We start from the raw sequence: 110,439 nt of genomic DNA, 5'->3' as shown, positions 1-110,439 counted from the left end.
GCGCCTTCGGTTGATCCGAGTTGGAATTGAGGCCCGCCTGCTCACCTGAGCAGGCGGGCCTTTCCTATTGGGGATCGGAGGCGTAAACCCGTCCCCATGATCCACGTTCACCAGTTCCCCTGCCTTAGCGACAATTACGGCTATCTCGTCCACGATACCGAGAGCCACGAAACCGTCGCCATCGATACGCCCGACGCCAAGGCCTACCTGCTTGAGGCGGAGCTGAAGGGCTGGACGATCACCCAGATCTGGAACACCCACTGGCACCCCGATCATGCGGGCGGCAATGCCGCGATCCAGGAGGCGACCGGCTGCACAATCACCGGGCCGGCGGAGGTCGCGGGCAAGTTCCCGCTCGATACCACCGTCGCCCACGGCGATGTGGTGACGATCGGCGAGACCGAGGCCCATGTGATCGACGTCTCGGGCCACACCAACGGCCATATCGCCTTCCACCTGCCCGAGGCCGGCATCGCCTTCGTCGGCGATTCGGTCTTCGCGCTGGGCTGCGGGCGGATGTTTGAGGGTGCGCCGCAGCAATTCTGGGACAGCCTCAGCCGCATCAAGGCCCTGCCGCCCGAGACCCTGCTCTACTGCGCGCACGAATACACCGCATCGAACGCGCGGTTCGCGCTCCACGCCGATCCTGAAAACCTCGCGCTCCAGGACTACGCAGACGAGATCGCGGCCAAGCGCGCCAAGGGCGAATGGACCGTCCCCACCACCCTGCGCCGCGAGCTCGCCACGAACCCCTTCCTGCGCGCCGACGATCCTGCGCTGATGGCGAACTGGGGCGGCGGCACCCCGGCCGAGACCTTCGCGGCCCTGCGCGCCGCCAAGGACAGCTTCTGAGCCATGCAGGCCCTCAGGGTCGAGCATCTCTCGGACGACCTGTCGGGCGTGGCGCTCGCCGATGTGGCCGAGCCGGAACGCGGTGCGGGTGAGGTGAAGGTGCGGGTGGCCGCGGCCTCGCTCAACTTCCCCGACCTGCTGATGACGCAGGGAGGCTACCAGTTCAAGCCCGAGGTCCCCTTCACCAGCGGCCTCGAATTCGCGGGCGAAGTGCTGGAAGCGGACCCAGCCAGCGGATTCGCGCCCGGCCACAAGGTCATGGGCGGCAACAAGACCGGGGCCTTCGCCGAGATTGCCTGCGTGCCTGCCGGCAAGCTCTCCGCCATGCCAGCAGGAATGGACTTCGCTGCTGCCGCCGCGATGGGCGCTGCCTATTCGACCGCATTCACCGGGCTGGTCGAGCTGGGCGGCCTCGAGGAGGGCCAGTGGGTGCTGGTCCACGGCGCGAGCGGCGGGGTGGGGCTTGCCGCCTGCGACCTGGCGCGGGCGCTGGGGGCGCGGGTGATCGCCACCACCGGCTCGCCCGCCAAGGCCGAAAGGATCGCCGCCCTCGCCCGCCCCGAGGCCGTGATCACGTCCGAGGGGCGCTTCCGCGAGGAGGTCGCGCAGCTCACAGGCGGAGCACTCGCCGACATCGTGTTCGACCCCGTGGGCGGCGACGTGTTCGACGAATCGACGCGCTGCGTCGCTTTCGGCGGCAAGCTGGTGGTGGTCGGCTTCACCAGCGGGCGGATCGCGGAGGTCTCGACCAACATCCCGCTGATCAAGGGCTTCAGCATCATCGGCCTGCGCGCCGGAGAATATGCCCGCCGCTTCCCCGAGCGGGGCGCGGCGATCACCCGCGCCATCGCCCGCCTCGCCGAAGCGGGCGCGATCAGCCCCGCGATCGACCGCACCCTCCCCCTCTCGCGCTGGCGCGAGGGGCTAGAGGCGATGGCGCGGCGCGAACTGGTGGGCAAAGTGGTGTTCGTGCCGGGCGCGTAAGGCGCAAGCGAAAAGGGCGGCCCCGAAGGACCGCCCCTGCGATATTCGTCGGCTGGCACCGCTCAGAGCGAGGCAATCACCTCGTCGGCGAGCTTCTTGTCGGCCGCGCCGTCATGCGCCTTGGCGATCAGCGCCTTCGACGCGGCAGCAGCGGCGGTGACCGCGCGGGCCTTGACCTCGGCGATCGCGGCGCGCTCGGCAGCGGCGATCTTGTCTTCGGCCATCTTCTGGCGGCGGGCGACCATCACTTCGCTGTCGGCCTCGGCCTTGGCGAGGATCGCGTCGGCCTCCTGACGGGCGCCTGCGAGCATCGCCTCGGCGTCCTTCTCGGCGCCCGCGATCTTGGCGGCATACTCGGCGCGCAGGGCCTCGGCCTCGGCGCGCAGGGTCTTGGCTTCATCGAGCGCGGCGCGGATCGCGGCGATCTTGGCGTCGAGCCCGCCGGTGATCACGCCGGGGACCTTCTTCCACAGGAACACGCCGATCAGCACCGCCATCGCCAGCGCGACCCACTGGTAGGTGTCGAGCCCGAAGACGCTGGGTTCGGCGTGGTGCGCGCCCTCGGCACCGCCGGCGAGCAGGGTCAGGATGTCAGCCATGCGCCATCACCTTCTTGACCGCAGCCTTGGCGGTCGCGGGTTTGATATCGGCCCCGGCGACGCGGGCGACGATGTCGCGCGCGACGTCGGCGGCAACGCCCTCGACCTCGGCCATGGCGCTGCTGCGCGCGGCCTCGATCGCGGCTTCGGCCTCGGCGAGCTGGGTGTCGAGCTTGCCCTGCGCCTTGGCGAGCTTGGCGGCGGTGGCGGCGGCCGCCTTGGCCTTGGCCTCGCCGATCAGCGCCTGCGCCGCGGCGCGATTGGCGTTCTCGCGGGTGCGCCAGGCCTCTTCCTCGGCGGTCGCCGCATCGCGCGCAGCCTGAGCCGCGGCGAGGTCGCCGGCGATCTGGTTGTCACGCATCTCCACCGTGCCGAGGATCTTGGGCACCATCCCGAGGCCGACGACCACGAAGGTGAGGCCGAAGAACACCAGCAGCCAGAAGACCTGGCTGGTCAGGGTTTCGGAGAGTTGATCGATCTGAGGCATGATGGACCTTTGGCCGGAACGCAGATGTGATCGGCCCCGCCGGGCAAGAGGCACAGCCCCCACCCGGCGCGGGCGCGGTCTCGTCTTAGCTGAAGATCAGCAGGACGGCGATCACGAAGGCCAGCAGGCCGAGAAGTTCGGCAGCCGCGAAGCCGATGAACAGGCGGCCCTGCTGACCGTCGGCGGCACCCGGGTTGCGCAGCGCGCCTTCGAGGAACGAGGCAAACACGTTGCCCACGCCGAGCGCGGCGAGGCCAGCGCCGATCGCCGCGAGACCGGCACCGAGAAGAGCTGCAGCTTGTGCGTCCATGGTATTAAACTCCGTTGAAATTCTGTGTGTTGTCGTGGGTAGTGAAGAGCGCCTGCGAAGGCCCTCAGTGAAGGTTTTCCGCGTCGTTGATGTAGAGCGAGGTCAAGAGCGCGAAGACATAGGCCTGAATGCCGGCCACGAGGATCTCGAGCGCGCTGATCGCGACCATCAGCACGAAGCTCGGCAGGCCGACCAGCACGCCGAGGCCGAGGCCTGCGCCGCCGCCGGCGATGACGAAGCTCGCCAGCACCTTGAGGAGGACGTGGCCAGCCATCATCGCGACGAACAGTCGCAGCGCGAGGCTGAAGGGGCGGACCATGAAGCTGACGAGCTCGATCAGGCTGATAGGCGCGGCGAGGAACACCGGGGTGTTCGCGGGCCAGAACAGCGAGAAGAAGTGGAAGCCATGCTTCCAGAAGCCGACGATCAGCACGATCGAGAAGCTCATGATCGCCAGCACGCCGGTCGCGGTGAAGTGGCTGGTGAAGGTGAAGGCGTGGATGCCCGGGATCAGCCCCACCGGCACGAGGCCGAGCAGGTTGCCGAACAGGATGAACATGAACAGCGTGAAGATGTAGGGCACGTACTTGCGCCCCGCCTTGCCGACGTTCGCCTCGAGCAGGTCGTCGATGAAGCCGGTCATGGTCTCGACCGCCATCTGCCAGCGGCCCGGCACCAGCTGGCGCTTCATGCCGCCCGCGACGAACACCCAGACGAGGACGGCGGTGATCGCCATCCACAGCGCGGAGTTGGTGAACGCGATGTTGATACCGTCGCCCAGTTGCCAATCGGACCCCAGCAGGGGTTCGATGGTGAACTGCTTCATCGGATCGACCTTGCCTTCTTCGGCTGCCACGATCGAACAATCCCCAAATGGTTACATCAAACGCGCCCCTCGGGGGACCTCGGCCGGATCAGGCGGGGTCTATCCCTCGCGTGTCCCGCCTTCGGCCTCGTCTTCGGGGCGCGTATTCGCGCTCAGAATAATGCTTCTGAAAGCCGATGCCGTTCCGAGGAACAGCCCGCCTAACAGGCCCCAGGGCGCGGAGTTGGCCAATGCGTCAATCGCAAAGCCGATCACCAGGCCGCCGACGATCCCTCCCAGAAGGCTGGCCAGAGCGCGGTTGCCGCTGCGGTAATTCGCATCGACGCCCTGCACCTGCGGCCGGTTGCGCTGCTCTTCGCGCTCGCGTGCGGCCTTGAGCCGCGCTTCGAGCGCGTCGATCCGCGCATCCTCGTGAATGGGTTCTCGGGCGGGTTTCTCGTCGCTCATGCCATCGCCTCTAAACGCAAGGCCAAGCCACATGCAACAAGGTGCCCGCCGAGGGCGCCGCCCCCTTAGAAGGGGGCTCAATACGTGTCAACATCGGCGGGCCGGACTTTTGTGCAACTGCACAAAAGTCAGGGGCACTTGGGGTGCCGGATCGGAGGCTCGGCGGTGCGGGTCTGCCACGAGCCGTCGGGGGCCTGGTATTTTTCCCCCGGCTGGGTCTTGAGGATCTGCTGGCAGCCGATCGTCAGCGCATATTCCTCGATCGTCGCATTCTTGGCCTGCGCGCGCTCGGCATAGACGGCGCGGCGCTTGATGTTGATGTCGTCGACGATGCGGCGCAGTTCGGTGGTTTCCGCACCGACGATGCCGACATAGCCGTCGACCTTCTCGCCGATCTTGCCCGCCGCGCGCGCGGCATCGAAGGCAGGGTCGCGCTGCGCCAGCGCGGGCGCGGCGAGGACGGCGATGGCCGCCAGCGCGGCCAGACTTGCGGATTTGGCATTCAGCATCAGCGTTTCTCCAGACCGCCGAGCATCTGTCAGAAGATGTCCGGGTTCTCTTCAATCGTGTTGGCCGCGTCCTCCGCGAGCCGGTAGATCACTTCCTGCCGGATGTTGATGTTGAGCTCGATCACGATCGGCTTCTCGGGCGCGGCGATGTTGATGCATCCCCCCAGACCCGCCGAAAGGATCGCCGCCCCGGCCATCATCATCCGGTGTCGTCCTGTCATTGCTCGCCCCATCTGCGCCCCGTGTCCCCGGCCTTGGCCCTTGCCCTGACCTGCGGATGTGGCAGCGCGCTCCGGCGCGGTCAATTCGTGATGCATCATCGCTTGTCTTCGCTTTCGGCAGGTTGAACGGGCGCTTTAGGCCCCGGCAAGGTGGGACGGGCGGGATTGGCGGGCACGAAGCGGCCGTTCTCGGCCTTCAGCAGCCCGCGATCGACCGGTGTGCCGAGGACGTCGATGTCCCACAGCGAGCGCACCATGGTCGAGAGCTGGTAGAAATTCTCCGAGCGCACGTTGACCCTGAACTGGATCGGCAGCTTGGCGAGGCGGCGCGTGACGAAGTTGCTGCTGGTGCCCGCGCCTTGGCGCACGCCGTCGAATTCGAAGCTGGTGACGATCTCGCCGTCGAGCTGCCCGCCCAGCCCCACGCGCATCTTGCGATAATCGAGCGAACGCAGCGCCGAGAAGGCGTAGTTGCCCATCGTGCCGAGGTTCTCGTAGCTGAGCTCGCCGATATAGGCGACATTGCCCCCGCCCTCGCGCGCGATCAGCACGCCGTTGTCGATCCGCCCGCGTCCGTCCTTGTCGAACACGATCGGGACGGTGCCATCGAAGATGCCGGTGGCCGAGAGGTTGCTGAGTTCCATCTGCGCGACGAACTTGGCGGCATCGAGCCCGGTGATCTCGAAGACGTAGCGGCGTTCCTCGGGCTGGCTGAAGTCCATCACCAGCGGGCGCATGGTGAGGGTGCCGCCCATGAAGGGGAAGCGCGCGTCCTCGAGAGAGAGGAGCGTGCCGTCCTTGACCTCGAACTGCACCGTGCCCGCCAGCACCTCGACCCCGGGGTTGATCGCGGCGATGCTCACGCGCTGGTCGGGCGCGGTGGTGAGGTTGAGGAGGTCGGTGAAGACCACCTCGCCCTTCAATCCGCGCACGGGGCCGAAGGCGGCGGCGAAATCGAGGCCGGTGGTGGCGAAGGTGCCCGAGCTCGTCAGGGTCTCGCCCCGCCAGTCGATCCGCCCTGTGCCGGTCACCGTGCCCTCGGCCAGCGCGACCACGCCCTTGGCGAGGCCCGAGAGGTCCTCGGGCTGGAAGCCCTTGTCGAACACCAGCGCGGGAACGGCGAGACGGGCGCTGCCGGCGGCGGTATCGAGATCGTGGGTGATCGCCACGGTGGCGACCGCGCGGCCCGATTCGCGGTGGGCGAGCCGCGCGTCGGCGGTGATGCGGTTGTCCGCGAGCCGCAGCGTCGCGCCATTGGCGACGAGCGGGGTGAAGCGGGGTTCGGGGTTCTCGGCAGTCGGGCGATCGGACAGGGTGAAGCTGGCGCCGGTGAGGCTGAGGACGCCCTCGGCGAAGGACCAACCCCCGGCGATGGCATCGAGATCGAAGGGCACCGCGGCGAGCCTTGCCGCGCCCCCCGCGAAGTCGCCGGTGATGGCCTCGCCGAAGCGGCCGGTGAGGGTCGCGGCCGAGAGGCGCACCTCGCTGTCCCCCTCGCCGATGCGCGCGGCAAGGCCCTCGAGAGCGAAGGGCTGGGGGTAGCGCAGGCTGACGCCTGTCGCGGCAAGGCTCGCCGGGGATTCGCCGAGCGTGCCCTCGAGCTTGAGCGCCCCGGTGCGCGCGGCAAGGCGCAGGTCGCGGCCATAGGTCAGCATGGGAGCGCGGCCCTCGGGGCACAGGGTCACCTGCTGCCCCGCCAGCGCCAGGCCCGAGAGCGCCAGCTTGCCGAAGCGCAGCGGGGTGCAGCGCGTGCCCACCGCCAGCCCCGCGCGTGGCGACCACGTGCCCTCGAGCGGCAGGTCGAGATCATTGACCCCGCCCCCGGGCAAATCGCCGCTCGCCTTGACGAGGCCCTCGAAGGCGAGCGCCCCGCCCGCGCCGCTGCGCAGCGTCAGGCGCGGGATCGCGAGGCGGTTTGCCCCGGCGGCGTAATCGGCCATGGCGAGCCGCGCGCTCCAGCCGCCAGCCTCCTGCGCAATCCGTCCGTTGATCGACGGCAGGCCCTCGCCGCCCGCGAGCAGATTGCCAGCGAGGCCGGTTACGCCCTGCGCGCCGAGCTTGGCATTGACCCGCGAGAGCGCCAGCACCCGCGTGCCGCTTGCGCTGGCGAGGCTGGCCTCGGGAATAATGAGCGAGACATCGCCCCCGCGATGACGGATGATGGCATCGCCGCGCAGGCTCGCCCCGGCAAGCGCCGCGCCCAGCGCCGTGCGGGTGCGGGCGACTAGCGGCGCGACCAGCGTGCCCGCCGCGCCGCGCTCGATCGCGGCAAGGCTCGCGGCGAGATCCTTGGCAGGCGCCAGCCCCGCGCCGCGCAAGCTCCCCTCCCACTGCCCGCTCGACCCGTCCACCGCACCGCGCCAGTCGCCGGTCGCCGCGAGCCGCGCGAGGCGGCCCTGCGGCGCGGCAAGGCCGGTGAGCGCCAGATCGTGCCCGAAGGCAAGGCGGCCCTCAGACCAGTCCAGCTCGGCGCTTCCGCCCAGCCCTGCCGCGCTCACATCGGCAAGGCGCGCGCCGCCACCGGTCACGCGGAAATCGGCGCTCGCCGCGTCGAAGGCGGGGGCGAGGCTCGCCCTGGTGCCGATATCGGCGCGCGCCAGTGTCGCCCCCCCGCAGGCAAGATCGGCAATCCGCAGCGGACCATCGAAGGTAGGCGCGCCGGCCTCGGTTGTGAGGCTGCCGTAAAGCGTCGCGCTCCCGGCGCGGCAATCGGCGGTGCCGATCCCCGGCGCGGTGGCGGCGAGCACCCCGGCAAAGCCGTCATCGAGCCGCCCCTTGCCCTCGAGCTTGAACCCGGCGCGCCCGAAATCGCTTGTCAGCAATCCGCGCGCGTCGGTCAGCACCACGTCGATCGCGGGCAGCGCGGGCGGCTCGGCGGAGCCGGTGAAGAGCAGCGGATCGAGCTTGCCGAGGCTCAGCTTGCCGCCCCGGTAGCTCGCGAAAACCCGCGCGCCCTCCACCGTCACGCGGCGCAGGGTCGGCCCGCTCCAGCCCACGCCGGTCTCGATCACCATACGTTTGACGGTGAGATCGGGCCGCGCGGGATCGCCGATCACGACGTTTTCGATCACCTGCTGCTGCGGCGTGAGGCTGACGATGTCGTAAGTCGCCGGCACCCCGCGCGCGCCCAGATAGTCGTCGATCACGTCGCGGGCGATTCGCTCGCGGCTCAGCCACGCGGCCCCGCCACCCACCAGCGCGAGCGCGGCGACACCCAGCAGCACGGGATTGCGCCAGCGGCGGCGCGGCCGCGCGCGCCCGCTCCCGCCGTCCTGCGGCTCCTCCACCGTCTCCGCCTCAGCCTGCCGCATCGTCTCCAACTCTTGCGCGTATCCCCTTCCAAAGGCAATGAGACACACTGTGACACACGCTTTTCCGGGGGGCCGCATTGCCGGAAGCTGAAGACAGTTTCGAATTCCTCGACGAGGCGGTGCCCGATTGGGACCCGAAGAAGGCCGCAGGCGAAGGCCACCGCGCCCGGCTGCGCGACCGGCTGCTGACCGGCGGGGCCGAGGCGCTGGCGGATTACGAGGTGCTTGAATACCTGCTCTTCGCCGCGATCCCGCGCGGCAATACCAAGCCGATGGCGAAGGCGCTGCTGGCGCAGTTCGGCAGCCTTGCAGGGGTGATGAACGCCGATCCCAAGGCCTTGCAGCGGGTGAAGGGCGTCGGCGAGAACTCGGCCGCCGCGCTGAAGGCCGTCGCCACCGCCGCGCGGCGCATGGCGCGCGGCGAGATCATGGGAAAGCCGGTGCTCGGCAGCTGGCAGGCGCTGATCGACTACCTCACCACCGACATGGCGCACCTCACTATCGAGCGGGTGCGGGTGCTCTATCTCGACACCAAGAACCGCCTGATCGAGGATCACCATGTGGGTGACGGCTCCATCGACGAGGCCGCGATCCACCCGCGCGAGGTGATCCGCCGGGCGATGGACGTGGGCGCCTCCGCCATGATCCTCGTCCACAACCACCCGAGCGGCTCGCCCGAACCCAGCCGCGCCGACATCCAGATCACCCAGCGCATCGCCGAGGCCGGGCGGCACATGGGCGTCACCGTCCACGATCACGTCATCATCGGGCGCGAGGGGCACACCAGTCTCAGGGCCAAGGGCCTGATCTGATGCAGCCAGCGCCCGCGCCGGGACCCGCTTCCGGCGGTCACCGGCCCGAGATCGACGGTCTGCGCGCGCTCGCGATCGCGCCGGTGGTGGTGCACCATGCCGCCCCGACGCTGCTGCCCGGCGGCTTTGCCGGGGTCGACGTGTTCTTCGTGATCAGCGGCTGTCTCATCACCGGCATCATTGCCGGCGAGCTGGCGAGCGGGCGCTTCACCTTGCGCGGTTTCTGGGAGCGGCGCGCGCGGCGGATCATCCCGGCGCTGGTCGCGATGCTGGCGGTGACGGCGGGCGCGGCCTGGGCAATCCTGACGCCCGAGGACTTCCTCCAGTTCGCCAAGGCGTTGCTCGCGGCATCGCTGTTCGCCTCGAACCTCCATTTCGCCCGCGACACCGGCTATTTCGATGCGGGCGAAGGCGCCCTGCCCCTGCTCCACACCTGGACGCTGGGGGTGGAGGAGCAGTTCTACCTGCTGTTCCCGCTGGTGATGCTGGGCGCATGGCGCTGGAACCGGAGCGCGCTGCTGCCGGTCGCCGCGCTGCTGGGGGCGGCGAGCCTTGCGGCCGCGCTGTGGCTCGCCCCGCGCTGGCCGCTTGCGACATTCTACCTCCTGCCGACCCGGATGTGGGAGCTGATGCTGGGCGCGGTCTGCGCGCTGCTGCCGCGCGCGCCGCGTGCCGACGGGCGGCTGGCGATGGCGGGGCTGGCGGCGATCATCGCAGGCTTTGCGCTGATCGACCCCGATGCCCCCGCACCCGGCGTGCTGTTCCTGCTGCCGACGCTGGGCACCGCGCTGGTGCTGCTGTTCTGCGGCCCCGCGACCGCCGCAGGCCGGTTGCTCTCCGCGCCCCCGCTGGTGGGGCTGGGGCTGATCTCATTCGGCCTTTACCTGTGGCACCAGCCGGTGCTGGCGCTGGCGCAATATGTGCATTTCGGCCCGCTGCCGGTCTGGGCGCTGGTGGCGGCGGTGGGCGTGTCGGTCGCGCTGGCGAGCGCATCGTGGCGCTGGATCGAACAGCCGGTGCGCCAGCGCCGCTGGCTGGCCGCCCCGGCGCTGCTGGCGGGGGCCTGTGCCGCTGCGCTGGCGCTCCCGCTCGGGGTCGGCGTGGCAGGATATGCCCGCGCGCTTCTTCCCCGCTCGGGAGCCGAGGCCGCGGCGCTTGACGGGCTGCGGCCGCGCGGCGCGCTCGATCCCGAGGTGATCCCGGCCACCGGCGCGCTCGGTTTCGTGCTCTATGGCGATAGCCACGCGGGCCAGTATTTCCCCGACGCCACGGGCCGCTTCGGCGCGGGGGCGCTGATATCGGAGAATGGCTGCCTTGCCGCCGAGGGGATCACCAACTGGAGCGCGCCCGGTGCCAAGCAGCGCGTCTGCGCCGGCCTGCCTGACCGCCTGGTCGAACTGGTGCGCACCCGCCGGATCGGCACGGTGATCTGGGCGCAGCGCTGGGACCGCGAGCTTTACGACGCGAAGTCGGGCAAGGCGCTTGGCCGCAGTTCGGGGCAGGCTGCGCCCGCGCTGGCGGCGGCCATCACCCGCACCATCGACCGCCTGCCGCCGGGCACGCGGGTGATCCTCGTCGGCAATTCGCCCACCGCATGGGCGGCAGGCCCGATCATGCAGCAGGGCTGGCTGCGCTGCCGCGCCTATCTCGGCGAGCCCTGCCCCGACAGCTACCCCGCCACCCTCGCCGAAGGGCGCGCGGTCAATCCGCTGCTGCGCGAACTGGCCATGCGCGATCCGCGCGTCACCTATGTCGATGCCGCCGCCCCGCTGTGCAGCGAGGAACGCTGCTGGCTGATCCAGAATGGCCGCCTCAATTACTGGGACGGCAGCCACATGACCCGCGCCGCCGCCGGGCGCGTGATGGGGCAGATCGCTCCGGCCGATCTTGCCTTGCCCGCCCCCCTTCCCTAGGCGCTCGCCGGAACAGCCGAACCGGAGTCGAACATGGTCCCCCGCTACGCCCGCCCCGCGATGACCGCCCTGTGGGAGCCGGAAGCGAAATATCGCATCTGGTTCGAGATCGAGGCGCACGCGACGCAGAAGCTCGCCGACCTCGGCGTTGTGCCCCAGTCGGCGGCCAAGGCTCTGTGGGACTGGTGGGCGACGAACCCGAAAATCGACGTCGAAGCCATCGACGCGATCGAGGCCGTGACGAAGCATGACGTGATCGCCTTCCTCGACTGGGTAGCGCGCGAAGTGGGCGAGGAAGCGCGCTTCATGCACCAGGGCATGACCAGCTCCGACGTGCTCGATACGACGCTGTCGGTGCAGCTGGCGCGGGCGAGCGACATCCTGCTCGCCGATCTCGATGCGCTGCTGGCCGCGATCAGGACGCGCGCGGAAGAGCACAAATACACCCCCACCATCGGCCGCAGCCACGGCATCCATGCCGAGCCGGTGACCTTCGGCCTGAAGCTCGCCGAAGCCTATGCCGAGTTCGCCCGCTGCCGGACCCGTCTGGTCGCCGCGCGCGCCGAGATCGCGACCTGCGCGATCTCGGGCGCGGTCGGGACTTTCGCGAATGTCGATCCGGCGGTCGAGGCCTATGTGGCGGAGAAGCTGGGCCTCGCGATCGAGCCGGTCTCCACGCAGGTGATCCCGCGCGATCGCCACGCGATGTATTTCGCCACCCTCGGCGTGATCGCCAGCAGCATCGAGCGCCTCGCGACCGAAATCCGCCACTTGCAGCGCACCGAAGTTCTGGAAGCCGAGGAATATTTCTCCCCCGGCCAGAAGGGCTCCTCAGCGATGCCGCACAAGCGCAATCCGGTGCTGACCGAGAACCTCACCGGCCTCGCCCGCGTTGTGCGCAGCGCCGTCACCCCGGCGCTCGAGAACGTCGCGCTGTGGCACGAGCGCGACATCTCGCACTCCTCGGTCGAGCGCTATATCGGCCCGGATGCGACCATCACGCTGGACTTCGCTCTCGCCCGCCTGACCGGCGTGGTCGAGAAGCTGCTGGTCTATCCGGCGCGCATGGAGAAGAACATGAACCGCATGGGCGGGCTGATCCATTCGCAGCGCGTGCTGCTGGCGCTGACGCAGGCGGGGCTGACCCGCGACGAGAGCTACCGCCTCGTCCAGAGGAACGCGATGAAGGTGTGGGAATCGGACGGCGCGCTGTCGCTGCTCGATCTGCTCAAGGCCGACCCCGAGGTAACCGCTGCGCTCACGCCGGAGCAGCTCGAGGAGAAGTTCGACCTCGGCTACCACTTCAAGCACGTCGACACGATCTTCGCGCGGGTGTTCGGTTGAGCCGCGCGGCGCTGGACTCGTAAGCCGAATGGCTTAGGTTCGGCGGCTTCGGGGGCCAAAGGGAGCAATAACCTTCGTGAAAGTCCTTCGCACTATCATCTGGGTTCTGGCCGCGCTCGGCTTTCTGGTGTTCGCCATCTACAACTGGCAGCCGGTCGAACTGCGGCTTTGGCAGAACCTCGTGCTTGAGACCAAGGTTCCGGTGCTGGCGCTGCTCGCCTTCACCGCCGGGTTCCTGCCGATGTGGGCGGTGCACCGCAGCGTGGTGTGGAGCCTGAACCGCCGCCTGCGCACGCTCGAGAATTCCTTGAAGAACACCGCCATGGCCCACCGCGCCGACACGGGCGCGGCACCGGTCACCCCGCCGCTGGCGGACAGCCCTGTGGACAAGCCCGGGAAAAGCGGGGGAGAAGGCGCCGAGCCCTTCGACATTTCAGACGCAGACGCCGGTTCGGCAGGCGATGGCGGGAGCGGCGGCGAATGAGCAATCCGATCTATCTGGCGCTGGACGTGCCGCAGCTCGAACCCGCCAAGGCGCTGGTCGAGAAGGTCAAGGCGCATATCGGCGGGGTCAAACTCGGCCTCGAATTCTTCTGCGCCCACGGCGCGCACGGCGTGCACGAGATCGCCCACTGCGGGCTGCCGATCTTCCTCGACCTCAAGTTCCACGACATCCCCAACACCGTCGCCGCCGCGATGCAGGCGATCCATGTCTACGAACCTGCGATCGTCACCGTCCATGCCAGCGGCGGACGCGCGATGATGGAGGACGCCAAGGCCGCTGCCGCCGCGGGCACCAAGGTGGTCGCGGTGACGATGCTCACCAGCCTCGATGCGAACGACCTCACCGCGACCGGCGTCTATGGCAGCGCCGAGACGCAGGTGATGCGCCTTGCCGAGCTCGCCCATGCGGCGGGGCTCGACGGGATCGTGTGCTCGGGGCAGGAAGTGGGCATGGTCAGGAAGGCATGGAAGGACGGCTTCTTCGTCGTGCCCGGCCTGCGCCCCGCCGGAAACGGCACCGGCGACCAGAAGCGCGTCGTCACCCCCCGCGCCGCGCGCGACAACGGCGCGAGCGTCCTCGTCATCGGTCGCCCGATCAGCCGCGCGGAAGACCCGGCAGCAGCGGCGCGGGCGATCGAGGCGACGCTTTAGGGGGTGGCCCGGGTGGCGGACGCGGCGACCCCAAACCTGCCCGCCCGCGATTTCGGCGCGACGGCGGCGTTCTACGCCAAGCTCGGCTTCGAGGAGGATTACCGCTCCGATGGGTGGATGATCCTCTCGCGCGGCGACCTGACGCTCGAATTCTTCCCCTACCCCGATCTCGATCCCTTCCAGTCGTCCTTCAGCTGCTGCTTAAGGCTCGACGATTTGGGCGCGATGATGGCGCTGGTCGAAGCCAGCGGCGTGCCCGATGCGCGCCGCGGCATCCCGCGCTATCACCCCGCCGCGCCCGATCCGAGCGGGCTCACCATCGCCTATCTGATCGACCCCGACGGAACGCTGCTGCGCCTGATCCAGAACGACTGACCATGACCGACACGCTCGCCATCGCCGCCGCCACCCCTGCCGACGCGCCCGCATTGAAGGACCTGCTCGAAGCCGCCTATCGCGGCGATTCGGCGCGTCAGGGATGGAACCACGAGGCCGACATCCTCGACGATGAACGCATCGGCATCGAAGAGCTCGACGCGCTGCTCGCCGATCCGGCGGTGACGATCCTCACCGCGCGCGATGCCGAAGCGCTGATCGGCTGCGTCGCGGTGACGCGCAAGGACGACGCGCTCGGCTATCTCGGGATGCTCTGCGTCTTGCCGACCCTCCAGTCGGGTGGCTTGGGCCGCAAGCTGCTCGATGCGGCGGAGGACCACGGCCGCGCTATCGGCATCGCCCGCATGGAGATGACCGTGATCGACAGCCGCGAGAGCCTGATCGGGTGGTATGTCCGGCGCGGCTATGCCTTCACCGGTGAGACCCGACCTTTTCACGAACTGCGCCCGGCCGATGCCGCAACCGGCCCGCAGATCACCTTCGTGGTGCTGGAAAAGGCGCTCTAGCCCGCGGTCTCCTCGGTCAGCTTCTTCATGTCCTCGGGGCTGAGGTCGAGCAGCGGCGAGGTGACGTTCCAGTTGAGCAGCTCCATGTCCTTGCCCGAGCCGGTAAAGACATAGGTCTCGGTCGCCTCGCCGCGTTCGAAGCGGGTCTGCATCACGATCGTGGTGGTGGTGGTGCCGTTGTTGAAGCCGGTGTTGAAGCCCGTTTGCTTGGTCGATTCGATCTTGCCGAGCCGCTTTGCGAACAGCGTCATCAGCCCCTCGACCTGTTCTTCGGTCACGACCTTGCGGAATTCCGCCCCGCTTGCCTCGCGGAAGCCCCTGGCATCGCCCGCGCCGTAGAGCGCGTGGAACTTGTCGATCTGGCCGCGCGCATCCTCGACCTGCGCGCCCGGATTGCAGGCGGCGAGCGCGAGGGCGAAGGCGGCGGCGAGGAACATGCGGAATTTCATGGGCGACCCCTTCCCTGTTGTGCCCGCGAGACTGCCGCGCTGTGCCCGCGCGATCAAGCACTTCGCGCTTCACGCCGCGCGCGCGGCGGCGTAAGGCCCGCCGCATGGCTGGCACGCTCGTCAAGATCTGCGGGTTGAAGACCCCGGAAACCCTCGCCGCGGCGGTCGGCGCGGGGGCGAGTCATGTCGGCTTTGTCCATTTTGCCAAGAGCCCGCGCCATCTCGGCCTTGCCGAAGCAGCGGCGCTGCGGCGGCAGGTGCCGGGGCACGTCAAGGCGGTGCTGCTGCTGGTGAACCCCGATGCCGCACTGCTGGCCGAGGCGGTGCGCACCATCGCGCCCGACGTCGTCCAGTTCCACGGCGCCGAGACCCCCGACACCCTCGCCCGCTTCCGCGCCGAGACGGGACGCGAGGCATGGCGCGCGCTGGCCGTGCGTGATGCCGAGAGCCTCGCCAAGGTCGCGGCCTTCCGCGGTGCGGCAGACCGCGTGCTGCTCGATGCCCCCGCAAGCGCGCTGCCCGGCGGCAATGGCACGGCCTTCGACTGGAGCCTGCTCTCCGGCTGGCACGCCCCGCTCGCCTGGGGCCTTGCGGGCGGGCTCACCCCCGCCAATGTCGCCGAGGCCATCCGCCTTACCGGCGCGCCCTTGGTCGACACCTCCTCCGGTGTCGAGCGCGGCCCGGGCATCAAGGACGTGGACAAGATCGCCGCCTTCTGCAAAGCCGCGCGGCTATGAACACGCCCCTCAACTCCTTCCGCAACCTGCCGGACGAACGCGGCCATTTCGGCCAGTTCGGCGGGCGCTATGTCGCCGAGACGCTGATGCCGCTGGTGCTCGATCTCGAGCGCGAATATCGCAAGGCGCAAGCCGACCCGGCGTTTCAGGCGGAGTTCGACGATCTGCTCGAGCACTACGTTGGCCGCCCGAGCCCGCTCTATTTCGCGCCGCGCCTCACGGAAGAACTCGGCGGCGCGCAGGTGTGGTTCAAGCGCGACGAGCTCAATCACACCGGCGCGCACAAGATCAACAACTGCATCGGCCAGATCCTGCTCGCGATCCGGATGGGCAAGACCCGCATCATCGCCGAGACCGGCGCGGGCCAGCACGGGGTGGCGACCGCGACGGTCTGCGCGCGCTTTGGCCTGCCATGTGTGATCTACATGGGCGCCGAGGACGTGAAGCGCCAGTCGCCCAATGTGTTCCGCATGAAGCTGCTGGGCGCCGAGGTGATCCCCGTCACCAGCGGCGGGGCGACCTTGAAGGACGCGATGAACGAGGGCCTGCGCGACTGGGTCGCCAATGTCCACGACACCTTCTACATCATCGGCACCGCGGCAGGCCCGCACCCCTACCCCGAGATGGTCCGCAACTTCCAGAGCGTGATCGGCAAGGAAGCCCGCGCCCAGATGCTCGCGCGGACGGGACGCCTGCCCGATCTGCTGGTCGCGGCGATCGGCGGCGGGTCGAACGCGCTGGGGCTGTTCCATCCCTTCCTCGATGACCCGAGCGTGAAGATGCTCGGCGTCGAAGCGGCAGGCCACGGCCTTGATGGCGACGAACACGCCGCGAGCCTCCTCGGCGGCTCCCCCGGCGTGCTCCACGGCAACCGCACCTATCTGTTGCAGGACGCGGACGGTCAGATCACCGAGGGCCACTCGATCAGCGCCGGTCTCGATTACCCCGGGATCGGGCCGGAGCACGCGTGGCTCAAGGAGAGCGGCCGCGTCGATTACACCGCCGTCACCGACGAGGAGGCGCTGGACGCCTTCCAGCTGCTCTGCGCGACCGAGGGGATCATCCCCGCGCTGGAGCCTTCGCACGCGATTGCGGCGGTGAAGAAGGTCGCGCCGACCATGCCCAAGGACAGCATCATCCTCGCCAACCTGTGCGGTCGCGGCGACAAGGACATCTTCACGGTCGCGGAGCGTCTGGGGGTGGAGCTTTGAAGCGACTTGGGGACATCGGCACAATCCTGTTTTTCCTGGGATGGGTGCCGGCCCTGATCCTGCGCTATGCACTGCCTCAGCCATCGGCGGCTTTCTTCGTTCCGGCAGCCATTGCCGGGACTGGTGCGCTCATGGTTGTGGTCAGCGGTGCAGCCCGCTTGATGACGGGGGCTGTCCAGATTCGTCCGTTGGAGGCGATGAAGCGCGCGCCTCTTCTGATCGCTTTCATGGTCGCCACGACCTTGCTGGCTCGCCTCGCCCTTCCATCGTCCTTCTCGGCGATGGAGAGCGTCGGACTTGCAGCCGTCACGGCGATTGTGCTCAGTTTCTATGTCACCGCCTATCGAAAGCGCATATGACCCGCCGTAACCGCTTCCAGTGGGCAGGCGTGCTCGCCACCCTTGCAGCATGGGGCTGCTTTCAAGGCATGGAGACCCTGCCGCTTTATTCCGCCCCGTCCGAAGCGCTGTTCTACGGCGGCTATGCCCTCGTCGCCCTCGCCCTCTTCCTGTTCTTCAAAGCCTATCGCGAGCCGAAATGACCCGCCTCACCACCACCTTCGCCCAGCCCCGCCCCGCGCTCGTCTGCTTCATCACCGCAGGCGACGGCGACACGGCGGCCAATCTCGACGCGCTGGTGGAAGCCGGGGCGGATGTGATCGAGCTGGGCATGCCCTTCACCGATCCGATGGCCGATGGCCCCGCGATCCAGAGCGCCAATCTGCGCTCGCTGGGCGCGGGCACCACGACGGCGGACGTGCTGCGCTACGCCACCGACTTCCGCGCGCGGCACCCGAACGTGCCGCTGGTGCTGATGGGCTATGCCAACCCGATGGTGCGCCGCGGCCCCGAGTGGTTCGCCGAGGCGGCCGCAGCGGCAGGCGTCGACGGCGTCATCTGCGTCGACATTCCGCCCGAGGAGGACGACGCGCTCGGCCCGGCCCTGCGCGCGAAAGGCATCGCCCCGATCCGCCTCGCCACCCCCACCACCGACGCCGCGCGCCTGCCGCAGGTGCTCGAGGGGAGCGAGGGCTTCCTCTATTACGTCTCGGTTGCCGGGATCACCGGCAAGCAGCAGGCGCAGATCGCCTCGATCGAAGAGAACGTCGCGCGCATCAAGCAATCGACCGCCATCCCGGTCGCGGTCGGCTTCGGGGTGCGCACGCCCGAGCAGGCGGCGGAAATCGCCAAGGTCGCCGACGGCGTGGTGGTCGGCTCCGCGCTGGTGGAGATCTGCGGCCAGTATGGGGCCGAGGCTCCGCAGCACCTCAAGACCCTGACCAAGGCGCTCGCAGAGGCGGTGCATTCGGCCCGCTGAGGGAACTGCAACGCCATCCTGTGGATTGCTCTACTGCCCGCACATCTCGCAATAACGGGGAAACCCGGCTAAGGACTTACCCATGAACTGGTTCAACCGCGTCCGCAATTCGCTGGGCTTCTCCCAGGAGAAGAAGACCACCGAGAAAGACCTGTGGGTCAAGTGCCCCTCGTGTCAGGAGATGCTGTTCGTCGCCGATTACGAGGCGAACCTCAGCGTCTGCCCCAAGTGCGAGCATCACGGCCGTATCGGCGCCGACGCGCGGCTTGCGCTGCTGCTTGACGAAGGCTTCGAGGTGCTTCCCCTCCCCAAGGTCACCGAAGACCCGCTCCAGTTCAAGGACACCAAGAAATACACTGACCGCTTGAAGGCCGCACGCGCCGCGAACCCGCATGAGGATGCCTTCGTGGTCGGATCGGGCTTCATCGACGCGCAGCCGGCGGTGGTCGGCGTGCAGGACTTCAGCTTCATGGGCGGCTCGATGGGGATGGCCGTGGGACAGGCCTTCTGCAACGGCGCGCAGAAGGCGCTTGATCGCAAGTGCGCCTATGTCGTGGTGACGGCGGCGGGCGGCGCGCGGATGCAGGAGGGGATTCTCTCCCTGATGCAGATGCCCCGCGCGACCGTGATGACACGGCGGCTGAAGCAGGCCGGGTTGCCCTATATCGTGATCCTCTCCGACCCCACCACCGGCGGCGTCACCGCGAGCTACGCCATGCTCGGCGACATCCACATCGCCGAGCCCGGCGCGCTGATCGGCTTTGCCGGCCAGCGCGTGATCCAGGACACGATCCGCGAGCAGCTCCCCGAAGGCTTCCAGCGCGCCGAATATCTCCACAAGCACGGCATGGTCGACATGGTTGTGCCCCGCCACGAGCTGAAGGCGACGCTGGCGAGCGTGCTGGATTACCTGGCGCCTGTGAAGGCGGCGTAAGCTCTCCCCTCCCGCCTGCGGGAGGGGCCGGGAGTGGGCATGAGAGACTTCGGCAAATCCGACGACCCGCGCGTCCAGGCCCAGCTTGACCGCCTCGCCGCGCTGAGCCTGCCGCAGGGGCGCCTCGGGCTGGAGACGATCCGCGCCCTGATGGAGCGCCTCGGCAACCCCCACCGCAAGCTGCCGCCAGTGTTCCATGTCGCGGGCACCAACGGCAAGGGCTCCACCTGCGCCTTCCTGCGCGCGATGCTGGAGGCGCAAGGCTACAAAGTTCACGTCACCACCTCCCCCCACCTTGTGCGCTACAACGAGCGCATCCGGCTGGCGGGCGAGCTGATCTCGGACGAGATGCTGGCGGACGTCCTCGAAGAAGTGCTCGACGCGGGCGAGGACCTCGGCCCCAGCTTCTTCGAAGTCACCATCGCCGCCGCCTTCCTCGCCTTCAGCCGCACGCCTGCGGACGTCTGCGTGGTCGAAGTCGGCATGGGCGGGCGCTTCGATGCGACCAATGTGCTTGAGCCCGAGGCGCTCGCCGCCTGCGGGATCGCCGCGCTCGGCCTCGACCACGAACGCTTCCTCCTCGCGCCCGAGGACGGCGTGCCGACCGAGCCGATGGCGCGGATCGCCTTCGAGAAGGCCGGAATCGCCAAGCGCAGCGTGCCGCTGGTGACGATGCACGAGACCTATCCACCCGAGGCGCAAGCGGCGATCCGCGCCGTTGCGGACCGCGCCGGGGCGAAACTGCTTGAGGGCTTCGCCAATAGCTATGTCACCGGCGACGAGGTCCACTACCTGCCGGATTGGGACAACACCCTGACTCTTCGCCCCGCGTTGCCGGGCGAGCATCAAGCGGCGAACCTCGCCCTCGCCCTGTCGATGCTGCTGGTGCAGGACCGGGTGGCGATCTCGCCCGAGGCCATTGCTGCGGGCGCCAGCGCCGCCCGCTGGCCCGCCCGGATGCAGCGTCTCGGCGAGGGCCCGCTGACCGCACTCGTCAGCCAGACGGTCTGGCTCGACGGCGGGCACAACCCCAGCGCGGGCGCTGCCATCGCCGCGCATTTCGATGGGCCGCTTCACCTCGTCATCGGCATGATCGAAGGCAAGGACCCGCGCGCGATCATCGATCCGCTGGCGGGCCGCATCCGCTCGCTGACCGTGGTGCCGGTGCCCGGGCACGACCATCACCCGGTCAGCGCCTTCGGCCCCGATGCGCGGGCCGCCGCCAATATCGAGGACGCGCTGCTGCACATCCCCGGCGACGATTATCCCATCCTCATCGCAGGCTCGCTCTACCTCGCGGGCGAGGTGCTGCGGCTCAATGACGAGTTGCCGGACTGATACCACTCAGAGCATTTTCCTACACCGCAAGGGCGCGGTAGAAGCGACGCTGCTCTTTCGCATCGTAGCCCCCCCCAGAAAGCGCGCCCGGAACGCGATCAACGCCGCGCGATGTGTGAACTTCGCATTTGTGGAGCAACCCACGGGAAATAGAGCCGAATTCCTGTAGGATTGCGCAATTTGCAATGTGAACTTCGTGAACTTCGTCTCGCGCTCAGCCCTCGCCGCTCTCCGTCCCCGCTGTCCCGATCGAGGCGTCGATCAACCCGGCGCGCATCATCAGCCAGAACAGGACGATCCCCGGCAGCGCCGCGGCCGTGGTGAAGAGGTAGAAGTTGACGTAGCCGAAGCTCTCCACCAGCGCGCCCGCGGTGGTGCCGGTCAGCACCCGGCCGACAATGCTCGCCGCCGCCGAGATCAGCGCATATTGCGAGGCGGTGAAGCGCAGGTCGGTCAGCGCGGCGAAATAGGCGACCACCGTCACCCCCCCGATGCCGCTCGCGACATTCTCGAACAGGAAGGTCGCGGCAAGGCCCGCATTGGTCTTGTCCGCCAGCGCCAGCAGCGCGAAGCTGAAGTTGGAGACGCCCATCAGGACGAGGCTCAGCAGCACCGATCGCTTCATCCCGAGCCTTGTGTAGAGCACCCCGCCGATGAAGATCCCGATCAGGAAGGCCCAGAAGCCCACGCCCACATCGTAGAGCGCGATCTCGTCATTGGTGTAGCCCTTGTCGTCGAGCAGCAGGCGCACGGTGAGGTTCGCGAGCGTGTCGCCGATCTTGTGGAGCAGGATGAACAGCAGGACGAGCAGCGCGCCCTTCCTCATGAAGAACTCGGTGAAGGGCCCGTAGACTGCGCGCAGGGCCTCGCCCAGCCCCTTGGCGCGGGTCACGACGCGGCGGCGGGCGGGCTCGCCGAGCACCAGCGCGGTGAGCATCGCGGGCAGCGCGAAGGCGGCGCAGGCCATGTAGGCCACCTCCCACCCCGCGCGCGCCGCCACCACGAGCGCCAAGGCGCCCGCACCCGCCGAGCCGATCCGCCAGCCATATTGCGTCATGCCCGACCCGACGCCGAGCTGCTCGGGCTTCAGGGTCTCGATCCGGTAGGCGTCGATCACGATGTCGAAGGTCGCCCCCGCGATGCCGACGAGGATCGCCGAGGTCGCCACCCAGCCGATATTCGCGGCAGGGTCCACGAGGGCGAGGTTGACCACCGCCGCGATCACCGCAAGCCCGGTCAGCAGCATCCACGAGACCCGCTGGCCGAGCGCGCCGATCACGGGCAGGCGCACCCCGTCGATGATCCACGCCCACAGGAACTTGAAGTTGTAGGCGAGGAACACCAGCGTGAAGGCGGTTACGGTCTTCTTGTCGATCCCGTCCTGCGCGAGGCGGCTGGTGAGCGTCGCGCCGATCAGCGCATAGGGAAAGCCCGAGGACACGCCAAGGAAGAAGGCGGCGAGCGATTCCTTCTCGAGGTAGGGCTTGATCGCGCCCACCCAGCCCTGCTGCGGGGCGGCTGCGGTCTCGTCCATGCGCACTTGTCCTTTTGCTTGATCCCGATGTCTGGCACACTCAGCACGGACGAGAGGATGAGAAAAGAGCGATGAACGCTGCCACAACAGATTTACCCCGATTGTCGCCCACACCCGGCCAGCTCGCTCTCGCCGAGGCGATTCGGGAGGGCCGCGCCAAGGTCGCGGGTGGGATCCAGATGGTGTCGGCAAAGAACTACACCTGCCCCGACCACTTCGCGCGCGAGAAGGCGGCACTGTTCGATCGCCTGCCGCAGGTGATCTGCCCCTCCGCGCTGCTGCCCGAGCCCGGCATGGCGGTGCCGCACGACGCGACGGGACGTCCGCTGCTGATCACCCGCGACGCCGAGGGCAAGGCCCACGTCTTTCTCAACGTCTGCCGCCATCGCGGCACGCGGCTGGTCGAGGGCAGCGAAGTCCAGTGCGCCAAGCGGCTGGTGTGCCCCTATCACGCCTGGACTTACCGGCTGGATGGCGGATTGCTCGCCCTGCCCCGGCCCGAGACCTTTCCGGGGCTCGACAAGGCGGATTACGGACTCGTCGAGCTGCCCAGTCTTGAGGCAGGCGGCCTGATTTGGTTTGCACCCGCGCAAGGTGCGGACTTCAGCGCTGCACAGGAATTGGGCAGCGACTTCGACGCCTTCGGCCTTGCGGGCGCGCACCTGTTCCGGCGCAAGCTCCACACGGTCAAGGGCAACTGGAAGCTCATCATGGATGCCTTCCTCGAGAGCTACCACGTCACCCGCCTCCACGCTGCGACCATCGGCCCCTTCTTCAAGGACGGGATCACCGCAGGCGACCAGATCGGTCCGCACCAGCGCTCCGCGGTCGGGCGGCTCGAGGAGATGGAGGGCGTCGACCTCACCGACATGGCGAGCCTCAGGCGAGTGGTGACCTTCGCCTACCAGCTGCTCCCCGCGACGGTGATCGTGCCCAGCCCCGATTACGTCAACGTGATGGTGCTCATGCCGCAAGCAGCGGATCTGACGCTGGTCGAGGACTTCATGCTGATCCCCGAGGCACCCGCCACCGAAAAGGCGCTGGCGCATTGGGAGAAGAGCTGGAATCTGCTCGACGGGGGCGTCTTCGCCTCCGAGGACTTCCGCGCGGCGGAGCTCGGCCAGCAGGGGCTTTCATCCGGCGCGGTGGAGCACATCACCCTCGGCACGCTCGAAGGCGGGATCGCGCGGTTCGACCAGATCGTGAGCGAAGCCTTGCGGGCGGCGGGCTGAGGCCCTAGGCGCGGCCCCCATGCCCACCCAGCCCCCCCGCTCCGAAAACCGCCCCGAGGGCGACCGTATCGCCAAGCTGCTCGCCCGCGCCGGTGTCGCCAGCCGCCGCGAGGTCGAGCGGATGATCGCCGAGGGGCGCGTGGCGCTCGACGGCAAGGTGCTGGAGACGCCCGCGACGATCCTGTCGAGCCTCAGGGGCGTGACGGTCGACGGCAAGCCGGTCGGCGCGGCCGAGGCGACCCGGCTGTTCGCTTTCCACAAGCCCACCGGCCTCATCACCGCCGAGCGCGATCCGGCGGGGCGCCCGACGATCTACACCGCGCTCAGGAACGCCTTGCCCAAGAATGCCGGACGGGTGATGCCGGTCGGGCGGCTCGACCTCAACACCGAGGGGCTGCTGCTGCTCACCAATGACGGCGCGGTCAAGCGGACGCTCGAACTGCCCGCCAGCCGCGTGCCGCGCACCTATCGCGCCCGCGCTTTCGGCGATGTGTCGCAGCAGCAACTGGAAGAGCTGATCGAGGGCGTCGAGATCGACGGGATGCGCTACGGCTCGATCGACGCCAATCTCGAACGCTCGAGCGGGCGCAATCTGTGGATCGAGATGACCATCACCGAGGGCAAGAACCGCGAGGTGCGCCGGGTGCTCGAACATCTGGGATTGCAGGTGAACCGGCTGATCCGGGTCGGCTACGGCCCGTTCAATCTCGGCGATCTGCCGCGGGGCCAGGCGGTGGAGCTGACGGGCAAGCCGGTCGACCGCTTCCTGGCGGAGCTGGCGAAAGGCCCGCTCAAGTGAGGATCATCGCCGGGGAATGGCGCGGGCGCAAACTCGCCGCGCCGAAGGGTGACGGCACGCGGCCCACGGCTGACCGCGCGCGCGAGACGCTGTTCGCGATGCTGACCAGCCGGCTTGGCGATTTCGAGGGATTGCAGGTCGCCGACCTCTTCGCAGGCTCTGGCGCATTGGGATTGGAGGCCCTGTCGCGCGGGGCGGAAAGCTGCCTGTTCGTCGAGCAGGACCGCGTGGCGGTCGATGTGATCCGCGCCAATGTCGCAGCGCTTGGCGCTGGCATGCGGGCGCGGGTCGAGGCGGGGTCGGTGATGGCGCTGCGTGCGGTCGCAAAGCCGCTCGACCTGATCCTCGCCGATCCGCCCTACCGTTCAGGCGCGGGCGAGGTTGCGCTCGACAGGCTGCTGCGCCTCGGCTGGATCGGCCCCGAGACTTGGATCGCGCTCGAGACCGCGTTCAACGAGGACGTCGCGATCAAGGGGCTGGTGACCGAGAGCGAACGCAAGGTCGGCAAGGGGAAGCTCCACCTCTTGCGGCTGGATGCTTCCCCCGACCTCGATCCCGATCAGGCCGCTTAACCGCGCGGCGGGGTGACCCGGGATTCGATCTGCGCCCACGTCGATTCGCGCTGCGCCTCGGGCATCTTGCTGAGCGTGACCTTGTCGCTGTCCGACAGGGCCCAGAAGATCTCCTGACGCTGCGGATTGAGCGACCAGAAATAGGTCTGGGTCTCGGCCGGCCAGGCCTTGTAACCGGCCTGACGGTCGGCGGGCCAAGACTGCATCATCGCATCCTGATCGGTCGTCGGCGTGGCGGTGGTGGTCGCCGGTGCGTCAGGCGTGTTGGTGGGCGTGTTCTTGTCCCACTCCTGCTCGGTTGACGGTGTGGTGTCCGGCATCGAGGGCGGCGTGGTCTCGGTGGGCGTGGTCTGGGTGGACTCGCCCGGAGCCGTATCCGGCATCTGCTCCTGCGCGCCGGCCAGCGTGCCGGTCATGGCGAGGGCCAGGGCCGAAGCGGCCGTGGCGAGGGTTTTGAAAGACTTGTGCATGGGTAACTCCATCATTGACTGACCCAAGCACGACGAACGCGAAACGTGTGTCCCGGCCGCATGACCCCTCACGAACCGGACCTCTTCAATATGGGGCCCACCCGCGGCGGAGCAATCGCACGCCGCCCTGTGCGTCCCGCCCGCGCCCCGCCCGGGCGGCAAATGTGACGAAAAAGCGGCAGGCCGAATTTCAGCCTGTCGCAAGCCTGTGAGCGCCTGCGTCTCGCGGCTTGCTCCCCGCGCAATTGTTCCCTACCTGTTCGCATGAGACAATGAGCAACCCCCTGCCCTCCCCCGCTGCTCCGCCCGAGTCGGTGCCTGCCTATGCCGCGCGGCTGAACCCGCCGCAGCGCGCTGCCGTCCTCGCCACGGAAGGCCCGGTGCTGATGCTCGCAGGCGCGGGCACCGGCAAGACCGCCGCGCTCACGGCGCGCCTTGCGCATCTGGTGGCGACGGGGCGCGCTTACCCTTCGCAGATCCTGTGCGTCACCTTCACCAACAAGGCCGCGCGCGAGATGAAGGAGCGTGTGACGCATCACCTTGGCCCGCAGGCCGAGGGGCTGCCGTGGCTCGGCACATTCCACTCGATCTGCGCCAAGATGCTGCGCCGCCATGCGGAGCTTGTCGGGCTCCAGCACAATTACACGATCATCGACACCGACGATCAGCTGCGCCTGCTCAAGCAGCTCATCACCGAGGCCGAACTTGACGAGAAGCGCTGGCCCGCGCGCCAGCTTGCCGGCCTGATCGACCGCTGGAAAAACCGCGGCCTCGGCCCCGCCGATCTCGATGCGGTGGAGAACGAGGCCTACGCCAATGGCAAGGGCACCGCGCTCTACACCCGCTATCAGGAGCGGCTGAAGCAATTGAACGCCTGCGATTTCGGCGATCTGATGCTGCACATGGTGACGATCCTCAAGACGCACCACGACATCCTCGCCGATTACCAGCGCCGCTTCCGCTACATCATGGTGGACGAATATCAGGACACCAATGCGGTCCAGTATCTGTGGCTGCGCTTGCTCGCGCAGGGGCACAAGAACATCTGCGTGGTGGGGGATGACGACCAGTCGATCTATTCCTGGCGCGGGGCGGAGGTCGCCAATATCCTCAGGTTCGAGAAGGATTTCCCGGGCGCGGAAGTGATCCGGCTGGAACAGAACTACCGCTCCACCCCCCATATCCTCGGCGCGGCTTCGGGCCTCATCCGCGAGAACAGCCAGCGCCACGACAAGACCCTGTGGACCGAGGTCAATGGCGGCGAGAAGGTCAAGGTCATCGGCGTATGGGACGCGCCCGAGGAAGCGCGCCGCGTCGGCGAGGCGATCGAGCGCTTGGAGCGCGAAGGCGCCGGACTCGATCAGGTCGCCATCCTCGTGCGTGCGCAGTACCAGACGCGCGAGTTCGAGGACCGCTTCATCCAGATCGGCATCGCCTACCGCATCATCGGGGGCTTCCGCTTCTACGAGCGTGCCGAGATCCGCGATGCGCTCGCCTATCTGCGCCTGATCGCGCAGCCGCAGGACGATCTGGCGTTTGAGCGGATTCACAACCAGCCCAAGCGCGGCCTAGGGGCCAAGGCGCTGGAGGCGATGCACTCCCACGCGCGCCGCACCGGCCTGCCGCTGGCAGCGGCCGCGCTGCAACTGGCCGACAGCGACGAGCTGCCCAAGCGCGCCGCGATCACCATCGGCGGGCTGATGCGCCAGTTCCTGCACTGGCGCGAGCAGGCCGAGACGCTCTCGCCCGCCGATCTCCTCCGGCTGGTGATGGAAGAGAGCGGCTACAACGCCATGCTCGCCGCCGACCGCTCGCCCGAAAGCGCGGGGCGCGCGGAGAACCTCTCGGAACTCGCGCGCGCGATGGAGGAATACCTCACCCTCGGCGATTTCCTCGAGCACGTCAGCCTCGTCATGGACAATGACCGCGCTAACGAGGGCGAGACGGTGACGATCATGACGATCCACGCCGCCAAGGGCCTCGAGTTCGACAATGTCTTCTGCGTCGGCTGGGAGGAAGGCGTCTTCCCCTCGCAGCGCGCGATCGACGAGGGGGGGCTGGCGTCACTCGAAGAGGAACGCCGCCTCGCCTACGTGGCGATCACCCGCGCGCGGCGGCATTGCACCATTCTCCACGCGGCCAACCGCCGGATCTACGGCCAGTGGACCAGCAGCATCCCCTCGCGCTTCATCGACGAACTGCCGGCGGAGCATATCGAGAGCGAGACCACGCTCACCGGCGGCGCATCGCTGTGGCGGGCGAACTGGAGCGAGCAGGAGGATCCCTTCGCCCACGTCGCGCAAAATCGCCCTGACCGCGCCCAGCAGCGCGGCCCCGGCTGGCAGCGCGCCATCGCCAGCGGTTACGACTCGCGACCCGCACGCATCCCCGAAAGCACGCGGTCAGCGGCCAGCTTCGCCGCCCCGGCACGCTCCGACATCGCCATCGGTGCGATGGTCACCCACACCAAGTTTGGCACGGGCTGCGTGATCGATCAGGAAGGCAACAAGCTCACCATCCTGTTCGAGGAGGCGGGCGAGAAGCGGGTGCTGGATTCGTTCGTGACGGTAGTGGGCTGACCTCAGCCCGCAGGCTGCTCGGTCGGCTGGGCTTCGGGCTTTTTCCAGTAGCGCGCCTCGAACGGCCGGGCGAGTTCGCCCCAGGCGTCGCGCGTGCCCTCGGCGATGCCGGTCTCGCAGTTCACGTAAGGAGCCGGGTCGACATAGGTGCCGAACACCTTGTCCCACAGCGTCAGCATGTTGCCGAAATTGCTGCCCATCAGTTCCTCGTCGCGGATGTGGTGCAGGCGGTGCGCGGCGGGCGAGATGAGCACCTTGCCGAAGATCCCCAGCGTCCAGGGCACGTCGGCATGGATGAAATAGCCCCACCAGCTGCGGATGAGCAGGCCGACGCCGATCGCCCAGTAGGGCAACCCGAGCAGGATCACCACTAGATTGTCGATCAGCAGCGCCAGCGCCTCGCCGAAGGGGTGCTTGCGGCGCACGCTCAGCCAGTTCATCGCCTCGTCGGCGTGGTGCGTGGCGTGGACCGGCCACAGCATCGGCACATGCTCGAGCCGGTGGCGCCAATAGGCGGCGAATTCCATGAAGGCGATGCCGGCGATGATCGGGACCACCCCGGGCAGCCCCTCCCAGAAACGCACAAGCACCTCGGCGCGCGGCAGCAGCGAGTGGCCGGTGAGGATCGGCACCGCGATCAGCGGCACCACCACCAGCGCATTGACAGCCAGAAGGATGATATTGGTGACGATCTCGGGCCGCGCGCGCTTGATGTGGTCAACCACCGCGTGGCGCTTGGTGACATAGGCGAGCACGCCGAACACCACCGCCAGCGAGGCGAGATTGGCGAACTCCGTGCGCAAGGTTTCGAGAATGGTGTCGATCACAGCGGCGGATTACGCCCGGATCGTCCAAGAAATGGTTAAGCACGCAGGCGCGGCAGACCGCTCAGGTCCATACCAGCGAGAGCGGATAGAGCGCGATCAGCCAGCAGATGCAGCCCAGCACGATCCCCCGCTCGCGCGCGAAGATCGCGACAAGCGTCGCCGGGATCAGCGACCAGGTGATGACGATCTGGCGCGCGCCGAAGAGGTTGCCGGTGCCGACGATGCTCGCCACCCACGCGATCAGCGCCATGTTGCACACCAGCACGCCTGCCAGCACGAAGCGGTAATTGGCCGCGAAATGGGCCTCGTGATCCTCCTCCGGACTGGCGGGGAAGATCAGCGATGCGGCGACGAAATAGATGCCGGTGACGATGAAGCCGGCGAACATCACCGGCCAGCTTGCGGTCACGAACTGGCGCATCTGCCAGCCATAGACCCAGAAGGTCACGACATCGCAGGCGACCAGAATGCCGAGCAGCGCGGTCGACCAGCCGATCCGCGTGTGCTTGCGCGATTTGAGCGCCCGGGCGAGCCCCGCAAGGGCCTCGGTCAGGGCAAGGCCGAGCAGCAGTCCGAACAGCGTGACGGCGTAATCGAACTCCTCCATCGCGGAAGGGTTCAGCCGAAGCCGATGTCGAGGAAGCCTGGACGCGGGCCGTTCCATTCGCCGGCGGGTACGGGCGCGTCATCCTCGTGATAACGCCGCGGCTTGCGCTCGGCGGCGACACGTTCGGTGCGCTCGGGCCGTTCGCGGCGGGGGCGCTCTTCGCGGACTTCCTCGCGCGGGGGGCGTTCCTTGCGGGGGCGCTCGTCCCGCTCGGAGCGGTCCTCGCGGGCGCGGCGGGGCCTGCGTTCCTCGCGGGCCTCGGGCTCTTCGACCTCGGCCACCTTGGCGGCTTCGGCTTTGGCGAGAATCTCGGAGAGGTCGACGCGCAGGTCTTCCTTGCCGAACACCTTGATCGCCGCGCCGGTCAGCTTCTCGACGTTGGAAATGGCTTCGGCGTCTTCTTCCGCAACGAAGGTGAAAGCCCGCCCCTTGGCGCCGGCGCGGCCCGTGCGGCCGATGCGGTGGACGTAATCGTCCGGGTGCCAGGGCGTGTCGAAGTTGAAGACGTGGGACACGCCCTTGATGTCGAGCCCGCGCGCGGCGACGTCGGAGGCGACGAGGATATTGACGTCGCCCGCCTTGAAGCGCTCGAGCTCCTTGATCCGGCTCGACTGATCCATGTCGCCGTGAATCTCGGCCGAGCGGAAACCGTGGCGCTGGAGGCTCTGGTTCAGCTCGCGCACCGTGGTCTTGCGGTTGGCGAAGATGATCGCGTTCTCGACCAGATCGTTCTCGAGGAACCAGCGCAGGGTCTCGCGCTTCTGCTTCGACTTCACCGGCACCTTGAAGGCGGTGATGTCCTTGTTGGTGGTCGCCGCGCGCGCGGTTTCGATGCGCTTGGGGTTGTTGAGGAATTTCTTGGCCAGCTTCTCGATTGGCGCGGGCATGGTGGCCGAGAACAGCATGGTCTGGCGGGTTTCGGGAAGCTTGGAGCAGATGAATTCGATATCGGGGATGAACCCCATGTCGAGCATCCGGTCGGCCTCGTCGATCACCAGCAGCTCGCAGCCGTTGAGCATGATCTTGCCGCGCTCGAACAGGTCCATGAGGCGGCCCGGGGTGGCGATCAGCACGTCGACCCCGTCGCTCAAGGCCTTCAGCTGATCGCCCATCTGCACGCCGCCGATCAGCAGCGCCATCTTGAGATCGTGGTTCTTGCCGTATTTCTCGAAGTTCTCGGCGACCTGCGCGGCAAGCTCGCGCGTCGGCTCGAGGATCAGCGAGCGCGGCATCAGCGCGCGGCGGCGGCCGGCGGCCATCACGTCGATCATGGGGAGCACGAAGCTCGCGGTCTTGCCCGTCCCCGTCTGGGCGATGCCGATGAGGTCCTTCATCATCAGCACGGTCGGGATCGCCTGCGCCTGGATCGCGGTCGGCGTGGTATAGCCCGCGTCTTCCACGGCTTTGAGCAATTCGGGCGAAAGGCCGAGATCGGCGAAGGTCATGCGGTGTGTGGTGTCCGAGAATGGCGGGCAGACGTGCTGCCGGGATTGGTGGCCCAGACGCAAACCCCCCGGCGGCGTCAGGCTGGGGCGCCTTTCCCGCAAATGCGGGCAAAAGTCAAGGAAACGCGCCCGTCATCCGGCGCGGATCAGCCGCGCACTTCGACGAGCTGCCGCATGGTCTCGATCTCGCAGCGCGCCCCGGTGCGCGATTGCAGCTTGTCGCGGCTGACGCAGAGCTGCCCGTCCTTGTTCCTCTCGACATAGAATCCGGCATAGAAGTCGCGGGCGCGGCACGCCTTTTCGAGACCGACCGAGATCATCTTGCGATCGCGCAGAAAGAGCACCAGCCGGTTGCCGCTCCCCGTCTGCACTCCGGCGATGGAGCCGAGGCCGAGGCATTTTTCCTTGCCCCGCTCCTCGTAGCGCGGGGGCGCGGCGCGGGGCGGGAGATCGGCATTGAGGCTCTGGCGGACGGCCCCTGTCGCAGGCGCGATGCGGATCGTCACCCGCTGCTCGATCCGGACCTGGTTGGCCGAGGACGACTGCCGCAGCGCGCGGAGCGGGTTGATCTCGCGCGGGCCCTCTTCAACCGCAGGCGCGTCCGATTGCGGCGCCGATGCCTCTCCGGCGGGCGCGGGCGGATCGGCCACGTCCACCGCTTCGGCCACCAGCGGCAGCATCAGCGCAAGCGGCGCTGCGAAGGCGAACAGGCTGTGCATGGGCGAGGAAAATTCTCTCCTTGCGGGTGCGGATCAGGCAGGCTGGCCGGGCGCGCCGCAGCGCGGGGCCGGGTGGCCTCATCTAGCAGCAGCGTTTGAACCATGGCTTAACTGGCGCGCGAGCATTCCGCGAAAGGATTGGCAATTTCCTCGGCCACTGTGGCATGGAGGCAACAATGAATCACCTCGCTTCTCCCCCCCGCCCCGCCCCTTCCGCCGAGACCTTCATCGCCGAGGCGCGCGCGCTGCTGGGCGAGCGCGGCTTCACCACCGACCCCGAGCGGATCGACACCTGGCTGACCGACTGGCGCGGGCGCTATACCGGCCGTGCGCTGGCGCTGGCCGCCCCCGCATCGACCGCCGAGGTCGCCGCGCTGGTCAGGCTATGCGCCGCCCACGGCGTGCCGATCGTCCCGCAGGGCGGCAATAGCGGGATGGCCGGCGGCGCGACGCCCGATGCCACCGGCACCGCGATCATCCTCTCGCTGCGGCGCATGAACGCGATCCGCAGCGTCTCGGCCGAAAGCGGTCAGGCGGTGTGCGAGGCGGGGGTGATCCTCCAGACCCTGCACGAGGCCGCCGAGGCCGCTGCCTTGCGCTTCCCGCTGACGCTGGGTGGCAAGGGCTCGGCGACGATCGGCGGGCTGATCTCGACCAACGCGGGCGGCACGCAGGTGCTGCGCCACGGGACGATGCGCGCACAGGTGCTCGGGCTCGAAGCGGTGCTGGCCACCGGCGAGGTGCTCGACCTGATGACCCCGCTCAAGAAGGACAACCGCGGCTTTGACCTCAAGCAATTGCTGATCGGCTCGGAAGGCACGCTCGGCATCGTCACCGCGGCGACGCTGCGGCTGCTGCCCGCCGCTACGGGCCGCGCCACGGCATGGGTCGGCCTTGGCGGGATCGTCGAGGCGCGGACGCTGCTGCGGCAGATGGAGCGCGCACTGGGCGATGCGCTTGAAGGCTTCGAGGTGGTGCCTGCCCATTGTCTCGATTCGGTGCTCGCCCATGAACCCGCCGCCCGCGCGCCCCTAGCCGAGCGCCATGCGTGGAACGCTCTGATCGAATGCGTCTCGCCTTCTCAGGACAGCGCCGTCTTGCGCGAGGCACTCGAAGCCGCCCTCGCCGCGGCTTTCGAGGAGGAGCTGATCGCCGACGCGGTGATCGCCGCCAACGACACCCAGGCCGAGGCCTTCTGGGGTTTGCGCGAAGGCATCTCGGCAGCCGAGCGCGCGCTCGGCCCGGCGATGCAGCACGACATCTCGGTGCCGGTCGAGGCCATGCCCGAATTCATCCTTGCCGCCGTTCCGCAAGTCGAAGCCGCCTTCCCCGGCACCCGCGCGGTCGCCTTCGGGCATCTGGGCGACGGCAATGTCCACTTCCATGTCCTCGCCCCAGCCGGCGCGGTGCGGGGCGTGTGGGAGGAGGCGGATGGCAAGGCGGTGAGCGCGCGGGTGCATGATCTGGTGACGCAGTGGGGCGGCTCGATCAGCGCCGAACACGGCATCGGCCAGATGAAGGTCGACGAGCTTGCCCGGCTGCACGATCCGGTCGCGCTCGCGGTGATGGCGCGGGTCAAGGCGGCGCTCGATCCCGCCGGGCTGCTCAATCCGGGGAAACTCGTTCGCCCGCCCCGCCCCGCCTGATCGCCGCCGCTTGCGCGGGGCAACGCAAGGCCCTAAGGGCGGCGCTTTCGGCGGGGGACGACTATTTTCCGCTGAGGGGATCATCCACTACCGTTTCTCGGAGAATTCGTCATGGCCAGCGCGCCGCAACCCCAACTTCCGCTGTTCTACAAGGACCTTCTGCCGCTCAACAACCGCGACCATGTCGAATGGAAGGCCGGAACCCTCGAGAGCGCCGAATACCTCGCCTCGACCCATGCGATCCCGCTGACCTCGGACGAATTCGTCGACGCCCAGCGCAACTTCCCGATCGTCTTCACCTCGGGTGACAGCCCGCTGCCGATCGCGCTGTTCGGCCTCAACGAGGGCGTGAACACCTTCGTGGGCGACGACAACAAGATCAACGAGCCGATCTACCTGCCCGCCTATGCGCGCCGCTATCCCTTCATCCTCGCCAAGCTCCAGCCCGGCAGCGACGACATGTCGCTGTGCTTCGACCCGAGCACCGGCCTGCTTGGCAAGTTCGAAGAGGGTCTCGCCCTGTTCAACGCCGACGGCACGCCGACCGAATATACCAACGGCGTGCTCGATTTCTGCCGCCGCTTCGAGGAAGCCGGCCAGCGCACCAAGCTGTTCATGGACGAGCTCGCCAAGCTCGACATCCTGATGGACGGCGAAATCGCGATCACCCGCGGCGACATGCCCGACAAGCCCTTCATCTATCGCGGCTTCCGCATGGTGGACGAAAACAAGCTGCGCGAGCTTCCCGCCGCCACGCTCGAGGAACTCGCCAAGAACGGCATGCTGATGCTGATCTACGCGCACCTCTTCTCGCTGAACCTGATGCGCACGATCTTCGAGCGGCAGCTCGCCCAGGGCAAGATCCCGATGACCGCCGACGGCTCGCCCGCTCCGGCGCTGAACTGATCTGGTTGCAATGAGTTAAAGCGGGCGGGTGGACTTCGGTTCGCCCGCCCGTTTTGCATTTGGGGGGGATTACTCGGCAGCCTGCCGCAGCCCCTCGGCGCCGCCCAGCAGCGCCGCTTCCGCGCCCAGCTCGCGCACCAGATCGGCGAGCATCGCCGCGATGGCGGGCAGCCCCGCGCCGGGCTCGGCCAGATGCCGGTCGAGATAGGCGGCACGGCACACTTCGATCTGCACCGCATGGACACGGCTGCGCGGCGCGCCGTGGCGGTCGAGCACATAGCCGCCCGAATAGGGCCGGTTGAGCGCCGCGGGGACGCCGCGCGCCTCCAGATGCGACAGCCCGCGCGCGACCAAGGCATTGTGGCACGAGGCGCCGAAGCGGTCGCCCAGCACCACCACCGGTGCACGCGCCTCGCCCTCGCCGGCCCGCAGCGGCGGCATGGAATGGAGGTCGACCAGCAGCGCCGCGCCCCACTCGGCGCAGATCCGCGTCAGCGCCTCCTCGAGTGCGGTGTGATAGGCGCGGTGGATGCCTTCGATCCGCGCGGCGAGCTCCGCAGGTGCGAGCCGCCCGCGCCAGATCTCGCCCGATCCCGGCAGCCGCCGCGGCACGAGGCCCAGCCCGCTCCTCGCCCGCGCATTGCTGCGCTGGCCGGGCTCGGGTGCGGGCATGTCGGCCGGGCGCCCGCCCTCGATCATGTCCCAGTCGATATCGTCCTCGGCGCGGTTGAGATCGAGCAGCGCGCGCGGCGCATGGGCGACCAGCAGCGCCGCCCCGGTCTCGCGCGCGATGGCGACGCCGAGCCGGTCGACATGGCGATCCTCGAGCCGGAGCTGCGCCAGCCCCGCATCGCGCATCCGCGCGGTGACCGCGGGCGGATAGGCGCGCCCCGCGTGCGGCACCGCGACCAGCACCGGCAGGCGCAGCCGCGGCGGCATGGTCAAAGTGAAGGCGGGCGCCGCCGCGAGCCCCGGCACCGTGCCGCCGCTGGAGGCGGTGCGCTGGGCCGCGGGGCCCGGCCGGGAGGGGCGCTCGGGGGTGGACATGGATGCCCCTTGCTGACGGGTTTGCGCGGGCCTGTCAAAGCCTGATCGGCCCGTCCCGGCTGCAACTCGCACGCCTGCGGAAGGCCCGGTGCAACACGGACAAAGATTTCTTAAGCGGCTTCTGCTAACACCCGCGCATGACAGCGACACGCACCCCCCGCATCCTCCTCGCCGAAGACGAGGCTGCGATGCGCGCCTATCTCGAACGGGCGCTGACCAATGCCGGCTACGAGGTGAGCGCAGTCGATCGCGGGACCGATGCCGTGCCGCTGCTGGAAACGGGCGATTTCGACCTGCTGCTTTCGGACATCGTCATGCCCGAGATGGACGGGATCGAGCTCGCCCAGCGCTGCGCCGAGATTTCCCCGCGCACCAAGGTGATGTTCATCACCGGCTTTGCCGCGGTCTCGCTGCGCGCCAGCCGCGAGCAGCCCGCCGCCAAGGTTCTCTCCAAGCCCTTCCACCTGCGCGATCTGGTGCTGGAGGTGGAGCGTGTGTTCGAGGAAGCGGACGCCGCGCGTATGTGACGATTTGCGCGGCTCGAATCGCTTGCACCTTCCAAAGGGCTGCGATAAAGGGCCGCTCCGCTTCTCCCCCGGGAGGGCGCACATCCGATGGTGTGGGCGTATAGCTCAGTGGTAGAGCACTATGTTGACATCGTAGGGGTCGCAAGTTCAATCCTTGCTACGCCCACCATCGGCTGAGACGAGAACGCCCGCCCTTTCCGGCGGGCTTTTTTGTGCCTGCTCCCCGCTGCAACGGCTGTTGCGTTTCATTCGCAGCCCCCGCGCTTGCAAGCCCCCGCGCCTCTGCTAAAGCCGCGGCGGGATCTATGGGCCTCGGACGGGCCCGCACTTTTCCTGTCGATCACACCTAGCCTCGCATCAGACGGGGCAAGAAGGATAGGGCAACACGCATGAACAAGATCAAAGTCGCCAACCCCGTCGTCGAACTCGATGGCGACGAGATGACGCGCATCATCTGGCAGTGGATCCGCGAAAGGCTGATCCTGCCCTACCTCGACATCGATCTGAAGTATTACGACCTCTCGATCGAGAACCGCGACGCGACCGACGATCAGGTCACCGTCGATTCCGCCAATGCGATCAAGCAGTATGGCGTCGGCGTGAAGTGCGCGACCATCACTCCGGACGAGCAGCGCGTCGAGGAATTCGGCCTCAAGAAGATGTGGAAGTCGCCGAACGGCACGATCCGCAACATCCTGGGCGGCGTGGTCTTCCGCGAGCCGATCGTGATCGACAACGTGCCGCGCCTCGTGCCGGGCTGGACCGATCCGATCGTGGTCGGCCGTCACGCTTTCGGCGACCAGTACAAGGCGACCGACACGCTGATCCCCGGCCCCGGCAAGCTGCGGCTGGTGTGGGACGGCGAGAACGGCGAGAAGATCGATCTCGACGTGTTCGACTTCCCCAGCAGCGGCGTCGCGATGGCGATGTACAACCTCGACGATTCGATCCGCGACTTCGCCCGCGCGAGCTTCAATTACGGTTTAAACCTCGGCTGGCCGGTGTACCTCTCGACCAAGAACACGATCATGAAGGCCTATGACGGGCGCTTCAAGGACCTGTTCCAGGAAGTGTTCGACACCGAGGGCTTCGCCGAGAAGTTCAAGGAAAAGGGCATGGTCTACGAACACCGCCTGATCGACGATATGGTCGCCTCGGCACTCAAGTGGTCGGGCAAGTTCGTGTGGGCGTGCAAGAACTACGACGGCGACGTGCAGTCGGACACCGTGGCGCAGGGCTTCGGCTCGCTGGGCCTGATGACCTCGGTGCTGCTCTCGCCCGACGGCAAGACCGTGGAGGCGGAAGCCGCCCACGGCACCGTCACCCGCCACTATCGCCAGCACCAGCAGGGCAAGGCGACCTCGACCAACCCGATCGCCTCGATCTTCGCCTGGACCCGCGGCCTCATGTACCGTGGCAAGTTCGACGGCACGCCCGAAGTGGTGAAGTTCGCCGAAACGCTCGAGCGCGTCTGCGTCCAGACGGTCGAGAAGGGCTACATGACCAAGGACCTCGCGCTGCTGATCGGCCCGGGCCAGGCATGGCAGACCACCGAGCAGTTCTTCGAGACGATCGTGCAGAACCTCGAGAAGGAAATGGCCTCCTGGGCCTGATCGCGAAACTGATGGGCGGGCGTGCCGGTCTGATGATCGGCGCGCCCGTCCTGCTGCTGGCCTCGCCCTTGATGGCGCCGCAGCTTCTGGCCTTCCCCCATTATGCGCAGGCCGGGGACAGTCAGATCTGGTCGGAGACCCCGATCGATCAGGCTGCGCTCGAAAAGGTCATGGCCCGCGCCGAAACACTGGTGTCCGCCAGCCCGATTGCGCGCGAGCATGAGCCGCGCCGCATCTTCCTCACCGATGACAGCTGGCGCTGGCTGTGGCTGGCGAATATCTATCGCGGCACCTTTGCCCTGACGCGCCTTGGCGGGCAGAACCTGATCGTCAACCGGGCTGACTTGGCCGCTGATCGCATCACCAACAACCGAACCGTCGGTGGCTCGCGCAAGCTTTCCTCTGTGATCGCGCATGAGATGACCCACGGCGTGCTGCTCAACCATTTCGGTGTGGTCGCGATGATAGGGCAGCCGCGCTGGCGGGTCGAAGGCTATTGCGACCATATCGCGCAGGAAAGCGCCCTGTCGGACGCGGACGTTGCCCGCATCGAGGCGCGCGGGGAAAAGCATCCCGCGCTGCTCTATTACCACGGTCGCAAACGCGTCGAGTCCGCACTCGCAGCCAATGGCGGATCGGTCGACGCGCTCTTTGCGCAGGACTGACCTCATCCTCCGACACAACGGGTGACAGCACCGCCCCTGCCCGTTAAGCCTTGGGCATGGCTGGCGAACTGACCCTTTCCCCCGTCCTTTCGGACGCGCTGGTGATTCTCGGCGCTGCGGGCGTCGTCATTCCGGTCTTCGCCCGCTTCCGCATCACCCCGATCATCGGCTTCATCCTGATCGGCGTTCTGGTCGGCCCTTCAGGCCTTGGTTCGCTCGTCGATGAGCATCCCTGGCTATATTACATAACCATCACCAACGTGGTGAGACTGGTTCCCTTCGCGGATTTCGGCATCATCCTGCTGCTGTTCGCGATCGGGCTGGAGCTCAGCTTCAACCGCCTGTGGGAGATGCGCAAGCTCGTGTTCGGGCTCGGCGCGCTCGAAGTGCTGCTCAGCGGCGGGGCGTTGGCGCTGTTCATGGCGCTGGCGGGCGACATGAACGTCGCCGCCGCGCTGGCGCTGGGCTTCGCGCTCGCCTTTTCCTCGACCGCGATCGTCCTGCCGATTTCAGGCACCCGCTCCCCCGTCGGGCGCGCGGCGCTTTCGATGCTGCTGTTCGAGGACATCATCATCGTCCCGATCATCTTCGTGCTCGGCGCCCTCGCTCCCAATGCTGCCGACGAAGGCTGGGCGGGCATGGGGCGCACCCTGTGGCAGGGCGGCCTCGTGATCGCGGTGCTGCTGGTCGCGGGCCGCTTTGTCCTCCCCCGCCTGTTCGCGCAGGCCGCGCGCACCAAGAGCCCCGAACTGTTCCTCTCCGCCTCGCTGCTGGTGGTGATCGGCGCGAGCCTCGCGACCGCGCTGGTCGGCCTCTCGCCCATCGTCGGCGCGCTGATCGCGGGGCTGCTGATCGCCGAGACCGAGTATCATACCGAGGTCGAGCAGATCATGGCGCCCTTCAAGGGCCTCGCGCTGGGCGTGTTCCTGATCACCGTCGGCATGAGCATCAACCTCGTCGAGATCGCCGGCCAGATCGGCACCATCGCGCTGGCGGTGACGGGGGTGGTGGTGTTCAAGGCGCTGGTGACCGGCGTGCTGCTGCGCCTCATGGGCGCGCGGCGCAGCACTGCGGCCGAGACCGGCCTGCTGATGGCCTCGCCGTCCGAGACCACGCTGATCGTGCTCGCCGCAGCGACGAGCGCGCTGGTGCTCGATGCCGAGACCGCGCGTTTCTGGCAGACCGTCACCGCGATCGGCCTCACCATAACGCCGCTCCTCGCCAAGCTCGGCGCGGTGGTCGCGCGGCGGGTCGACGGGACGGTGCACGAGCCCGAGGAGGACGATACCGACAGCGCGCGCACCATCATCGTCGGCGGGGGCCGCGTCGGCCGCCTCGTCGCCGACATGATGCGCGCCCATGCCAAGCCCTATGTGATGATCGATTCCAACCCCGATCTGATCGATACGGCAAAGCGCGACGGCTACCGCGCAACCTTCGGCGATGCGGCGCGGGGCGACACGCTCGCGCGGCTCGGCGTGGAAACCGCGCCTGCGGTGGTGCTGACGATGGACGAGCCGATCCTCGCCCAGCGCCTTGTCGCCAAGCTGCGCCAGACCTATCCCGATCTCCTGATCGTCGCCCGCGCCCGCGATCCCGATCACGCCGCGGCGATGTATCGCGCCGGCGCGAGCCACGCCGTGCCCGAGACTTTGGAAGCCTCGCTCCAGCTGTCGGAAGCCGTGCTGGTCGACATCGGCGTCGCGATGGGCCCGGTGATCGCCTCGATCCACGCCAAGCGCGACGAGTTCCGCGAGCAGCTCGAACGCGATGGGGGGCTGAGCGAGAAGCCCAAGCTGAAGACCGCCAGCCTGCGCGAGCGCGAGGCCTGATCATTGCGGCCACGGCAGCCGCTTCAAGTGCACACGCAGCCCGGAATCGCCCTCGACCGTCTCGCTCTCGCCTTCTGCCAATTGCACCGGCACGTTGATGAACGCGATCGCGCTGCGCAACTCGCCGCACTGGGGCAAGCGGTGCTCCCAATAGGTGCGCAGCCAGAAGCCGTACGCCTCCCCATAGTCGACGCTCGACAGCGTCAGCACGAGGGCGCTGTTGCGCGACACCTTGCGGCGTTCTTCGTAACTGCACGCGGGGTTGATGTCCCGCAGATCGGTCTCGATCCGCGCGCCCTCGTATTCCGACAGGTAGAGCTCGCCCGCCCAGATCAGCCGCTCCCCGCCCGTGACCTTCACCTCGAAGCGGAAGTTCTGGAGCGGTGTGTCGCGCCGGTTCTTCTCGGTGAACCAGTAGATATTCGGAAATTCGCGCGGCCTGTCTTCTTCGTTCGGGCGATAGCCTTGCGCCGATGCAGCCGCCGGCGCGAAGGCCAGCAAACCTGCCAGGACGACGCAGAAGAACCGCTCAAGGAAAGCGCGTAAGTTCGACACGCAGCCCCCTCTCGCCCTCGATCACCCGGGTCTGCTTCTCCGCGAGCTCGACTTCCACCCGCATACCGGTCGCACGCGTGCCCTCCTCCGCACAGGGCTCGGCGGGGTACGTCCAATTGGCCTCGACGCTGTAGAGATAGGGACGCTCCCGCTGTCCGGGGCGGATGGTCAGGTCGATCGTGTGGCGCCGCTCCTTGAAGCGGTCATTGTCGCGCGGACAAGCGGCATCCATGTCCTGCACATGGGTGCGCACATAGGCGTGGCCGAAATCCGTCATCGCCAGATAGCCCGCCCACATCTCGCGCGCGCCGACAAACACCCGGGCGTGGATCGTATAGGGCGGGACCGGCGGCGGCTCTTCGGTGGCGAGTTCCGCACCGGGGGGAACGGTCATCACCGCAGCAGGCGGCGAGCGCGTCTCCTGCGCGGCGAGCGGCGTGGTCAGGGCAAGGCAAGCAGCCGCGAGCCACGCGCTCAGCCAGCGCCGATCATGCGTCATTGTCACCGTCCATTGTCCTTGCAGGAGAGCGAATCTCTTGCTCGGAAAATGGCGCGATTTCGTTACGAATCGCTGAAGTTCAAAGGCTTGGGCCGCAGCGGCCTCAGGCCATCGCCGCCTTGACCGCCGCCAGTGCCTCGGCCGCCTTGCTGCCGTCGGGGCCCCCGCCCTGCGCCATGTCGGGCCGCCCGCCGCCGCCCTTGCCGCCGAGCGCTTCCACGCCAGCGCGCACCAGATCGACCGCGCTGAAGCGGGACGTGAGGTCGTCGGTCACCGCAGCCGCGATGCTCGCCTTGCCATCATTGACCGCGATCACCGCCGCCACGCCGCTGCCCATGCGCTGCTTGGCTGCATCGAGCAGCGGGCGCAGTTCCTTGGGGTCGAGCCCCTCGAGCACCTGCCCGCTGAAGGTGACGCCCGCGACGGTCTCGTCAGCGGTGGCCGCACCGCCGCTGCCGCCGCCACCCAGCGCGAGGGCCTTCTTGGCCTCGGCGAGTTCCTTTTCGAGCCGCTTGCGCTCGTCGAGCAGCGCGGCAAGCCTTGCGGGGACTTCCTCAGGGGTGGCGCGGATGACGCTGGCGGCGCTCTTGAGCGCTTCCTCGCGGCCGACAAGCCACTGGCGCGCGCCCTCGCCGGTCATCGCCTCGATCCGGCGCACGCCCGAGGAGACCGCGCTTTCCGAGACGATGCGGAAGATGCCGATGTCGCCCGTGGCGCGCACATGGGTGCCGCCGCACAGCTCGACCGAGTAGTTGCGCCCTTCCTTGCCCGACCGGCCCATGGCCAGCACGCGGACCTCATCGCCATACTTCTCGCCGAACAGCGCGAGCGCGCCCGCGGCGACCGCGTCGTCGGGGGTCATCAGGCGGGTGCTGACGGTCTCGTTGGCCCGGATCTCGGCGTTCACCTCGGCTTCGATCGCGGCGATGTCCTCGGCGTTAAGCGCGACCGGGTGCGAGAAGTCGAACCTGAGGCGATCCTCGGCGACCATGCTGCCCTTCTGCGTCACATGCCCGCCGAGGCGGTTGCGCAGCGCGGCGTGGACGAGGTGGGTCGCCGAGTGGTTGGCGCGAATGCGGTCGCGGCGCTCGGCATCGACCTTCAGCTCGACCGTATCGCCGACGCTGACCGCGCCCTCTTCGATCCGCACCTGATGCGCGTGGAGGCGCCCGAGCGGCTTCGAGGTGTCGGTGACCACCGCGCGCAGCCCGCCGAGGCTGGCGATGGTGCCCGCATCGCCCGTCTGGCCGCCGCTTTCGCCATAAAAAGGCGTCTGGTTGGTGAGGATCACGACCTCGTCGCCCGCCGCGGCGCTGGCGACTTCGGCTCCGCCCTTGACGATGGCGACCACCTTGCCCTCGCCGCTGGTCGAGGCGTAGCCGGTGAACTCGGTCGCGCCTTCGCGTTCGGCGATGTCGAACCAGACCTCGCCCGAGGCCGCTTCGCCCGAGCCCTTCCACGCGGCGCGCGCGGCAGCCTTCTGGCGGGCCATCGCGGCATCGAAGCCTTCGCGGTCGACCCCGATGCCGCGGGCGCGCAGGGCGTCCTCGGTAAGGTCATAGGGGAAGCCGTAGGTGTCGTAGAGGCGGAAGGCGACCTCGCCGTCGAGCTCGCCGCCGGTCGCAAGGTCGCCGGTCGCCTCGTCGAGGAGCTTCAGCCCCTTGTCGAGCGTGCGGCGGAACTGGGTTTCCTCGCGCTCGAGCACCTCGGCGATCAGCGCCTGCCCGCGCACTAGTTCAGGGTAGGCCTGCCCCATCTCGGTGACGAGCGCGGGGACGAGGCGGTGCATCAGCGGTTCGGCAGCGCCGAGGAGGTGCGCGTGGCGCATCGCGCGGCGCATGATCCGCCGGAGGACATAGCCGCGGCCCTCGTTCGAAGGGAGCACGCCGTCGGCCATCAGGAAGCTGGTCGAGCGCAGGTGGTCGGCGATCACGCGGTGCGAGGCCGCATGGTCACCCGCCGCTGCGACGCCGGTGAGGCTTTCGGAGGCCGCGATCAGCGCCTTGAAGGTGTCGGTGTCGTAATTGTCGTGCACGCCCTGGAGCACGGCGGCGACGCGCTCGATCCCCATGCCGGTGTCGATCGAGGGCTTGGGCAGGTCGCGGCGGGTGCCATCGGCCTGCTGCTCGTATTGCATGAACACGAGGTTCCAGATCTCGACGAAGCGGTCGCCATCTTCGTCCGGGCTGCCCGGAGGGCCGCCGAAGATGTGGTCGCCGTGGTCGTAGAAGATCTCCGAGCACGGCCCGCAGGGGCCGGTGTCGCCCATCGACCAGAAATTGTCCGAGGTCGGGATGCGGATGATGCGGTCCTCGGGCAGGCCCGCGATCTTCTTCCACAGGTCGAAGGCCTCGTCGTCGGTGTGGTAGACCGTGACGGTGAGCCTGTCCTTGGGGAGGCCCCATTCCTTGGTCAGCAGCGTCCAGGCGTGGGTGATCGCCTGTTCCTTGAAATAGTCGCCGAAGGAGAAATTCCCCAGCATCTCGAAGAAGGTGTGGTGGCGCGCGGTGTAGCCGACATTGTCGAGATCATTGTGCTTGCCCCCGGCGCGAACGCATTTCTGCGAGGAGGCCGCGCGGGGGCTGGCCGGGGTCTCGAGGCCGGTGAAGACGTTCTTGAACGGCACCATCCCGGCATTGACGAACATCAGCGTGGGATCGTTGTAGGGCACGAGCGGCGCGCTCGGCGTGGCGGCGTGGCCATTCCGGCTGAAATACTCGAGAAAGGAGCGGCGGATTTCGTTGGTCGACGTCATGGCCGTGCAGTTAGGCAAAGCGGCGCACTAACGCAATGGAGCGCGCGCAATCGGACTTTGGGGGCACAGAACGCGAAAGGCCGGTGCGTGCCTGGGGAGAGCACGCACCGGCGTTCCGCTTGTCCGGGCGCTGGTGGGGACAGCCGGGCCGGAGCGGGACACTCCGGGAGCCAGCCATGCGCCCGCTTGGGAATCACATGTCCGAGTCCGCGTCCGGCCCGGTCATCATCTCCCCGGCGACCTGATCGGTGCGGCTGCGGATCGCAGCTTCCAACCGGTCGCAAACTTCAGGATTTTCCTTGAGGTAGGTCTTGGCGTTCTCGCGGCCCTGACCGATGCGGATCGAATCGTAGGAGAACCAGCTCCCCGACTTCTCCACGAGGCCCGCCTTGACCCCGAGATCGAGGATCTCGCCGATCTTGGAGATGCCCTCGCCATACATGATGTCAAACTCGACCTGCTTGAAGGGCGGCGCGACCTTGTTCTTGACCACCTTCACCCGCGTGGTGTTGCCGGTGATCTCGTCACGCTCCTTGATCTGGCCGGTGCGGCGGATGTCGAGGCGGACCGAGGCATAGAACTTGAGCGCATTGCCGCCGGTGGTGGTTTCCGGGTTGCCGTACATCACCCCGATCTTCATGCGCAGCTGGTTGATGAAGATCACCATGCAGCGCGAGCGGCTGATCGAGCCGGTGAGCTTGCGCAAGCTCTGGCTCATCAGGCGCGCCTGAAGGCCGACGTGGCTGTCACCCATCTCGCCTTCGATTTCCGCACGCGGCACCAGCGCCGCGACCGAATCGACTACCAGAACGTCGATCGCGTTCGAGCGCACCAGCGTGTCGACGATCTCGAGCGCCTGTTCGCCGGTGTCGGGCTGCGAGACGATCAGCTCGTCAATGTCCACACCCAGCTTGCGGGCATAAACCGGATCGAGCGCGTGTTCGGCGTCGACGAAAGCTGCGGTGCCGCCCGCCTTCTGTGCTTCAGCGATGACGTGCAGCGCCAGCGTGGTCTTGCCCGAGCTTTCCGGGCCATAGACTTCGATCACGCGGCCGCGCGGCAGGCCGCCGATGCCGAGCGCGATATCGAGGCCCAGCGATCCGGTCGAAATCGCTTCGACCTGCATCGCTTCCTTCGAGCCCAGCTTCATCGCCGAACCCTTCCCGAAAGCACGATCGATCTGTGCAAGCGCTGCTTCCAGAGCCTTTTGACGGTCCACGGCCTTCTTGTCCTCTTCCACCAATTTCAATTGGGTAGCCATCGCACGCGCTCCTTCGCTTGCCTAGGGGCATTACGGAGTTTTCCGCCGCCCTTGGGAGCCCATGTATCGCATTTGTTCTCATGGAACAAGTAGGGAACGGAAAATTTTTTCGGGGGGCCGCAAGCCCCTTCCCTAATCGCTCACCTTGTCGCGCAGGCGCCAGTCGAAGGTCTTCTCGCTGTTGGCGGGCAGCGTGACCTCGACCGTCTGGTAGCCGTTCTTGAGCACCGGCTTCATGCGCGGGAAGCGGATGTCGTAGCCCCCGGCCCAGGCCAGTTGCAGGCGCACGGTCACGGGGTGCGGGTTGGCGTTGGTGAGGACGCTGCGCATCGCGGTCCACTTGCGGCCCTGCTCGCGCCCCGTGCGACTGACCGCAGCGCAGCGGGCGAAGACCTGCTGGCTCTGGGGCAGATCGAGCTCGATATCCTGCCCGCGGGCGTAATCGCGCAAGCTCGTGGTCGCCCCCAGCCGCTCGCCGCCGGAGGTGGGCTCGTAGAGCGTCATCGCCCCCTGCGGCAGCGCGACGCCGAGGCCCTTCTTGTCCTCGTTCTTCGTCACCAGCAGGACGCTGGCGGGCCAGGGATCGTCCTCGGCCCCGATCCACGCGTCGGGGTTGCAACCCACCTGATAGAGCAGCCGCGCCTTGACCGCGTCCTTGTTGAGGAAGGCGACCTGCTTCATCCCCTTGGCCGAGACGTCGGCGCGGCCGGGCACGCGGAACAACTTGAGGTCGCCGAGATTCTCTTCCTCGGCCGTCACCACCGAGACCGCGAGCGGCACGTCCTGCATGTCCGCGCGCAGCCTTGCGCCGGTCACCACGATCGCCTCCATCGCCATCGGCGGAGGGGGCGGTGCCGGCGGGGGCGGCGGCGGAGGCGGCGCGTACATCCCCGGCTCTACGCCGTCGGAGGTGCTGCCCAGCGGGTAGCAGGTCAGATAGAGCCCTTCGGCCACCGGCGGATCAGCGAGGCCCTGGTAATCGCTCTCCACATTGAGCCGCCCGGCGATGATCTGGAGCCGCGCATTGTCGAAGCTCTGGCCGTTGTCGTTGACGAGGGTGAGCCAGCTCAGGAGGCCCATCTCGAACTCCTCGCCCGAGGGCTTGCCGCTCATCCGGCCGACGTAATCGGCCTGCCAGTCGAAGCCCCAGGCAAGGTAGGTGAGGGTCACGTCAAAGGTGCCCCCCTCGGGAGAGCGGGTATCGACCGAGAACACCGGCTGGGCGGAAAGCCCGGCGGGGATGCGGCCATAGGTCAGGGTCTCTGGCAGGCCTGAGCACTGCACCGCCTCGAAGCCCTGCCCGGTCTGGAGCACCAAGCCCCCGTCGGCACGGGTGCGCACCACGGCGGTCTCGCTCACCTGCTGGCCGGTCGCGGGGTTCATCCGCGTGATCGTCACCCGGTTGCCGAGGGTGCCATCCACCAGCGCCGCGGGCGAGAGGAGCTGGGCATTGCGATTCTTCTCGATCGTCCCGCCGGGGAGCCCCGTGACGATCGCCGAGACGCCGACCATGCCCTCGGCGACGCCCTCGAAACGGATGGTCGATTCGCCCTTGGGCAGGGTCACCCGCCGCGTCTCCGAGATCATCGCGAGGCCGCCCGGATACTCGGCGTCGAGCTCCTCGCCCTCGCCGCGATCAGGGTCGCGGTAGATGGTGACGGCGATATCCGATGGCGCGGCGGCATCGACCACCTCGCGCGCCCACAGCGGGGCGGCGAGCGCCAGGCCCACGCCGGCGAGCAGGATCGCGGCAGAGCGCATGGCCCGCGCCTCAGTAGCGGGTTTCGTAGGTCACGCGGATCACCCGCTCGCCCTCGGCGGGGACGGGAATGGTGTAGCGCCGCCGGTCGGCGTTGAGCTGCACGCCGGGCAAGTCCTCGGCGGTGACGCGGAAATCGTCCGACCACCAGTTGTTGCCGAGCCCGCTCTGGGTGAGCTGCACCTCTACGCCCTCAGCCTTGGCGTTGGTAAGGGTGTAGCGCATGACGGTGCGGTAATAGGTCTTGGGCCGCTCGAGCGTGCCTTCCTCGACCACCCGGCCATCCTTGACCACCCGCCAGCGGGCGCTCTTTTCCCATTCGGCGGCGGTGATGGTCTCGCGGCTTTCGACCTCGGCCTTGACGGTGATGTCGAAGGCCTCGCCCGTCACCAGCGAGAGGTCGCTGCCCATCGGGGTGTGGCCGATGCCCTTCTCGCCGATGAACTGCGGGGTGCCCTCGCGGTCGCGCTGGTAGAAGCGCACCGTGCCGGCGGGGAGCGCGTCGCCCAGCCCCTGCGCCTTCGACGTCGAGAAAGCGATGCGGCTTTCGACGTTGATGGGCTGCTCGTCGTTCTGGCGGAAGTAGATTTCCCGCGAGTAGATCTTCTTCGCCGGGACCGCCTGCACGTCGAGGAAGCTGACCTGCTTGGTCTGGGCATTGGCGATCGTGGTGCGCCCGCTGATGGGATAGAGGTAGAAATCGCCGAGCCGTTCGCGCGAGGCAGCCTCGGTTCCGGCGCGGACCATGCCGCGATCGCGATAGCCGCCGCGCCCGCCGCCATTGGGATCGCCCGCGACCAGCACGGTGTCGGCATTGTGGAAGGTGGTGCCGGTGTTGTTGGTGAGCGTCACCCAGCCCTGCATGTCGATGGTACCGGCGCTCTCGTTATAGAGCGCGACATAGTCGGCGTTCCACCCGAGCCCGCCGGTCAGATAGCGCAGTTGGACGGGCCGCGTGCCGGCGCGGGTCGAATCGAGATTGACCGAAAGAGTGGGGCGCGCGCGCAGGCCCGGGGGAACGCGGTCGAAGATCACGCGCACCGGCAGGCCGTCGTCACGCAACACCTCGATCCGGTCGCCGATCTGGATCACGGTGCCGCCAGCGACCGAGAGCACCTTGGCGCGCTCGCGGGTCTCGGTGCCGGTGGCGGGGTTGGTGCGAAGGAGCGTGACGGTCTGGCCGATCGCCTTTTCCATCAGCTTGGAGGGGGTGAGCAGGTCGTAGTCGAAATTCTGCTCGATGATCGTGGTGTTCGCGGCGGCAAAGCTGAGGGTCTGGGGACGGATCTGGGCCGAGACATCGGGGAACTCGACCCGGCTCTTGCCTTGGGCGATGGGGAGCTGGCGCACGTCCTGCACGAGCGCGAGGTTGGAATTATAGATGGTGATCGCGACATCGCCCTGAGCGGTTTCAGCCGGGGCAGCGGCCTCGCCCGCCGGTGCGCTCTGCGCCGCGGCGCCCGCTGCCAGAACCGCAGCACCGATGGTGCACGCGCCGATAATCGCACGGTTGATCATTCCAGTCCCCTCCACTCGTTATGGGCGAGGATGAACGATTATGCGGCTTTATCCAAGGTGAACGGTGTGCGCAGCGGTGCAGAAATCGGCTGCGGCTCACGCCCCCGCCGTCGCCCGCGCCTCGCGCAGTACCGCGCCGACCTTGTCGCCGATCGCCGCGACGCTGAAGGGCTTGGCGATGAAGTGCATGTCGGGGATGTCGATGTCGCGCCGCAGCTGCTCCTCGGCATAGCCCGACATAAACAGCACCGGCAGATTGGGCAGCCGCGCCCGGATCGCGCGGACCATCGCGGGGCCGTCCATCCCGGGCATCACCACGTCGCTGACGACGATATCGAACTGCACCGACCCTTCGGTGATCGCCGCAAGCCCCTCCTCGCCGTTGGCGCAAGGGGTGACCTCGTAGCCCGCGCGGGTGAGCGCGCGCTCGGCGACGGTGCGGACCATGTCCTCGTCCTCGACCAGCAGCACCTTGCCGCCCGCCGACCAGTCGGACGAGACGATCTCCTGCACCGGACGCCGCCTGGTGACCTCGCCGCGATGGACGGGGAAATAGACCGTGAAGCGCGCACCGACCGGGTGCCCGCCCTTGTCGGTGATGTTGTCGGCGAAGATGAACCCGCCCGATTGCTTGACGATCCCGTAGGCGGTCGAGAGGCCGAGGCCGGTGCCCTTGCCCTGCTCCTTGGTGGTGAAGAAGGGCTCGAACAGCTTGGGCAACACATGCGGGGGGATGCCGCCGCCGGTATCCTGGACGATCAGGACGGTGTAGTCGGCGGCCGGCAGGACTTCGGAGCCGAGCTGGATCACCTGCTTGGCCTGCAAGCTGCGGGTGAAGAGCGAGATCCGCCCCACCCCCTGCCCGCGCGACTGGATCGCATCGCGGGCATTGACCGCGAGGTTCATGATCACCTGCTCGAGCTGCTGCGGATCGGCGCGGACGGGTCCGAGGTTGCGATCGTGCTGGACGTAGTAGGTGATCTTCTCGCCTAGCAGCCGCTTGATCAGCGGGCTGACCTCGCTGACCACGTCGGGCAGCTGGATGATCTCGGGCCGCAGCGTCTGCTGGCGCGAGAAGGCGAGCAGCTGGCGGGTCAGCGAGGCGGCGCGGTTGGAATTGGCGCGGATCTGCTGAATGTCGTCATAGTCGCTGTCGCCCGGGATATGGCGCAGCAGCATGAGGTCGCAGGTGCCGATGATCGCGGTCAGCACATTGTTGAAATCATGCGCGACCCCGCCCGCCAGTTGCCCGACCGCCTGCATCTTGGTCGCCTGCGCGACCTGCCGCCGGAGCTGGTTCTCCTGGGAGGTATCGGCAAGGCTCAGCAGCACCGCCGCCTCGCCCAGCCCGCGCACCCCGGCAAGGCCGAGGCTGACCGGCTCCTCGGGCGAGTTCGTCAGCCGCACCGCGACATCGCCGCTGGTTGCAGGCCCGCGCCCATGACGGCGCACCGCGTCCGACAGTGCGGCCTTGTCCTCGCGGGTGACGAGATCGGTCGGGAAAGCGGGCAGCCCCCGCCCCTCGCGGCCCACGCTGCGCAGGAAAGCCTCGTTGGCGAAGAGGAATCGCCCATCGCGGTCGGTCATGGCGAGGCCGAGCGGCAGCTGCGCGAGCAGCGCGTCCAATTGCGCGACGCCCGCCTGGCTGGCCCCGTCCCAGCCCGAGCCGATGCCCACACCCGAATCGATCAGCAGCATCAGCGAGGTCGCCTCGTCGGGCCCCGCCGCCGTCACGCGCTCCTCGGGATTGACCAGCGGCACGTCGACCAGCGTCTGCGGCGTCCCCCCGCGGCCCTCGCGCGCGAAGAAGATGCGGTCGCGCTCGTCGGAGCGCAGGAAGCTGACGAAGTCCTGCCCGACAAGGCTCGCGCGTTCATCGCCTGCGGCGCGTTCGGCGAACCCGGCGCTGACCGCGCGGATCACGCCGTCCGCGGTGGTGATCGCGCTCTCGATCCCCGCGCGGCTCAGCATCTTGCCGAAAGGTCCGGCAAGGTCGAGCGCCTGCAGGCTCTCCCCGCCGGAACGCGCGAGCGGCTTCAGCCGCCAGATCAGGTGATCCTCGCCGCGCCCGGCGCGGGTCGCGGTGATTTGCCAGCGGGTCTCGTCCGAAGCCTCGACCTCCTCGAGGCTCGACGTTCCGTCGCGCCAGGCATTGCGCGCGAGCAGCGTCACCGCCTCCAATGCCGCACGCTCCATCGGCAGCGCGGGCGGGGCCGCGCCCGCGCCGAAGCTGTCGAGGAAGAACAGGTTGGCGCAGACCATGCGGTTGGCGCGGTCGGTGATCGCGATCGCCTCGCCCGCGCGCTCGATCGCGGCGACGGTGACGCTCCAGTCGGGCGCGGCAAGGCTGCGCTCCTCGGCAGGGCCGCGCACCCGGTCGAGCAGCACCACGCCGCCCAGCAGCACGCCCGCAGCCAGCACGAAGGCGAGCGCGACGATGGCGCTGCCGGTCGCAAACCACAGCACCGCCGCGCTCGCGACCACCCCGCCGCCGAGCCCTGCAAGCAGGCTCGCAGGCGGCAGCCCGGCCGCGCCTTCAGCCTCGTCAGCGAGGATCGGACTGGTAGATTCTTTGCCGGTGCGGCGGGACACGAGAGGCAGGCTCCTGAGGCTGGCTGGAGGCGGAACGGAAGGCGGCGGAAACCGCTCTCCTACCGCGCCCCGAGCCGCTGGTCGAGCCGCGCTTCCATCGCCTTCAACCGTCTGGCGCGCTTGCGGGACACCACGGCGCGCCACACCCAGCCCGTCACCAGCCAGCCGACCAGCGGGGTGCAGAGCGAGAGCACGAGATAGCCGAGGATGGTCGCAGCGCCGACCTCGTAGGCCATCGTCAACCACGCCCAGGCGCCGCTATCGGCCTGCGATGCGGCGATGCTCGCACTGGCGGCATCGAAGCGCAGGAAGAACTCGCCGATGCGGTTGGCGATCACCAGCCAGAAGGGCAGCGTGAAGGGGTTGGTGACGAAGGTCACCAGCGCGGCGAGCGGCACATTGGCGCGCGTCGGCAGGGCGAGGAAGGCGGAGAGGAAGATCTGCCCGATGGGAATGATGAAGGCCGCGAACAGCCCGAGCGCCACTCCGCGCGGCACCGAGCGGCGGGTGAAGCGCCACAGTTCGGGCGAGAGGAAGCGGTGGGCGATGGGCGCAAGATACTTGTTCTGCGCCATCTCCTCGCGCGTGGGCGTGTTCTTGCGGATCACGTCCGTCGCCCAGGCCTTGGCACGCGGGGCCAGACGGGCCTTGGCAGGCGGCGGCACGCTCATGCGCGGGGGCTTTCGCAGGCGGGAAGGTTCGGCGCGGGGGACATGACATGCATATGGGTAGCAAACGGGAGGTGACCAGTGGGTGAATCTGCGGCCCTCGTTAAAACTCCTAACCGCGCTCGCGCATCAGGCGCGCCTTGTCGCGTTTCCAGTCGCGCTCCTTGATGCTGGCGCGCTTGTCGTGCGTCTGCTTGCCCTTGGCGAGCGCGAGCTCGACCTTCGCGCGGCCGGTGCGGTTGAAGTAGATCGACAGCGGCACCAGCGTCATGCCCTTGCGCTCGACCGCCCCGAACAACCGCTCGATCTCGCGTTCGTGGAGCAGCAGCTTACGCGGGCGGCGCGGTTCGTGGTTGAGGCGGTTGCCGTGCGAGTATTCGGGGATGTTGGCATTGACCAGCCACACCTGCCCGTCGCGCACTTCGGCATAGCTTTCGGCAATGCTCGCCTCGCCCGCCCGCAATGCCTTCACCTCGGTGCCCGACAGCGCGAGCCCGGCCTCGTAGGTGTCCTCGACATAGTAATCGAACCGCGCCCGGCGGTTCTCGGCGACGATCTTCACTTTGTCGAAGGTGACGGGTTTGGGGCGTGCCATAAGGGGGGGCGATGTAGGCGCGGATCGGGCAAAAAGCGAGGCCCTTTGCGCTTCGACGCGTCGCAGGGTAGCATCGGCTCGGGGCAACACGGGGAACAGCGCGCAATGACCACGCCGCAGCCTTTCATCATCGCAGGCGAGAGCATCGCGCCCGGCGCCCAAGCCGACGTCGCCTTCCCGATCACCACCATGGCCACCGGCACCACCTCCAGCCTCGCGGTGCGGGTGATCCACGGCGCCAAGGCAGGCCCGGCGGTGTTCGTGAGCGCGGCGATCCACGGCGACGAGATCATCGGCACCGCCGTCATCCAGCGCCTCGCGCAAGCGCTCAAGCCCGAGGCGCTGGCGGGGACGGTGCTGCTGGTGCCGGTCGCCAACATCTTCGGCTTTCTCAGCGGTTCGCGCTACCTGCCCGACCGGCGCGACCTCAACCGCAGCTTCCCCGGTAGCGCCGGGGGATCGCTCGCAGGCCAGCTCGCGCATATCTTCTACCGCGAGGTCGTCGCCCGGTGCCAGCTCGGTATCGACATCCACTCGGCCGCGATCCACCGCTACAACCTCCCCCAGATCCGCATCGCCGCGGGCAACCGCAATCTCGTCGAGCTCGCGATGGCCTTCGGTGCCCCCGTCATCATCGAGAGCCCATTGCGCGACGGCTCCTTGCGCGATCTTGCCCAGCAGAAGGGGGTCGACATGCTGCTGATGGAGGCAGGCGAGGCGCTGCGGTTTGACCGCCTCTCGATCGAGACCGGCGTCGAGGGTGTCACCCGCGTCCTCGCCCATCTCGGCATGGTCGAGGCCGACGATGGCCTCACCACCGTCGGCATCCCCGCCCGCGCCAACCGCACCACCTGGGTGAGAGCCCCGCGCGGCGGGGTGATGCAGGCAGTCTGCGCCTCGGGCGATCCGGTGAGGAAGGGCGACGTGCTCGCCACCGTCGCCGGGCTGTTCGGCGAGGAGGCCGAGGCGCTCGTCAGCCCGGTCGACGGGATCGTCATCGGCCACGCCACCCTGCCCGTGGTTCACCAGGGCGACGCGCTGTTCCACATCGCCGCGATCGACCACCCCGAACGCGTCGGCGCGCAGATCGACTCGATCACCGAGGCGATCCTCGCAAGCGAACCGCAAGGCAGCGCGCAGGGGATGCTCGACGAGGACGAGGTGGTTTAGATCAAGTCGTGCTTCTTCATCAAAGCTTCAATGCGAGGCACCATGGCAGAACCGATGTTCGGTTTAGTCACCCACCCCATGATTATTGGCCTACCGTGTTCTTGCATGAGGTGGCTGATGTTCTGCATCCGATAGACGATGGCGGTTCTGTTTCGTCCTGGTGCTGCCTTCAGCCCACGGGCAATGAATACATCTTTCGATATGTTCTTTTTCGTGCCGCCTCGCGCAACCATATCTGCATAGATTTCTACGCAGCACTCAAGTTCTTCGTCCGTCCAGGGTTCATCATGTTTCGAGGCCATCATCGTCTCGCAAGCAAAGGGTTTGCCTACGAAACTATACAGTTAGGACGCCTGCGCTGACCAGCGCCTCGTCCACAGCCTTCTTCGCCTCGTCCGAACACTCGACCAGCGGCAGGCGCACCTCTGGCTCGATCCAGTCGTGCACGCGGGAGAGCGCATATTTCACCGGCGCAGGGGAGGCGTCCGAGAACATCGCATAGTGCAGCGGGAACAGGCGGTCGTTCAATTGCCGTGCCTTCTTCAGCTCGTTCGCGGCAATCGCCTCGTGGAACTCGGCGCACAGCTTGGGCGCGACATTCGCCGTCACCGAGATGCACCCGCGCCCGCCTGCCGCCGCGTGGGGCAGCCACAGCTCGTCATTGCCCGACAATTGGCAGAACTCGCGCCCGATCCCCATGCGGTGGTCGGCGACGCGGCTGAGGTCGCCGCTGGCGTCCTTGATGGCGATGATCTTCTCTGGGTACTTGCGCACCAGCTCGACCACGGTGTCATCCAGAATGTCGGTCACTGTGCGCCCGGGCACGTTGTAGAGCACGATCGGCAGCTCGCAGTTTTCGGCGAGGTAGCTGAAATGGGCGATCAGCCCGCGCTGGCTCGGGCGGTTGTAATAGGGGGCGACGCAAAGCCCCGCTGCCGCGCCCGCCTTCTTGGCGAAGGTCATGTGGAGCTGGGCGTTGCGCGTATCGTTCGACCCGCAACCCGCGATCACCGGCACGCGGCCCGCGGCCTGCTCGATGCACACCTCGATCACGCGGTGGTGCTCGGCGTTGGAGAGGGTCGAGGCCTCCCCCGTCGTCCCGCACGGCACCAGCGCAGCAGAGCCGTTCTCGATCTGCCAATCGACCAGACGGCGGAAGGCAACCTCGTCGAACGCCCCACCGCGAAAAGGAGTCACAAGAGCGGGTATCGATCCGCTGAACATTGCCTTTGTCCTGCCTTCATCTCTAGATACGGGAATACAGGGGTTCCTCCCCCCGTTACCCTTCACGTTCACCGCCTGATAAGGAGCCGGTAGGCACTATGTCCAGCATGGGCTGCAAGTTGTTGAATACCCGTCGGATATATGCTGCGATTCTCGGTGCTTCCGCGCTGGCGGGGGCGGCTGTGCCGGCCGCCGCGCAGGACTGGAGCGGCGGGCAGGATCTGGTCGCCCGTCAGCCGGGTGCGGTCGATGCCGCGATCGCACGCTGGGAGACGTTGCAGGCGAGCCGCACCCACGCCTTTGCCGACTATGCCGGTTTCGTGCTCGCCTACCCCACTTTCCCCAAGACCGACATCCTGCGCCTGCGCGCCGAGGCCGCGCTCGAGAACGAGGCGCCCTCCCAGGCCGAGGTGCTGCGCTTCTTCGACGCCCATCCCCCGCTCACCAACCCCGCCCGTGCGCGCTATGCCCTCGCGCTCGCCGCGATGCAGCGCCCCGAGGCGCTGGAGGTGGCGAGGAAGGCGTGGCGCGGCGGGCAGATGGCCGATCCGGTCGAGCTCTATCTGGCCGGGCTCTACGGCGCGCAGTTCACGTCTGAGGATCACGCGGTGCGGGTCGATGCGCTGCTGTGGCAGGGCAAGCCCGATGCCGCCTCGCGCATGGTGGTGAACCTGCCCGAGGAGGTGCGCGCGATGGCGCTCGCGCGGATCGCGCTGCTGCGCGGGACCCGGCCCGAGGCGGCGGGGATCGCCGTTCCCTCAGGGGCCGAGGCCGATCCGGGCTATGTCTTCAATCTCGTCAAGATGCTGCGCGCGAGCGGGCAGAATTACGAAGCCGCGCGGGTCTTCACCAGCCGCCCTGCCTTCGTGCGCCCGGCGCTCGACCCGGAGGCCTTCGTCGGCCAGCTGCTCGGGCTTGCCGAGGATCTCGGCCCCTCCGAGGCGGCGCAGATCGCGGCGCGCAGTGGCGATCTCTTCGCGCCCGACACCGACCTGTCGCAGACCAGCTTCACCTTGCGCGACCGCCTGACCGACCTGATGTGGAAGGGCGGCACCAATGCGCTCTGGCGGCTGGGTGACGGCACCACCGCCGCGCCGCTCTTCGCGCGCTATGGCGATGCCGCCAAGACCCCGCTGACCAAGGCCAAGGGCTATTACTGGGCAGGCCGCGCGGCACAGCAGGCGGGCGATTCCGCGGGCGCGACGCGCTGGTTCGAAATGGCCGCGCGCTGGCCGGATTATTACTATGGCCAGCTGGCCTTGAGCGCGCTCGGCCGCCCGATGCCCGCCTTCGCCGCCCTCCCCCAGCCGCGCATGGAAGCCTCCGCGCGCGCCGAATTCGAAGCGCGCCCCGTCGTCCAGGCGATCCGCGTGCTGGCGAAGAACCGCCGCGACTGGCGCACCGAGCGCCGCTTTTTCGAAGCCCTCGGAGACGAGTGCGACACGCCCAATGAAATGCTTATGGCGGGGATGCTCGCCAAGGAAGTCGGGCTCGACGAGATGGCGGTCGTCCTCGGCCTCAAGATGGGCGAGGTCGGGGTCGCGGGGCTGGAGCGGATCGGTTTTCCCACTGTCGCCACGCCGCCCGCCGTCAATGACTGGGTGATGGTCCACGCCATCGGCCGGCAGGAAAGCGAGTTCGACCGCACGCGTGAAAGCCATGCGGGTGCGCGCGGGATCATGCAGCTGATGCCGGGCACCGCGCGCGAGCAGGCGGGTAAGCTGGGGGTGCAATATCTCTCGGCCGATCTGACCGGATCGCCCGCCTATAATATCCAGCTGGGCGATGCCTATTTCGCGCGGATGCTCGCCTATTATGGCGGCTCCTACCCGCTGGCGATCGGGGCCTATAATGCCGGGCCGGGCCGGGTGAACCAGTGGCTCCGCCTCAACGGCGACCCGCGCACCGGGGCGATCGGCTGGGCGGAATGGATCGAGAAGATCCCCGCCAATTTCGAGACCCGCTATTACATCATGCGCGTGATCGGCAATGCGGTGACCTATTCGCACATGTATCCCGAGCAGGCGGGGCTGCCGCGCACCGTCGACTCGTTCTTGCGCTGAGGCTGCTCGTGAAGCCAGCGGGGCCTCCGATCACGCCTCAGGGGATGGCGGCCTTGAAGGCACGCTATGACCACCTGCTCGGCACCGAGCGCCCGGCGATTGTCGAGATCGTCAGCTGGGCGGCGGGCAACGGCGACCGCAGCGAGAACGGCGACTATCTCTACGGCCGCAAGAAGATGCGCGAGATCGACCGCGAGCTGGCGCATCTGGCGCGGCGGATGAAGGTGCTGCGGGTGGTCGATCCCGCCGCACAGGTCGACCGCGCCCGCGTGTTCTTCGGCGCGAAGGTCACCATCGCGGACGAGGACGACAACCACCAGACCGTGACGCTGGTGGGCGACGATGAACAGGACGCAGGCGCAGGCCGCATCGGCTGGAACTCCCCGATGGCGCGCGCGCTGCGGGGGGCCTCTGTGGGCGATGTGCGGGTGGTGGCCCTTCCCTCGGGCACCCGCGAGTGGGAAGTCATGGCAATCGCTTACGACTGAGGCGCGCGGGCGAGATATTGCGGGGGCACATGGTCGGTCAGCCACACCCCGTTGCTCGACAATGCGAAAGCATGACCGTCCGCTACCATCGCCGCGGCATCGACCGTCAGGATCACCGCCTCCCCCCGCCGCGCGCCGACCTTGCCCGCCGTTTCAATGTCGGCGGAGAGGTGGACGTGGTGGCGCTGCTGCTTCGTCAGCCCCTCGCGTCCGATCGCTTCAAGGAACCGCTCCACGGTGCCGTGATAGAGCACCGGCGGGGGCGTTGCCGCTTCCCAGCTCCCAGCGACCGCGACCGAGTGCCCCTGCCGCGCGCGGATGCGCTCGCCAACGGGCGACAGCTCGAAGCGGCGCTTGCCGTTCTCCTCCACGACTGCGCGCAGCAGCACTTCGGAGGTCTCCAGCCCCTCGCGCGCCAGAGCCGCAAGCACGCCTGCGACCGGGGCCCAGCCTGCCGCGTCGAGCGTCAGCCCACCCTTCTCCGGCGCGTGGCGGAGCCAGTAGGACAGGGCCCGCGAGCGCTTGGCGTGTTCCTTCGACATGCGGCAAGCTGTTGCAAATTCGCCGTCCTTGGGCAATCGCAGGATCGATGTTCGCGCGCCTGCCGGTTCTCGCCCTCCTCGCCCTCGCCGCCGCGCCGCTCGCCGCGCGCGAGAGCCTTGGCGTCTATGACAGCTGGGCGGCGTTCCGCGATGCCTCTCCGGCGCGCTGCTATGCGATTGCCAAGGCGCAAGCGAAGACCGCTGCGCCCGCCTATGCCACCGTCTCGCTGTGGCCGGGCAAGGGCGTGCGCGGTGCCGTGCATCTGGTGCTGAGCCGCGAGGTCGCCGACAAGGCCCGCCTTCGGCTCACCTTGGGCGACAAGCGCTTCGATCTCGTCGCCAAGGGCCGCAACGCCTGGGCGGCGGACGCGCGAGGGGATGCGGCGATTGTCGCGGCGATGCGCTCGGCGAGCCGCATGAGCGTCTCGGGCGGCGGCTTCACCGACCGCTACACGCTTGAAGGCGCGGCGACGGCTATCGACGCGGCGACCGTGGGGTGTGCCAAGCGCTGACTCGCCAAACCGGCGAAGGGGCATTATATGCGCAGCCCTCATGGCCGATACCGCACTCATGACCATCCCGGGCCTCGTCGACCCGGTGCCCGCCGCGCGCGACATCACGCCGCGCGCTGACGGGCGTGTCGACCTCATCGGCCTGCCTCGCCCGCGCATCCGCGAAATCTTCGAAGAGGCGGGGCTCGACGCCAAGCAGGCCAAGCTGCGCGCCAAGCAGGTGTTCCACTGGCTCTATCATCGCGGCGTCACCGATTTCGAGGCGATGACCGACATCGCCAAGCCGATGCGCCCGTGGCTGGCGACACGCTTCGTGATCGGCCGCCCCGATGTGGTCGAGGCGCAGCATTCGGTCGACGGCACCCGCAAGTGGCTGCTGCGCACGGCTGACGGCCACGATTTCGAAATGGTGTTCATCCCCGACGAGACGCGCGGCACCTTGTGCGTCTCCTCGCAGGTCGGCTGCACCCTCACCTGTTCTTTCTGCCACACCGGCACGATGAAGCTCGTCCGCAACCTCACCCCCGGCGAGATCGTCGGTCAGGTGATGCTAGCGCGCGATGCGCTCGGCGAATGGCCGCGCGGGACGATGGTCTCCGACGCCGACGTGATCGACGAGGACGATGAAGCGGGCCACTACACCGCCGATGGCCGCCTGCTCACCAACATCGTGATGATGGGCATGGGCGAGCCGCTCTACAATTTCGATCACGTGCGCGATGCGCTCAAGCTGGTGATGGATGGCGACGGCCTTGCCCTCTCCAAGCGGCGCATCACGCTGTCGACCAGCGGCGTCATCCCGATGATGGAGCGCTGCGGCGAGGAGATCGGGGTGAACCTCGCGGTATCCCTGCACGGCGTGCGCAAGGAGGTGCGCGACGAGCTGGTGCCGCTCAACAAGAAATACGGCATCGACGACCTGCTGCAGGCCTGCGCCGACTACCCCGGCGCCTCCAACGCACGGCGCATCACCTTCGAATACGTCATGATCAAGGACAAGAACGACAGCGACGATGACGCGCGCGAGCTTGTCCGGCTGCTGCGCGAATACAACCTCCCCGCCAAGGTGAACCTGATCCCCTTCAACCCCTGGCCCGGCGCGGGCTACGAGACCTCGGCGCCGGAACGCATCCGGCGCTTCTCCGAGATCGTCTTCGAGGGCGGCTTCTCCGCTCCCGTCCGCACCCCGCGCGGGCGCGACATCGATGCGGCTTGCGGGCAATTGAAGACCGCGGCCGAGAAGAAGTCCCGCGCCCAGCGCGACCGTGAAGCCGCCGCTGCTGCCGCCGCGCTCGATTGACGCTGCGCAGCGCGGGGCGTAACCTTCGCGCGTTCCTTGGGGAGGATCCTAGTGGCATCTCGCGCATCCCGGCTCGCGCTCGCCTTCGGCGCGCTGGCACTCGTCACCGCCACCCTGCCCGCGCAGGCGCAGTTCAGCGGCATCCTCGGCAGCGGCAAGCGCGGCGCGGACAAGGCCGACGCCTGCGGCAAGGGCAAGAAGGGCGACAAGGGGCGCGGCGTGCTCGGCGGTATTCTCGGCGGCGCGGTCGACGAGGTGACGCGCAGCGCGCGCCTGCCCTCCTTTGTGCCGGTGCCCAGCTTCTCCGACCAGATCACCGAAAGCATCGCCTGCAAGCTCGATCCCGAGGAGCAGAAACAGGCCGCCGAAGCCACGCTCGAGGCGACGCGTGCCGCCGATGGCGGAGCCCAGCCCGAAGTCGGCGCGAGCGCGCAGTGGACCTCGGCCAGCCGCGAGAATGTCAGCGGCACCTCGACCGTCACCGCCCGTGACAACGCGGCGGACGGCGCGCGCGACTGCATCACCGTCACCGATGTCGTCATCATCGAGGGCGAGGAAACCCGCGCCGAGAAACGCATGTGCCGCGCGCCGAGCTCTGCGCGCTATTCGATCGTCGCGTGATGCGCGTCGCGGGTGCCCTTGCGGCCTTGGCGCTGCTGACAGGCGCCGCGCCGGCGATGGACCCGGACAACCCGACCTGCCCCGCCGCGCCCGACTTCGGCCCGGCCACCAAGATGACCCTCACCCCGGCCGACAAGGGCGGCAAGCGCGTGCTGCTTGCCGAAGGGATGGTCGATGCAACCCTCCCCGCGCGCCTCAAGGCCGCGATCGAGGCCGACGAGAAGATCGAGGAAGTCTGGCTGCGCAGCAGCGGCGGCAATGCCCGCGCCGGGAACGAGGCGGGCAGGGTGATCCGCTCCTATCGTGGGATGCTCACCCGCATCCCTACCGGCTGGGCGTGCTTTTCGGCCTGCAACTTCGTGTTCATGGGCGGCGACCGGCGGGTGGTCGACGAAGGCGGCGTGTTCATGGTCCACATGTTCACCCACACCGGCGACCGCGCGCTGATCGACGAGGTGGTGATCGAGGGCAGCAAGGCGACCACCGAACTGATCGGCAGCATCGAACAATCCTCCGCGCTGCTGGCGAGCGAGGACAATGACTTCCTGATCCGCATGGGGATCAGCCGCAAGCTGCTCACCGACATCATGTATCGCCAGCAGGCGGTGAAGAGCGAGGACAACCCCTCGACCCGCTACTGCCTCAGCCAGGCCGAGGTGCGGCAATACAACGTGATGCCGGAAGAAAAGTCCGCGCCGTGACAGCCGCGTGAGCACCGATCCCGACACCATCGCCTTCTATCAGGCCCGCGCGCCGCATTACGTGCTGAAGTTCGGACAGGCGCACAGCTATCAGCTCGACCCCTTCCTCGACCGGCTGCCGGCCGGTGGCTGCGTGCTCGAACTGGGCTGCGGCGGGGGACAGGATGCGGCGCGGATCGCCGCGCGCGGGTTCAGCGTCGATGCGACCGACGCGACCCCCGCCATGGTCGCCAAGGCCAACGAGCGCTGGGGCGTGGGCGCGCGGGTGATGGCTTTCGGCGAGCTCGCGGCCGAAGCGGCCTATGACGGCGTCTGGGCCCATGCGAGCCTGCTCCACGCCCCGCGCGCCGCGCTCCCCGACATCCTCGCCCGCATCGACCGCGCGCTGCGGCCCGGCGGCTGGTTCTTCGCCAGCTACAAGCTGGGCGAGGCCGAGGGGCGCGATGCGCTCGGGCGCTTCTACAACTTCCCCCCGGCCGACTGGCTTGCCGCGCAATACGAAGCCGTGCAGGGCTGGGAAATTGCCGAGAGCCGACAATACACCGCCAGCGGGTTCGACAATGTCACCCGCGACTGGATCGACCTGATTGCGAGGAAAGCATGACCCGCTGGACCATCGAGGCCGTCTGTGCCGGCACCGCCCGCCCCTTCCTCGGCGCCGAGACCAGCGCAATCCAGAAGCGCCCGCAGGAGGGCCCGGTCCAGATCCATGCCGAGGGCCTCGCCCCCGACGAGCAGGCCGACCGCCGGGTGCATGGCGGGCCGGAGATGGCGCTCCACCTCTATCCGCTCGATCACCATGACTGGTGGCGTGGGGCAATCGGCGATCACCCGGCGCTGGACGAACCCGGCGGCTTCGGCTCCAACCTCGGCTTGCGCGGGCTGACCGAGGAGCACGTCCACATCGGCGACCGCTTCCGCTGTGGAACCGCGCTGATCGAGGTCAGCCAGCCGCGCCAGCCGTGCTGGAAGATCGAGCACCGCTTCGGCCACAAGGGCATGGTCGCCGCGATCATCACATCCGGGCGCGCGGGCTGGTATTTCCGGGTGATCGAGCCGGGCGAGGTCGCCGCGGGCGACTCGCTCGAGCGCGTATCGCTCGGCGCGCAGGATTGGAGCATCGCGCGGGTGTTCCGCGCGCTGGTGACCGGCAAGGCCACACGCTCAGAGCTGGCCGAACTCGCCGCGCTCGATACGCTGACACCGCGCCTGCGCGAGCGCGCTGCAGCCAAGCTTGCGTGAAGCACGGTTCATCGGAAAAGCTCTCCAGCTGAACAAATCCTGCTGTTTCCTGAAACGCTCGTTCAGCCAGCGTTCGCGTTAGCTGAACGAAAAGGGGGTCGCTCCACAGCGGAGCCGCCACAAGGACACAGACCATGAAACACCTCGCCCTGCTTGCCGCCGCTGGTTCGATGGCTGCCTTCGCCGCTCCGGTGCAGGCTGCCGAGCTGCCCGGTGCCCCCTCGCCGCTGTTCGCCAGCTACAACGCCGCTCCCGCCTATGCCCCCGTCGCCGCCTATGGCGATGACGACTGGCGCGATGACCGCCGCGACTGGCGCCGCGATGGCCGCGACTGGCGCCGCGATCGCCGCGAGTGGCGCGATGATCGCCGCGACTGGGAGCGCGAACGCCGCCTGAGCCGCCGCGACCGCGTGTGGCGCGGCGAGGATGGCCGCTACTACTGCCGCCGCGACAACGGCACCACCGGCCTCGTGGTCGGCGCGATCGGCGGGGCCCTTCTGGGCCGCACCATCGACCGCTGGGGCGACCGCTCGGCCGGTACCCTGCTCGGCGCGATCGGCGGCGGTCTGCTCGGCCGCGAGATCGACCGCGGCGAAGCGCGCTGCCGCTAAGCCGGGCTGATCAGGGGCGGGCGTCCACCTTGCCGGACGCCCGCTCCGCCGCCGCCCCCTTCCCCCGCTGGCGGGGCAATGCCAGCCAACACCACTGAAAGCAGGCAAACCGAAAGGAGAACTGCCGTGAAGAAAGTCGCACTCATCCTCGCCGCCGGAGCCATGACGCTGCCGATGGCAATCCCCGCCCAGGCCGCGCCGCTGGCGCGCCCTGCACCGAGCGCCCCGTCCGCCTTTGCGGGGATCGAGGCCAGCTCGCTGCCGGGAGACAACACTGCCGAGCACCGCAAGCGCAAGCGTCACCCGGTCTACGATTCGCGCGGGCGCTATTACGAACCGCGCCGCCTGAGCCGCGGCGACCGGATCTGGCGCGACGGGGACCGCTACTATTGCCGCCGCGACAACGGGACCACGGGTCTCGTGATCGGTGCCGGCGTCGGCGCGCTGCTCGGCCGGACGGTCGACACCCGCGGTGACCGCACCGTCGGCACCCTGCTCGGCGCGATTGGCGGCGGCCTCATCGGCCGCGAAATCGACCGCGGGGAGCTGCGCTGCCGCTAAGCCTCTCAGGGGCGCGCGTCCCTCTCCCCGATTGAAGCGCGCGCGCCCCCCTGTTAGCGCTTCTGTCATGCCCCTCTCCCCCGACAGCAGCGCAACCACCCCTCGCCCCGCCGTTCTCGTGACCGGCGGGGCGACCCGTATCGGCGCCGCGATCTCGCGCCGCTTTGCCGCCGCGGGCTGGCACACGGTGATCCATCACCGGAGTTCCGCAGGCGAGGCCGAGGCACTCGCCGCCCAGCTCCCCAGCGCCGAGACGATCGCTTTCGACCTTGCCGACGAACAGGACGCGATTGCCGCCATCACCGAATTGGCCGCGCGCACACCCGGCTGGCGCTGCCTCGTCAATTCGGCCTCGGTTTTCGATTACGACCCTGTAACCGGATTGGACCCGGCAACGAACCGGGCGGCGATGCAGATCAACGCCCTCGCCCCCGCCGCCCTCGCGCAGGCCTTCATCGCGCTCACCGCGAGGGCGCAGGGCGTGCGCTGCGTGATCAACGTCACGGACATGAAAATTGAAAATACGAACCCCGATTTCTTCAGTTACACCATGTCCAAACACGCGCTGGCAGCCACCATCGGCATGCTGGCCAAGGGGAATTTCGAAGGGGACGTGCGCGCTTATGGCATCGCCCCGGGTGCCGTGCTGGCGAGCCACGACCAGCGCGAGGAGGAGACCGAGATTTCGCACCGGATGAACCTCCTCGCCCGCAAGACCGGGCCCGACGAGATCGCAGAAGCCGCGCTGTTCCTCGCCGGCGGCGCGCTCGCGAGCGGGCAGAGCCTGTTCATCGACAGCGGCCAGCACCTGATGGACCAGCCGCGCGACGTCATCTGGCTGGCCAGAGAACAACAGGCCTGAGGGGGATTTGATGGCCAAGAAGCATGCTCTGACAACCCGCCTGTGGCACTGGGTGAACGCGGTCGCGATCATCGTGCTGTTCATGACCGGCCTCAACATCTCGAACGCGCACCGCAACCTCTACTGGGGCCATTACGGCTTCGACCCGGCCGACGCGTGGCTCCACGTGATCCGCTTCCCGGGCTGGGCGACGATCCCGGGGCATTACAACCTCGCCCTTGCGCGCGACTGGCACATCACCATGGCGTGGCCCTTCGGCGTGGGCGTGCTGTTCATCTGGGTCGCGATGCTGTGGAACGGCCACTTCCGCCGCGACCTGATGACGAAGCCAAAGGACTGGACGCCCGGTGCAGTGATCGCCTCGATCAAGGCGCATTCGGGCGCGGGCGCGGGCGCGCATCACGGCTATAATCCGGTCCAGAAGATCCTCTACGGCGGCGTCTTCGGCGTGCTGCTGCCGTTGATCCTGCTGACGGGCCTCGCCATCAGCCCAGGCTCGGGCGGCTATGCGCCGTGGCTGATCGACCTGTTCGGCGGCCGCCAGAGCGCGCGCTCGCTGCACTTCATCGCCGCATGGGGCATCTTCGGCTTCTTCGTGATCCACATCCTGCTGGCGCTGACCGACTGGCGGCTGATCCTCGAGATGTTCACCGGCGGCAAGCGTCCCGCCGAAGGCGCAGCCGAGGCGCCCCCTCCGGCCCCGCCCGTCCCTGCCGCCACCGACGAAGGAGTGCCCGCCCATGGTTGACCTGCCGCGCCGCTCGCTGCTTGCCGGGATGGCCGCCCTCGGCGCCTCGGCCTGCGCCAAGATCAACGACAGCGAGACCACCCAGGAGGTGTTCAAGGCCGCCGAGGACGGCCACCGCCTCCTCCACCGCGCGCTCGCGGGCAAGCAGGGGCTCGCCAAGGAATTCACCCGCGACCAGCGCTCGCCCACCTTCCGCGGCAATGGCTCGGTGACGGTCGCCGATCCCTTCTATCAGGAGCAGCTCGCCAAGGGCTTTCCCGACTGGAAGCTGGAAGTGAAGGGGCTGGTCGAAAAGCCGCTCGCATTGAGCCTCGCCGACATGAAGGGGATGCCCCAGCGCACCCAGATCACCCGCCACGACTGCGTCGAGGGCTGGAGCGCGATCGGCGAATGGCAGGGGGTGCAGCTGGGCCACCTGCTCGACATGGCGAAGGTGAAGAAGGAGGCGAAGTTCATCGTCTTCCGCTGCGCCGACCTCTACCGCGGCACGCCCTATTACGAGAGCATCGACATGGTCGACGCCTATCACCCGCAGACCATCATCGCCCACGCGCTGAACGGCGAGCCGCTGCCCGAGAAGAACGGCGCGCCCTACCGGATGCGGATCGAGCGGCAGCTGGGCTACAAGCAGGCAAAGTATCTGCAGGCGATCGAGGCGGTCACCAGCTTCGAGCAGATCGGCCAGGGCGGCGGCGGCCTGTGGGAGGATCTGGCCGGCTACCAGTGGTACGCTGGCGTTTGAGACCCTAGGGCAGGTCGCGCAGCGAGACCGCCCAGCCGTCCGCGATCATCTCTTCGAGCACGCCAAGATCGATGTCGGCGAGCTTGTTCACATAGATGCAGCTGGCCCCCTGGCTGAACTTCCCCAACCGCCCCAGCGCCTCCGCGCGGCGCGCCTCGTCCTCGGGTGCGGCGCATCCGGCGGACAGGTAGAGCGAATGCTTGGCCTTGCGCGGCGAGAAGCCAATCCTGAGCGAATGCACCCTGCGCCCGCTATCATAGGTTGTGGAATATTCGCCGTAGCCGATGATCGTCGGCCCCCACATCCGGGGCGTCGCGCCGGTCACCTTGCGGAACAGCGCGTCGAGCACGCGAGCATCCTCGCGCTTGGCGGGCGGCTCGACGTCCTCGATGAACGTCTCGACCGCAACATCGGTGATCGTCGTCTTCCCGTCGCCCATCTCTCGCCCTTCCGAACCGATGATTTTGCGAAAGCCCCCATCCCGGCTTAGCCTAACCTCTCAAGCATCCTAGAAAGAAGCACCATGAGCAAGCCTCTCCTCGACCGTTTCCTGTCCCGGGCCGTCAAGCAGGGCCGCCTCGGCATCGTCTTTGCCGACGGCTCTGCCAGCACCTATGGCACGAGCGCGGAGGGCTTCCCCGAAATCGTCCTGCGCTTCACCGACAATGCGGTCCCCCGTGACATCATCCTCGACCCGCGCCTTGGCGCGGCGGAGGCCTTCATCGACGGGCGGCTGCTGATCGAGGAGGGCGACGTGATGGGCCTCGTCAGCCTCCTCAGAATGAACGACCGCTGGGAGCGCGGCGGCAACAACCTGCGCCCCAAGCGCTTGAAGCGCCTGCTCAACAAGGCGAGTTTCGCGGCCGAGCAGTTCAACAACCGCGTCGGCTCGAAGAAGAACGTCGCGCACCACTACGACATCGGCAATGATCTGTATGCGCTGATGCTCGATCCCGAGCATTGGCAGTATTCCTGCGCCTACTGGGCCGAGGGCGTGACCACGCTGGGCGCGGCGCAGGAAGCGAAGCTGAAGCATATCGCGCGCAAGCTGCACCTCGAACCCGGGCAGGACGTGCTCGACATCGGCTGCGGGTGGGGCGGGATGGCGATCCACCTGGCGCGCGAGCACAACGTCCATGTCACCGGCATCACCCTGTCCGAGGAACAGGCCGCCCTCGCCCGCAAGCGCGTGCGCGAGGCTGGGGTGGCGGACCGGGTGACGATCCTGCTCGAGGATTACCGCGACACCGCCGCTTCGGGCCGCAAGTTCGACCGGATCGTCTCGGTCGGGATGTTCGAGCATGTCGGCCGCGCGCAGTTCGAGACCTTTTTCGAATCCTGCGCAAGGATGCTGGAGGCGGACGGGGTGATGCTGCTCCACACCATCGGCCGCTTCGGCAGCCCGGGCACCACCGATGCCTTCACCCGCAAATACATCTTCCCCGGCGGCTATATCCCGGCCTTGTCGGAGACGCTGGCAGCCTCCGAGAAATTCCGCCTGATCGCGACCGATATCGAGACCCTGCGCCTCCACTACGCCCACACGATCCGCGCGTGGTATGCCAAGTGCATGGAGCACCGCGAGCAGATCATCGCCCTCTATGACGAGAAGTTCTTCCGGATGTGGACCTTCTACCTCGCAGGCGCGGCGACGGTGTTCGAGCACGGGGGCATGGGCAATTACCAGATCCAGTACGTCCGCAGCCGCCGCGCGCTGCCGATCACGCGGGACTATCTGATCGGGAGCTAGCCCATCTCGGCCGCGCCGGGGCGCTGGCGCGGGCGGTAGACTGGCCCGAAGCCCATCAGCGCCGCGCCTGCCAGCGGGAGCGCGATCACCCACCAGCGGATGCCGGAGAGCGAATCCGGGCTGGTGATGGTCAGCCCCGCGGTCGCGCCCAGCCCCGCACAGATCGCCAGCACGCCGACGACGGCGCGCAGGCGCGGCACGGTGCGCCCGCCGCGCACGGGGCCGAAGCTCCTCTCGTGGCGCGCGAAGATGCCGATCAGCGGGAGTAGCGCAAGGATGTAGACCGCGATCCAGATCGGGCGCGTCACCCACCACTCGCCCGTCCCCGGCACCGGGCCGAGGCCCCAGCCGCCAAGGAGCAGCCAGTCCACGGTCATCACCAGCACGAAGGCGGTGAGGTGCCACAGGTAGACGGTCATGATCATCCCGTTCATAAGCACGGTCGCGGCCCAGACGGTCACGTTCTCGAGCATCCGCCGCCCCGCGCGCTCCAAAGCCAGCACCAGCCCCACCTGCACGCCCCCCAGCGCGAACAGCGCGAGCGTCGGCGGGAGCGAGTTGGAGAAGCCTCCCGGCGCGGAGACCATCGAGACGGGGTAGAAGCCGAAGACGGTGATCTTCACGAGGATCGCCAGCGACACCGCGAAGAAGCCCCAGGCGAACCACGCCTTCTCGAACTTCCCCGCCCGCCATGCGAAACCGAGCTGATGGATGGCGAGGAACACCCAGAGGAAATTGGTGAAGTTGACGTAGGGGACCTTCGCGGTGAAGGTCAGCCAGTCGGTCAGCATGGCAAGCGGCACGAACAGGGCGACGCTGACCCACCCCAGCCTGTCCCACAGCCTTTGCGCGAGCGGTGTGAAGGCGGTCACCAGCAGATAGACCGCGAGGAACCACACCGGGATCAGCGCCGCCTCGGTCGCCATGCGGATCTGGGCGCGCGGCAGGCCGACCTGGGTCATCACCACCGCGAGCCCCGCCCACAGCAAGAGCACCGGGAAGGTCGGGGTGATGAGGCGCTGCACCCGGCTCGCCAGCCAGTCGCGATAGACGCCGGGCTGGTCGGGCGCGGCCTTGGCGGTGGTCGCCCGCCAGCTCACCTGGTTAGCATAGCCGCCGACGAGGAAGAACACCGGCATCACCTGAAAGCCCCATGTGAGCCAATGCGCCCATTCGGAGATCGACAGCAGATCGCCGCGCCTGAGCTCGCCCGACGCGTCGATATAGAGCCCGGCCATCAGCCAGTGGCCGAACACTACCGCCATGATCGACACCGCGCGCAGAAAATCGACCCAGCGGTTGCGCTCGGGCGGGGTCATCACCGCCAGCTCGCGCGCCTTGCTCCACATTTGCAGCATTTTCAGACCCCTGTTCGCCCCGCACGGGGGCTGCCATCACGGATATTGTCTAACAGGTAATTCCTACCGCACGATTGCCAAGAGCGGCACAGCCGACCGCCCGGCGCATCTCAGTCCGCCAGCCCTGCCGCAATCGCCTGCACCAGCGCCGCCATGCAGGCGCGCACTTCGCGAGGGCCCACGACGCGGCATTCCGCCCCCAGCGACAGCAGCAGGCGCGCGGCCTGATCGGGGGTTTCGTAGGGCAAGGCGACCACCAGACCCTCGGGCGTTTCGCGCCCCGCCGCGACCGCCTCTGCGGCATAGTGCCCCGCCTCGGCCAGCCGCGCCGCGCCGGTCGGTGTCAGCACCACCCTGCACGCGTGCGGCCGCAACCGCGCCTCGAACTCGCGCAAGGACTGCGCCCACCACTCGGCGAGGTCGAAGTCATGCGGGCGATCGAAGCTCTCCTGTGACACCGCCAGCGCCGACATTGCCGCCACCGCGAAAGTCGTCGGCCCCTGCCCGGCGGCGGCGACAAGATAGTAGCGCCCGCCCTTCAGCACGATTCCGAGCGGATCGACACGCCACGATCGCGCGCGCGTCCAGCTGCGGTAAGCGAAGGTCACCGGCCGCGTATCGAGGATCGCGCGGGCGAGCTGCGGCAGGTGCGGCAGGGCGGCGGCGCTGCGATACCAGTCGTCGGTGTCGAGATGGAAGCGCTCGGCCAGCCTGACCGCACGGGTTCGCGCCGGGCCCGACAGGCGCAACAGCAGCTTATCGCGGGCGATGCCGGCCATCGTGCCCAGCCCCAGCGCCGCCGCCGGACCACTGAGGCCGAGCAGCAGCATCGCCTCGGCCTCGTCGGCGAGCAGACCCGTGTGCCGCTCGCTCGGCACGTCGAGCAGCCGGAAACCCCCGCCCGGCCCCGCATCGCCATAGACCGGAAAGCCCGCCACGCTCAGCGCGTCGATATCGCGATAGATCGTGCGCACCGAGACCTCGTGCGCCTCGGCCAGCTCGCGCGCGGTCGCGGTGCCGCGCGCCTGCAGGCGGGAGAGGATGGCGATCATGCGGGCGGTCTTCATCGCCGCGGGCCTAGCAGAAAATCGCTGACAGCGGATGTCAGCATTGGCCTGCTACCAGCCGCTCTCCCACAGCGAGGCCTCGACCCATGCCCTTCCACCGCCGCAGCTTTCTCCAATCCTCTGCAGGAGCCCTGATCGCCATGACCAACGCGCCAATCCTTGCCGCCCCCGCGACCACCGCAACCCTGCCGCCCCCGCCGCCCGGCAAGCCCGGCGACTTCGATTTCCTCACCGGCGAATGGCGCATCCACAACCGCTTCCGCGAGAACGGCACCTGGATCGAATTCCCCGGCGAGGCGACGGTCGTGCCGGTGATGGGCGGGGTCGGCAGCGTGGAGGACCTGCGCATCCCGGCGCGCGGCTTCTTCGGCATGGGCCTGCGCCTGCTCGATGCAGAGAGCCGCATCTGGTCGGATCACTTCGTCAACAAGCTCTCCGGCGCGGTCAGCGTGCCCGGCCAGACCGGCGGCTTCGCGAACGGCGTGGGCACGTTCCTGAGCGAAGACCGCGAAGGCGATACGGTCGTCTGGTATCGCGGCGTGTGGGACCGGATCACGCCGACCTCGTGCCGCTGGTTTCAGGGCACCTCGCGCGATCTCGGGGCGACATGGGACGACAGCTGGTTCATGGACTGGACGCGCGCCTGAGGCACCTTCGGGGGTGGCACTGGCGGGCAATGCCTGCTAGCGGCGCGCCGTCATTCCCAAGGAAGCCTCGCCCATGTCCCAGAAAGTCGTCCTCGCCTATTCCGGCGGTCTCGATACCAGCGTCATCGCCAAGTGGCTGAGCGTCGAGCGGGGCCTCGAGGTGGTGACCTTCACCGCCGACTTGGGGCAAGGCGAGGAAATCGAGCCCGCGCGCGCCAAGGCGAAAGCGATGGGCATCCCCGACGATCACATCTTCATCGAGGATGTGCGCGAGGAATTCGTGCGCGATTTCGTCTTCCCGATGATGCGCGCCAATGCCCGTTACGAGGGCGATTACCTGCTGGGCACCTCGATCGCGCGGCCGCTGATCTCCAAGCGCCTCGTCGAGATCGCGCACCAGACCGGCGCCGATTTCATCGCCCACGGGGCGACCGGCAAGGGCAATGATCAGGTGCGCTTCGAACTCAGCGCCTATGCGCTCGATCCCGACATCAAGGTGATCGCCCCGTGGCGCGAATGGGACCTCACCAGCCGCACCGCGCTGATCGCCTGGGCCGAGGCGCACCAGATCCAGGTGCCCAAGGACAAGCGCGGGGACAGCCCCTTCTCGACCGACGCGAACCTGCTCCACACCTCGTCCGAGGGCAAGGTGCTCGAGGACCCGTGGGAGGAAACCCCCGACTACGTCTACAGCCGCACGGTCAATCCCGAGGATGCACCCGACCAGCCGGAATATATCACCGTCGACTTCGAGAAGGGTGACGGCGTTGCCCTGAACGGCGAGGCGATGTCACCCGCCACACTGCTGGCCGCGCTTAACGACCTCGGCCGCAAGCACGGCATCGGCCGCCTCGACCTCGTCGAGAACCGCTTCGTCGGCATGAAGAGCCGCGGGATGTACGAGACCCCCGGCGGCGAGATCTACGCCCGCGCGCACCGCGGGATCGAGCAGATCACGCTGGATCGCGGTGCCGCGCATCTCAAGGACGAGCTGATGCCGAAATATGCCGAGCTCATCTACAACGGCTTCTGGTTCAGCCCCGAGCGCGAGATGCTGCAGGCGGCGATCGACCACAGCCAGGACAAGGTCACCGGCACGGTGCGCCTGAAGCTCTACAAGGGGCTGGCGAGCGTGGTCGGTCGCAAGTCGCCCTACTCGCTCTATTCGGAAGCCCACGTCACCTTCGAGGACGACGCCGGGGCCTATGACCAGAAGGACGCCGAGGGCTTCATCAAGCTGAACGGCCTGCGCCTGCGCCTGCTTTCGCGCCGCAACCGCGACGCCTGATCCGCGCTGTCCGACAGGGGAAAACCGAGTCGCGGCGCTCGCCGGAGCGGCTCGGGGCCTATAACGTGACCGTTTGAAGGCGGTTTCGTTCCCGCTTTTTGCGCGCGCGGCGACAATTGCGGCGAAGCGTTGACTTATCCACTCTCGTCCACAGGCCTTATTGCCTGAAGTGGAAAACTCGCCGTCCGGAATGTTGTCAGAACGCCGATTCAGGCGCACTTTGAACCTGTCTTCGGGACACGAAGCGACGGGAACGGGAGGCCGCAAGGCCTTGAAATTACCGGAGATTTTATCCCGAGGGTGGCGGTGACATCTGTCCACGCGCCGATCTGGAGACGGCATGCAGGAGGCCTCGGCCAAAGGCAAGTCGGCTCAATTCAAGGGTCGGAGCGACGCGGTGACACCGGACAGGCCAAGAACCTGGCCCGAAGGCAGGCGCAGCGGGACGGCGAAAGCCCCCAGCCGTGGCGACTGGCGGAAGGTAAAGGGACGCGGCCTCGGCGGAAGCGAAGGCGCGGCGGCGACACGTGGGAAGGCTCAGGCCCGACGACGGACGCGAAAGCCAGCCGGAGCGAAAGCCGGATGCCGGCGCGAGCGCCGGTGACAAATCTCTGGCAAGGCCGGCCGCAAGGCAAGGCGAGCGAGAGGCTAGACATCGGGCGCCAAGCATGGCCCGCAAAGTGAAGGACGCCGAAGGTTCGCCGGAGGCATCGGAAGCGGAGCGGTCATCCACACGCCGGTGAGAGTGGGGTCGGCAGCAATGCCGGCCCCATTTGCATTGCGGGTCTGGCTAGGCTGCGGCCCTCGTCCGCGCGCGGATTTCGCGAGTCGCCCAAGCGGAAATACGTAATTCCGGCCCTGCACCACCCGGCTCTCCACAACGGTTCATCGCGTTTGGCGGGCAACTCGCGGCCCAGCCGAAGCGACGGGACGACGAAATCCTAACCTGGTTTGCCTTCATGCAGCGCGGCCCTGTATCGGCCCCGCCATGCGGACGGGAATTCGCATACATGGCCAAGACGCCCCCCGCTTCGCCTCGCGCGGAGCGCCTGCGTGGATCGCGGCGATGCTGCTCGGCCTCGCCCCGCTCGCCGCTTCTTCCGCCGCCGCGCCCGATACGCCCGCACCGATCGAAGCCGCCTCGAGCAGCGCCGTGGTCGAGCTCGTCCCGCTCCAGCCGGAGGCCGAGGTCACCGCTCCGGTTATCACCGAAGAGGCCCCCGCCCCCTCGGCCCCGCAGGAAACCGTGATGGGCCGCGGCAGCGCCTCCTACTACGCCGCCAAGTTCGACGGCCGCCGCACCGCCAGCGGCGAGCGGTTCGACAACGCCGCGATGACCGCCGCGCACCGCACCCTGCCCTTCGGCACCCTCGTGCGCGTCACCAACCTCGCCAACGGGCGCAGCGTGATCGTGCGCATCAATGATCGCGGCCCCTTCAGCGCGGGCCGGATGATCGACGTCAGCCGCGCCGCCGCCGACGAACTCGGCCTCGTCGCGCGCGGGCACGGCATGGTCGAGCTCGCGGTGATCGCCGACTGATCCGCTCACGGGTTGGCCGAGTAGGTCATCCCGAGCGAGGACGTGTCGCCCCTGACCACCAGCTTCATGCGCGCCATCCGGCTGTCCGAGGTGTTGCGCAGCAGCGCCTGCTCGCCCGCCCCGAACGCCGCATCGACATTGGCGCCCGGCTCGACCCGGCCCTTGACCACCGCCGCGCCCCCGCTCTCTCCGGCACCCTTCGCTAGCACCACAACCGCGACCGGGCCGGTGTTCCGCCCGGTGACCGTGAAGCCCCCCGGCTGGCCGCCGCCCAGCTCGAAGGTCTTGCCCGCCTCGATCTGGAGGTTCGAGTTGATCTCGCCCGCGCTGACCGCGGTGCCGGCAAAGGCCAGCGCCACGGCAGCAGCCGGCAAGCGGGGGGCGAATGCAGGTTTCATGGGCACCGTCGGCACTCCTTGTTCATCTCCCGGCCCGCCCCGAGCTACCGCACCCGGGCCCGCGCGGATGCACCTTGGCTGACGATTGTGCGCCCCCCCCTCTTGCACACACATCCGGCCCCGCTAACCAGAGCCTCCCGATCCATGGCGGCAGCAAGGGGGCAGCGCCATCACACTCGTTCTCATCCTCGCCTATGTCGCACTCCAGATCGCGCTCGCCGTATGGGTCGGGCGCGGGGCGCGGTCCGACACCGACTACCTCGTCGCCGGGCGAAGCCTCTCGGCGGGCGCGGTGGGCATGTCGATCTTCGCCACCTGGTTCGCCGCCGAAAGCCTGATCGCCACCTCCTCCGAGGTCGCCGCGCAGGGCCTCGCCGGAGCCCGGGCCGAGCCCCTGGCCTATGCCGCCGGCCTCGTCGCGGTGGCGCTGTTCTTCGCCCACCGCCTGCGCAGCGGAGGCTTCATCACCCTAGCCGACTTCCTGCGCGACCGCTTCGGCGGAGCGACCGAGGGCCTTGCCGCCGCCGTCATCGCGCTCTCCGCCACCACCTGGTCCGCCGCCCAGCTCTTCGCCTTCGCCGCCATCATCGACACGGCGTCGGGCATCGGCTTCGTCCCCGCGCTCCTCGGCGCGACGCTGCTGGTGATGACCTACACCCTGTTCGGCGGCCTTGCGGGTGACGTCATCACCGACATCCTCCAGGGCATCGTCATCCTCGTCGCCATCGCCATCCTCTTCGCCCTCATGACCGTCGCCGCGGGAGGCCCCGCCGCCATGTGGGCCGCCCTCCCCCCCGCCGCGCTCAGCCCCGCCGCCCCGCCCGGCGAGAGCTGGGCCGACACCGCCGAGCTCTGGCTCATCCCCATCATCGGCACCATGGTGAGCCAGGAGGCCATCTCGCGCACGCTGGCCGCCCGCACCCCCGAGGCCGCCCGCACCGGCGCGCTGCTGGGCGCCGGGGTCTACCTTGCCGCGGGCCTCGTCCCCGTCGCCTTCGGCCTCTTCGCCCCCCAGCTCAGCCTGCCGCTCGGTGAGGGCGAGGCCTTCCTCCCCTCCCTCGCCAAGGCGCTCTTCCCCGGCTGGCTGCTGATCGTCTTCACCGGAGCGCTCGTCTCGGCGATCCTCTCCTCGGTCGACTCCGCGCTGCTCGCGGCCTCGGCGGTCATCACCGAGAGCGGGTACCGCCGCCTCAACCCCGCCGCATCGGACCGCCAGCTGCTGCGCGCCGCCCGCACCGCCACCGTCGCCGCTGCCGCGCTCGCCGCGGGGCTGGCGCTCACGGGCGAGACCCTGCGCGAGCTCGTGCTCGATGCCGGCGCGATCGGCGCGGTGCTCGCGGTGCCCATCATCGCCGGGCTCGCCGGGTCACGCGCACGCCACGCCGCGCTCGCCGCGGTGGTGGTGCAGATGGCCGCGCTGGTGCTGCTCGACTGGGTCCTCGGGCTCCCCGGCGCCTTCCTGTGGATGCTGGCGAGCGGCACGCTCACCTTCGCCGCGCTGGCTCTGTGGGAGCGCCGCCGCGCGCCTCCGGGCGCGGCTGTTGGAGACACATGAGACACTGTCCAGGGCCGGAAAACCGCGCCCCCCGTCAGCCCTCCTGCCCAGCCTCCTCCGACGCCTCCTCCGACGCCTCTTCTTCCGCCTCGCCCTCCCATTCGAGCGTCACGCCGCCCGTCCGCAGCGCCTCGACCCGCTCGTCGAAATCGCGCACCGCCACGCGCACGCCCTGCGTGTCCTCCACCCGGTCGAGCCGCCCGAGATGCGCGAGCAGCAGCCGCGAGTCATAGCGGGTGCGCGTGGCGATCTCCTCGCCATGATAGAAGACCACCTCGGGGACGCCATTCAGCGCCCGGTCGGCGAGCACCTCTTCGACCTGCGGCCGGGCCAGCACCAGCGCGGCATCCCACATCCGCCGGAATTCGGGGCTCGCGCGCCGCATCCGGTAGAGATGCCCCCGGCTCACCCCCGCCTGCGCCGCCGCCGCCCGCACATTGCCCCACTGCGCCAGCACCTCGACAAACTTCGCCTGCGCCTCGGGCGCGACATCGGGCACGAGCGTGGCGGGATCGACGATGTGGGTGGACGGCGCGGACGTGGCGGGTGCGGACATGGGGTGGGCCTCCGATGCTGAATGTCAGGAGTGACGGAGGCTATCAGAGGCAAATAGCTGTAGGAAAATGATAAAAGTCCAACAGGTGGAGGGGCACGCGAGGCTGATCCGAACAGTTACCGCCGAACAGGCCCACCCCTAGCCCCTCCCGCAGCGGGAGGGGGACTGGTTGGCGCTGATACTCCCCTCCCGCTTGCGGGAGGGGTCGGGGGTGGGCGCGCGCAGCGCTGGGCCGGAAGGCCCACCCCGCTGCGGCTAACCGGCAAGCCGGTAAGCCTCGCTCCCCTCCTGCCTGCGGAAGGGGCGAAAAACCCTCACCCCCGCCAGCGCGCCCCCCTGAGCACCCGCTCATTGGCCAGGATCTCGGCCTTGCGCGCGTCGCTCATCGGAGGATTCCCCCCGACCCGCCCCGCCGCCAGATGCCCGAGCCACTCCGCCACAAACGCCCGCTCGCCGGGATCGAACATGACCGACGGCCCGCACGGCAGCTTGCGCGTGTTGTCATAGGAGGGCGGAGCGAAGGCTGCCTGATTGATGCGGTCCATAAGCAAGAGGCTCCCAGCAAGCGGCGGAATGGCCGCGAGAGCGCCGGGCCTGCCGGCTATCCCCCGCGCAGAGCGCCCGAGGCCCCTGCCCTCCCCCTCAAACGGACAAGCCGAGGGGCTGGCGGGGCGAAGGGCAAGGCGGGAGCGAGATGCACAGTGCCGACGCTTGGGTGGGAGGGTATGCTTGGAGTGGGGGTGTAGGAAAGGAGGGAGTTATAGGGCTGACAAACTCATGCGTCACGCCGTCGCGTCGATAATCCCCTGCACCGCACGTTTGGCGCCATCAAATAGCTCGATCAACCTTCTGTCCGATAGCTGGATGGCATCCCCATGGGCTGCCCTATTTCGGAGAGAGTAGGCTGAATTAACTAGCTCAACCACATCATCATTGGCATCCATGAAGTCTTGAAAATTTCTAGCCCACCTTGTGTCAAATCTTTCAAGAAAGCTCTTTATTACAGAGCATCGAAAATTTGTGCCCTTCTTGAAGTAAGATTTAACGAAGTCAATCAGCCTGGGGTGCGCTCTCTTTTCGATCCTAGTTAGAACAATGACTTCCATAGAACGCTCAATGTATCCACATAACTGAACCACACTATGCACTCTCATAGCAGCTCTAACGTCTTCTGGAATTTCATTACCCGAACATCGGGTGATGAAATTTCCTAGACTTAACTCCCGACTATCGATCGAAAGCCGCATCTTTCCCTAAACCCCAAATTTCTCAGCTGCCAGTTTCTGCCTCGTGCGAACCGCTTCCTCGTCAGAAGTCGCCCGCTCACTTACCCTCACAAACTCTTTGTCAGCCAACAGCGCAGCATACGAAGCTCTAATCTCGTCGGCAGAGATAGGTCGGTGCAATAGCGCTTTTGCAACGACTGGCATAACGGCATCAAAAACCGCTGCGTTCAACGGTCGATTGGGCCTGAATGCAGCAGGGCCGAGCGCCTCCCATATAGCGTCAGACGCGGAACAAAAGACGTCAGTCATACCTGCAAGTTCGCGCTGGCTGAGCTTGTTATACCTCGATGCACTGTCATTCAGGAATTTCGCCATAGGCTTTTGATAATCAGCACCATTCCTCAACATTGCAAAAAAGCGAATTATAAGTTCCTCGTCTTTTGCACGTTTATTTGGTGGTCCACCGAATAAATTTCTCCAAGACTCGCGGAGGTTAATTTCTTTTACCATCTGAGTAAATGGACCTTCCGCAATACAATTCCTGATTTCTTGTGGAGAAAGGCGAATCCCTCCAGAATTAATTCTCTCAAAAACATAATATATACTGTCGAGAGCGTCTTCAGGTGTATCTTGACGAAAAATAATCGCGTGAACGATCGAGTCGTCTATTTTGAGCTGATCCGATGGATCTAAATCTTCGTAGGTTTTACCATTCCAAGGATCCATAACGCCGACTAAGCGGAACTTCTTTTCTCCAAAAGTTCCATCATAAAAAGCCTGCAAAGTCCTAAGTCTTTGCTGCCCATCAATTACCAAATGGTGATTTGTATCCGACTCTTTATACAAGAAAATACTTGGAATCGGAAGGCCCATAAGCAGCGACTCAATAAACCGCGATGCGTGACGCTGAGACCAGACAAAATTTCGCTGAAATGAAGGAATCTTGAAGGCACCGCCACGCATTCTTTTTACAAGCGAATCAACGGTATAGTCTGCACCATAGCTTGTTATTTTAAACTGCCGGACTTGCTGGTCTTCAAGTAGACTTTCGTCCTCAATACCTTCTTCTAGAGAAATGGCATACTCGTCATTTGCAGAGACAACAAAGTTCTCGCTCTCGGTCGCCGGTTCGGTCACGCTAAAAATCCCTGAAAGACGAAAAGTATTTTAGTCGTCATATCGGAAGTTCTATGTTGAGGTACGACAAGGCGCAAGACCCATGTTTTTCGCGGAAAAATTGATGCGCCGCAACACAATATGATCTCGAGGGTCGCCGTCCCCTCCACCACGTTGGGTGGTCCCCCTCCCCTCGCGGGGGAGAATGGTTCGCCTCGTGCCCACCCCCAGCCCCTCCCGCAAGCGGGAGGGGGGCTTGGATTACTTCGCCAACAACGGCGCCAGATACTGCCCCGTAAAGCTCCGCGGCTCCTTCACCACCTTCTCCGGAGTCCCCTCCGCCACAATCTCCCCGCCGCGCACCCCGCCCTCGGGGCCGAGGTCGATGATCCAGTCGGCGGTCTTGATCACGTCGAGGTTGTGCTCGATCACCACCACCGAGTTGCCCTGCTCCACCAGCCGGTGCAGCACTTCGAGCAGCTTGCGCACGTCCTCGAAATGCAGGCCCGTGGTCGGCTCGTCGAGGATGTAGAGCGTCTGCCCGGTCGAGCGGCGGGCGAGTTCCTTTGCCAGCTTCACCCGTTGCGCCTCGCCGCCCGATAAAGTCGTCGCCTGCTGGCCGACTTTTACGTAGCCGAGGCCCACCTCGTTCAGCATCCGCATCTTCTCGCGGATCGGGGGGACGGCCTTGAAGAACTCCTCGGCGTCCTCGATCGTCATGTCGAGCACGTCGGCGATCGAGTGGCCCTTGAACTTCACCTCGAGCGTCTCGCGGTTGTAGCGCTTGCCGTGGCATTCCTCGCAGGTGACGTAGACGTCGGGGAGGAAGTGCATCTCGATCTTGATGAGGCCGTCGCCCTGGCACTTCTCGCAGCGGCCGCCCTTGACGTTGAAGGAAAAGCGCCCGGGCTTGTAGCCGCGCGCGAGGCTTTCGGGGAGGCCGGCGAACCAGTCGCGGATCTGGGTGAAGGCGCCGGTGTAGGTGGCGGGGTTGGAGCGCGGGGTGCGGCCGATGGGGGACTGGTCGATCTCGATGACCTTGTCGCAATATTCGAGCCCGGTGATGGCATCGTGCGCCCCCGCGATGACCCGCGCGCCGTTGAGGACGCGGGAGGCTCCCGCCTGCAGGGTGTCGATGGTGAGCGAGGACTTGCCGCTCCCGCTGACGCCGGTGATGCAGCAGAAGGTGCCGAGCGGGATTTTTGCCGTCACCCCCTTGAGGTTGTTCGCCCGCGCGTTCTTGACGACGATGTGGTGCCCGTTGCCCTTGCGGCGCTTGGCCGGCACCTCGATCTTGCGCTTGCCGGTAAGGTAGTCCGCGGTGAGCGAGCCCTTGGCCTTGAGGATCTGCTTGAGCGTCCCCTCCGCGACCACCTCGCCGCCATGCACCCCCGCGCCCGGGCCGAGGTCGACGATATGGTCGGCGGCGCGGATCGCATCCTCGTCATGCTCGACGACGATCACCGTGTTGCCGAGATCGCGCAGGCGTTTGAGGGTCTCGAGCAGCCGGTCATTGTCGCGCTGGTGGAGGCCGATGCTGGGTTCATCCAGCACATAGAGCACGCCCGAAAGCCCGCTGCCGATCTGCGATGCCAGCCGGATGCGCTGGCTCTCGCCGCCCGAGAGGGTGCCGGAGGTGCGGTCGAGGTTGAGGTAGTCGAGCCCGACATTGTCGAGGAAGCCCAGCCGCTCGTTGATCTCCTTGAGGATGGCCTTGGCGATCTGCGACTGCTGCGGGGTGAGATACTGGTCGAGATCGAGGAACCACGCCTTGGCATCGGCGACACTCATCTGCACCGGGGTGGCGATGTCGGTCGGCCCGTCGGCACCCGGGATCTTCACCGAGAGCGCCTTCTCGTTCAATCGCTTGCCCCCGCAAGTCTCGCAGGCCTGCGCGGTCTGATACTTGGCGAGCTCCTCCTGCATCCACGCGCTTTCGGTCTGCATCATGCGGCGGTTGAGGTTGCCGATCACCCCCTCGAACGGCTTGTGGACGGTGTATTCGCGGCGGCCGTCCTTGAAGGTCAGCGGCACCGGCAGCCCGCCCGTGCCGTGGAGGATGATGAGCTTCTGCTCGGGCGCGAGGTCCTTCCACGGGGTGGTGAGGTCGAAGCCATAGGCCTTCGCCAGCGAAGCCAGCACCTGCATGTAATAGGGGCTCGGCGGGTTGGACTTGGCCCACGGCACCACTGCGCCCTGCTTCAGCGTCAGCGCCTCGTTGGGGACGACCAGCTGCGGGTCGAACAGCATCTTCTCGCCGATCCCGTCGCACGCCGGGCACGCACCCTGGGGGGCGTTGAAGGAGAACAGGCGCGGCTCGATTTCCTCGATCGTAAAGCCGCTGACCGGGCAGGCGAACTTTTCGCTGAAGACGATGCGGTTGGGCGGCAGGCCTGCGCCCTTCATCGCGCCGCCCTTGCCCTCGTCCTCGCGGCCGGGAACCACCCCGTCGGCGAGTTCGACATAGGCGAGCCCCTCGGCGAGCTTCAGCGCCTGCTCGAAGGAATCCGCCAGCCGCGTCTCGATCCCCTCGCGCACCGCGATCCGGTCGACCACAACCTCGATGTCATGCTTGAACTTCTTGTCGAGCGCCGGGGCCTCCTCGATGGGGTAAATCTCCCCGTCGATCCGCACCCGGGTGAAGCCCGCGCGCTGCCACTCGGCGATTTCCTTGCGGTATTCGCCCTTGCGCCCGCGCACCACGGGGGCGAGCAGATAGGCGCGCGTGCCTTCGGGGAGCGCCATCACCCGGTCGACCATCTGGCTGACGGTCTGGGCGCTGATCGGCTCGCCAGTCGTCGGCGAATAGGGCGTCCCCACCCGCGCCCACAAGAGGCGCATGTAGTCGTAGATCTCGGTCACCGTCGCGACCGTGGAGCGCGGGTTGCGGCTCGTCGTCTTCTGCTCGATGGAAATGGCAGGCGAGAGCCCGTCGATATGCTCGACATCGGGCTTCTGCATCATCTCGAGGAACTGGCGCGCATAGGCGGAGAGCGACTCCACATAGCGCCGCTGCCCCTCGGCATAGATCGTGTCGAAGGCGAGGCTGGACTTGCCGCTCCCCGAAAGCCCGGTGACCACGATCAGCGCATCGCGCGGCAGATCGATGTCGATACCCTTGAGGTTATGTTCGCGCGCACCGCGCACGGAGATCTTGGTGAGGCTCATGGAAGAGGTTTGTTCCGGAGATGTTCGCGTGGGTCAAGGGGGCGCGGAGAGGCGGCGCGGCGCTCATCCCCAGATGGAGACAGGCACGCGCGTATGCAACGGGCGATCGTCCGATTGGTGCCCGCCAATCCGGGCACAGCCACTCACCGCGCCCGATCCCTGCGCTTGATCACGCGTCGGTCAGCCCCGCCGGGCCGGGCGCAAACGATCAGCTGGTGCGATAGACCGAGACCGGAATTTCGACACCCAGCGCCGTGGCCGTTCCGTCGAACAGGAAGGTCGCATGCGCCGGTGCAGGCGCGGGAATCCCGCCCGCCTTCGGCACGAATGCCAGAGACTGCAAGGGCGGGAATTCGGCGTTGTCATAGGTCGCAACCGACCATCCGCCCAAGGCCTCGATCTTGATGATCGTGCCATAGGCCTGTTCTTCCGCCTCGCAAGCGGTCTCGAGCTTGCCCAGCGTGAGCGAGCCTTTGTATTTGCGTTCCTTTGTCGCCATTGCCCGGCCCCCTCGCTGTGATGGCTCTACGGATCAGTTTGCGCCGATGGATTCCAGCAGCGCGCGTTTGGCCGTATTGCCGCAATAATCCGTGGCAAACCCGTCCAGCAGCACGGATGTACGATCGTCCCCCGGAGCGAACTGGATATCCATCGCACTGGCTGCCGCCTGGAGGTTGGCTTCACCCTTGGTGATGAACTGCCGGAAGGTCTGGATCAGCGCGCCATCATCCGCGTTGATGTCCTCGCACGCCGCCGGGATGCCATCGAGCCGGGCCTGCGCCTGCTCGCGCGCCACATCGGCACTGCGGGTGATGCTGCTGAATGCCCGGTTGAGGCTGCCCGCTTCAACCAGCAGATTGAGGTCGTCGAAGGCATCGTTGAGCGTATATTCGTTTGCCGGCAGGCGGCGCTTGCGGGCGATGTCGGCCTTGATCCGTGTCCGCTCGGCATCCATCGAGGCCACCAGCGCGGTAATGGTCCGGTCATAGAACAGCCGCTTGTCGATGCTGGCGCGCGCGCCTGCGGCGACGGTGGAGGCAGCCGACAGCTCTTCCACCGCTTCCTGCTTTACCAGTCCGGTAGCCGCCGAAAGGCCAAGCTGCAACAGATCGAAACCAAGCGCCGTGCCGCGATCGCCCGAATAGAGCTGGTCGACGAACACGGCATATTTCCCGTCGATCTTCTGGCTATAGGCCCGGATGACGATGTCGCGATAATCCTGCTTGCTGAGGCCGCCGCGAAGCGTGGCATCGTTGCTTGCGAAGCGCGTCAGGGCGGTCGTCATCGGCACCAGCGCTTCGGTGGGGCGAAGCTCGGGCACGGCATCCTGTGTGCCTCTGATCGTCATGCAGCCTTGCAGCCCCAGCGCGGCAAGGCCCAGAGCAACCCAGCGCAGGAACGGCGAGCCGCGCATCACGGTGCCTCCCCGCAGCTCATCGCCTGGGCGAAATTGCCCCACAGCATGGTCGCGATCTTCTGGCGGCGGTCGTAGGTCACGCTCGCCGTGCCCTGCCCTCCTGACAGCCGCGCGTGGAGGATCACCAGATCGCCGCGCGTTCGCACCAGATCGAGCGGGCCCGACCAGCAGCCCGTGTAGGCGCAAACCTCCAGCCGGTTGCCGCTGCGCGAGACCGACATGGGGGTGAAGCTGGCCGTTTCGACCTCGCACGCCGCACCGTTGCAGGAAATCTGCGCCTGGCGGTTGGCACAGGTGAAATCGCCCGGCCCTGCCGCGACTGCTGCGGCAGGCACGGCAAGGGCGGCGAGAGAAATGACGAGATGACGCATTGCAGCTCTCTCCGTCTCAGACAGTGTAGCTGATGGCGGCGTAGAAGCTGCGCGCATGGCCCGCGATCAGATCGGCCCGGTCCAGCCCGTTGATCACTCGCCGCGCGTTGCGCCAGTCCGCCAGATCGCCATCGAAGTATCGACCGAGCTTCCGGCCGGTGAAGGTGCCCAGCAGCGAGCCTTCGACCAGAATCCGGGTCGCCACCGCCGCATCGAGCGCGAGATCGGGGTTGCCGACAAGGTCCTGCCCCAGCCGCGTGCTCCAGTCGGCATAGTTGCGCCGGCCCGTCAGCTGCACAAAGCCGCGCCCAGCATAGCGCGCGCCGTCGCCGACCTGGGTATTGCCGAGCGAGCGGGCCAGCCCCGGGTTCTGCCCCTCGGGCCCGTAGCGGCGGTTGAAATAGGCCGTGCTGCCATATTCGTGGATCGGCTGCATCTTCTTGTCGGTCTCGTGATAGGCCGTGCCCAGCAGATAGGCGAGCTTGCGGTCATCATCGCCGGCATGCTTGCTTTCCCAGTAATCGAGGATGGCCAGCAGCCCCTCAACCTGCTTCTGGGTCAGACTGCCGCCGAACAGATGCAGGCGCGCAAAATCGAAAAAAAACTTGCGATTGATCCCAGCCATTTCAGCGACCCCCTCCCAATGCCCAACTCGTGATAACCTATAGTTCCCTGCGCGCATCAGCTTGCTGATTTACGACAAACGTCGAGGGTGAGGTGAATTCAGCCCCATAAACTGCGCATTGCGCGGCAGAATGATGGCGAGACTGTCGGAATTTTGCTCTCGCCTCCCCCGCACACCCCGGCACGCGGGCGCAAACGTGATTTACAAAGAGTTGCAAAAGGCGCATTTTCCCCGCTGCCCATCGACGGGATCACAGCGAAGGGCATGCGCCGCGGGGGACCGGTGCGCGGGGAGCGTCCGGCAGAATCGACAAGACTCCCACCCGGCAGAGGGATTGCAAGTGCATCGCGCGGCAGGCCCGGGAAACCCTTGCGGGCCGCCATGCGCCGTCAGTCGCACGCAAGGGTGGGGGAAAAGCCATGACCACTGATACCGACACGATGGATCGCCAGATCACCATGCTCTGCACGCCGACGCTGGTGTGGAACGCCGACGGCTCGATCGGGGCGACGATTGCCTTCACGCAGACCAATGGCGTGCCCGCCGCCATGAACGGGCGGATCGGCAGCGACGGCAGCATCGATCTCACCGCCATGCCCAATGACCCGGCCTACAACGACAATATCGACATCACGATCATGCTCGATACCAGCCGGATGGTGACGCAGGACGGCAGCCAGCCGGTCGCGGGGCGCTGGGCGCTGCCGGACGAGTTCTCGGGCAGCGGCCCGGTCACCGGCTACGGCTGGTTCTGCGGCACCGACGCCAACGGCAATTACAGCGCCTCGGTGCCGATCACGATCCCCGACATGAGCTTCGTGCGGGTGAGCGACACCGAACTGGTGATCGACGACGACACTCCCGACAACGCGCCAGCCTACGCCTATGCGATGGGCCTCGTCCTGCCGGGCTACAGCAATTACTACATGACGATCGACCCGCGGATCACGACGAAGACGACCAATACCTCGTCCTTCATGTTGAACGATAAGTCCTCGTGCTGAGCGCGACACGCGGCGGCTGAGGATCGCGATGGTCCGTGGCGCAGGGGGTGCCGGGCACAACCGTCCCGGCATCCGCCCCCGCAGGGGCCCCCGGCAATGATGCGCGGCCCGCCCGGGAGCCCTTGCGGGCGAGGCCACGCAGCCAATGGCAACAAGGGACGGGGGAGAAGCAATGAACTCTGACATACTTTTTGCGCAAGCTGCCAGCACGACGAAGGACCGGTCCATCGTCCTGACGTGCAGGCCCAAGCTCACATTCGTCCAAGTCACGCCGAGTCTGGAAATCCAGGCGCCGAACATCGTGTTCGAACAGACGCTTGGCCACCCCACGGGAATGGAGGGGCGCGTGGATGAGCACGGGGATATCAACCTCACCGACATGCCGTTCAACGCCGAATACACCGACAATGTCGACATCACGATCAATCTCGACTCCAGTCTGCTTTTCGACCCGAACGGAAACCGGGTGACCGGACGCTGGGCGTTCGTCGATGAATCGTCGGGTCAGGGCGAGACCGGGTTCGGGTGGTTTTGCGGCACGGATGCGGCAGGCAAATATTCCACCAAGATCCCGATCCCGATCGACGGCATGCGCATCGAACGGCTGAACGACATGCAGTTGCGGATCAACGACGACACGCCCAAGGCCACGCCGGAATATGCCTATGCCATCGCGCTGGTCCTGCCGGCCTACAACAATTACTACATCACCATCGATCCGCGCATCACGACCAAGACCACCAACACCTCATCCTGACCGGGGCGGCAGGTCATGGCGCCGTAAGCGGCCCTATTTTTCGCGCAGATAGGCGGGGTGGCGATAGCCCCGCCTGTCGAGCGCTGCGGCCAGTTGCGATGCCTCGCCCCCCCGGCCCAGCCGCTTGAGCAGCACGAACCGCTCGTCATCGGCAGCGGCAAATGCGGGTGCGCCGGCGAGCGCATCGGCCCACAGGGCCTGCGCGGCCTGGCTCGCTCCGAGCCGGGCCTCGATTTCGCCCGCAAGCAGGCCTGCGACCATGCGATCGAGACTGTTTCTGTCGGTCAGCACGATCGCCTCGCGGATCAGCCCGCGCCCTTCGCTCGCCTGCCCGCTGGCAAGCGCGAGCCGGGCGCGGCTGACCAGCAGCCGGTGACGCACCCCCTTCGACCATTCGGCATTGTCCGGGTCTCTTGCAATCATGCGGCCGAGTAGCGCGGTGGCGTTTTCCAGCAGCGTCCGGCTTTCGGCGAGACGCTTGGCGTAGATCAGGGTCGTGGCCTTGTCGAGCAGGCCGCCGACCTCGGTCTGCTGCCATTCGGTATTGTCCGGCTCGATCCGGCGCAGAGCGGCATTGACCGCGACTCCCCGGTCGTGGGAGCGCAGCGCCGCGTCGATCTCGCCCGATTGCAGCTGCGCGCGCGCCAGAAATTGCAGCGCCACGGCGAGCCGGTTCTGAGCCACGGCATTGGCCGGATCGCGGCGCAGCACTTCCTCGTAGATCGCGATCTCGCGGGCATGCAGCGCGCGCGCCTCGGCGAGCTTGCCGAGCTTCTCCTTGGCGACGCCGAGCCAGTTCGCCGCATTGCCGATCTCGACCTGCCGGTCGGCATCGAAGGCGCGGCCCTTGGCGCTCGCCTCGGCCATCCTGAGCGAATTGGCAAATGCCGGCTCCGCCTCGGCGATGCGACCCTGTGCGTCAAACATCACCCCGAGATTGCTCTCGGCGTAGCTGCTCTCCATCTGCCATTCGGGGTTCTTCGGATCGATCGCCAGCAGCGCGTCGGCGAGGCGCTTGTATTCGCGGTATTGCGCCTCGGCATTCTTCAGCTCGCCGCGGTTATAGGCGATGTAGCCGACCCAGAACACGCTCTGCGCGTGGTCGTAAATCCGCTGCGGGTTGTCGGGATCGCGGGCGAGCTGCTCGGCGGTCGAGGCGGCGGCTTCGGTGAAGGCTTTCAACGCCTCGCCGCTGTCGCCGCGCAGGTTGGAAAGCTCGCCCACCAGCAGCAGCGCCCGCGCGCGGCGGCCCAGCGCATCGGCGTCGAGATCGGCGAGCTTCTGCTTGGCGTAGTAATCGAGCGCCCGCGTGCCGACCACGTCGAGCGCGTCGAGCCGTCCCACCGGTTCGAGCTTGGCGCGCAGGTCGGTGAGCATGAATTCGACGAGGCCGTCGGCCTGGTTGCGCTGGAACTCGGCCTCCTTGCGCGCTTCGACTGCGAACCAGGTCAGCGTCGCCATCACGGCCGTGAGGCTGAGCGAGGCCGCCACCACCGCGCGGGTGCGAAGCGTGCGGCGGCGCTCGTCGCGGCGGACCAGCTCGTCGAGGCCGACGCCGAGCATCGCCGCGGCGAGCTTCAATCGCGCGATGCGCTTGCCGTCTCCGCTCTCGCGCGCATCCGCGGCGAGCGGGGTGTCGAGCGGCGTGTCGGTGACATTGCCCTCGGCATCGACCAGATGGGTCAGCGCCCTCGGGAAGCATTCGTTGTCGGGATCGCCCGGCTCGCCGCCGACGATCAGCGCGAGCACTTTCGCAGGGTCGCGGTGCGCCTTGAACCAGGCGATCTCGCGGTTGACCCACTTGGACTTGGCCGAGGTGGCCGAGCAGATCACGATCAGGAACTCGCTCGACGCCAGCGCCGCCTCGACCGCCGCGCCGATGCTGCTGCCTGCGGCCTCCTCCTCGCGGTCCTTGAACAACGGGTGGAGCCGCGCAGGCACCGGGCCGAGCGCGCGTTCCTCGCCCACCAGCGCGCGCGGGGTGCGGTAGGTTTCGAGTCCGTGCTGGAGCCACTTGCCCCACTTGGCATCGGCCCAGCTGTAGCTGATGAACGCCTTGTAGCGGAACGTGCCCCCCGGATCGCTCATGCCGAACCCCCACGCTTGTCCCCGCGCGGGAGCTGTCGCCCCCTCCCCCGCGGCAAGGCCGGAGCCAAGGCTAGGACGAAAGGCGGCAATAGGCAAACATACGTGGGTCGGTACGGAAAATCGGGCGCGGCCTGGGTTCAGGCAAGCTTTGCCAAACGCGCATGGGGCGAGCGCAAAACGGCTGTTTTCCAAGGTTTTGACCCGGAATCGCGCGCCCCTACAGAAAATCTGAAGGCGTCAACGGGCCGATATTGTGTCAGATAAAAGTCCTCCCCGCAGAGCTGGCCGGGTCCCTTCGAGGGTCGCAACCTGGCCCCTTCTGCGGGTGTGCAGCGGCAGGCCGAACACCGGCGGGCGGAGCTACCCCAAGGGCTTCCCCGCCGCATCGAAGCCTCAAGCGCCCGAAACTAGCCCCCGCCGCCCCGGCTCGCCCAGCCATTGCGCGCTCACCCCCCACACGCGCGCGATGACCTCTCCAGCAAGCGCGTCGGCGGGGGGCCCTTCTTGCGCCAGCCGCCCCTCGTGGAGCACCAGCACGTGATCGGCGTGGTTCATCGCCAGCGCGAGATCGTGGAGCACGATGGCCACCCCCTGCCCGGCGCGCGCGCAGGCCTTGAGATGGGCGATCAGCGCCAGCTGGTGCGCGAGGTCGAGCGCGGCGAGCGGCTCGTCGGCGAGGATCCAGCGAGGGTTCCCGGCCAGCACCCGCGCCAGCAGCACCCGCGCCCGCTCGCCGCCGGAGAGGCGGCTGACGGGGCGGGTGCGCAGGGTTTCGAGGTCGAGCGCGGCCAAGGCGGCTTCGATTGCGGCTGTCCCCCGATCGCGCCACGGCAGGCGGCCGAGCGCGACGAGGCTCTCGACGCTCACGTCCCAGGCGATGTCGGGGCTTTGCGGCAGGTAGCCGATGGCTTGCGCGCGCCCTCGCGGGGTAAGCGCGGCGAGCGGGGTGCCGTCCAGCGTCACCGCTCCGCCTGAAGGCTCGAGCAGGCCCGCCAACGCCAGCAGCAGCGAGGACTTGCCCGCGCCGTTGGGGCCGACGATGGCGGTGATCTTGCCCGGGGCAAGCGCGGCGGTGAGGCCCTCGACCACGCTCCGACCGCCGCGGGTCAGATTCAGGTTCTCCGCCGCCAAGGTCATAGCCGCCCCCGCCGCATCTGAACCAGCAGCCAGCCGAAGAACGGCGCCCCGATCAGCGAAAGCGCGATGCCGAGCCTGAGTTCGGTCACCAGCGGCAGAATACGGACAATGCTGTCCGCCGCGAGCACCAGACAGGCGCCCGCCAGCGCGGAGGGCAGCAGCAGGCTCGAAGGCAGCCGGTCGGTCAGCGGGCGCACCAGATGGGGCACGACAAGGCCGACGAAGCCGATGATCCCCGCCACCGCCACGCCTGCGCCCACCGTCAGCCCGATCCCGATCACCAGCAGCACCAGCAACCGCCGCGGCTCCACCCCGAGCGAGCGCGCTGCCGCCTCGCCCAGCGTCAGCGCGTCGAGGCTCCGCGCCGCCAGCGCCAGCACGCCGATGCCTGCGAGGGTCAGCGGCGCGGCGATCCAGACCTCGCGCCACGAACGGTCGGTGAGCGCGCCGTTGAGCCACAGCACGATCTCGGAGAGCGCGAAGGCATTGGGCGCGAGGGTGATGGCGAGCGCGGTCAGCGCGCCCGCGAGGCTCGCCAGCATCAGCCCGGCGAGGGTGAAGAGCGCGATTCCGCCGCCCGCGCCCTCGGCACCGTCAGACGCGGTGCGTCCCGCGATCAGCGCAAGCCCCGCCATGCCGAGCGCCGCCCCGCCGAGCGCCATGACGGGTAGGCTCCAAGCGGCGACGGCGGGCGGGAGCAGCGGGGCCAGCCAGAAACTCGCCACCGCGCCCAGCGCGGCCATCGGCGCGATCCCGAAGAGGCCGGGGTCGGCGAGCGGATTGCGCAGATAGCCCTGCATCGCTGCGCCCCCCGCCCCGAGCCCTGCGCCGATCACCACCGCCAGCACCGCGCGCGGCAGGCGCAGCTCGGCGAGGATCAGCGCAGCGTTGTGCGGGCCATCGCCGAAGGGCGAAATCCACACGCGGCCCGCCAGCAGCGAGAGCGGCAGCAGCACCGCCAGCAGCGCGGCGAAGACTAAGCTCGCGCGGTTCATGGCATCCGCTCCGCTTCGGCGCGGATTTGCGCGAGGCGCTCCCGCGCACGCAAAATGGTCGGGCCGCCGCAATAGATCAGCGAGGGGTCGAAGGACGCCACATGGGTGCGGTAAAGCCCGCCCGCCAGCATCGGATGGCGCTGCCCCGCCGCGTCGCCCGCGACGAGCAGCACCTGCGGCGGATCGGCGAGCACGCTCTCGAGGCTCACCCGGTCGGCCTGGCCGAGGCCCCGGCGCGCGGCGTCGCTCGCAAAACCGGCCTCGCGCAGCAGCTCGGCGACGAGGGTCTGCTCGCCCGCGACAATCTCGCCCGGCTGCCACAGCAGCGCGTCGATGGGCGCGCCCGGCGGCCTTGCGGGGGCAGCGATGCGCGCGGCAAGCGCCTCGCCCTCGCTTGCGCGCCCCGCCAGCGCGGCGACGGCGCGGACCTGCTCGGCGCTCTCGGCGATGCTCGTCGGGCTGCCGAAGGTCTCGACCCGCAGCCCCGCACGCTCCAGAGCGCTGCGGGTCGGCTGGGGGAGGAAGATCGAGGCGAGCACCAGATCGGGCCTTGCAGCGATCACCTCCTCGGCGGTGCCTCCGGTGACGCCGTAGCGCGCGGCGGTGTCGGGCGGGATCGAGCTAGAGGACGGATCGCGCGAATAGTGCGAAAGGGCCAGCACCTGCTCGGGCGGCGCGAGCTCGACGAGGATCGCATCGAGGCAGGGGTTGAGGCTCAGGATGGTGGGATGCGCGGTGTCTTTCGGAGGCACCGGCGCGGCAGGCGCGCAGGCGGCAAGCGCCAGCAAGAGCGCGCCCGCGCATCGGCCCCTAAGCCCCGTCGTGATGCGATCCCGCGCCATATCCCGTGACGACAGGCGATAGGGCGGCAGGCCTTCGCGCGCAACGCCTTAACCCGCACTCCCTGAGTGTCCGGAAACGGGACGCCGACCCGCCCCGCGCTCGCCCCGTCGCGTGCCCGCGCGTAAGCGGAGCCGACCATGGCCCGCCAGCGCACATTCTTCGTCGATACCTCGGGCAATGTCGTCCCGCGCGCGCGGCGAGGCTGGGCGCTGCCGCCGATCGGCCGCTTCTCCAAGACCGCGAAGAAGCGCCTCGCGGTGCTGCTCGCCGCGATCACTGTCCCGGCGATGGCCGCCACCGGCAATGTCGGCCAGCTGCCCGGCCCTGCGGTCGAAAGCTCCGCCGCGCTCGCCACCCGTCAGGCCGCCGAGGCCGCGCTGCCCTTCGAGCGGCCTGGCATGAGCTTCCCCGGCTCGGCCTATTTCTACATGGCCGACCCCGCCGGCACCGCCCTCGTCGCGCTGCCGACCGACGATCCGCTCGCGACCGGCGCGGAAAGCGGGCGCGAGCTGGGCGCGCTGATCGATGTCGGCGCGGCGGCCAAGCCCTTTTACATGCCCGGCACCGGCATCTCCCATCTGCGCGCCTCGGAATGCCTCGCGCAGGCCGTGTGGTACGAGGCCGCGAACGAGAGCGAGGCCGGGCAGCGCGCGGTGGCGCAGGTGGTGCTCAACCGCGTCGCCCACCCGTCCTGGCCCAATTCGGTGTGCGGGGTGGTTTACCAGGGCTCGGAGCGCTCGACCGGGTGCCAGTTCACCTTCACCTGCGACGGCAGCCTCGCGCGGCGGCCTTCCGGCATGAGCTGGGCGCGGGCGCAGCGCATCGCGGATGAAGCGCTGAACGGCAGCGTCTATGCGCCGGTGGGCCTCGCGACGCATTACCACACGCTCTGGGTCAATCCCTATTGGGCCTCGAGCCTCGACCACATCGGCACGATCGGCGCGCACCGCTTCTACCGCACCCGCGGGGCGAGCGGATCGGCGGCGGCGTTCCGGGGCGGCTATGCCGGGTTCGAGCCGGTCGTGAGCGGGCGCACCACGCCGCCGCCGCCGGGCGCCGGGCCGATCGTTCCGGCGGGTCCGCCGGTCGCGATCGCGCCGGTGATCGGCAATGATCTGGCCCCCGCCCCAGTCCCCGCCCCCAAGCCGGGCGCTGCCACGGCGCCTGCGGCACCCAGCGAGCCCGTCTCCGGCACCGGCTCGGTCAAGCCCGAATATGCCCGCGCCGGGCAGTGGAAGGCCCAGCCCGGCCCCGGGAAAACGCCCGCCCCATAAGGCGGGAGGGCATGGTTAAGCCCCGCGAAACCCTGTTGTCACACCAAGCCTTAGGCCCGCGCGGCTAAAGCTTTGTGACCCGCCCGCGTCACTTTGTTGCGCTGGCCAACAAGCAGGAAACCCGCTCAATGTCCGTCCGGTTCGCCTCCGCCAATCACCCTGCCCGGCGTCTGGGCTGGCGCGCTGCGGGGCGCGGGCTGATCGCTCCGGTGCTGGCGCGCGCGGCGAACGACAACTTGCAGCTTGGGCGCTGCCCGGGGAGCGAACTCGCCCCGGCGGGGGTGGCCTTCGATCCGCTGCTGACCGACGCCCTGCGCCATTTCGCGGTGCACGGGCTGGCCGCTGCCGAAGTCGCGGTCGATCTGGCGGCCGAGGCGCGCACACGCGGCGATGCGAATGGACAAGACCGCTGGCTCGCGATCACGCAGATGTTCGATCGCCGGCTGGCAGAGCGCGCGAGCCGGGTGCTCGAGCCCGCTTGACGCGCGCGGGGCCCCTTCCCTTACGGTAGCAGCGCTACGCAGTTCCCCTGAGGGGTTGAACCGAGGCATTATTGCAATTGCGAACTGTTTGCAAAGATAGTTGCCATTTACGACCTTTTGACGGTTGCAATCCCCTTTTCAGCGGCCTACCGCGCCTCTTGTAACGGGTGCCCGGTCGCTTGGGACGGGGGCCGGCACCGGCGCCAGGCTTGTTCACGCGCGCTTCATCGCTTCGTCCCGAGGATCAGGGAAGGAAGTCCTAGCAATGGCCCGCAAGAAGATCGCCCTCGTCGGCGCCGGCAATATCGGCGGCACGCTCGCACACCTCGCAGCACTCAAGGGCCTGGGCGACATCGTCCTGTTCGACGTGGCCGAGGGCATTCCGCAGGGCAAGGCGCTGGACCTCTCGCAGTGCGGTCCGGTCGAGGGCTTCGATGCCTCCATCACCGGCTCTAACGACTATGCCGACATCGCCGGCGCCGACGTGGTGATCGTCACCGCGGGCGTCGCGCGCAAGCCCGGCATGAGCCGCGATGACCTCCTCGGCATCAACCTCAAGGTGATGAAGGCGGTCGGCGAAGGCATCCGCGACAACTGCCCCGACGCCTTCGTGATCTGCATCACCAACCCGCTCGACGCGATGGTCTGGGCGCTGCGCGAGTTCTCGGGCCTCCCCGCCAACAAGGTCGTCGGCATGGCCGGCGTGCTGGACTCGGCGCGCTTCGCCACCTTCCTCGCGTGGGAATTCGGCGTCAGCGTCAAGGACGTGAACGCCTTCGTGCTCGGCGGCCACGGCGACACGATGGTGCCGGTGCTGTCCTACTCGACCATCAACGGCATTCCGGTTGCCGACATGGCGAAGATCAAGGGCATCTCCGAAGCGCGCCTCGGCGAGATCGTCCAGCGCACCCGCTCGGGCGGCGGCGAGATCGTCGCGCTGCTCAAGACCGGCTCGGCCTTCTACGCGCCCGCCACCAGCGCCATTTCGATGGCCGAAGCCTATCTCTACGACCAGAAGCGCATCCTGCCCTGCGCGGTGCAGGTTGACGGCAAGTACGGCGTCGACGGGCTCTATGTCGGCGTGCCGGTGGTGATCGGCGCAGGCGGCGCGGAAGAGGTGATCGAGATCAACCTCACTGACGAAGAGAAGGCCAACCTCCAGGTCAGCGTCGACGCGGTCAAGGAACTGCTCGAAGCGTGCAAGGCGCTGGATGGCTCGCTGGCCTCATGACGACTTCAGATCACGAGTTCCTGGAAATTCGTAGCCACTGGATTTATAACGCAAAGCCGGTTTGCGGGAGCAGCAGTGAAGAGCAGATTGCCTGGCTTTCTGAGCATGCTGATCCGCCACTTTTGCATCACTCAGTCATCCATTGGAACTGGGATTGGGGCACCGAGGTACTTTTTTGGATGATGTTAAGGCCAGGACCGCACCTGTCGGCCGTTAGTTTCCAGTTGGCAGGATGGGTTACTGGTGATTCTCTTAATCCGGATTTCGCCAAATATTTGGGCAATGACGACATAAACGTGTTCACACAAATTGCGGCCAAGATTCGAAGGAATGAGTATCCCAATCAATGGGGCCTAGGCTTTCAAAGCATGTCTGGCCGATCCAAGGCAGACTACGAGCGGTATTTATCGCGTCATACCAGGACGGAAGATTGGTCCTTGCCAACTGAGGCCTTCGGTCCATTCAATGATTTTTTGCCTAAATCTACAGTGGAATTCAGTTTCAGTGATGAGCACGGCGGCAACATCATGCCTACTGTTGAGAAATGGGGTGTCGACCATTTCGGAAAATCTGCCGGTTGGTGCAGTGACTAGATAGCCGCGTGTCCGAGATTAAATAAAGGAATTATCGAATGAGCATCCTCGTAAACAAAGACACCAAGGTCATCACCCAGGGGATGACCGGCAACACCGGCACCTTCCACACCCAGGCCGCGCTCGATTACGGGACGCAGATGGTTGCGGGCGTGACCCCTGGCAAGGGCGGCACCACCCATATCGGCCTGCCGCAGTATGACACCGTGCGCGAGGCCAAGGCCGCGACCGGGGCGACCGCCTCGTGCATCTACGTGCCGCCGCCGTTCGCTGCCGATGCGATCTGCGAGGCGATCGATGCCGAGATCGAACTCATCATCTGCATCACCGAAGGCATCCCGGTGCTCGACATGGTCCGCGCCAAGCGCGCGCTCGCGGGCTCGAAGTCGCGGCTGATCGGCCCCAACTGCCCCGGCGTGCTGACGCCGAACGAGTGCAAGATCGGCATCATGCCGGCCAACATCTTCAAGAAGGGCTCGGTCGGCATCGTCAGCCGCTCGGGCACGCTCACCTATGAAGCCGTGCACCAGACCACGATGGCGGGCCTCGGCCAGACCACTGCGGTCGGCATCGGCGGCGACCCGGTCAACGGCACGAACTTCATCGACGTGCTCGACCTGTTCCTCGACGATCCGGAAACCGAGAGCATCATCATGATCGGCGAAATCGGCGGCAGCGCGGAAGAAGAAGCCGCCGCCTTCATCAAGGCCGAAGCCGCCAAGGGCCGCAAGAAGCCGATGGTCGGCTTCATCGCCGGGCGCACCGCCCCTCCGGGCCGCCGCATGGGCCACGCCGGCGCCATCGTCTCGGGCGGCCAGGGCGGCGCCGAGGACAAGATCGCGGCGATGGAAGATGCCGGCATCCGCGTCTCGCCCTCGCCCTCGCTGCTCGGCGAGACGCTGGCCGCGATGCTGAAAGAAAACGCCTGAGTTAACGACTACCGGTCCCCCGCGCCCTAACGCGGGGGATCATCCTTCCTCCTCCCCAGGAGTCCCCCCGATGGGCAACGAACCGCAGAACTTCCTCCCCGCCTTCACCGATCAGGAAGGCCCGCAGCCCGGCCCCTCGTGGGCGAAGCGCGGCTGGCTCGACACTCTGGCCGATAGCGGCGCGGACCTGACCGCGGCGATGGACCCGACCGAGATGAAGCTCGCGGTCGCCAAGGCGGCGAAGGACGCGGGCAAGGCCTCCGATCCGGCAGCGGTCGAAAAGGCCGCCAAGCTCTCGATCGCGGCGATGACGCTGGTGCGCCTTTACCGTGTGCGCGGGCACATGGCGGCGGACCTCGATCCGCTCGGCCTCAGCAACCGCGAGGGCCCTGCTGACCTCACGCTCGAATGGCACGGCCTTGCGGGCAAAGAGAACGAGGACGTCTATGTCGGCGGCGTGCTCGGCATGGAGTGGACCACGGTGGGCAAGCTCCACCAGCGCCTGCGCGAAGTGTACTGCGGCAAGGTCGGCCTCGAATACATGCACATCGCCGACACCGAGGAACGCCGCTTCCTTCAGGACAAGTTCGAAAAGCCGGGTGAGACGATCCAGTTCACCCCCGAAGGCAAGAAGGCGATCCTCGCCGCCGTGCTGCGCGGGGAAGGCTACGAGGAATTCCTCGCCAAGAAGTATGTCGGCACCAAGCGCTTCGGCCTCGATGGCGGGGAATCGATGATCCCGGCATTGGAAGCCGTCATCAAGCACGGCGGCAGCGCGGGCGTGCGCGAGATCATCTACGGCATGGCCCACCGCGGGCGTCTGAACGTGCTCGCCAACGTGATGGCCAAGCCCTACCGCGTGATCTTCCACGAATTCTCCGGCGGCTCGGCCAACCCCGATGACGTGGGCGGCAGCGGCGACGTGAAGTATCACCTCGGCACCTCGACCGACCGCGAGTTCGACGGGATCTCGGTGCACATGAGCCTCGTGCCCAACCCCTCGCACCTTGAAACGGTGAACCCGGTGGTGCTGGGCAAAACCCGCGCGCAGCAGGCGATCCGCGATGACCTGAAGAAGAAGGACCAGGTGCTCCCCGTGCTGATCCACGGCGACGCCGCCTTCGCGGGGCAGGGCGTGGTGTGGGAGAGCCTCTCGCTCTCGGGCGTGCCCGGCTACGACACCGGCGGCTGCGTCCACTTCATCATCAACAACCAGATCGGCTTCACCACCTCGCCCAAGTTCGCGCGCTCCTCGCCCTACCCGAGCGACGTCGCCAAGGGCGTGATGGCGCCGATCCTCCACGTCAACGGCGACGATCCCGAGGCGGTGACCTTCGCCTGCAAGCTCGCGGTCGAATACCGCCAGACCTTCCACCGCGATGTCGTGATCGACATGTGGTGCTACCGCCGCTTCGGCCACAACGAGGGTGACGAGCCCAAGTTCACCCAGCCGGTGATGTATGGCAAGATCGGCCAGCATCCCAAGGTCAGCGTGTCATACGAAGCGCGCCTGATCCGCGAGGGGGTGGTCGAGCCCGGCACGCGCGAGAAGATCGCGGCCGAATTCACCGCGCTGCTCGAAGCCGAGTTCGAAGCCGGCAAGAGCTACAAGGCCAACGAAGCCGACTGGTTCGGCGGCCGCTGGGCCGGGCTCAACAAGCCCGCTGACCCGGAGACCGCGCGCCGCTCGGTCGAGACCGCGATCGAGCCCAAGACCTTCGACGCGCTCGGCCGGGTGCTGACCGAAGTCCCCGCCGATCTCGAGATCCACAAGACGCTCGACCGCGTGCTCGCCGCCAAGCGCGAGATGTTCGCTTCCGGCGAGGGCTTCGACTGGGCGACCGCCGAGGCATTGGCTTTCGGCAGCCTCGTGATGGAAGGCTACGGGGTGCGCCTGTCGGGGCAGGATTCGGGCCGCGGCACCTTCTCGCAGCGTCATGCGGTGTGGGTCGACCAGAAGTCGGAACGCAAATACGTGCCGCTCAGCACGCTGCCCCACGGCAAGTTCGAGGTGCACGATTCGACGCTCTCCGAATACGGCGTGCTCGGCTTCGAGTATGGTTTCGCGATGGCCGATCCCAAGAGCCTCGTGCTGTGGGAAGGCCAGTTCGGCGACTTCGCCAACGGCGCGCAGATCATGATCGACCAGTATATCGCCAGCGGCGAGAGCAAGTGGCTGCGCGCCAACGGCCTCGTGATGCTGCTGCCGCATGGTTATGAAGGTCAGGGCCCGGAACACTCCTCGGCGCGGCTCGAGCGCTTCTTGCAGCTGTGCGCCGACGACAACATGTGCGTGTGCAACGTCACCGTGCCGGCCAACTACTTCCACCTGCTGCGCCGCCAGATGCTCCGCAGCTTCAGGAAGCCGCTCGTCATCATGAGCCCCAAGTCGCTGCTGCGCCACCCGCTGGCCAAGAGCGCCAAGGCGGACTTCCTCGGCGACCGGCAGTTCCGGCGGATCATGTCGGACACCAAGACCATCGCTGACGACAAGGTCAAGCGGCTGGTGCTGTGTTCGGGCAAGGTCGCCTATGACCTGATCGAAGCGCGCGATGCGGCGGGGATCGAGGACATCTCGATCGTGCGCATCGAGCAGCTCTTCCCCTTCCCCGGCGATCCGCTGGCGCTCCGGTTGGAGCGCATGACGAACCTCAAGGAGGTCGTGTGGTGCCAGGAAGAGCCGCGCAACAACGGCGCGTGGTTCTTCGTCAACGAGCGGATCGAAGAATCGCTGACCAAGGCGGGCCATGCCGGAATGCGGCCGATCTATGCCGGGCGCGACGCCTCGGCCTCGCCCGCGACGGGCCTCGCCAGCCGCCACAAGGCCCAGCAGGAGGCGCTCGTCGCCGCTGCGCTGGGGCTCTGACGGCCGCACCCTTTCTTCACACCGATATTCAGATTTACGCAGGAACCCGTTCCAATGGCTACCGAAATCAAAGTCCCCGTCCTCGGCGAATCCGTCACCGAAGGCACGATTGCCGAATGGCTCAAGCAGCCCGGCGAAGCGGTTGCGGTCGATGAACCCATCGCCAGCCTCGAGACCGACAAGGTCGCCGTCGACGTGCCCTCGCCTGTCGCAGGGGTCATGTCGCAGCACGTGGTCGCGGTGGGCGACACCGTGGAAGTCGGCGCGGTGATCGCGATCATCGAGGACGGTGCGAGCGCGCCTGCCCCGGCCCCCGCCGCCGCGAAGGCTGACGCGGCCCCCGCCCCGGCGGCTTCGGAAGAACTGCTCACCCCCGCCCAGACCATGTCGCCCGCGGTGCGCCGCGCGGTGCTCGAACACGGGGTCGACCCCTCGACCATTAAGGGCACCGGCAAGGATGGCCGCCTGACCAAGGAAGACGTCCTCGCCGCCGCCGAAGCCAAGGCCAAGGGCCCCGCGCCTGCCCCTGCCCCGACCCCTGCCCCCGCTCCCGCCGCCCCCGTGGCGACCGGCGGCGCGCGCGGTGAAGAGCGGGTCAAGATGACCCGCATGCGCCAGACCATCGCCAAGCGGCTGAAGAGCGCGCAGGACACCGCAGCGCTCCTCACCACCTTCAACGATGTCGACATGAGCGCGGTCATCGAAGCGCGCGACAAGTACAAGGACCTCTTCGCCAAGAAGCACGACATCCGCCTCGGCTTCATGGGCTTCTTCGCCAAGGCCGCCTGCCTCGCGCTGAAGGACGTCCCCGCGGTCAACGCCTATATCGACGGCGACGAGATCATCTACCACGACTATGTCGACATCTCGGTCGCGGTCAGCGCGCCGAACGGCCTCGTCGTCCCCGTGATCCGTGACGCCGACAAGAAGGGCTTTGCCCGGATCGAGCAGGACATCGCCGATTTCGGCGCGCGCGCGAAGGCGGGCACGCTGACGATGGAAGACATGACCGGCGGTACCTTCACCATCTCGAACGGCGGCGTGTTCGGAAGTCTGATGAGCACCCCGATCATCAACCCGCCGCAGAGCGCGGTGCTGGGCCTCCACCGCATCGAGGATCGTCCGGTGGTCCGCAATGGCCAGATCGTGATCCGCCCGATGATGTATCTCGCGCTCTCCTACGACCACCGCCTGATCGACGGGCGCGAGGCGGTGACCGCATTGAAGATCATCAAGGAAGCGATCGAGGATCCCACCCGGATGCTGATCGACCTTTAAGTTTGACCGTCACCCCAGCGAAAGCTGGGGCCTAGGGCGGCACGGCTTGCCCTTTGACGCTCAAGACCCCAGCTTTGGCCGGGGCGACGGAGAAAATAATGGCTGACCATTCCTACGATTACGACGTCCTTGTCATCGGTGCCGGCCCCGGCGGTTATGTCGCGGCGATCCGCGCGGCGCAGCTCGGGCTGAAGACGGCTTGCGTGGAATCGCGCGCGACGCTGGGCGGCACCTGCCTCAATGTCGGGTGCATCCCCTCTAAGGCGCTGCTCCACGGATCGGAGCTGTTCGACGAGGCGAAGAACGGCCATTTCGCCACCTGGGGCATCACCGCGACCCCGACTTTGGACCTCGGCAAGATGATGGCCGAGAAGACAAAGGCCGTGGGCGAGCTCACCGGCGGAATCGAGTTCCTGTTCAAGAAGAACAAGGTCACCTGGCTCAAGGGCCATGCGGCGTTCGAAGACGCGCACACCGTCAGCGTCGCGGCCGAAAAGGTCACCGCCAAGGACATCGTCATCGCCACCGGCTCTTCCGTCATGCCGCTCCCCGGCGTGCCGGTCGACAACGCCGCGAAGCGGATCGTCGACAGCACCGGCGCGCTCGATCTCGATGAAGTGCCCGAGCACCTCGTGGTGATCGGCGGCGGGGTGATCGGGCTGGAGCTGGGCTCGGTCTGGCGGCGTCTCGGCGCCAAGGTCACCGTGATCGAGTTCCTCGACCAGCTGCTCCCCGGCATGGACGGCGAGGTGCGCAAGGAAGCGCAGAAAATCTTCAAGAAGCAGGGCATGGCGATGATGCTCGGCCAGAAGGTCACCGGCGCGAAGGTAGACGGCAAGACCGTCACCCTCACCGTCGAACCCGCTGCGGGCGGCGAAGCCACGAGCGTCACCGCCAGCCACGTGCTGGTCGCAATCGGCCGCCGCGCCAACACCGATGGCCTCGCGCTCGAAAAGGCGGGCCTCAGCGTCAACAACCGCGGCCAGATCGAGATCGATCACGATTTCGCCACCGCCGTCCCCGGCATCTGGGCGATCGGCGACGTCGTTCCCGGCCCGATGCTCGCCCACAAGGCCGAGGACGAGGGCATTGCGGTCGCCGAGAACATTGCGGGCCTCACCGGCATCGTGAACCACGATGTGATCCCGAGCGTCGTCTATACTGCGCCGGAAATCGCGGGCGTCGGCATCACCGAGGAACAGGCCAAGGAGCGCGGCCTCGCGGTCAAGGTCGGCAAGTTCCCGATGATGGCCAACAGCCGCGCCAAGGCCAACCGCGACACCGACGGCTTCGTCAAGGTGATCGCGGACGCCGCGACCGACCGCGTGGTCGGCGTGTGGATGATCAACAGCCTCGCAGGCACGATGATCGCACAGGCAGCGCAGGCGATGGAATTCGGCGCGACCTCGGAAGACATCGCCTACACCTGCCACGCCCACCCCACCCACGCCGAGGCCTTCAAGGAAGCGGCGATGGCGGTGACGGGCAAGCCGATCCACATGTGATGCGAGCAAGGTGAGCGCGCCTTTCGCGGATCGCTGGCGCCTCGTTCTGCCCCTGGCCGTGCCCGCGCTCGGCGGGCTCGCCTACCTCGCCGCTTTCGGTGCGCCCTTGCGGCTGATCGCGATCAACGCGGGCGCGCTGGTGGCGGGAGCCCTGTGGGCGGCCTTCGGGCGACTGCCGTCGGGGCCGAAAGCGCGCCTCGGCCTTGCGGCCCTCGGCGCGGCGCTCCTCTTCCTCCCCGTGCTGATCGGCCCCGAGGTGGGCGGGGTGAGCCGCTGGCTTCCCGCAGGGCCGGTGCTGCTGCATTCAGGCGCGCTGCTGCTGCCGCTGGTGGTGGTGCTCGCGTCGCAAAGCCCCCGCGCGGGCCCGCCGCTGCTTGGCGCGGCGATCGTAGCGCTCGCGCTCCAACCCGATGCCGCCATGCTCGCAGGGCTGGCGGCGGCGAGCGCGGTGTTCGCGATCACCCACCGCTCGGTCGGCTTCACCATGGTAGCCCTCGCCGCCTTGGGCCTTGCGGCGGTGAACTTCGGCCGCGGGACGCTCGAACCGCAGCTTTTCACCGAGGGCGTCCTCGCGCAGATCTGGTACGCCGCCCCGCCCGCGGCGCTGCTGCTGGGCGCGCTGCTGTTCCTCGCCGCGCCTGCGCTGCTGCTGCACGCCGCCCCTCTGCCCCGGACCGAGGCCACCGCGCTCGCCGCGCTGCTGGTGACGCTCGGCGTCATGGCCTGCCTTGCCCCCTTCCCCTTCCCGCTGATCGGCTACGGCGCCTCGCCGATCCTCGGCCTCGCCCTCGCCCTGAGCGCGGCGGGGACAGCGCGGCACGCGTGAATTGATCCCTCCGGCCGCATTGCCTAGACCTCCCTTCAAGGGGAGAATTCACGCATGGCCTATCCGCAATTGACCGACAAAGCCGGCGCGCTGGCGACCGCGCTCGCGATTCGCACGCGCAAGCTCAGTGTCGCCGAGGCGGTCGATGCCGCGATCACCCGCGCCGGCCGCCTCGATGCCGAGATCGACGCCATCGCCGTCCCCGATTTCGGGCGCGCCTGCGAGACCGCGCGGGCGATGGACAATGCCCCGCGGCCGCTCGGCCAGCCGCTGTTCGGCGTGCCGATGACGATCAAGGAAAGCTTCGACGTCGCCGGGCTCCCCACCACCTGGGGGCACCCGCAGTTCAAGGACCAGGTCGCCCCCAGGGACGCGCTGCTGGTGCGGCGGCTGAAGGCGGCGGGGGCGATCATCATCGGCAAGACCAACGTGCCGGTCGATCTCACCGACTGGCAGAGTTTCAACCCGGTCTATGGCCGCACCAGCAACCCGCACAACCATGATCGCTCCCCCGGCGGCTCTTCGGGCGGGAGCGCGGCTGCCGTGGCGAGCGGCATGGTGCCGTGCGATTACGGCACCGATATCGGCGGATCGGTGCGCGTGCCGGCGCATTTCTGCGGGGTGTGGGGGCACAAGACCACCTGGGGCCTCGTCCCCAAGCACGGCCATGACTTTCCCGGCCAGTCGCGGCGCGAGGGCTTCCTCGCCGCAGCCGACGGCCCGCTGAGCATCGCCGGGCCGCTGGCGCGCAACCCGCAGGACCTTGCCGTGCTGGTCGAAGTCGGGGCCGAAGTCCCGCTGCGCCGCCGGACCAAGCCGCTAGCCGAATGCCGCCTGCTGGCGATCACGTCGCTCCCCGGCGCGCCGGTCGATGGATCCGTGCTGGGGCCGACCGAGGCGGCGCTGGAGACCCTCGCCCGCGCCGGGGTGCGGATTGATCGGGCGAGCGATCTGCTGCCCGATCAGGCGCGGCATTATCGCAGCTATCTCAAGATGATGAACATCGCCATGTCAGGCGGCGCGCCCGCCCCCGACGGCACCCGCGCCACCGCCTCGGACTGGTTCGCGCTGATGAACGCGCAGGCCGCCTGCATCGCCGAGTGGGAGGCCCTGTTCGAAACCTACGACTTCGTCCTCGCGCCGCCCGCCCCGGTGCTGGCGGTGCCGCACAGCGAGCAGGCGGTGTTCCGGGGCAAGCTTATGATCGATGGCAAGGAGGAGCCGGGCAGCTGCGGGCTTGTGTGGTCGGGGATGGCAACCTTCCCCGGCTTGCCCTCGACCGTGCTGCCCATCGGCTCCGGCAACTATCTCGGCGCCGAGCTCCCTTGCGGGATGCAGGTCATCGGCCCGCGCTGGAGCGACCTCGATTGCATCGCGGCGGCCGAGGCGATCGGGAACATCTTGCACAGCTAGGCGGGCTTCGTCATGGCGCGAGGATGAAGCTTCTCTCCATGCGCACGCTTGCCCGTTGGCACATCTGGCTCGGCTGGCTGGTCGGCGTGCCGATCGCCATGTGGCTGGCGACCGGCCTGTTCATGGTCTCGCGCCCGATCGAAGAGGTGCGCGGCGAGCATCTGCGGGTGAAGGCCGATCCTGTCCCGCTGGCGCTACCGGGAAGCACGCTGGCCGGGCCGGGCACCGCGCTCAGGGAGATGCGCGTCGTCATGCAGGATGGCCGCGCGGTGGCGATCCTCACGGGCCTCAAGGGTGAGACGCGGCGGGTCGACTTCGCAACCGGTGCCGCGATCCCGCCGCTCGATGCCGCCGCCGCACGCGCGCTGGTCGCCGCGCGGATCACAGGGGGCGACAAGGCGGCACGCGTCACGCTCTTCCCCGCCGACAAGACGCCCTTCGATTTCCGCCGCCCGGTCGCGGTGTGGCAAGTCCAGCTCGCCGATGGCACCAATGTATATGTCGGGCGCGACACTGGCGAGATCGAGGCGGTGCGCACGCGCTGGTGGCGCGCCTTCGATTTTGCCTGGGGCCTGCACATCATGGACCTCTCGGAGCGCGAGGATACCAGCCACCCTGTGCTGATCCTCTTCGCCGCCCTCTCGCTCACCGGAGCGCTGATCGGCTGCGTGCTGATGTTCCGCCGACGCAAGGCGCGGCCTTCCGCCGCATGACCCCCACCGTCCTCACCCCGATCCTCGACCTGCTCGACCTTGCCGGCATCGCGCTCTTCGCGCTGTCGGGTGCGGTGCTGGCAGCGCGGCTCAAGCAGACCTTCGTCACCATGGCCTTCTTCGCGCTGGTGACAGGCGTCGGCGGCGGGACGGTGCGCGACCTATTGATCCGCGCGCCGGTGTTCTGGATCGACGATCCCTGGGTCGCCGCCGTGTGCCTCGGCACGGCGCTGATCGCGTGGTTCACGCCGGTGCGCTGGTGGGAGGGCAAGGGCTTCGCCTATGCCGACGGCGCGGGGCTCGCCGCCTATGCCGTGCTCGGCAGCGCCAAGGCCCTCGCCTACGGCATCCCGCCGATCCCCGCCGCGCTGATGGGCGTCATCACCGGCTGCGTCGGCGGGATCATCCGCGACGTGGTCGCAGGCCGCCCCTCGATCATCATGAGCCCCGAGCTCTACGTCACCCCCGCCGCGCTCACCTCGGCGCTGAGCGTTGCGGGGATGCTCGCCGCGCCCCATCTGGGGCTGCCCGGCGAGATCACCTGGGGCTTCGCCTTCGCCTGCGGCTTTGCGCTGCGGAGCGCCGCGATCCGCTGGGAATGGGGCCTGCCGAGCTATGACGGCGAGCGCGGCGGCGGGGGTTAGCCGCCGCTCACCTCTTCCAGCGTTTCGGGGATGACCTCACCCGGGATCGGTCCGCCGGGATAGGCGGGCAGAGCGGCGGCGGAAGCGGCAGGCGCGCGGGCCGGAGCGACGGCGAGGCCGCCGCGCACCGCGGTCTCCTGCACCGCCATGTCGGGGCGCACCGTCCCGCCGAGCCCGGCGCGGGCGGCGGCATAGTCCTGTGCGTCCCACTGTCCGGCGGCGGGCTGTTCGGCAAAGGCCTGCGGCTCGCTCCAGTCCGCGCCCGCGCTGCTGACGCCGAAGGTGCCGTCGTAATCAACCGTGTCGATCCGCCCGTCATTGCCGATCCGGCAGCGGAACTGCGCGCCGTTGAAGATCGAGCCGGTCACCTGCCAGCCGCTCGCCGTGCGCTCGACGTTGTCGACCGTGTCGACCCGCACATCGCGCTCGATCCGGTCGAGACACATGTCGACCGCATTGTCGAGGCCGGCCGAGCCCGAGCGGCGCGCATCGCGGCGCTGGTCGCGGCGGTCCCAATCGGCATCGCGGTCGCGGTAACGCGGGTCGCGGTCGATCACCACGACCTCGCGCTCGCGATCACGGCGGCGCTCCAAATCGGCGATGGCGAGCGCGCCGCCGATGATCGCGACGCCGATCAGCACGTCGCCCGCATCGACCCGGTTGCGCCGCCAACCGCGGCGGCCCCAGCCCCCGCCCCAACCCCTGCCCCAGCCGCAACCCCAGCGGCAGCCCCACTGCGCGGTGTCGGCAGCCGGGTCGAAGCGCGAAGGCGCGAAATAGGTCGATGTGGTGGTTTCAGGTGTCAGCGGCGCGGCCGCAGCGGGGGTGGCAAGAATGGTGGTGCCAGCCAGCGCGGCGGCGACGGCAGCCACGCGCAATTTCGGAGCCATGATGCTCGTTCCTCCTGTTCATGGTCCCGAACGCCCACCAACGTCCGGATGACCGGCAGGACTAACCGTGCCGAGCTTGCGCTGGGCTGAACCGCGCGGGGGCCCCGAACAAGAGCCGCCCCGCCACCGGGTGGACGATGGCGGGGCGGGGAGGATGCGCGCGGCGAAAAAGGCAGAACACCGCGCGCGAGGGGGTTTCGTGTCAGGGATCAGCGCAGGCCGCGGATCCCGTCGAAGTCGATGAAGGGCGCGCCCCGGCCGTCGACCCGGCAGGTGAAGCTGCCGCGGTCGTTGCGGCCCCAGCCGCCGCCGACGTCGATCCGGCCGCGGACGCGGAAGCCGTCACGGGTGCGGTCGATGTCGCGCACGTCGATCACGTCGGCATAGCGGTAGCCGCCAAAGCGCCGCGCCTGGTTCTCCGCGGCGCGCACGCAGCGGTCGACCGCCGCACGCGGGCCGATACCCCAGCGTCCACCGCGGTCCCAGCCGCCGCCGCGATCCCAGCGGTCGCCGCGGTAATCCCAGCGGTCGCGGTCGCGGTCACCGTCGAAGGCTCCCGCCAGCGCGGCGATCCCGCCGATCACCACGGCGCCGGCAATGATCTCGCCCGCGCTGATGCCGTCGCGGTCACGGCGGTCGTCGGCCATGGCGGGGGTGACGGAGCCGGCGGTCAGCGCGGTCGCAGCGACCGCACCGAGCGCGAGCCGGGCCATCGTGCCGGAGGCCAGCCGGTTGGTCTTGGTGGTCATCGAAGCATTCCTCTTTGGCGACCCGCTGGCGGAATTGCCGGGGCGTCGAGGACCTTTTGCGCGATTCGGCGTGAGGCTTGCCTGAATCGGGATGACAGGTGTTGTTAATTTTAGAAGCGCTTTAGATGAACGGTTCGTCGCAAGTTGACACACCCGCAAGAGCGGCGTGTGCATGGACTATGTCAACTTACTCGGCCGCAAGCGCCGCCAGCACGTCGCGGGTGAAGGCGGCGATGTCGAATCCGGAGCCCGCCGGATCCTCCCCCCGCCGCACGATCACCACCTGCCGCGAGGGGACGATCACCACATATTGCCCGCGATTGCCGATCGCGGCGAAGGTGTCGGGCGGCACGCCCTCCTCCTTGTTCAGCAGCCAGAACCCCGCGCCATAGCCGAAGGTGCCGGTGGGCGGCTGAGGGCCGCTAGGGGTGGTGACATACTTCACCCAGCCCTCGGGCAGGATGCGCTCGCCCGAAGGCAGCTTGCCGTCGTTGAGGTAAAGCTGGCCCAGCTTCGCCAGATCGTCGGCCGTCGCCCAGACCTGCGAGGAGAGGATGTAATCGCCCCGCCAGTCGGTCTCGGCGACGGTTCCCTCCATGCCGAGCCTGGCGAAGAGTTCGGCGGGAGGGTGCGCGGCGAAGGTGCCCTTGATCGCGGCGACGGCGGCGAGCGTGTCGTTGTTGGCATAGCGATAGGTGCTCCCCGGCGGGCTCACCAGCGGCCAGTCGAGCGCCACTTCATCGACGGTGGCCCCGCCATAATAGAGCGGATCGGTGCGATTGCCCGGCCTGTCGGAATAGCGCCCGGAAGCCATGCGCAAGAGGTGGTCGATGGTGATCGCGCGGCGTGGATCATTCTCCGCGAGGCCAAGCCCCGCCGAGGCATTGACGTCCACTTCCCCGCGATAGACCGCCGCGCCGATCAGCGTCGCCGCGATACTCTTGGCGACCGAGAAGGTGCGCTGCGGGGTCCGGTCGTCGAAGCCGCTCTTGTAGCGAGCCCTTCCCTCGGTCCGTCTGCCCTCGCGGTCGTAGCGGTTGACCAGCACGGCGGTGCTGCGTCCCTTGCCGTAGCCCTCCCCGAATGCCACTTCGAACGCCCTGTCCAGCGCGGTCGGCGGCGGCGGCTTCCAGACTTCGATCATGGGCAGCTCGACCGTGCCGAGGACTTTGGGTTCGAAGCGCGGCGCAACCTTGACCGGCGGGCGCGGGTCGCCTGCGCCGTCGTCCGAACCGATGGGCGCAAGCGCGCATCCGTTTCCCGGACCGCCGTAGATCGCGATCCTTGCAGGCATGTCCTCCGCCCAGCTGACTGCGACACGCGCAATGAGGCCGTCGGGACTGCGGATGATGGTGAACGGCAGGTCGGCGATCACTGATGCCTGCGGAGCCTGGATGCCGGTAAGCTCCCACTGCATCACGCTCTCGGGCGTGCGCGCGGCACCATTGGCCTCGGCGCTGGTGATCGCCCCGCACAGCATCAGCGCCTTGTAGCCCGCCGCGAGCGCGCGGTCGTAGCGTGCGTCGAGCGCCTCCTGCTGGTTCTGGGCGGCGGCGGGGACAGCGGCGAGGAGCAGCGCTGTCGCTGCAAGGGTCTGGCGGATCATGGCGCGCAGCCTATCGGCGGCAGCGCAAAAGGAAAGGGCCGGAAGCGTTCCCGCCCCGGCCCTTGCCTTGTCTCGTGGAAGCCGCGGCTTACGCGTCTTCGTATTCTTCTTCCGAGGCGACCGGGCCCGAGTCCTGCCCGTGGGCGCTCTCGTCGCGGTCGACCAGTTCGATGATCGCCATCTGCACCGCGTCACCGGCGCGGACACCGGCGCGCAGCACGCGGGTGTAGCCGCCTTCGCGGTCGGCATAGCGCTCGGCGAGCACTTCGAAGAGCTTCTTGAGCTGCGCCTCGTCGCCCAGACGGCTCATCGCCAGACGACGGTTCGACAACCCGCCACGCTTCGCCAGCGTGATCAGCTTTTCGATGTAGGGGCGCAGTTCCTTGGCCTTGGGCAGCGTGGTCTTGATCTGCTCGTGCTTGATCAGCGCGGCGGCCATGTTGCGGAACAAGGCGTTGCGGTGACCCGTGCGACGGCCCAGCTTGCGGCCCGAAATACCATGACGCATTCTCATTACTCCGTTCGAAAAGGGCCCGTGTCAGGTAGCCCAGTGCTGGTGGCCGTCAGGGCTGCCACCTTCGCCCATGTGGTGAGCCCCTGCTTTCGCAGGGGCTCCCGAAATGCTTACCCGAGAAGTTCCTGTTCCAACTTCTTTGCCATTTCCTCGATGTTCTCAGGCGGCCAGCCCGGGATATCCATGCCCAGACGCAGGCCCATGCTCGAGAGCACTTCCTTGATCTCGTTGAGCGACTTGCGGCCGAAGTTCGGCGTGCGCAGCATCTCGGCTTCGGTCTTCTGGACCAGATCGCCGATGTAGATGATGTTGTCGTTCTTGAGGCAGTTGGCCGAACGCACCGACAGCTCGAGCTCGTCCACCTTCTTGAGGAGGTAGCGGTTGAGCTGGTTGGCGTCGCTCTCTTCCGGCTGCACCGCGTGGCCGATCATCTGGCCGACCGGCTGCGGGATGCCGTCCTCGAAGTGGACGAACAGCGTCAGCTGGTCCTGAAGGATGCGCGCGGCATAGGCCACGGCGTCTTCCGGGGTGACGGTGCCATCGGTCTCGACGGTCAGCGAGAGCTTGTCGTAATCGAGCTCCTGCCCGACGCGGGCGTTCTCGACCTTGTAGCTCACCTGACGCACGGGCGAGTAGAGCGAGTCGACCGGGATCAGCCCGATCGGCGCGTCAGCCGGACGGTTGGCGACGGCAGGCGAGTAGCCCTTGCCGGTGTCGGCGGTGAGCTCCATGTTGAGCGTCGCGCCTTCATCGAGGTGGCAGATCACCAGATCCTTGTTCATCACCTCGATATCGCCGGTCACGGCGATGTCGCCGGCGCGGACTTCGCCCGGGCCGGTGGCCGAAAGCTGGAGCCGCTTGGGGCCCTCGCCTTCCATCTTGAGCGCGATCTGCTTGACGTTCAGCACGATGTCGGTGACGTCCTCACGCACGCCCGCGAGCGACGAGAATTCGTGCAGCACGTTCTCGATCTTGATCGAGGTGATCGCGGCGCCCTGCAGGCTCGAAAGCAGCACCCGGCGCAGCGCGTTGCCGAGCGTCAGGCCGAAGCCCCGCTCGAGCGGTTCGGCCACGAAAGTCGCCTTGCGCTGACGATCGCCGCCATCCTTGATTTCCAGGGAGTTGGGTTTCTTGAGTTCCTGCCAGTTCTTGGTGTTGACGGACATGGATTTCCCCTAATTCGCCTTGTGGGCGGTTCAAATTTGGGCGGGCCGGATGGGGCGCGGCGGCGCGGCATCAGACCCGTTCGGACGGCGGAGACGACACGCGCCCCCGCCAGCCCGGCGGATCAGACGCGGCGACGCTTGGAGGGACGGACCCCGTTGTGCGGGATCGGGGTGACGTCGCGGATCGAGGTAATGTTGAAGCCGACGGCTGCAAGACCCCGGAGCGCGCTTTCACGACCCGAACCCGGGCCCTTGACCTCGACTTCGAGGGTGCGCACGCCATGTTCGGCGGCCTTCTTGCCGGCATCGTCAGCGGCGACCTGCGCGGCGTAGGGAGTCGACTTGCGGCTGCCCTTGAAGCCCATCATCCCGGCCGACGACCACGAGATGGCATTGCCCTGCGCGTCGGTGATGGTGATCATGGTGTTGTTGAAGCTGGCGTTGATATGCGCAACGCCGCTAGTGATGTTCTTCTTGTCACGGCGCCGGATACGGCCTGGTTCGCGTGCCATTTTCTATATTCCTCTAGCTCGTCAGAAGGAAAAAGCGGGAGCCCGAAGGCCCGGCTTACTTCTTCTTGCCCGCGATGGGCTTGGCCTTGCCCTTGCGGGTGCGGGCGTTGGTGTGGGTGCGCTGGCCGCGGACGGGCAGGCCCGAACGGTGACGCAGGCCGCGATAGGCACGCAGGTCCATCAGGCGCTTGATGTTCATCGCGGTGTTGCGACGCAGATCGCCTTCCACGGTGAAATCGGCGTCGATGGTTTCGCGGATGCGAAGGATCTCTTCGTCCGAGAGGTCCTGCACGCGCGCGGTGTGCGCGATGCCGAGCTTGTCAGCGATCTGGACGGCGGTGGTACGACCGATACCGTGAATATAGGTCAGCGCGATGATCACGCGCTTGTTGGTGGGGATATTGACCCCGGCAATACGAGCCACTTATTTCTCCATGCTCCACAGGGGCTTGCGGGCCTTGAGGGGCCACCCCTATCTCAACGCGACATTCACTCCCATGTCCGCCTGCCGGGCGCGGGTGCGCAAACGGCAAAAAGTCCGGTCGGCACGCGCAAGGGCGATGCCTGCCGAACTTGCTTCGAACATGTCGAATGAGCGGCGCGCATAGGCTGATTCGCGCCCAGCGTCAACCGCCTGGCTTGGAAAGCTTGCGATGGCGCAAACCAGCCGGTGCATCAAGCAGATAGCGCGGCGCCCTGCCCGGCGCTCAGGCCCCCGGCTTGTCGTCGAGATCGCTGAAGGCGTCGTCGACGGTCGTGGGCTTGGGGGTCGGCTTGGGCGCGGGCTTCGGAGCGGTGGCCGAGGGCGTCGCTGCGGGCTTGGCGGCCGATGCAGCGGGCGCGGCGGCGGACTTCGGGGCGGTCGCTGCCGGAGCCGTGCCCGGCTTGGGAGCGCTCGCGGCGGGAGCTGCCGCAGGCTTGGCCGCGCCCGGCGCAGGCGCTGCCGCGGGCTTGGGTGCGACGGCGCTCGCAGCGGGCTTGGCCGAGGGCTGCGCGGGCGCGGTGCTGGCAGGCTTGGCTGCCGCTGGCGGCGCCACTGCGGCGGGAGCATCCGCCGGTTCCGGCGCGGGCGCGG

112 protein-coding genes and 1 tRNA gene are annotated in these 110,439 nt (G+C 67.8%); 60 read left to right on the top strand and 53 right to left on the bottom strand.

What is annotated here, in order from left to right; translation table 11 throughout:
• The first annotated feature begins 96 nt into the window (after nucleotides 1-96).
• Together gloB and PFX90_RS00555 are read left to right on the top strand one after the other, a co-directional pair.
• A complete protein-coding gene (gloB, locus tag PFX90_RS00560) occupies nucleotides 97-852 on the top strand; it encodes a hydroxyacylglutathione hydrolase (RefSeq protein WP_285709287.1) in 756 nt (251 codons plus the stop codon).
• Nucleotides 853-855: 3 nt separating this feature from the next.
• Nucleotides 856-1,836 carry an NADPH:quinone oxidoreductase family protein gene (locus PFX90_RS00555; RefSeq protein ID WP_285709284.1) on the top strand — a complete coding sequence of 327 codons (981 nt, stop codon included), beginning with the start codon at nucleotides 856-858 and terminating at the stop codon, nucleotides 1,834-1,836.
• A gap of 62 nt (nucleotides 1,837-1,898) precedes the next feature.
• On the opposite strand, the gene PFX90_RS00550 is transcribed toward PFX90_RS00555, so the two are convergent.
• The 8 genes from PFX90_RS00550 to PFX90_RS00515 form a co-directional block, all read right to left on the bottom strand.
• Nucleotides 1,899-2,435: a F0F1 ATP synthase subunit B family protein gene (locus PFX90_RS00550; RefSeq protein WP_285709281.1), complete on the bottom strand. Its 537-nt coding sequence runs from the start codon at nucleotides 2,433-2,435 to the stop codon at nucleotides 1,899-1,901.
• Complete coding sequence (locus PFX90_RS00545) at nucleotides 2,428-2,922, bottom strand: F0F1 ATP synthase subunit B family protein (protein ID WP_285709278.1); 495 nt, start codon at nucleotides 2,920-2,922, stop codon at nucleotides 2,428-2,430. Before PFX90_RS00545 ends, PFX90_RS00550 begins: the two co-directional genes overlap by 8 nt.
• An 85-nt stretch (nucleotides 2,923-3,007) precedes the next feature.
• On the bottom strand, nucleotides 3,008-3,232 hold the full coding sequence (locus PFX90_RS00540) for a F0F1 ATP synthase subunit C (RefSeq protein ID WP_066530046.1): 225 nt from the start codon (nucleotides 3,230-3,232) through the stop codon (nucleotides 3,008-3,010).
• 64 nt (nucleotides 3,233-3,296) lie between these two features.
• Nucleotides 3,297-4,058, bottom strand: a complete 762-nt coding sequence (locus PFX90_RS00535) for a F0F1 ATP synthase subunit A (protein WP_285711217.1) — start codon at nucleotides 4,056-4,058, stop codon at nucleotides 3,297-3,299.
• Between the two features lie 99 nt (nucleotides 4,059-4,157).
• On the bottom strand, nucleotides 4,158-4,505 hold the full coding sequence (locus tag PFX90_RS00530) for an AtpZ/AtpI family protein (RefSeq protein ID WP_285709271.1): 348 nt from the start codon (nucleotides 4,503-4,505) through the stop codon (nucleotides 4,158-4,160).
• 128 nt (nucleotides 4,506-4,633) lie between these two features.
• On the bottom strand, nucleotides 4,634-5,014 hold the full coding sequence (locus PFX90_RS00525; protein ID WP_285709269.1) for a YdbL family probable chaperone protein: 381 nt from the start codon (nucleotides 5,012-5,014) through the stop codon (nucleotides 4,634-4,636).
• A gap of 29 nt (nucleotides 5,015-5,043) precedes the next feature.
• Nucleotides 5,044-5,235: a YnbE family lipoprotein gene (locus PFX90_RS00520; RefSeq protein WP_419180068.1), complete on the bottom strand. Its 192-nt coding sequence runs from the start codon at nucleotides 5,233-5,235 to the stop codon at nucleotides 5,044-5,046.
• A 95-nt stretch (nucleotides 5,236-5,330) separates the two neighbouring features.
• Nucleotides 5,331-8,546 (bottom strand): intermembrane phospholipid transport protein YdbH family protein, encoded by a 3,216-nt coding sequence (locus tag PFX90_RS00515; RefSeq protein WP_285709266.1) that lies wholly within the window; start codon nucleotides 8,544-8,546, stop codon nucleotides 5,331-5,333.
• 77 nt (nucleotides 8,547-8,623) lie between these two features.
• Here PFX90_RS00515 and radC point away from each other — a divergent pair, with 77 nt between their 5' ends.
• The 7 genes from radC to PFX90_RS00480 all read left to right on the top strand — a co-directional run bounded on the left by radC (nucleotide 8,624) and on the right by PFX90_RS00480 (nucleotide 14,672).
• Nucleotides 8,624-9,358, top strand: coding sequence for a RadC family protein (radC, locus tag PFX90_RS00510; protein ID WP_419180067.1), 735 nt, complete (start codon nucleotides 8,624-8,626; stop codon nucleotides 9,356-9,358).
• Complete coding sequence (locus PFX90_RS00505; protein ID WP_285709261.1) at nucleotides 9,358-11,271, top strand: acyltransferase family protein; 1,914 nt, start codon at nucleotides 9,358-9,360, stop codon at nucleotides 11,269-11,271. Before radC ends, PFX90_RS00505 begins: the two co-directional genes overlap by 1 nt.
• Before the next feature lie 33 nt (nucleotides 11,272-11,304).
• On the top strand, nucleotides 11,305-12,615 hold the full coding sequence (gene purB / locus PFX90_RS00500) for an adenylosuccinate lyase (protein WP_285709258.1): 1,311 nt from the start codon (nucleotides 11,305-11,307) through the stop codon (nucleotides 12,613-12,615).
• A gap of 76 nt (nucleotides 12,616-12,691) precedes the next feature.
• Nucleotides 12,692-13,099 (top strand): LapA family protein, encoded by a 408-nt coding sequence (locus PFX90_RS00495; protein ID WP_285709256.1) that lies wholly within the window; start codon nucleotides 12,692-12,694, stop codon nucleotides 13,097-13,099.
• The gene (gene pyrF / locus PFX90_RS00490) at nucleotides 13,096-13,770 is read left to right on the top strand and encodes an orotidine-5'-phosphate decarboxylase (RefSeq protein WP_285709254.1); all 675 of its coding nucleotides are present in this window, start codon (nucleotides 13,096-13,098) and stop codon (nucleotides 13,768-13,770) included. The genes PFX90_RS00495 and pyrF overlap by 4 nt, the downstream gene beginning before the upstream one ends.
• A 12-nt stretch (nucleotides 13,771-13,782) precedes the next feature.
• Nucleotides 13,783-14,145 carry a bleomycin resistance protein gene (locus PFX90_RS00485; protein ID WP_285711214.1) on the top strand — a complete coding sequence of 121 codons (363 nt, stop codon included), beginning with the start codon at nucleotides 13,783-13,785 and terminating at the stop codon, nucleotides 14,143-14,145.
• Nucleotides 14,146-14,147: 2 nt separating this feature from the next.
• Complete coding sequence (locus tag PFX90_RS00480; protein WP_285709252.1) at nucleotides 14,148-14,672, top strand: GNAT family N-acetyltransferase; 525 nt, start codon at nucleotides 14,148-14,150, stop codon at nucleotides 14,670-14,672.
• Here the strand turns inward: PFX90_RS00480 and PFX90_RS00475 are convergent.
• Nucleotides 14,669-15,121, bottom strand: a complete 453-nt coding sequence (locus PFX90_RS00475) for a hypothetical protein (protein WP_285709250.1) — start codon at nucleotides 15,119-15,121, stop codon at nucleotides 14,669-14,671. The genes PFX90_RS00480 and PFX90_RS00475 overlap by 4 nt on opposite strands.
• A 104-nt stretch (nucleotides 15,122-15,225) precedes the next feature.
• Between PFX90_RS00475 and PFX90_RS00470 the strand changes: the two genes are divergently transcribed.
• The 7 genes from PFX90_RS00470 (at nucleotide 15,226) to PFX90_RS00440 (ending at nucleotide 20,658) form a co-directional block, all read left to right on the top strand.
• Nucleotides 15,226-15,858, top strand: coding sequence for a phosphoribosylanthranilate isomerase (locus PFX90_RS00470; RefSeq protein WP_285709247.1), 633 nt, complete (start codon nucleotides 15,226-15,228; stop codon nucleotides 15,856-15,858).
• Complete coding sequence (trpB, locus tag PFX90_RS00465) at nucleotides 15,855-17,069, top strand: tryptophan synthase subunit beta (RefSeq protein WP_285709245.1); 1,215 nt, start codon at nucleotides 15,855-15,857, stop codon at nucleotides 17,067-17,069. Before PFX90_RS00470 ends, trpB begins: the two co-directional genes overlap by 4 nt.
• A complete protein-coding gene (locus tag PFX90_RS00460; RefSeq protein ID WP_285709243.1) occupies nucleotides 17,066-17,428 on the top strand; it encodes a hypothetical protein in 363 nt (120 codons plus the stop codon). The genes trpB and PFX90_RS00460 overlap by 4 nt, the downstream gene beginning before the upstream one ends.
• Nucleotides 17,425-17,610, top strand: coding sequence for a hypothetical protein (locus tag PFX90_RS00455; protein ID WP_285709241.1), 186 nt, complete (start codon nucleotides 17,425-17,427; stop codon nucleotides 17,608-17,610). The genes PFX90_RS00460 and PFX90_RS00455 overlap by 4 nt, the downstream gene beginning before the upstream one ends.
• Nucleotides 17,607-18,386 carry a tryptophan synthase subunit alpha gene (gene trpA, locus PFX90_RS00450; protein ID WP_285709239.1) on the top strand — a complete coding sequence of 260 codons (780 nt, stop codon included), beginning with the start codon at nucleotides 17,607-17,609 and terminating at the stop codon, nucleotides 18,384-18,386. Before PFX90_RS00455 ends, trpA begins: the two co-directional genes overlap by 4 nt.
• A gap of 82 nt (nucleotides 18,387-18,468) precedes the next feature.
• On the top strand, nucleotides 18,469-19,320 hold the full coding sequence (accD, locus tag PFX90_RS00445) for an acetyl-CoA carboxylase, carboxyltransferase subunit beta (protein WP_285709237.1): 852 nt from the start codon (nucleotides 18,469-18,471) through the stop codon (nucleotides 19,318-19,320).
• A 39-nt stretch (nucleotides 19,321-19,359) separates the two neighbouring features.
• Nucleotides 19,360-20,658: a bifunctional folylpolyglutamate synthase/dihydrofolate synthase gene (locus PFX90_RS00440; protein ID WP_285709234.1), complete on the top strand. Its 1,299-nt coding sequence runs from the start codon at nucleotides 19,360-19,362 to the stop codon at nucleotides 20,656-20,658.
• Nucleotides 20,659-20,872: 214 nt separating this feature from the next.
• Here PFX90_RS00440 and PFX90_RS00435 read toward each other — a convergent pair whose 3' ends face one another.
• The gene (locus PFX90_RS00435) at nucleotides 20,873-22,192 is read right to left on the bottom strand and encodes an AmpG family muropeptide MFS transporter (protein ID WP_285709232.1); all 1,320 of its coding nucleotides are present in this window, start codon (nucleotides 22,190-22,192) and stop codon (nucleotides 20,873-20,875) included.
• Nucleotides 22,193-22,293: 101 nt separating this feature from the next.
• On the opposite strand from PFX90_RS00435, the gene PFX90_RS00430 reads away from it, so the two are divergent.
• Genes PFX90_RS00430 through rsmD form a run of 3 tightly spaced genes read left to right on the top strand, consistent with a single transcriptional unit; the run spans nucleotide 22,294 to nucleotide 24,795 of the window.
• Nucleotides 22,294-23,424, top strand: coding sequence for an aromatic ring-hydroxylating oxygenase subunit alpha (locus tag PFX90_RS00430; protein ID WP_285709229.1), 1,131 nt, complete (start codon nucleotides 22,294-22,296; stop codon nucleotides 23,422-23,424).
• Between the two features lie 19 nt (nucleotides 23,425-23,443).
• The gene (locus tag PFX90_RS00425) at nucleotides 23,444-24,223 is read left to right on the top strand and encodes a pseudouridine synthase (protein ID WP_285709227.1); all 780 of its coding nucleotides are present in this window, start codon (nucleotides 23,444-23,446) and stop codon (nucleotides 24,221-24,223) included.
• Complete coding sequence (gene rsmD / locus PFX90_RS00420) at nucleotides 24,220-24,795, top strand: 16S rRNA (guanine(966)-N(2))-methyltransferase RsmD (protein ID WP_285709225.1); 576 nt, start codon at nucleotides 24,220-24,222, stop codon at nucleotides 24,793-24,795. Before PFX90_RS00425 ends, rsmD begins: the two co-directional genes overlap by 4 nt.
• Here the strand turns inward: rsmD and PFX90_RS00415 are convergent.
• The gene (locus PFX90_RS00415) at nucleotides 24,792-25,265 is read right to left on the bottom strand and encodes a hypothetical protein (RefSeq protein WP_285709223.1); all 474 of its coding nucleotides are present in this window, start codon (nucleotides 25,263-25,265) and stop codon (nucleotides 24,792-24,794) included. The two genes, rsmD and PFX90_RS00415, sit on opposite strands and share 4 nt — an antisense overlap.
• Before the next feature lie 272 nt (nucleotides 25,266-25,537).
• On the opposite strand from PFX90_RS00415, the gene PFX90_RS00410 reads away from it, so the two are divergent.
• On the top strand, nucleotides 25,538-27,844 hold the full coding sequence (locus PFX90_RS00410; protein ID WP_285709221.1) for an ATP-dependent helicase: 2,307 nt from the start codon (nucleotides 25,538-25,540) through the stop codon (nucleotides 27,842-27,844).
• Between the two features lie 2 nt (nucleotides 27,845-27,846).
• Here PFX90_RS00410 and PFX90_RS00405 read toward each other — a convergent pair whose 3' ends face one another.
• From PFX90_RS00405 to PFX90_RS00390, 4 genes are all read right to left on the bottom strand, one after another.
• A complete protein-coding gene (locus tag PFX90_RS00405) occupies nucleotides 27,847-28,671 on the bottom strand; it encodes a sterol desaturase family protein (protein WP_285709217.1) in 825 nt (274 codons plus the stop codon).
• 61 nt (nucleotides 28,672-28,732) lie between these two features.
• Complete coding sequence (locus PFX90_RS00400) at nucleotides 28,733-29,278, bottom strand: hypothetical protein (protein ID WP_285709216.1); 546 nt, start codon at nucleotides 29,276-29,278, stop codon at nucleotides 28,733-28,735.
• Nucleotides 29,279-29,289: 11 nt separating this feature from the next.
• Nucleotides 29,290-30,723 (bottom strand): DEAD/DEAH box helicase, encoded by a 1,434-nt coding sequence (locus tag PFX90_RS00395; RefSeq protein WP_285709214.1) that lies wholly within the window; start codon nucleotides 30,721-30,723, stop codon nucleotides 29,290-29,292.
• A gap of 146 nt (nucleotides 30,724-30,869) precedes the next feature.
• A complete protein-coding gene (locus PFX90_RS00390; RefSeq protein ID WP_285709212.1) occupies nucleotides 30,870-31,442 on the bottom strand; it encodes a hypothetical protein in 573 nt (190 codons plus the stop codon).
• A gap of 176 nt (nucleotides 31,443-31,618) precedes the next feature.
• Between PFX90_RS00390 and PFX90_RS00385 the strand changes: the two genes are divergently transcribed.
• Together PFX90_RS00385 and PFX90_RS00380 are read left to right on the top strand one after the other, a co-directional pair.
• A complete protein-coding gene (locus PFX90_RS00385; protein ID WP_285709210.1) occupies nucleotides 31,619-33,088 on the top strand; it encodes an FAD-binding oxidoreductase in 1,470 nt (489 codons plus the stop codon).
• Between the two features lie 111 nt (nucleotides 33,089-33,199).
• Nucleotides 33,200-33,994 (top strand): SapC family protein, encoded by a 795-nt coding sequence (locus tag PFX90_RS00380; RefSeq protein ID WP_285709208.1) that lies wholly within the window; start codon nucleotides 33,200-33,202, stop codon nucleotides 33,992-33,994.
• 69 nt (nucleotides 33,995-34,063) lie between these two features.
• Here PFX90_RS00380 and PFX90_RS00375 read toward each other — a convergent pair whose 3' ends face one another.
• Nucleotides 34,064-35,041 carry an N-formylglutamate amidohydrolase gene (locus PFX90_RS00375; RefSeq protein ID WP_285709206.1) on the bottom strand — a complete coding sequence of 326 codons (978 nt, stop codon included), beginning with the start codon at nucleotides 35,039-35,041 and terminating at the stop codon, nucleotides 34,064-34,066.
• A gap of 137 nt (nucleotides 35,042-35,178) precedes the next feature.
• On the opposite strand from PFX90_RS00375, the gene cpdR reads away from it, so the two are divergent.
• The 5 genes from cpdR (at nucleotide 35,179) to PFX90_RS00350 (ending at nucleotide 39,678) form a co-directional block, all read left to right on the top strand.
• The gene (gene cpdR, locus PFX90_RS00370; RefSeq protein ID WP_285709203.1) at nucleotides 35,179-35,568 is read left to right on the top strand and encodes a cell cycle two-component system response regulator CpdR; all 390 of its coding nucleotides are present in this window, start codon (nucleotides 35,179-35,181) and stop codon (nucleotides 35,566-35,568) included.
• 94 nt (nucleotides 35,569-35,662) lie between these two features.
• Nucleotides 35,663-35,737 (top strand) — tRNA-Val (locus PFX90_RS00365).
• A gap of 220 nt (nucleotides 35,738-35,957) precedes the next feature.
• Nucleotides 35,958-37,181, top strand: a complete 1,224-nt coding sequence (locus PFX90_RS00360; RefSeq protein ID WP_285709201.1) for an NADP-dependent isocitrate dehydrogenase — start codon at nucleotides 35,958-35,960, stop codon at nucleotides 37,179-37,181.
• A gap of 32 nt (nucleotides 37,182-37,213) precedes the next feature.
• A complete protein-coding gene (locus PFX90_RS00355) occupies nucleotides 37,214-37,846 on the top strand; it encodes a hypothetical protein (RefSeq protein WP_285709199.1) in 633 nt (210 codons plus the stop codon).
• Nucleotides 37,847-37,902: 56 nt separating this feature from the next.
• Entirely contained in the window at nucleotides 37,903-39,678 is a 1,776-nt protein-coding gene (locus PFX90_RS00350; RefSeq protein ID WP_285709197.1) for a cation:proton antiporter domain-containing protein, read from the top strand.
• Here PFX90_RS00350 and PFX90_RS00345 read toward each other — a convergent pair whose 3' ends face one another.
• The 9 genes from PFX90_RS00345 to smpB form a co-directional block, all read right to left on the bottom strand.
• Nucleotides 39,679-40,179 carry a hypothetical protein gene (locus tag PFX90_RS00345; RefSeq protein ID WP_285709194.1) on the bottom strand — a complete coding sequence of 167 codons (501 nt, stop codon included), beginning with the start codon at nucleotides 40,177-40,179 and terminating at the stop codon, nucleotides 39,679-39,681.
• Nucleotides 40,180-40,207: 28 nt separating this feature from the next.
• Nucleotides 40,208-40,732: a hypothetical protein gene (locus PFX90_RS00340; RefSeq protein ID WP_285709192.1), complete on the bottom strand. Its 525-nt coding sequence runs from the start codon at nucleotides 40,730-40,732 to the stop codon at nucleotides 40,208-40,210.
• A gap of 103 nt (nucleotides 40,733-40,835) precedes the next feature.
• Nucleotides 40,836-43,487 carry an alanine--tRNA ligase gene (gene alaS, locus PFX90_RS00335; RefSeq protein ID WP_285709188.1) on the bottom strand — a complete coding sequence of 884 codons (2,652 nt, stop codon included), beginning with the start codon at nucleotides 43,485-43,487 and terminating at the stop codon, nucleotides 40,836-40,838.
• Between the two features lie 193 nt (nucleotides 43,488-43,680).
• Entirely contained in the window at nucleotides 43,681-44,748 is a 1,068-nt protein-coding gene (gene recA / locus PFX90_RS00330) for a recombinase RecA (RefSeq protein ID WP_285709185.1), read from the bottom strand.
• Nucleotides 44,749-44,880: 132 nt separating this feature from the next.
• The gene (locus PFX90_RS00325; protein WP_285709183.1) at nucleotides 44,881-46,509 is read right to left on the bottom strand and encodes a DUF4139 domain-containing protein; all 1,629 of its coding nucleotides are present in this window, start codon (nucleotides 46,507-46,509) and stop codon (nucleotides 44,881-44,883) included.
• Nucleotides 46,510-46,519: 10 nt separating this feature from the next.
• On the bottom strand, nucleotides 46,520-48,025 hold the full coding sequence (locus PFX90_RS00320; protein WP_285709181.1) for a DUF4139 domain-containing protein: 1,506 nt from the start codon (nucleotides 48,023-48,025) through the stop codon (nucleotides 46,520-46,522).
• Between the two features lie 96 nt (nucleotides 48,026-48,121).
• Nucleotides 48,122-50,548 (bottom strand): response regulator, encoded by a 2,427-nt coding sequence (locus PFX90_RS00315; protein WP_285711212.1) that lies wholly within the window; start codon nucleotides 50,546-50,548, stop codon nucleotides 48,122-48,124.
• Nucleotides 50,549-50,676: 128 nt separating this feature from the next.
• Nucleotides 50,677-51,288, bottom strand: coding sequence for a DUF2062 domain-containing protein (locus PFX90_RS00310; protein WP_285709177.1), 612 nt, complete (start codon nucleotides 51,286-51,288; stop codon nucleotides 50,677-50,679).
• Nucleotides 51,289-51,397: 109 nt separating this feature from the next.
• A complete protein-coding gene (gene smpB / locus PFX90_RS00305) occupies nucleotides 51,398-51,880 on the bottom strand; it encodes an SsrA-binding protein SmpB (RefSeq protein WP_285709174.1) in 483 nt (160 codons plus the stop codon).
• A 105-nt stretch (nucleotides 51,881-51,985) separates the two neighbouring features.
• Here smpB and PFX90_RS00300 point away from each other — a divergent pair, with 105 nt between their 5' ends.
• On the top strand, nucleotides 51,986-53,050 hold the full coding sequence (locus PFX90_RS00300; protein WP_285709171.1) for a succinylglutamate desuccinylase/aspartoacylase family protein: 1,065 nt from the start codon (nucleotides 51,986-51,988) through the stop codon (nucleotides 53,048-53,050).
• On the opposite strand, the gene PFX90_RS00295 is transcribed toward PFX90_RS00300, so the two are convergent.
• Both PFX90_RS00295 and dapA read right to left on the bottom strand, forming a co-directional pair.
• Nucleotides 53,047-53,355, bottom strand: a complete 309-nt coding sequence (locus tag PFX90_RS00295; protein WP_285709168.1) for a hypothetical protein — start codon at nucleotides 53,353-53,355, stop codon at nucleotides 53,047-53,049. The genes PFX90_RS00300 and PFX90_RS00295 overlap by 4 nt on opposite strands.
• 31 nt (nucleotides 53,356-53,386) lie before the next feature.
• On the bottom strand, nucleotides 53,387-54,274 hold the full coding sequence (dapA, locus tag PFX90_RS00290) for a 4-hydroxy-tetrahydrodipicolinate synthase (RefSeq protein WP_285709166.1): 888 nt from the start codon (nucleotides 54,272-54,274) through the stop codon (nucleotides 53,387-53,389).
• A gap of 182 nt (nucleotides 54,275-54,456) precedes the next feature.
• Between dapA and PFX90_RS00285 the strand changes: the two genes are divergently transcribed.
• Both PFX90_RS00285 and PFX90_RS00280 read left to right on the top strand, forming a co-directional pair.
• On the top strand, nucleotides 54,457-56,337 hold the full coding sequence (locus PFX90_RS00285; RefSeq protein ID WP_285709163.1) for a lytic transglycosylase domain-containing protein: 1,881 nt from the start codon (nucleotides 54,457-54,459) through the stop codon (nucleotides 56,335-56,337).
• Between the two features lie 8 nt (nucleotides 56,338-56,345).
• Entirely contained in the window at nucleotides 56,346-56,825 is a 480-nt protein-coding gene (locus tag PFX90_RS00280) for a GreA/GreB family elongation factor (protein ID WP_285709161.1), read from the top strand.
• Here the strand turns inward: PFX90_RS00280 and PFX90_RS00275 are convergent.
• Complete coding sequence (locus tag PFX90_RS00275) at nucleotides 56,816-57,367, bottom strand: RNA 2'-phosphotransferase (RefSeq protein ID WP_285709158.1); 552 nt, start codon at nucleotides 57,365-57,367, stop codon at nucleotides 56,816-56,818. The two genes, PFX90_RS00280 and PFX90_RS00275, sit on opposite strands and share 10 nt — an antisense overlap.
• 47 nt (nucleotides 57,368-57,414) lie before the next feature.
• Here PFX90_RS00275 and PFX90_RS00270 point away from each other — a divergent pair, with 47 nt between their 5' ends.
• From PFX90_RS00270 to PFX90_RS00220, 11 genes are all read left to right on the top strand, one after another.
• A complete protein-coding gene (locus PFX90_RS00270) occupies nucleotides 57,415-57,879 on the top strand; it encodes a hypothetical protein (protein ID WP_285709156.1) in 465 nt (154 codons plus the stop codon).
• Nucleotides 57,880-57,919: 40 nt separating this feature from the next.
• Nucleotides 57,920-59,179 (top strand): dual-specificity RNA methyltransferase RlmN, encoded by a 1,260-nt coding sequence (gene rlmN / locus PFX90_RS00265; RefSeq protein ID WP_285709153.1) that lies wholly within the window; start codon nucleotides 57,920-57,922, stop codon nucleotides 59,177-59,179.
• 51 nt (nucleotides 59,180-59,230) lie between these two features.
• On the top strand, nucleotides 59,231-59,800 hold the full coding sequence (locus PFX90_RS00260; protein ID WP_285709150.1) for a hypothetical protein: 570 nt from the start codon (nucleotides 59,231-59,233) through the stop codon (nucleotides 59,798-59,800).
• The gene (locus PFX90_RS00255) at nucleotides 59,800-60,501 is read left to right on the top strand and encodes a COG3904 family protein (RefSeq protein WP_285711211.1); all 702 of its coding nucleotides are present in this window, start codon (nucleotides 59,800-59,802) and stop codon (nucleotides 60,499-60,501) included. The genes PFX90_RS00260 and PFX90_RS00255 overlap by 1 nt, the downstream gene beginning before the upstream one ends.
• A 7-nt stretch (nucleotides 60,502-60,508) precedes the next feature.
• On the top strand, nucleotides 60,509-61,105 hold the full coding sequence (locus PFX90_RS00250) for a class I SAM-dependent methyltransferase (RefSeq protein WP_285709147.1): 597 nt from the start codon (nucleotides 60,509-60,511) through the stop codon (nucleotides 61,103-61,105).
• Nucleotides 61,102-61,743 (top strand): MOSC domain-containing protein, encoded by a 642-nt coding sequence (locus tag PFX90_RS00245; protein ID WP_285709145.1) that lies wholly within the window; start codon nucleotides 61,102-61,104, stop codon nucleotides 61,741-61,743. The genes PFX90_RS00250 and PFX90_RS00245 overlap by 4 nt, the downstream gene beginning before the upstream one ends.
• Before the next feature lie 134 nt (nucleotides 61,744-61,877).
• Entirely contained in the window at nucleotides 61,878-62,354 is a 477-nt protein-coding gene (locus PFX90_RS00240) for a glycine zipper 2TM domain-containing protein (protein WP_285709142.1), read from the top strand.
• A 126-nt stretch (nucleotides 62,355-62,480) separates the two neighbouring features.
• Nucleotides 62,481-62,915, top strand: a complete 435-nt coding sequence (locus tag PFX90_RS00235) for a glycine zipper 2TM domain-containing protein (protein WP_285709140.1) — start codon at nucleotides 62,481-62,483, stop codon at nucleotides 62,913-62,915.
• A 67-nt stretch (nucleotides 62,916-62,982) separates the two neighbouring features.
• Nucleotides 62,983-63,777 carry an SDR family oxidoreductase gene (locus PFX90_RS00230; protein ID WP_285709138.1) on the top strand — a complete coding sequence of 265 codons (795 nt, stop codon included), beginning with the start codon at nucleotides 62,983-62,985 and terminating at the stop codon, nucleotides 63,775-63,777.
• A gap of 10 nt (nucleotides 63,778-63,787) precedes the next feature.
• Nucleotides 63,788-64,525, top strand: a complete 738-nt coding sequence (locus PFX90_RS00225; protein WP_285709135.1) for a cytochrome b/b6 domain-containing protein — start codon at nucleotides 63,788-63,790, stop codon at nucleotides 64,523-64,525.
• Nucleotides 64,518-65,267 carry a molybdopterin-dependent oxidoreductase gene (locus PFX90_RS00220; protein ID WP_285709132.1) on the top strand — a complete coding sequence of 250 codons (750 nt, stop codon included), beginning with the start codon at nucleotides 64,518-64,520 and terminating at the stop codon, nucleotides 65,265-65,267. Before PFX90_RS00225 ends, PFX90_RS00220 begins: the two co-directional genes overlap by 8 nt.
• A gap of 4 nt (nucleotides 65,268-65,271) precedes the next feature.
• Here PFX90_RS00220 and PFX90_RS00215 read toward each other — a convergent pair whose 3' ends face one another.
• Nucleotides 65,272-65,706 (bottom strand): DUF1801 domain-containing protein, encoded by a 435-nt coding sequence (locus PFX90_RS00215; protein WP_285709131.1) that lies wholly within the window; start codon nucleotides 65,704-65,706, stop codon nucleotides 65,272-65,274.
• An 84-nt stretch (nucleotides 65,707-65,790) separates the two neighbouring features.
• Here PFX90_RS00215 and PFX90_RS00210 point away from each other — a divergent pair, with 84 nt between their 5' ends.
• On the top strand, nucleotides 65,791-67,017 hold the full coding sequence (locus PFX90_RS00210; RefSeq protein ID WP_285709129.1) for an SAM-dependent methyltransferase: 1,227 nt from the start codon (nucleotides 65,791-65,793) through the stop codon (nucleotides 67,015-67,017).
• On the opposite strand, the gene PFX90_RS00205 is transcribed toward PFX90_RS00210, so the two are convergent.
• Nucleotides 67,014-68,375, bottom strand: coding sequence for an acyltransferase family protein (locus PFX90_RS00205; protein WP_285709127.1), 1,362 nt, complete (start codon nucleotides 68,373-68,375; stop codon nucleotides 67,014-67,016). The two genes, PFX90_RS00210 and PFX90_RS00205, sit on opposite strands and share 4 nt — an antisense overlap.
• Before the next feature lie 110 nt (nucleotides 68,376-68,485).
• Nucleotides 68,486-69,442 carry a helix-turn-helix transcriptional regulator gene (locus tag PFX90_RS00200; RefSeq protein ID WP_285709124.1) on the bottom strand — a complete coding sequence of 319 codons (957 nt, stop codon included), beginning with the start codon at nucleotides 69,440-69,442 and terminating at the stop codon, nucleotides 68,486-68,488.
• A gap of 140 nt (nucleotides 69,443-69,582) precedes the next feature.
• On the opposite strand from PFX90_RS00200, the gene PFX90_RS00195 reads away from it, so the two are divergent.
• From PFX90_RS00195 to PFX90_RS00185, 3 genes are all read left to right on the top strand, one after another.
• Nucleotides 69,583-70,089, top strand: a complete 507-nt coding sequence (locus PFX90_RS00195; protein ID WP_285709122.1) for a hypothetical protein — start codon at nucleotides 69,583-69,585, stop codon at nucleotides 70,087-70,089.
• Nucleotides 70,090-70,162: 73 nt separating this feature from the next.
• Nucleotides 70,163-71,377 (top strand): argininosuccinate synthase, encoded by a 1,215-nt coding sequence (locus PFX90_RS00190; protein ID WP_285709120.1) that lies wholly within the window; start codon nucleotides 70,163-70,165, stop codon nucleotides 71,375-71,377.
• 988 nt (nucleotides 71,378-72,365) lie between these two features.
• On the top strand, nucleotides 72,366-72,917 hold the full coding sequence (locus PFX90_RS00185; RefSeq protein WP_285709118.1) for a septal ring lytic transglycosylase RlpA family protein: 552 nt from the start codon (nucleotides 72,366-72,368) through the stop codon (nucleotides 72,915-72,917).
• A gap of 5 nt (nucleotides 72,918-72,922) precedes the next feature.
• Here the strand turns inward: PFX90_RS00185 and PFX90_RS00180 are convergent, their stop codons facing one another.
• Nucleotides 72,923-73,315 carry a hypothetical protein gene (locus PFX90_RS00180; RefSeq protein ID WP_285709116.1) on the bottom strand — a complete coding sequence of 131 codons (393 nt, stop codon included), beginning with the start codon at nucleotides 73,313-73,315 and terminating at the stop codon, nucleotides 72,923-72,925.
• Nucleotides 73,316-73,484: 169 nt separating this feature from the next.
• On the opposite strand from PFX90_RS00180, the gene PFX90_RS00175 reads away from it, so the two are divergent.
• On the top strand, nucleotides 73,485-74,870 hold the full coding sequence (locus PFX90_RS00175) for a sodium:solute symporter family transporter (protein WP_336426483.1): 1,386 nt from the start codon (nucleotides 73,485-73,487) through the stop codon (nucleotides 74,868-74,870).
• 34 nt (nucleotides 74,871-74,904) lie between these two features.
• On the opposite strand, the gene PFX90_RS00170 is transcribed toward PFX90_RS00175, so the two are convergent.
• From PFX90_RS00170 to PFX90_RS00135, 9 genes are all read right to left on the bottom strand, one after another.
• Nucleotides 74,905-75,426, bottom strand: a complete 522-nt coding sequence (locus PFX90_RS00170) for a hypothetical protein (RefSeq protein WP_285709114.1) — start codon at nucleotides 75,424-75,426, stop codon at nucleotides 74,905-74,907.
• Between the two features lie 314 nt (nucleotides 75,427-75,740).
• A complete protein-coding gene (locus tag PFX90_RS00165) occupies nucleotides 75,741-75,971 on the bottom strand; it encodes a hypothetical protein (protein ID WP_285709111.1) in 231 nt (76 codons plus the stop codon).
• Nucleotides 75,972-76,208: 237 nt separating this feature from the next.
• Nucleotides 76,209-76,673, bottom strand: a complete 465-nt coding sequence (locus PFX90_RS17125; protein WP_419180066.1) for a HEPN domain-containing protein — start codon at nucleotides 76,671-76,673, stop codon at nucleotides 76,209-76,211.
• Nucleotides 76,674-76,679: 6 nt separating this feature from the next.
• Nucleotides 76,680-77,789, bottom strand: a complete 1,110-nt coding sequence (locus PFX90_RS00160) for a DUF262 domain-containing protein (protein WP_285709109.1) — start codon at nucleotides 77,787-77,789, stop codon at nucleotides 76,680-76,682.
• A 240-nt stretch (nucleotides 77,790-78,029) separates the two neighbouring features.
• Complete coding sequence (gene uvrA, locus PFX90_RS00155) at nucleotides 78,030-80,936, bottom strand: excinuclease ABC subunit UvrA (RefSeq protein WP_285709106.1); 2,907 nt, start codon at nucleotides 80,934-80,936, stop codon at nucleotides 78,030-78,032.
• 208 nt (nucleotides 80,937-81,144) lie between these two features.
• Nucleotides 81,145-81,435 carry a hypothetical protein gene (locus PFX90_RS00150; RefSeq protein WP_285709103.1) on the bottom strand — a complete coding sequence of 97 codons (291 nt, stop codon included), beginning with the start codon at nucleotides 81,433-81,435 and terminating at the stop codon, nucleotides 81,145-81,147.
• A gap of 33 nt (nucleotides 81,436-81,468) precedes the next feature.
• Nucleotides 81,469-82,350 carry a hypothetical protein gene (locus PFX90_RS00145; RefSeq protein WP_285709102.1) on the bottom strand — a complete coding sequence of 294 codons (882 nt, stop codon included), beginning with the start codon at nucleotides 82,348-82,350 and terminating at the stop codon, nucleotides 81,469-81,471.
• Nucleotides 82,350-82,724 carry a hypothetical protein gene (locus PFX90_RS00140; RefSeq protein ID WP_285709100.1) on the bottom strand — a complete coding sequence of 125 codons (375 nt, stop codon included), beginning with the start codon at nucleotides 82,722-82,724 and terminating at the stop codon, nucleotides 82,350-82,352. Before PFX90_RS00140 ends, PFX90_RS00145 begins: the two co-directional genes overlap by 1 nt.
• A 16-nt stretch (nucleotides 82,725-82,740) precedes the next feature.
• Nucleotides 82,741-83,349, bottom strand: coding sequence for a glycoside hydrolase family 19 protein (locus PFX90_RS00135; RefSeq protein ID WP_285709096.1), 609 nt, complete (start codon nucleotides 83,347-83,349; stop codon nucleotides 82,741-82,743).
• A 419-nt stretch (nucleotides 83,350-83,768) separates the two neighbouring features.
• On the opposite strand from PFX90_RS00135, the gene PFX90_RS00130 reads away from it, so the two are divergent.
• Nucleotides 83,769-84,353: a hypothetical protein gene (locus PFX90_RS00130; RefSeq protein WP_285709094.1), complete on the top strand. Its 585-nt coding sequence runs from the start codon at nucleotides 83,769-83,771 to the stop codon at nucleotides 84,351-84,353.
• 172 nt (nucleotides 84,354-84,525) lie between these two features.
• The gene (locus tag PFX90_RS00125; protein WP_285709092.1) at nucleotides 84,526-85,110 is read left to right on the top strand and encodes a hypothetical protein; all 585 of its coding nucleotides are present in this window, start codon (nucleotides 84,526-84,528) and stop codon (nucleotides 85,108-85,110) included.
• Nucleotides 85,111-85,143: 33 nt separating this feature from the next.
• Here the strand turns inward: PFX90_RS00125 and PFX90_RS00120 are convergent, their stop codons facing one another.
• From PFX90_RS00120 to PFX90_RS00105, 4 genes are all read right to left on the bottom strand, one after another.
• Nucleotides 85,144-87,198 carry a TIR domain-containing protein gene (locus PFX90_RS00120; RefSeq protein WP_285709090.1) on the bottom strand — a complete coding sequence of 685 codons (2,055 nt, stop codon included), beginning with the start codon at nucleotides 87,196-87,198 and terminating at the stop codon, nucleotides 85,144-85,146.
• 393 nt (nucleotides 87,199-87,591) lie between these two features.
• Nucleotides 87,592-88,335, bottom strand: coding sequence for an ABC transporter ATP-binding protein (locus PFX90_RS00115; protein WP_285709088.1), 744 nt, complete (start codon nucleotides 88,333-88,335; stop codon nucleotides 87,592-87,594).
• Nucleotides 88,332-89,330, bottom strand: coding sequence for a FecCD family ABC transporter permease (locus PFX90_RS00110; protein ID WP_285709086.1), 999 nt, complete (start codon nucleotides 89,328-89,330; stop codon nucleotides 88,332-88,334). Before PFX90_RS00110 ends, PFX90_RS00115 begins: the two co-directional genes overlap by 4 nt.
• On the bottom strand, nucleotides 89,327-90,118 hold the full coding sequence (locus PFX90_RS00105) for an ABC transporter substrate-binding protein (RefSeq protein WP_285709084.1): 792 nt from the start codon (nucleotides 90,116-90,118) through the stop codon (nucleotides 89,327-89,329). The genes PFX90_RS00110 and PFX90_RS00105 overlap by 4 nt, the downstream gene beginning before the upstream one ends.
• Nucleotides 90,119-90,310: 192 nt before the next feature.
• Here PFX90_RS00105 and PFX90_RS00100 point away from each other — a divergent pair, with 192 nt between their 5' ends.
• From PFX90_RS00100 to PFX90_RS00045, 12 genes are all read left to right on the top strand, one after another.
• Nucleotides 90,311-91,447 carry a cell wall hydrolase gene (locus tag PFX90_RS00100; protein ID WP_285709081.1) on the top strand — a complete coding sequence of 379 codons (1,137 nt, stop codon included), beginning with the start codon at nucleotides 90,311-90,313 and terminating at the stop codon, nucleotides 91,445-91,447.
• Nucleotides 91,448-91,575: 128 nt separating this feature from the next.
• Nucleotides 91,576-91,929, top strand: coding sequence for a hypothetical protein (locus tag PFX90_RS00095; RefSeq protein WP_285709079.1), 354 nt, complete (start codon nucleotides 91,576-91,578; stop codon nucleotides 91,927-91,929).
• Between the two features lie 265 nt (nucleotides 91,930-92,194).
• The gene (gene mdh / locus PFX90_RS00090) at nucleotides 92,195-93,160 is read left to right on the top strand and encodes a malate dehydrogenase (protein WP_285709077.1); all 966 of its coding nucleotides are present in this window, start codon (nucleotides 92,195-92,197) and stop codon (nucleotides 93,158-93,160) included.
• Nucleotides 93,157-93,753 carry a hypothetical protein gene (locus tag PFX90_RS00085; RefSeq protein ID WP_285709073.1) on the top strand — a complete coding sequence of 199 codons (597 nt, stop codon included), beginning with the start codon at nucleotides 93,157-93,159 and terminating at the stop codon, nucleotides 93,751-93,753. Before mdh ends, PFX90_RS00085 begins: the two co-directional genes overlap by 4 nt.
• 38 nt (nucleotides 93,754-93,791) lie before the next feature.
• On the top strand, nucleotides 93,792-94,682 hold the full coding sequence (gene sucD, locus PFX90_RS00080) for a succinate--CoA ligase subunit alpha (protein ID WP_066529861.1): 891 nt from the start codon (nucleotides 93,792-93,794) through the stop codon (nucleotides 94,680-94,682).
• 70 nt (nucleotides 94,683-94,752) lie between these two features.
• Nucleotides 94,753-97,548, top strand: coding sequence for a 2-oxoglutarate dehydrogenase E1 component (locus PFX90_RS00075; protein ID WP_285709067.1), 2,796 nt, complete (start codon nucleotides 94,753-94,755; stop codon nucleotides 97,546-97,548).
• 54 nt (nucleotides 97,549-97,602) lie between these two features.
• Nucleotides 97,603-98,826: a 2-oxoglutarate dehydrogenase complex dihydrolipoyllysine-residue succinyltransferase gene (odhB, locus tag PFX90_RS00070; protein ID WP_285709065.1), complete on the top strand. Its 1,224-nt coding sequence runs from the start codon at nucleotides 97,603-97,605 to the stop codon at nucleotides 98,824-98,826.
• 98 nt (nucleotides 98,827-98,924) lie between these two features.
• The gene (gene lpdA / locus PFX90_RS00065; RefSeq protein ID WP_285709063.1) at nucleotides 98,925-100,331 is read left to right on the top strand and encodes a dihydrolipoyl dehydrogenase; all 1,407 of its coding nucleotides are present in this window, start codon (nucleotides 98,925-98,927) and stop codon (nucleotides 100,329-100,331) included.
• A gap of 10 nt (nucleotides 100,332-100,341) precedes the next feature.
• A complete protein-coding gene (locus PFX90_RS00060) occupies nucleotides 100,342-101,157 on the top strand; it encodes a hypothetical protein (protein ID WP_285709061.1) in 816 nt (271 codons plus the stop codon).
• Between the two features lie 69 nt (nucleotides 101,158-101,226).
• A complete protein-coding gene (locus PFX90_RS00055) occupies nucleotides 101,227-102,570 on the top strand; it encodes an amidase family protein (RefSeq protein WP_285709059.1) in 1,344 nt (447 codons plus the stop codon).
• Between the two features lie 23 nt (nucleotides 102,571-102,593).
• The gene (locus tag PFX90_RS00050; RefSeq protein WP_285709056.1) at nucleotides 102,594-103,283 is read left to right on the top strand and encodes a PepSY domain-containing protein; all 690 of its coding nucleotides are present in this window, start codon (nucleotides 102,594-102,596) and stop codon (nucleotides 103,281-103,283) included.
• A complete protein-coding gene (locus PFX90_RS00045) occupies nucleotides 103,280-103,927 on the top strand; it encodes a trimeric intracellular cation channel family protein (protein ID WP_285709055.1) in 648 nt (215 codons plus the stop codon). Before PFX90_RS00050 ends, PFX90_RS00045 begins: the two co-directional genes overlap by 4 nt.
• On the opposite strand, the gene PFX90_RS00040 is transcribed toward PFX90_RS00045, so the two are convergent.
• From PFX90_RS00040 to PFX90_RS00005, 8 genes are all read right to left on the bottom strand, one after another.
• Nucleotides 103,924-104,817 (bottom strand): hypothetical protein, encoded by an 894-nt coding sequence (locus tag PFX90_RS00040; RefSeq protein WP_285709053.1) that lies wholly within the window; start codon nucleotides 104,815-104,817, stop codon nucleotides 103,924-103,926. The two genes, PFX90_RS00045 and PFX90_RS00040, sit on opposite strands and share 4 nt — an antisense overlap.
• Before the next feature lie 209 nt (nucleotides 104,818-105,026).
• Complete coding sequence (locus PFX90_RS00035) at nucleotides 105,027-105,566, bottom strand: hypothetical protein (RefSeq protein ID WP_285709051.1); 540 nt, start codon at nucleotides 105,564-105,566, stop codon at nucleotides 105,027-105,029.
• A 187-nt stretch (nucleotides 105,567-105,753) separates the two neighbouring features.
• Nucleotides 105,754-107,172: a serine hydrolase domain-containing protein gene (locus tag PFX90_RS00030; RefSeq protein WP_285709050.1), complete on the bottom strand. Its 1,419-nt coding sequence runs from the start codon at nucleotides 107,170-107,172 to the stop codon at nucleotides 105,754-105,756.
• A gap of 88 nt (nucleotides 107,173-107,260) precedes the next feature.
• Nucleotides 107,261-107,680, bottom strand: coding sequence for a 50S ribosomal protein L17 (rplQ, locus tag PFX90_RS00025; protein WP_285709049.1), 420 nt, complete (start codon nucleotides 107,678-107,680; stop codon nucleotides 107,261-107,263).
• 116 nt (nucleotides 107,681-107,796) lie between these two features.
• Complete coding sequence (locus PFX90_RS00020) at nucleotides 107,797-108,852, bottom strand: DNA-directed RNA polymerase subunit alpha (protein ID WP_285709048.1); 1,056 nt, start codon at nucleotides 108,850-108,852, stop codon at nucleotides 107,797-107,799.
• A 122-nt stretch (nucleotides 108,853-108,974) separates the two neighbouring features.
• Complete coding sequence (gene rpsK / locus PFX90_RS00015) at nucleotides 108,975-109,364, bottom strand: 30S ribosomal protein S11 (RefSeq protein WP_017666383.1); 390 nt, start codon at nucleotides 109,362-109,364, stop codon at nucleotides 108,975-108,977.
• Nucleotides 109,365-109,419: 55 nt separating this feature from the next.
• Nucleotides 109,420-109,788, bottom strand: coding sequence for a 30S ribosomal protein S13 (gene rpsM / locus PFX90_RS00010; protein ID WP_285709046.1), 369 nt, complete (start codon nucleotides 109,786-109,788; stop codon nucleotides 109,420-109,422).
• A gap of 283 nt (nucleotides 109,789-110,071) precedes the next feature.
• The coding region (locus tag PFX90_RS00005; protein WP_285709044.1) for a hypothetical protein at nucleotides 110,072-110,439 on the bottom strand (368 nt) is incomplete at its 5' end.

This window comes from Erythrobacter oryzae, from assembly GCF_030271515.1.
Taxonomy (GTDB): Bacteria; Pseudomonadota; Alphaproteobacteria; order Sphingomonadales; family Sphingomonadaceae; genus Erythrobacter; species Erythrobacter oryzae.
The sequence above is the reverse complement of the archived record's forward strand: the minus strand, read 5'-3'. Positions and strand labels throughout refer to the sequence as shown.

Bases quoted from the DNA above. Each gene is read 5' to 3' on its own strand.
- PFX90_RS00435 (WP_285709232.1), bottom strand. From the start codon at position 22,192: ATGGACGAGACCGCAGCCGCCCCGCAGCAGGGCTGGGTGGGCGCGATC.
- rplQ (WP_285709049.1), bottom strand. From the start codon at position 107,680: ATGCGTCATGGTATTTCGGGCCGCAAGCTGGGCCGTCGCACGGGTCAC.
- PFX90_RS00550 (WP_285709281.1), bottom strand. From the start codon at position 2,435: ATGGCTGACATCCTGACCCTGCTCGCCGGCGGTGCCGAGGGCGCGCAC.
- PFX90_RS00095 (WP_285709079.1), top strand. From the start codon at position 91,576: ATGTCCGTCCGGTTCGCCTCCGCCAATCACCCTGCCCGGCGTCTGGGC.
- PFX90_RS00180 (WP_285709116.1), bottom strand. From the start codon at position 73,315: ATGAAACCTGCATTCGCCCCCCGCTTGCCGGCTGCTGCCGTGGCGCTG.
- trpB (WP_285709245.1), top strand. From the start codon at position 15,855: ATGAACACGCCCCTCAACTCCTTCCGCAACCTGCCGGACGAACGCGGC.
- PFX90_RS00150 (WP_285709103.1), bottom strand. From the start codon at position 81,435: ATGGCGACAAAGGAACGCAAATACAAAGGCTCGCTCACGCTGGGCAAG.
- PFX90_RS00350 (WP_285709197.1), top strand. From the start codon at position 37,903: ATGGCTGGCGAACTGACCCTTTCCCCCGTCCTTTCGGACGCGCTGGTG.
- PFX90_RS00130 (WP_285709094.1), top strand. From the start codon at position 83,769: ATGACCACTGATACCGACACGATGGATCGCCAGATCACCATGCTCTGC.
- PFX90_RS00170 (WP_285709114.1), bottom strand. From the start codon at position 75,426: ATGTCCGCACCCGCCACGTCCGCGCCGTCCACCCACATCGTCGATCCC.
- PFX90_RS00375 (WP_285709206.1), bottom strand. From the start codon at position 35,041: ATGTCCACCCCCGAGCGCCCCTCCCGGCCGGGCCCCGCGGCCCAGCGC.
- PFX90_RS00555 (WP_285709284.1), top strand. From the start codon at position 856: ATGCAGGCCCTCAGGGTCGAGCATCTCTCGGACGACCTGTCGGGCGTG.
- uvrA (WP_285709106.1), bottom strand. From the start codon at position 80,936: ATGAGCCTCACCAAGATCTCCGTGCGCGGTGCGCGCGAACATAACCTC.
- PFX90_RS00100 (WP_285709081.1), top strand. From the start codon at position 90,311: ATGGCCCGCCAGCGCACATTCTTCGTCGATACCTCGGGCAATGTCGTC.
- PFX90_RS17125 (WP_419180066.1), bottom strand. From the start codon at position 76,673: ATGCGGCTTTCGATCGATAGTCGGGAGTTAAGTCTAGGAAATTTCATC.
- odhB (WP_285709065.1), top strand. From the start codon at position 97,603: ATGGCTACCGAAATCAAAGTCCCCGTCCTCGGCGAATCCGTCACCGAA.
- PFX90_RS00135 (WP_285709096.1), bottom strand. From the start codon at position 83,349: ATGGCTGGGATCAATCGCAAGTTTTTTTTCGATTTTGCGCGCCTGCAT.
- PFX90_RS00545 (WP_285709278.1), bottom strand. From the start codon at position 2,922: ATGCCTCAGATCGATCAACTCTCCGAAACCCTGACCAGCCAGGTCTTC.
- PFX90_RS00385 (WP_285709210.1), top strand. From the start codon at position 31,619: ATGAATCACCTCGCTTCTCCCCCCCGCCCCGCCCCTTCCGCCGAGACC.
- PFX90_RS00205 (WP_285709127.1), bottom strand. From the start codon at position 68,375: ATGCTGCAAATGTGGAGCAAGGCGCGCGAGCTGGCGGTGATGACCCCG.
- PFX90_RS00245 (WP_285709145.1), top strand. From the start codon at position 61,102: ATGACCCGCTGGACCATCGAGGCCGTCTGTGCCGGCACCGCCCGCCCC.
- recA (WP_285709185.1), bottom strand. From the start codon at position 44,748: ATGGCTACCCAATTGAAATTGGTGGAAGAGGACAAGAAGGCCGTGGAC.
- PFX90_RS00255 (WP_285711211.1), top strand. From the start codon at position 59,800: ATGCGCGTCGCGGGTGCCCTTGCGGCCTTGGCGCTGCTGACAGGCGCC.
- smpB (WP_285709174.1), bottom strand. From the start codon at position 51,880: ATGGCACGCCCCAAACCCGTCACCTTCGACAAAGTGAAGATCGTCGCC.
- PFX90_RS00195 (WP_285709122.1), top strand. From the start codon at position 69,583: ATGACCAACGCGCCAATCCTTGCCGCCCCCGCGACCACCGCAACCCTG.
- PFX90_RS00035 (WP_285709051.1), bottom strand. From the start codon at position 105,566: ATGACCACCAAGACCAACCGGCTGGCCTCCGGCACGATGGCCCGGCTC.
- PFX90_RS00275 (WP_285709158.1), bottom strand. From the start codon at position 57,367: ATGTCGAAGGAACACGCCAAGCGCTCGCGGGCCCTGTCCTACTGGCTC.
- pyrF (WP_285709254.1), top strand. From the start codon at position 13,096: ATGAGCAATCCGATCTATCTGGCGCTGGACGTGCCGCAGCTCGAACCC.
- accD (WP_285709237.1), top strand. From the start codon at position 18,469: ATGAACTGGTTCAACCGCGTCCGCAATTCGCTGGGCTTCTCCCAGGAG.
- PFX90_RS00360 (WP_285709201.1), top strand. From the start codon at position 35,958: ATGAACAAGATCAAAGTCGCCAACCCCGTCGTCGAACTCGATGGCGAC.
- PFX90_RS00230 (WP_285709138.1), top strand. From the start codon at position 62,983: ATGCCCCTCTCCCCCGACAGCAGCGCAACCACCCCTCGCCCCGCCGTT.
- PFX90_RS00525 (WP_285709269.1), bottom strand. From the start codon at position 5,014: ATGCTGAATGCCAAATCCGCAAGTCTGGCCGCGCTGGCGGCCATCGCC.
- PFX90_RS00400 (WP_285709216.1), bottom strand. From the start codon at position 29,278: ATGGAGGAGTTCGATTACGCCGTCACGCTGTTCGGACTGCTGCTCGGC.
- PFX90_RS00085 (WP_285709073.1), top strand. From the start codon at position 93,157: ATGACGACTTCAGATCACGAGTTCCTGGAAATTCGTAGCCACTGGATT.
- PFX90_RS00530 (WP_285709271.1), bottom strand. From the start codon at position 4,505: ATGAGCGACGAGAAACCCGCCCGAGAACCCATTCACGAGGATGCGCGG.
- PFX90_RS00415 (WP_285709223.1), bottom strand. From the start codon at position 25,265: ATGCACAAGTCTTTCAAAACCCTCGCCACGGCCGCTTCGGCCCTGGCC.
- gloB (WP_285709287.1), top strand. From the start codon at position 97: ATGATCCACGTTCACCAGTTCCCCTGCCTTAGCGACAATTACGGCTAT.
- PFX90_RS00040 (WP_285709053.1), bottom strand. From the start codon at position 104,817: ATGGCTCCGAAATTGCGCGTGGCTGCCGTCGCCGCCGCGCTGGCTGGC.
- PFX90_RS00535 (WP_285711217.1), bottom strand. From the start codon at position 4,058: ATGAAGCAGTTCACCATCGAACCCCTGCTGGGGTCCGATTGGCAACTG.
- alaS (WP_285709188.1), bottom strand. From the start codon at position 43,487: ATGACGTCGACCAACGAAATCCGCCGCTCCTTTCTCGAGTATTTCAGC.
- PFX90_RS00075 (WP_285709067.1), top strand. From the start codon at position 94,753: ATGGGCAACGAACCGCAGAACTTCCTCCCCGCCTTCACCGATCAGGAA.
- PFX90_RS00340 (WP_285709192.1), bottom strand. From the start codon at position 40,732: ATGACGCATGATCGGCGCTGGCTGAGCGCGTGGCTCGCGGCTGCTTGC.
- PFX90_RS00475 (WP_285709250.1), bottom strand. From the start codon at position 15,121: ATGAAATTCCGCATGTTCCTCGCCGCCGCCTTCGCCCTCGCGCTCGCC.
- PFX90_RS00455 (WP_285709241.1), top strand. From the start codon at position 17,425: ATGACCCGCCGTAACCGCTTCCAGTGGGCAGGCGTGCTCGCCACCCTT.
- PFX90_RS00185 (WP_285709118.1), top strand. From the start codon at position 72,366: ATGCGGACGGGAATTCGCATACATGGCCAAGACGCCCCCCGCTTCGCC.
- purB (WP_285709258.1), top strand. From the start codon at position 11,305: ATGGTCCCCCGCTACGCCCGCCCCGCGATGACCGCCCTGTGGGAGCCG.
- PFX90_RS00440 (WP_285709234.1), top strand. From the start codon at position 19,360: ATGAGAGACTTCGGCAAATCCGACGACCCGCGCGTCCAGGCCCAGCTT.
- PFX90_RS00140 (WP_285709100.1), bottom strand. From the start codon at position 82,724: ATGCGTCATCTCGTCATTTCTCTCGCCGCCCTTGCCGTGCCTGCCGCA.
- PFX90_RS00165 (WP_285709111.1), bottom strand. From the start codon at position 75,971: ATGGACCGCATCAATCAGGCAGCCTTCGCTCCGCCCTCCTATGACAAC.
- PFX90_RS00395 (WP_285709214.1), bottom strand. From the start codon at position 30,723: ATGACCTTCGCCGATCTCGGCCTTTCGCCCGAATTGCTCAAAGCCGTG.
- PFX90_RS00295 (WP_285709168.1), bottom strand. From the start codon at position 53,355: ATGATGGCCTCGAAACATGATGAACCCTGGACGGACGAAGAACTTGAG.
- PFX90_RS00540 (WP_066530046.1), bottom strand. From the start codon at position 3,232: ATGGACGCACAAGCTGCAGCTCTTCTCGGTGCCGGTCTCGCGGCGATC.
- PFX90_RS00505 (WP_285709261.1), top strand. From the start codon at position 9,358: ATGCAGCCAGCGCCCGCGCCGGGACCCGCTTCCGGCGGTCACCGGCCC.
- rlmN (WP_285709153.1), top strand. From the start codon at position 57,920: ATGGCCGATACCGCACTCATGACCATCCCGGGCCTCGTCGACCCGGTG.
- PFX90_RS00225 (WP_285709135.1), top strand. From the start codon at position 63,788: ATGGCCAAGAAGCATGCTCTGACAACCCGCCTGTGGCACTGGGTGAAC.
- PFX90_RS00215 (WP_285709131.1), bottom strand. From the start codon at position 65,706: ATGGGCGACGGGAAGACGACGATCACCGATGTTGCGGTCGAGACGTTC.
- cpdR (WP_285709203.1), top strand. From the start codon at position 35,179: ATGACAGCGACACGCACCCCCCGCATCCTCCTCGCCGAAGACGAGGCT.
- PFX90_RS00240 (WP_285709142.1), top strand. From the start codon at position 61,878: ATGAAACACCTCGCCCTGCTTGCCGCCGCTGGTTCGATGGCTGCCTTC.
- PFX90_RS00355 (WP_285709199.1), top strand. From the start codon at position 37,214: ATGATCGGCGCGCCCGTCCTGCTGCTGGCCTCGCCCTTGATGGCGCCG.
- rpsK (WP_017666383.1), bottom strand. From the start codon at position 109,364: ATGGCACGCGAACCAGGCCGTATCCGGCGCCGTGACAAGAAGAACATC.
- PFX90_RS00425 (WP_285709227.1), top strand. From the start codon at position 23,444: ATGCCCACCCAGCCCCCCCGCTCCGAAAACCGCCCCGAGGGCGACCGT.
- PFX90_RS00270 (WP_285709156.1), top strand. From the start codon at position 57,415: ATGTTCGCGCGCCTGCCGGTTCTCGCCCTCCTCGCCCTCGCCGCCGCG.
- PFX90_RS00030 (WP_285709050.1), bottom strand. From the start codon at position 107,172: ATGATCCGCCAGACCCTTGCAGCGACAGCGCTGCTCCTCGCCGCTGTC.
- PFX90_RS00050 (WP_285709056.1), top strand. From the start codon at position 102,594: ATGAAGCTTCTCTCCATGCGCACGCTTGCCCGTTGGCACATCTGGCTC.
- PFX90_RS00310 (WP_285709177.1), bottom strand. From the start codon at position 51,288: ATGAGCGTGCCGCCGCCTGCCAAGGCCCGTCTGGCCCCGCGTGCCAAG.
- PFX90_RS00470 (WP_285709247.1), top strand. From the start codon at position 15,226: ATGGCTGGCACGCTCGTCAAGATCTGCGGGTTGAAGACCCCGGAAACC.
- PFX90_RS00320 (WP_285709181.1), bottom strand. From the start codon at position 48,025: ATGATCAACCGTGCGATTATCGGCGCGTGCACCATCGGTGCTGCGGTT.
- PFX90_RS00210 (WP_285709129.1), top strand. From the start codon at position 65,791: ATGAGCAAGCCTCTCCTCGACCGTTTCCTGTCCCGGGCCGTCAAGCAG.
- mdh (WP_285709077.1), top strand. From the start codon at position 92,195: ATGGCCCGCAAGAAGATCGCCCTCGTCGGCGCCGGCAATATCGGCGGC.
- PFX90_RS00115 (WP_285709088.1), bottom strand. From the start codon at position 88,335: ATGACCTTGGCGGCGGAGAACCTGAATCTGACCCGCGGCGGTCGGAGC.
- PFX90_RS00220 (WP_285709132.1), top strand. From the start codon at position 64,518: ATGGTTGACCTGCCGCGCCGCTCGCTGCTTGCCGGGATGGCCGCCCTC.
- PFX90_RS00120 (WP_285709090.1), bottom strand. From the start codon at position 87,198: ATGAGCGATCCGGGGGGCACGTTCCGCTACAAGGCGTTCATCAGCTAC.
- sucD (WP_066529861.1), top strand. From the start codon at position 93,792: ATGAGCATCCTCGTAAACAAAGACACCAAGGTCATCACCCAGGGGATG.
- PFX90_RS00045 (WP_285709055.1), top strand. From the start codon at position 103,280: ATGACCCCCACCGTCCTCACCCCGATCCTCGACCTGCTCGACCTTGCC.
- PFX90_RS00200 (WP_285709124.1), bottom strand. From the start codon at position 69,442: ATGAAGACCGCCCGCATGATCGCCATCCTCTCCCGCCTGCAGGCGCGC.
- PFX90_RS00520 (WP_419180068.1), bottom strand. From the start codon at position 5,235: ATGACAGGACGACACCGGATGATGATGGCCGGGGCGGCGATCCTTTCG.
- PFX90_RS00515 (WP_285709266.1), bottom strand. From the start codon at position 8,546: ATGCGGCAGGCTGAGGCGGAGACGGTGGAGGAGCCGCAGGACGGCGGG.
- PFX90_RS00390 (WP_285709212.1), bottom strand. From the start codon at position 31,442: ATGCACAGCCTGTTCGCCTTCGCAGCGCCGCTTGCGCTGATGCTGCCG.
- PFX90_RS00190 (WP_285709120.1), top strand. From the start codon at position 70,163: ATGTCCCAGAAAGTCGTCCTCGCCTATTCCGGCGGTCTCGATACCAGC.
- PFX90_RS00325 (WP_285709183.1), bottom strand. From the start codon at position 46,509: ATGCGCTCTGCCGCGATCCTGCTCGCCGGCGTGGGCCTGGCGCTCGCC.
- PFX90_RS00110 (WP_285709086.1), bottom strand. From the start codon at position 89,330: ATGAACCGCGCGAGCTTAGTCTTCGCCGCGCTGCTGGCGGTGCTGCTG.
- PFX90_RS00125 (WP_285709092.1), top strand. From the start codon at position 84,526: ATGAACTCTGACATACTTTTTGCGCAAGCTGCCAGCACGACGAAGGAC.
- PFX90_RS00480 (WP_285709252.1), top strand. From the start codon at position 14,148: ATGACCGACACGCTCGCCATCGCCGCCGCCACCCCTGCCGACGCGCCC.
- PFX90_RS00145 (WP_285709102.1), bottom strand. From the start codon at position 82,350: ATGCGCGGCTCGCCGTTCCTGCGCTGGGTTGCTCTGGGCCTTGCCGCG.
- PFX90_RS00300 (WP_285709171.1), top strand. From the start codon at position 51,986: ATGACCACGCCGCAGCCTTTCATCATCGCAGGCGAGAGCATCGCGCCC.
- PFX90_RS00380 (WP_285709208.1), top strand. From the start codon at position 33,200: ATGGCCAGCGCGCCGCAACCCCAACTTCCGCTGTTCTACAAGGACCTT.
- PFX90_RS00410 (WP_285709221.1), top strand. From the start codon at position 25,538: ATGAGCAACCCCCTGCCCTCCCCCGCTGCTCCGCCCGAGTCGGTGCCT.
- PFX90_RS00020 (WP_285709048.1), bottom strand. From the start codon at position 108,852: ATGTCCGTCAACACCAAGAACTGGCAGGAACTCAAGAAACCCAACTCC.
- trpA (WP_285709239.1), top strand. From the start codon at position 17,607: ATGACCCGCCTCACCACCACCTTCGCCCAGCCCCGCCCCGCGCTCGTC.
- lpdA (WP_285709063.1), top strand. From the start codon at position 98,925: ATGGCTGACCATTCCTACGATTACGACGTCCTTGTCATCGGTGCCGGC.
- dapA (WP_285709166.1), bottom strand. From the start codon at position 54,274: ATGTTCAGCGGATCGATACCCGCTCTTGTGACTCCTTTTCGCGGTGGG.